This is a genomic window from Endozoicomonas sp. ALD040 (genome assembly GCF_049275945.1).
In the GTDB taxonomy this organism is placed as follows: Bacteria; Pseudomonadota; Gammaproteobacteria; order Pseudomonadales; family Endozoicomonadaceae; genus Endozoicomonas_A.
Map to the genome: position 1 here is coordinate 6,428,222 of NZ_CP184829.1, position 115,343 is coordinate 6,543,564.

Here is a 115,343-nt window from a genome sequence, read left to right on the forward strand (position 1 = left end):
GATAGTTTCCGTTTGGGCATTCGATCCATGCAGTAGTTTCATCTGCTTTAATATCTATTCGCGAAAGATATTCAAAGCTGGTGTGGGGCTTCTGTACTGATAGGAGCACTCAGTAATGCACTAATGAGTTTATCCTGAAAGATTGAACTCACAGAGAACTCAGGGCTCCTTTGGCCAGTAGCTTTACAATCACTGCATTCAGCGTAACCAATGGATTGACACCAAAAGAAATGCCAAGGTTTGGCTGATTATCCCTTGTAGCGAAGCCAACGCCGGGGACCAGCTCACGAGATTCCATTATGTGGAAATCAAAGATATTGGTCGTTTCTGGACAGTCTGGGTAGGTTGATTTCGGTATAACGTTCTGTTTTATATCGTTAACGAATCTGGCGTCATGACCACACCAGTAGATAAGCTCTCTAACAGCCTGTGACAGCAACCCATTCTCATCCATGGCCTGCCCTATGGACTCTTCTGTGAATTGGGGAAACGCCTTGTGAAACAGAGTAGCCAGAATCGCCTTTATTTTATGCTCATGATTGACTGTGGATTCCCTATTGCCAGAGTCGAACTGTTTTTGAAAACAGAGAGCATATTGCAATACCAGCCCCTGGGCATTTTTTGCCAGTTCAGAAAAAGCCACCTTGGCCCGATCCTCTGATTTTTCAAAATCAAGAAATTTCTGACACCTGGTGGAGAAAAAATAATCTTCACCCAGCTCATGCATACTTTTCGTATCACCAGAATCCCGCATGCCTACGGGACCCACATTGGGATGTTCTGACGCTTTTTTCCACTGAAGCATCCTACCCTCGCTAGAGGCATCGACATAAGAGGAAAGAACATAGTGCTTTCGGTTCGTCACTGAATCATGGTCAGCCGCCATTACCTCTGGGGCATATAATCCGCAACTGAATAACACACCGCAATCATGGGCATACTTATAGAGTCCCTCGAAAATCTGATCCGCCTTTGTTACTGGATCAAGCACATAAGGGTATAAATGATAAGGCGCATCTTTGGTTGATTTCAGGTGCAGACAATAACCTGTCTTGTCATCAATGTAGCGACACTTTTCCTCCAGTTTTGCCTTTATGGTGGGAGAAATTAATGTCGCCAGATCAGTCTGCACATTTTCCCAGCGATATCTGCCGACCACTTCAGGAATTGAGCTTTTCAAGCCATGCTGGCTAGCTATGGTTGCCATCAGGCTGATTTTATTACCCTCTTTTGCCAGTTCTTCCGGCTTTTCCGTATCACTGAGAAATTTCAAATAATCCCAGCCGCCATCCGTTCGCTGAATGACCAGCGTTCGCCCGCACACCTCGATAGATTGACCCATCAATGATGCTGTCGGGGGAGGGTCTGACCACTGCTGCGAATTGTCCAGTTTTTGCCAATCATTATCAAACTGATTTTCCTGTGGCTGATAATCTTTATCCAGTGATAACAACAACTGCCAAATGTTAGGACTTCCCATAGTATTGAGGGGATGAACAGATCTGCAAAACAGGGTTTCCCGCTGTTTTTCGCAATCAGGATGGTTTAACCAGTTATTTAGCACGTAAATTCGATGGCCTGGAGGGGCAAGCCGTAGAAATAGTTCAATGATATTAAAATGTAAGTAAGTGACGCCGGTGTACGCTACAAATCGATTATATGCAGATGAACTTGGTGGTCTTGCCGAAGCCTCATTGCCTGGGTCCGGCCACAGGTCCGGACGGTAACTTTTCAGCCTGGTTGTAAACTTTGCATCACACTCACGGAAGTACGAATCCGATCGAATCCATGACAGGCCATCCATCAAAAGCCAATCCATGAATTTCCTGAAATCATTGGCATGGTTGAGGCCATTGCAGCATTTGACCTGGCTAATCAGGGTGTTCCATCTATCACTATAATGATCATCTTTCTGTAAAAGACCTACACTGTTTACCGAAACGGTATCATTCATTAGGGTAAAAATTTTTGCCGCCCACAGGCTTACATATTTCAGATCCAAATATTTCCCATGATCCGCACATAATCCATTTTCCGATCCATAACTCCCCTTATGGCAAATGGGTATTTGTTCCATGACAAGATGGATAAATGGCAGCTCATACTTCTCTGAATTCAGCTCTTCCTCGTGCATCTGCATTCCGGATTCATTGGGCAAGGTCCATAAAAACGGAGCTACTCGATTTACCGTATTGACAAACAATCGTTCATTGGTCAAACCAGCTTCTTTGGCCATAAGAAAAGGAGATTTATTAAGATTAACCGATGCGTCTTTGAACGCCTGTATAGAGACGGTAACACCCATTTCAGTCAATAATTCGGAGCATTGGTGAAGTCCTCCCAATACAGCAATCATTGCAATCAGCTTCTGTTCTTCCTGACAAAATGAAACAATAAGTTTGCGGGCTTCTTTTTGCGATTGTTGTGCAATAGCTTCAAGAACAAATACCATTATCATGCTTTTTTTGTATCTGTGAATCTGTCTCCTATTAGAAATTCGGTGGAATCGAAATTGATGCTCATTCAGGTCTCTAACCATCATTCTGGTATTGCATCCACGGCGGAGGTACTTAAAGAAAATCATTAACCTGGCCAATGAAACCTTTGGTATTGATTGTGCAATTACTTCCTGAAATAACATACCATCAATGGATCGGGAATTTAGAATCTCCTCGGAAAGAAGGTCAAAGCGAGAGTCCGGATCAGCAAAAGCACCCTTGACAAACAACAGGTCCGGGCAATGATCTTCGCAGTTATCGACCAGCTTTATCATCGTATCAAAAGGGAGGTATACGGTAGTTTCACGGTCAAAATCAAGACTGCTGGATAGAGGATTGATGGGGAACCCTTGCTCAATAATATAGCTAAGTACTTTCAGATTGTTTTTTTCGACCCCGGCCCAAATAGCAATATCCCGTGCTATTGTTTGAACATCAACCGCTATTTTTTTCCTTGATTCGATACCGCTTGTAATTTCCGATTTATTCCTGTTAACGATGTAAGTATCATTATCAAAATATTCTTTAACCTCTCTTTTCAGCTCATTAACTTTATCCATTAGACTGATATTGACATGTAATTTATCAAATTGTTGGAAAAGCTTCTCAAATTCTTCTTTTACACATTCTTCTTTATCATGTTCTGAAGTCAGTAATTCCAGCAACTTTTTTTGCTCTAGCTGACCATGTACAGAGCTGGGGGCTCCTTTCTGGTTGCCTTCGGCCCCAACTTCTATATCGATGTTTTTCGAACTGTGAAGTGTGGAATGACTGACACTGTAGCCGGCAAGATCAGGTGAGTTGTCAATGCGTTGAAATTGGGGCCCAGATACTCCGGTGTTGCCAGATACAACATTGGCAGGATTGAAGTATATCTCTTTGCCTTCAGTGGGTCTTACTGTCAGCGATTTATAGTTCCCTATTCCTTCACTATCACTGACCTCGGAAATTAGGCCAGATCCGGTCATGGTATTGGTATTTTTTTCTGTTACATCCATATTTGCGCAACCTTATCAAAATGTCCTTTCTACTTTTGACAATGAGAACGAAAAAAAATTCCAATTCCCGGGCCACAACCGACAATTGCGATATAACCCCTGTTCCCTCTTTCAAGAAAAACATTCAAAACTGGTATGGGGCTACTGATAGCAGCACTCATTAATCCGGTGGTAAGTTTATCCTGAAAGATTAACTCACAGAGAGGTCAGAGCGCCCCTGACCAGTAGCTTTACAATCACTGCATTCAGCGTAACCAATGGATTGACACCAAAAGAAATGCCAAGGTTTGGCTGGTTATCCCGCGTAACAAAACCAACACCGGGAACCAGCTCACGAGGTTCAAATATGAAGAAATCAAAGATATTGGTCGTTTCAGGACAGTCTGGGTAGGTCAACTTCGGTATAACATTATGTTTAATGTCGTTAACAAATCTGCCGTCATAACCGCACCAGTAGATAACCTCTCTGACAGCCTGTGACAGCAGCCCATCTTCATCCATTGCCTGAGCCGCACACTCTTCTGTGAATCGGGGAAACGCCTTCTGAAACAGAGTAACAAGAATCGCCTTTATTTTATGCTCATGATTAAGTGTGGACTCCCTATTGCCAGAGTCGAACTGATTTTGAAAACAGAGAGCATATTGCAATACCAGCCCTTGGGCATTTTTTGCCAGTTCAGAAAAGGCCACCTTGGCCCGATCCTCTGACTTTTCAAAATCAAGAAATTTCTGACATCTGCTGGAAAAAAAATAATCTTCACCCAGCTCATGCATACTTTTCGTATCACCGGAATCCCGCATACCCACTGGACCCACATTGGGATGTTCTGACGCTTTTTTCCACTGAAGCATCCTCCCCTCGCTGGAGGCATCGACATAAGAGGAAAGAACATGGTGCTTCCGGTTCGTCACTGAATCATGGTCAGCCGCCATTACCTCTGGGGTATATAATCCGCAACTGAATAAAACACCGCAATCATGGGCATACTTATAGAGTCCCTCGAAAATCTGATCCGCCTTTGTTACTGGATCAAGCAAATAAGGGTATAAATGATAAGGCGCATCTTTGGTTGATTTCAGATGAAGACAATAACCTGTCTTGTCATCAATGTAGCGACACTTTTCCTCCAGTTTTGCCTTTATGGTGGGAGATATTAATGTCGTCAGGTCAGTCTGCACATTTTCCCAGCGATATCTGCCGACCACTTCAGGAATTGAGCTTTTCAAGCCATGCTGGCTGGCTATGGTTGCCATCAGGCTGATTTTATTACCCTCTTTTGCCAGTTCTTCCGGTTTTTCTGTATCGCTGAGAAATTTCAGATAATCCCAGCCACCATCCGTTCGCTGAATGACCAGCGTTCGCCCGCACACCTCGATAGATTGACCCATCAACGATGCTGTCGGGGGAGGGTCTGACCACTGCTGCGGATTGTCCAGTTTTTGCCAATCATTATCATACTGATTTTCCTGTGGCTGATAATCTTTATCCAGTGATAACAGTAACTGCCAAATGTTAGGACTTCCCACAACATTGAGGGGGTAAGCAGTTCTGCAAAACAAGGCTTCCCGCTGTTTTGCACAATCAGGATTGTTTAACCAGTTATTTAGCACATGGATTCGATGGCCTGGAGGAGCAAGCCGCAGAAATGATTCAATGATGTCAAAATGTAAGTTAGTGACGCCAGTGGTGTACGTTACAAGTTGAGTATATGCATATGATCTTGGTGGTGTTGCCGAAGCCTCATTGCCCGGGTCCGGCCACAGGTCCGGACGGTAACTTTTCAGCCTGGTTGTAAACTTTGCCTCAGCCTCACGGTAGCGCAATTCCGATCGAACCCATGACAGGCCATCCAGCAAAAGCCAGTCCATGAATTTCCTGAAATCATCAGGATGGGTGAGGCCATTGCAGCATTTGACCTGGCTGATAAGGGTGTTCCATGTCTGACTATACTGGACATCTTCCTGTAAAAGACCTGCACTGTTTGCCAAAATAGTATCATTAATTCCCTTAAAGATTTTTGCTGCCCACAAGCTTACATCTCTCAGATCCAAAGATTTCCCATGATACGCCCATAACCCATTTTCCGATCCATAACTCCCCTTATGGCAAATGGACATTTGTTCCATGACAAGATGGATAAATGGCAGCTCATCCTTCTCTGAATACAGGTGTTCCTCGTGCATCTGCATTCCGAATTGGTCGGGCAAGGTCCATAAAAACGGAGCTATTCGATTGACTGTATTGACAAACAAGCGCTCATTGGTCAAACCAGCCTCTTTGGCCATAAGAAAAGGAGATTTATTAAGATTAACCGATACGTCTTTAAACGCCTGCCTGGAGACGGTAACACCCATTTCAGTCAATAACTCGGAGCATTGGTAAAGTCCTCCTAAAACAGCAATCATTGCAATCGGCTTCTGTTCTTCCTGAGAAAATGAAACAATAAGTTTGCGGGCTTCTTTTTGTGATCGTTGTGCAATAGCTTCAATAACAAACACCATTATTATGTTTTTTTTGTATCTGTGAATCTCTCTTCTAGTAGTAAATCGGTGGTATCGAAATTGATGTTCATTCAAGTCTCTGATTATGTTTCTGCTATTGCATCCACGACGGAGGTAATTAAAGAAAATCATTAATCTGGCCAATGAAACCTTTGGTATTGATTGTGCAATTACTTCCTGAAATAACATACCATCAATGGATCGGGAATTTAGAATCTCCTCTGAAAGAAGGTCAAAGCGAGAGTCCGGATCAGCAAAAGCACCCTTGACAAATAACAGGTCCGGGCAATGATCTTCGCAGTTATCGACCAGCTTTCTCATCGTATCAAAAGGGAGGTATACGGTAGTTTCAAGGTTAAAATCAAGACAGCTGGATAGAGGATTGATGGGGAACCCTTGCTCAATAATATAGGTAAGTACTTTCAGATTGTTTTTTTCGACCCCGGCCCATGTAGCAATATCCCGTGCTATTGTTTGAACATCAACTGCTATTTTTTTCCTTGATTCAATACCGCTTGTAATTTCAAATTTATACCTGCCAACGATGTAAGTATCATTATCAAAGTATTCTTTAACCTCTCTTTTCAGCTCATTAACTTTATCCATTAGACTGATATTGACATGTAATTTATCAAATTGTTGGAAAAGTTTCTCAAATTCGTCTTTTACACATTCTTCTTTATCATGTTCTGAAGTCAGTAATTCCAGCAACTTTGCTTGCTCTAGCTGACCATGACCAGAGCTGGGGGCTACTTTCTGGTTGCCTTCGGCCCCAACTTCTATATCGATGTTTTTCGGACTGTAAACTGTGGAATGACTGACACTGTAGTCGGTAAGATCAGGTGAGTTGTCAATGCGTTGAAATCGGGGCCCAGATACTCCGGTGTTGCCAGATACAACATTGGCAGGATTGAAGCGTCTCTCTTTGCCTTCAGTGGATCTTACTGTCAGCGATTTATAATTCCCTATTCCTTCACTATCACTGGCTTCGGAAATTAGGCCAGCTCCAGTCATGGTATTGGTATTTTTGCCTGTTACATCCATATATGCGCACCCTTATCAAAATGTCCTTTGTACCTTTTGACAATGAGAACGAAAAAAAATTCCAATTCCCGGGCCACAACCGACAATTGCGGTATAACCCCGGTTTCCTCTGTGAAATAGCCTTATCCGCTTCACTCTCTGTTCAAGAAAAGCCTTCAAAGCTGGTATGGGGCTACGATATCAGCACTCATTAATCCAGTGGTGAGTTTATCCTGAAAAGATTAAACTCACAGGGAGGTCAGAGCGCCCCTGGCCAGTAGCTTTACAATCACTGCATTCAGCGTAACCAATGGATTGACACCAAAAGAAACGCCAAGGTTTGGCTGGTTATCCCGTGTAACAAAACCAACACCGGGGACCAGCTCACGAGGTTCCAATGTGCAATAATCAAAGATATTGGTCGTTTCTGGACAGTCTGGGTAGGTCGATTTCGGTATAACGTTATGTTTGATATCGTTAACGAATCTGGCGTCATGACTACACCAGTAGACAATCTCTCTAACAGCCTGGGACAGCAACCCATCTTCGTCCATGGCCTGAACCGTGCACTCTTCTGTGAATCGGGGAAACGCCTTGTGAAACAGGGTAGCCAGCATTACCTTTATTTTATGCTCATGATTGAGTGTGGACTCTCTATTGCCAGAGTCGAACTGTTTTTGAAAACAGAGAGCATACTGCAATACCAGCCCCTGGGCATTTTTTGCCAGTTCAGAAAAGGCCACCTTGGCCCGATCCTCTGATTTTTCAAAATCAAGAAATTTCTGACACCTGCTGGAGAAAAAATAATCTTCACCCAGCTCATGCATACTTTTCGTATCACCGGAGTCCCGCATGCCTACGGGACCCACATTGGGATGTTCTGAGGCTTTTTTCCACTGGAGCATCCTCCCCTCGCTAGAGGCATTCACATAAGACGAAAGCACATGGTGCTTTCGGTTCGTCACAGAATCATGATCTGCCGCTGTTACCGCAGGAGCATATAATCCGCAACTGAATAAAACGCCGCAATCGTGTGCATACTTATAGAGTCCCTCGAAAATCTGATCCGCCTTTGTTACTGGATCAAGAACATAAGGGTATAAATGATAAGGCGCATCTTTTGACGATTTCAGATGAAGACAATAACCTGTCTTGTCATCAATGTAGCGACACTTTTCCTCCAGTTTGGTCTTTATGGTGGGAGGTATTAATGTCGTCAGACCAGTCTGCACATTTTCCCAGCGATATCTGCCGACCACATCGGGAATTGAACTTTTCAAGCCATGCTGGCTGGCTATGGTTGCCATCAGGCTGATTTTATTACCCTCTTTTGCCAGTTCTTCAGGCTTTTCCGTATCACTGAGAAATTTCAGATAATCCCAGTCACCGTCCGTTCGCTGAATGACGAGCGTACGCCCATACACCTCGATAGACTTGCCTATTAACGATGTTATCGGAGGGGGCGCTGTCCATTGCTGTGGATTGTCCAGTTTTTGCCAATCATGTTCAAACTGATTTCCCTGTGGCTGATAATCTTTATCCAGTGATAACAGCAACTGCCAAATGTTAGGACTTCCCATAGTATTGAGGGGATGAACAGATCTGCAAAACAGGGTTTCCCGCTGCTTTGCGCAATCAGGATTGTTTAACCAGTTATTTAGAACATAAATTCGATGGCCTGGAGGGGCAAGCCGTAGAAATGATTCAATGAAGTTAAAATGTAAGTTAGTGACACGATTGCTATATGTTTCAAGTTGATCACATAATGCCGGTGATGTTGTCGAATCCTCATTACCCGGGTCCGGCCACAAGTCCGGTCGGTAACTTTTCAGTCTGGTTGTAAAGGGTGCCTCTTTCTCACGGTATTTCGATTCCCCCCGTACCCATGACAAACCATCCATCAAAAGCCAGTCCATGAATTTCTTGAAATCATCGGAACGGGCCAGACCATTGCAGCATTTAACCTGGCTGATTAAGATGTTCCATGTCTCACTATAGCGGGCATCTTCCTGTAAAAGACCTGCACTGTTTGTCAAAGTAGCATCACTCATTCCCTTAAAAATTTTTGCTGCCCACAGGCTTACATCTCCCGGAACCAATGCTGCTCCATGCTTCGGCGCTAAACCATTTTTCGATTCATAACTCCCCTCCTGACAAATCGACAATTGATCCATGACAAGATGAATAAACGACAGCGATTTTTTATCTAAAAGCCAGTGTTCCTGGTGCAGATATAGCCCGAATTTATTGGGCAAGGACCATAAAAACGGAGCTATTCGATTCACTGTATTGGCAAACAGTCGTTCATTCGTCAGACCCGCCTCTTTAGCCATAAGAAAAGGAGAATTTTCAAGATTAACCGAGGCTTTTTTAAACGCCTGCCTGGAGACGGTAATACCCATTTCAGTCAATAGTTCGGAGCATTGGTGCAGTCCTCCCAAAAGTGCAATCATTGCAATCATCTGCTGCTCATCCTGATAAAATGATCCAATAAGATTACAGACTTCTTCCTTTGCTTCTTTTTGTGATTGTTGAGCCATGGCTTCAAGAACAAATACCATTATTATGCTTTTACTGTATCTTTCCATCCTGTGACAATTGGTAATGCGGTGATTTTCGAAACTATGCCTATTAAGGTCTTTAATCATGTCTCTGGCATTACATTTACGACGAAGGTAGTTAAAAAAAATCATTAACCTTCTAAATGAAACCGTTGGTATTGATTGTGCGATTGCCTGCTGAAATAATTCATCTTTAATGTATCTGGAAGTTAAAATCTCCTCGGAAAGAACGTCAAAGCGAGGATCAGCATCAGCAAAAATACCCTTGACAAATAACAGATCTGGAAAGTCTGGCTTGCAGTTATCTACCAGCTTTCTCATCGTGTCAAAAGCGAGGTATACAGTAGACTCAGGATCAAGATCAATACAGCCAGCTTTTCTTTCGATAGGAACCCCTTGTTCAATAATATAGGTGAGCACTTTCAGATTGTCTTTTTCGACCCCCGACCAAATAGCGATATCCCGTACTATTTTTTTAATTTTATCCGCTATTTTTTTTCTTGATTGAGCATCATTTATAGTTTCAAATTCTTTCCCTATGTAGCTGCAAGTACCCGTATCAATATATTTCTTAATCTCTTTTTTCAGCTCATTGACTTCATCCATTAAACTGATACCGACATGTAATTTATCAAATTGTTGGACAAGTTTCTCTAATTCTTCTTTTACACATTGTTCGTTAACATTTTCTGAAGTAAGTAATTCCAGCAACTTTTTTTGCTCTACCTGACCATGGCCAGAACCGGGTGCTATTTTGTGGTTGTCTTCTGCCCCACCTTCTATACCGATGGTTTTCGGGCTGCAAGGCTTGGGATGACTGACATTACAGTCGGTAAGATTAAACGAGCTGTCAATGCGTTGAAATCCGGTTCCAGATACTCCGGTGTTGCCAGATACAACATTGCCAGGATTGAAGAGTCTCTCGTTGCCTTCAGTGGATCTTACTGAGAGCGATTTATAATTCCCTATTCCTTCACTATCACTGGCTTTGGAAATTAGGCCAGATCCGGTCATGGTATTGGTATTTTTGCCTGTTACATCCATATATGCGCACCCTTATCAAAATGTCCTTTTTACCTTTTGACAATGAGAACGAAAAAAAATTCCAATTCCCGGGCAGCAACCGACAAATTGCGGTATAACCCCTGCTCACTCTGTAAAATAGCCTTATCCGCTGCACTGTCTGTTCAAGAAAAGCATTCAAAGCTAGTATGGGTCCACTAATCTGAGGATTTAGAACATGAGCGAACAAGACAAATACACCCCTCCGGCGGTCTGGACCTGGGACGATGAATCCGGGGGTCAATTTGCCAATATCAATCGTCCGGTATCTGGTAAAACACACGATAAAGAACTGCCCAGGGGAGAGCATCGTTTCCAGCTTTACTCACTAGCCACTCCCAACGGAGTAAAAGTCACCATCATGTTCGAAGAGTTGTTAGAGAAAGGCATTGATAAAGCCGAATATGATGCTTATCCAATCAAGATCATGGAAGGGGAGCAATTCGGTAGCGGGTTTGTCGATATCAACCCCAATTCGAAGATTCCGGCATTGATCGATAACAGTGGCGAGAAGCCGGTTCGTATTTTTGAATCCGGTGCCATTCTGGTTCACCTGGCAGAAAAGTTTGGCGAATTTTTGCCGCAAAAAGAGGGTCGTGCAGAAATCATGTCCTGGTTATTCTGGCAGATGGGCAGTGCACCCTTTTTAGGTGGAGGCTTTGGCCATTTTTATACCTATGCACCCGAGAAATTTGAATACCCGATTAATCGTTACACCATGGAAGTAAAACGCCAGCTGGATGTACTGGATAAGCAACTGGCGAAAAACAATTATATCGCAGGCAATGAATACTCCATCGCCGATATCGCTATCTGGCCCTGGTACGGTGCTTTGGTCTTGGGTCAACTGTACAACGCGGCAGAGTTTTTGAGCGTGGACTCTTATAAAAACGTTAAACGCTGGGCAGAACAGATGGCTTCACGACCCGCAGTTAAACGCGGCAAGATGGTCAACAGAACCTGGGGAGAACCCGAGGAACAGTTGCCTGAACGACATGATAAGACTGACTTCAAATAATTGAGAGCTGTTTGTAATTAATAAATTCAGCAAGTTGAGGCCGGTCTTATAATTTTCACTCTCTTAGTCCCAAATGCACTCTCAGACAGGAGCTTGGATACGGGCCAAAAGATAGAGAAGATATGGGGGGGGTAAAAAGTGCAGTCAAAGATTCTGCTTCAGGTGGATATGACCTGTGGCATGACAAAGTCAGTCCTGCGCACGACAGACCTACAATGCGTCGCTCTGAAGTGGGAGCTGAAGCAGAATCTATGTAGCATGATAATTTACCTGTAAGGTAGTGGCTAAACTTTTGTATCACTAGCCCATTTTCAAGACACCTTCTTTGTCCAATGTGGCAAATGATTTTATGATCGCTTCATTTTCTAAAAGAATGGCTTCTATAACAGCCAGTTTTGCATTTCCTGTTGTCAGATAAACCAATTTTGGTGGATGGCCATACTGAATTGCATAGCGAAGAAAATCTTTGTCTTTGGTGACAATGGTTAACTGCTGTTTTTTTGCATAACACCAGATTTCAATATCAGGTGAGTTATCCAGCTTTGAATCCAAAATATGCAAGCTTCCGGGGTATGTATCATTGATTCTGGCAACAAGTTTTGGTGAAAGGGTTTCATCCAACAATAGCATCAGGCGGCACCAGATAGTTGATTGGCTGCGTAGAGCAATGCAGCCTTAATATGTTCAGCCAGAAGATTAGGGTGTTCATCAAGTATTTCTGCTTGCGTCATACCACTTGCCAGCATTTCCAGTATGTCTGTAACCGTTATTCGGGTCCCTTTTATACAAGGTTTTCCAAAACGTTTTGCCTGATCAACTTCAATATGCTTTAAATAATCTTCTTTAATCATAATTCACTCCCGAATAAGCCCGTAAACATTCTACAACGGGCCAGTAGCGTGTATTTCCTCTATATATTTAAAACACAATTCTGCACATCTACACAGCCTCAACATTCTAGGAGCCTGACCGAGAATAGTCTGCCCTACTGCGGCGGCAGCAAATTGGTCTGAAAATCCGCTTTTGTTCGTCAAATAGCTCGCTATTCACCGGGTAGAAGGAGCTACCAATTGTAGCTCCAACCCCCTCAGATCCCGGCGTGCGGATTTCCCGCACCGGGCTCTTCGATATTTGACTCACAGCACAGCCATGGATTTCATTGCCATAAAAGGCAGCATTATCCTCGGTTTCTGTAGCGGCAGAAGCTGCTTGAGGTTATGGTACTTTTCCCATGGAATCTTGCCTTTCCGGCATCGGCTACACAGCATCTTGTACCAGTAGCGGTCAACAAACCGGTAAAGCTTCTCCATACTTCGGAAGTTTCCTCCCAGACCGTAATACGCATAATGCCCTCTCAACCGTCGATTGATCGCTGTCACTTGTTCGTGCAGCGGTTCATGGCGTATTCGTCTCAGCAGTTCCTTCAGTTTGGCTATGCTGCGTCTTAGGCGGGATTTTTCCGTTCTCCTTCCCACCATGAAGTTTCCTTTCAGATTCCTTGTGCAGTAGTGCGTAAAGCCAAGGAAGTAAACCGTTTCCGGTCGTCTTCCCCCACGACTGGCAAAACGTCCGAACCTGACTAACCGGGTTTTATCCCGCTCCAGTTTCAACGCAAACTTCTCCAGTCGCTGTGGCAGCACATTCATGAACCGCTCCGCATCACTGCGATACTGAAAACACACCACAAAGTCATCAATGTACCTGATCAGCCATGCCTCGCCTTTTAGCCGAGGCTTGACCATGCACTCGAACCAGAGGTCAAGTACATAATGCAGGTACAGGTTGCTCAGAACTACGCTGATCGGCCCACCCTGAGGCGTACCTTCTTCACACTCTTGCAACTCCCCGGCCTCCATCACCCCGGCTTTCAACCAGCGCCGTATAAGGTTCAGGATTCTGGGATCACCGACCCGGTGTTCCACAAAACGAAGCAGCCATCCATGGTCAAGACTCCCAAAGAAGTTCTTCAAGTCCGCTTCCAGCACCCAGCTGACCTTTCGGCCTGAAACCACCTCGTTAAAAGTGGACAGGGCATGGTGCGCTCCCAGTCGTGGCCTGCCACCCATGGAACAGGGCAAAAAGTCCTGCTCATAAATAGCATTCAGCACATCAGCAACACTTCGCTGCAAAGCCCGGTCATTGATGCAGGGAACACCCAGAGGGCGCTTTTCCTTTTTTCCCGGCTTGGGTATCCATGCCCTTTTGACCGGCGGTGCCTTGTAGCCTTGCCGATGGATAGACGTCAGTGTCTGTTCCAACCACCGCTTAAAGTCTTTCTTTGTCTCTTCGACAGTCAGCCCATCGACTCCGGGCGATGTGTTGTGTGGAATCTTGTTCAGATTCATACACAGGCTCGCCGGGGTAATATGATGTACCAGACTTGTAAAGCGAAGTTTCGGATAACTCCGGGCTTTCGCTGCTACCCTCTCCAGTCCCGTTGCCATGGCTGGTTTACCTTCTCACTGCGTAAAAGACCGTAACTCCCTCAGATGTGGAGCCCATGTTTCCCTGGAAAGGCTCAAATACCGCCAGCCGCTTCCCCATGTGACGGGCTCTCCCCGCCTCGGAGTACTATCAGCTGGTCTGACTTCCTGAACGTCATCAAGTCGTTCTTGCTTTACAGGCTCGTCGGACCCTACAGGCTCCGCCTGAACGTTCAGGATCTCCCTTGTTCACGTAAAATCATTCGATAACATGCCGTGGGTACGAACCCCGGAAGCAGTCGGGATGCCTTGTCATTAGCGGAGCTCCCGACTTCCGCTTTCCCCATTGAGAAAGAAGGTCAGCTACTTCAACCACGTTCAATTTCGGGGCTAATTATCCCTTAGCAGACGTTACGGCCTGTTATCACCCTGTCTACGCTTCGCAGTAGTCGTTACCTTCTACCACGCAAGACTCGGTACACGGCTGCCGACCACAGCTTTACCGCGATGACCATTTCAGGTCACAAGATTTTACGCGCTTGCAAGGCGCAATCCTCACAAAACCGAATTTTCATCCTCAATTTTCTGCCGTCCTCGCTACGGGCGCTATTCTCGGTCAGGCTCCTAGCAGCCTGTCGGACTTAAGACTGTCCTACTGCGGTTGCAATAAATTGGTCTAAAAATCTCTGTTTCTTCGTCAAATAGCTCGCTATTCTCCTCAGAAACAGAGATTTTTATCCTCAATTTCTTGCAATCCTCGCTACGGACGCTTAAGTCCGACAGGCTGCTAGCAGTAACTTCCAGGGAATTAATTTTCTTGGCGAATATTATGCACCCAGTTTTTTAGCTTGTTCCCATGGTATGGAGGCTACCAAAAAATCCTGGTTTCCTCGCCTTCAGGCCCTTTGGTTCCAGACCTGGAAACCAGCACTTTGTCTTGAGTTTCGGGGTCCGCTTATCGGGATGTATATACTCCAGTGCGAAGCATAGGAGCAAGCCAGTGACATATTTTCCACCTCAACCAAACAACCTCAGCTCAAAATATGTTATAAACCTTCACCATGAACACCATCAACATCCAATACTACAAATCCCCCGTTGGTGAGCTGATGCTGGGCACCTATGACCAGCAGCTCTGCCTCTGTGACTGGCGCTATCGAAAGAAAAGATTGCAAGTTGACGCGCGTGTCAGAAATGGGCTCAAAGCAGAGTATGTCGAGCAGGACAACGAAGTGATGGCACTCACCCGACAGCAGTTGGAAGCGTATTTTTGTAAAGAGCGGAATAGCTTTTCAGTGCCTCTGCTTCTGGTTGGCACTGCCTTTCAAAAGCAGGTTTGGCAAGCCCTTATGGATATCCCCTATGGAGAGACCACCACCTATGCCGGACTGGCAGAATCCATGGGAGACAGGAACGCCCTGAGAGCCGTAGCCAATGCCAATGGTGCAAACGGCATTTCAATACTGATTCCCTGCCACCGGGTTATTGCCAGCAACGGTGAACTTCAAGGTTATGCCGGCGGTAAACCGGCTAAACAAAAGCTACTAGATCTCGAAGGTGGCTTACCGGATCAACAGGGTTCACTGTTTGATTAACAGGCAAGATGCACAAAACCTCCAACTCAATATAAAGCCCTTATGATCAATAACACACCCGCAACTTAATTGGCGCTGGTTGAATCCTGTCATGCCATAGCTGCCCAACAAGATAGAAACTGATAAACTCCGCAGCCTGTTACAGGAGTTTTTATGTCAGGCACATCTCAAAAGAAGCAGGCTCAACCCGCACCCGTTTGGCGGCGACTGGCTGCCATGATCTACGACAGTTTTCTGGTTTTGGCCATTATGTTTCTGGTGGGTTTTATCAACCTGGGCATTCAGATGAAGGTATATGGCGCTGAAGAACTCAAGGCCATGACAGAGAACGGACAATCCATTGGCGGACCTTTCTTTTACGCTGCGCTTTTTCTGAGTATTTTCAGCTTCTTTGCCTTTTTCTGGACTCGTCGTGGCCAGACACTGGGCATGCAGGCCTGGAATATTCAGATTGTGGATCGGGAAGGAGGTTATATCTCTATCGGCCAATGTCTGATTCGCACACTGACCGCTATCCCTGCCCTGTTACTCTGCGGACTGGGAGTCTTCTGGTGTCTCTGGGATCGGGAACATCTCAGCTGGCAAGATCGCTTGTCCCGATCCAGAACGCTGTATATTCCTAAACAAAAGTCCTGACCGGATAAATCACAGGCAGTCAGCCTATGTTAGCTCAATGACTGCCTCAGGCACCTGGATTTAACACCATTCATACTCTCTCAATACAGCCAGCCATCTTCCGAAATAAGACAGCACTCTGTCATCAGGCAGCCCGGTGTAGCAACAATGACCCTATACCAATACAGATCAGAACCGGCAGCAGAACAGAGAAGACTGGCGGAAAACCAAACACCAGGCTGGAAGGCCCCAGCAGGTTCTGCACAATCATAAATACAACCCCGGTAATCACGCCCGAAAAGATTCTCAGCCCCATACTGACCGAGCGCAGAGGACCAAAGACAAAAGAGATTCCCACCAGCACCAGGGAGAAAATAGACAAGGGTTGCAGTGCTTTTGTCCAGAACGCCAGCGCATATTCACCCGTATCCAGTCCCTGCTCTTCCAGATAACGGGTATAAGTATTCAGGCCTGATATAGACAAGCCATCGGGCTTAACCACCACCACTTTCAAAAGCGTTGTTGTCAGGTTGGTATCCCAGGGCTCTGTATTCACTGTTTCTGAAACGACTTTATCGCCTTCCATACGACTAAGGGTGACATCCTCAAGCAGCCAGTGGTCCTGTTGATAGATCGCCCTTCTGGCAAACGAACTCTCCTTGAGTCTCATATCATCATCAAAAACATATCGACTCACACCGTAGAGCACACCATTTGGCTCAACGGCATTAAAATACATAAATTCATTGCCTTCACGATGCCAGACCCCTTCTCCGGAATACTCGCCATTGTGGGATCGGGCGATATTCTTCCGGCTTTCAGCAATCTGCTCTGTGGCGGGCGCCACATATTCACCCAATACGATGCCTATGAAAATCAGCACCAGGGCCGGCTTCATCACAGACCAGACCATCCGCCACAGCGAAACACCTGCGGCTCTCATGACCACCAGCTCGCTGTTTGAGGCCATACTGCCAAGGCCAGCAAGACATCCAATCAAGGCTGACACCGGGATGAACTCATAAATCTTCTTGGGGATGAGAAGCAAAATATAGACGACCGCATCCACCATCTGATAATTGCCACGAATATTATCCAGCTCGCCCAAAAACGCGAACATGGATTCCAGCGCCACCAGAATCAAAAGCACCACGACCATGGAAGCCAATACGTTCCATGCGATGTAACGGTCCAGCTTACGCATGAGCAACTTTCCTTTTGGCAATCATGACCCGCAAAGGCTCCTGAAAATAAACGACCAATCCAAGCAGCAGATAAACCCCATGCACCCACCAGACACCGACCTTTGGAGAAAGGCGACCATCATCAACCATTCCACGGGTTGAAATCAGTAACGCCAGATACAGCAGATAGAGCAATACACCGGGCAAGAGTTTGACGAAGCGTCCTTGTCTGGGGCTCACTTTTGAGAGCGGTACAGCCAGCAACACAATAATTGGAATCAATAATGGCAGTGAGATACGCCACTGCAACTCAGCTATATAGGTGGGATTATCAGAGCCTAACAATGTAGAAGTCGGCAGCGCCTGCTCTTTGCTGATTTCATCTGCGACTGCATTCTCTTCCATTCGGACGCCATAGGTTCCATACTGAGTCACCCTGACTTTTTTGCCACCGGGTGTCAGATCGTAGCGATAACCATCACTCAGGATAAGATAGCGCTGACCGGCTTCCTCTGTGGTAGATATACGACCACGCTCTGCCAGCACCAGAGACATCTCTGAACTGCCCCGCCCGGATGACTGGTGAGCAATAAACACCTTCTCCATCTGTTGATTGTCATCCGTCAGCGATTCGGTGTAAGTAACCCGATTTGCCCCCTCAAACTTTTGAAAACGACCCGGTACCAGGGTGTCGAACTCAGTCATGGAATCCTGCTGATGAAGAATGGTTTCTACCTTCTTTATCCCCCAGGGGGCGACCAGAATACTTAGAAGAGCCACCACTAGCATAACGCCCAGCGCCGGAATCATGGTCATGCGCAGCAGATGGCCCTGACTGACACCACAGGCCCCCATAACCGTCATTTCATTTTCTACATAGAGCCTGCCATATGCCATGATAATGCCCAGAAACAGCCCCAGGGGAATAATCATTACCAGGAATTCGGGCATTCTGTAGCCCATAATGGCAAAAAGGATATCGGCGTTCAGCGTGCCATTGGCAGCCTGCGCAAGATAGTTCACAAAACGGCCACTCATGATAATCAGGAGCACAACGCCGGTCACAGCAAATGTGACCTTGAGCATTTCTTTGGCCAGGTATCGAAAAAGGATCGAAGGCATGATCTTGAGTTACTGTTTCCGATAGTTCATAAAAGTAAAACTCACTTACCCGAGAGGTCCGGTAAGTATGACGCTTCAAGACAGACAGTAATCCTGAACATTTGTCGACCATCAAAACATGATTTTTCTGCCCGAAAAATCAGTTGTCGACACATTGATACAATAAACGGACTAAAATCTATCTCTGAAAGCCTTGCGGGAATTCACTTCTCGTGCAAGCTCTGTTCAAATACCCGATCTGACAATTATCCAACAAACCTCTTCGAGTTTATAGCCCGGATGAAAGAAGTCTCATCATTTACGTGCCTTTTGCTAAAAAAGGGTGTGTCCCCCAGGGGCATTCAGGGCTGACTCAGGTGTCCGTCGGTTCCCTCGAAATCCCGACTCCTGGTTACCAGAGCCACAAGCCCGATTAGGAGTATTTATCAGGAATTTGTCAGAAAGATTAACAGGAAATCGGGTCATCCCCGAGAGTTAGAACCGGACAAGTGTCCTATGGGAGCAACCATGCAATTTATCGTAAAAAGCGGAGCGGTAGAGAAGCAGAAAACTGCCTGCCTGGTATTGGGTGTGCAGAAGAAAGAGCTTACCGCCGCAGCCGCAGCCGTAAACGAAGCCAGCAAGGGTGCCATCAACAGCATCCTTAAACGAGGCGACCTCAAGTACAAGGCAGGTCAGACCCTGTTGCTCCAGCATGTTCCGGAATTGCCCTCTGAGCGGATTCTGCTCTGTGCGACCGGCGAAGGAAAAGCCGCCCTCAAGGAAAGTGAATTCATCAAACTGGCCAGAGCCGTTGCTGGTGAACTGAAAGCTACCTCTGTCAAAGACGCCCTGGTATCCCTGGAAGATATCAATGTGCACGGCAAGGACCATAGCTGGAAAGTACGTCAGCTGGTAGAAGCCATTGTATATGCGTTCTACCAGTTCGACGAATTCAAGAGTAAAAGCGCCGATGCACTGGTACTGAAGAAGGTCACCTTTCTGGCTGATCGCAAGCAGGCAAAATCTCTGAATCAAGCTATTGCTGAAAGTCAAGCCATTGGTGAAGGTCGTAACCTGGCTCGTACTCTGGGCAACCTGCCGGGCAATATCTGCCACCCGACTTATCTGGCAGATCAGGCTAAAGCTCTGGCAAAATCCCATGCCAGGATGACTGCCAAGATTTTGGGTGAAAAACAGATGTCCGATCTGGGTATGAACTCCCTACTTTCCGTAGGCCAGGGTTCAGACCAGGAATCCAAATTGATCCTGATGGACTACAAAGGTGGCAAGCGCGGTGAGAAGCCCGTTGTACTTCTGGGCAAAGGCATTACCTTCGATACCGGTGGTATTTCCCTGAAGCCCGGTGCAGCCATGGACGAGATGAAATTCGACATGTGTGGTGCAGCCAGCATTTTTGGCGCCATGCAGACCATTCTGGCATTGAACCTGCCCATCAACGTTGTAGGCATGGTTGCCGCCGCCGAGAATATGCCCAGTGGCAACGCTACCCGTCCGGGAGACATCGTCACTTCAATGTCGGGCCAGACCATTGAAATCCTTAATACTGACGCCGAAGGCCGACTGGTACTCTGTGATGCTCTGACTTACGCCGAGCGTTACAAGCCAAAAGCAGTGATCGATGTTGCCACTCTCACAGGTGCCTGTGTCATTGCACTGGGTCACCACACCACCGGTCTTCTGAGCAACAATGATGAGCTGACCGAAGCACTGCTGAAAGCTTCCAAAGACGCTTCCGATCTGGCCTGGCAGCTGCCAATGGGTGAAGAGTATCAGGCCCAGTTGGATTCCAACTTTGCTGATATGGCCAACATCGGTGGCCGTGCGGCTGGCACCATCACTGCGGCCTGCTTCCTGGCGCGCTTTACAGAAAGCTACCCGTGGGCTCATCTGGACATCGCCGGAACGGGATGGAACTCCGGTAAAGCCAAAGGCGCTACCGGTCGCCCTGTACCCATGCTGATTCAATATCTGCTGAACCAGCTGTAATATTCTCAGGGTTGTGGATCTTTGGAGGCTCACAACCCCTGTTTCCGAAAATCATCAACGCAACATTCGTGAAGCTGCTGTCAGGTGTCTTGCCGTAAATCTCTGCTAATCTGTGTCATTCACTCATATTGATTGGAGTTATGCCAGTGAATACAAGAGCAAAGCCTCAGCCGACAGAGATTAATCATATTCGCAACACCTTGACTGACGTAGTTGATGGTTTGGGTCAGACCCGTGGTGAAATGCACCAAAGGTTTGACCAGCAAGAAAAAGAACACAGTCAATTCAGACATGAAGTTAATCAGCGGTTTGCCGGCCTCGAACATGAGGTTCATGAGGTTAAAGTCCGTTTTGACGGCCTCGAACAGAAAGTTGACCGGCAAGGCTCTGAAATCAGTGAAATCAAAGAAATGCTCCAGACCTTCCTTTCCCGCCAATAACCAGGCTACCTGACAAGTGGTGGAGTAGGCTCCGTCCTTAAGGGCTCCACCCGACGCGCCTTCGGCGCGCAGCTAACCCAAGCGTTGACAGTTAACGACCTTTAAACCAGCATCATTTCCCATTACACTCAACGTCATGTCTCGAGTTACCTTCTATTTACTGCAACAGCAGTCTGCCCAAGCCGTTAAAAAGTTCGCCTGTCGACTGACCGACAAGGCATGGCGGAGTGGTATGCCTGTACATATTCATACGGATAATGACATCCAGTGCGAAACTCTGGACCGACTGCTCTGGGAGTGGCGTGAGGACAGTTTTCTGCCACACCAGATCATCAACAGCGAAGCAGTAATAGCGCCAATCACACTGGGATATAAACCACCGGAATCGTTGCACGACAACACCCTGCTGATCAATCTGTCCAGCCAAATTCCGAACTTTTACAAAAATTTTGTCCGAACTTGTGAAATTGTTGACCAGAGTCCGGGCCCGGTTGAGGTTCTCCGTGAAAAATTCAGGACTTATGTTGCGGATGGCATCCAGCCGGAAACCCATCAAATCCGGGATTGAAGCCATTAGCTGGCAAAAAGCCATCCGCTGGCAAAAAAAATGAGCAGGTAGAAAATATGAGTCAGAAAAAAACGAAAGGTCTGCTGAATGAACAGGAAAGATTAAAAAGCCTACTGAAGGAAGAGATAGACCGCAATGATCATCTCAACCAACACATTCCTGTTCTTACCGACCTTGCTGAGCATGAAGGGGCCAGACAGACCGTCACAGTTCTGAATGTCACCGGTGATTATCAACAGAATAACTCGCAGGAACCGCCTATTCTAAGCCCCCTGCTTAACCCCGGTGTCACGGAGTCTGAACTGAAAACCCGGCTACGCAAACAGGCCCGACTGCTGATTCAGGAGATCATCGATGAAGAGCTGGTCAGGGTCGAGGCTCAGCTGAACCGTGAGCTTAACAACTATCTGGATCACCTTCTCGATCAGATGCCCGACGGTCTATCGGATTAACGTCCGATATCATTCAGACAGGTGGCTTCTCCTATTAACACTGCACTGTCGGTTCCGTGTATACTGCGTCGTTTAGATCAGAACCTGTCAGAACTCTGTAGTTATGGAAAAAACGTTTAACCCTCACGCGATTGAGCGCAGCTGGTATCAGACTTGGGAAGAAAAAGGCTACTTTGCCCCCTCCGGCGAAGGTTCTCCCTACTCCATCATGATTCCACCGCCCAATGTCACCGGCAGTCTGCACATGGGTCACGCTTTTCAGGACTCCATTATGGACGCCCTGATTCGTTACCAGCGCATGAAAGGCAACAATACTCTTTGGCAGGTGGGTACTGACCATGCCGGTATTGCCACACAGATGGTGGTAGAGCGTAAAGTCCAGGCGGAAGAAGGCAAGACACGTCACGATTATGGCCGTGAAGCTTTTACCGACAAGATCTGGGAATGGAAAGAAGATTCCGGCGGTCACATCACCCGTCAGCTGCGTCGTCTTGGAGCCTCTGTTGACTGGAACAATGAACGTTTCACCATGGATAAAGGCTTCTACAAAGCCGTTCAGGAAGTCTTCGTTCGCCTTTATGAAGACGATCTGATCTATCGTGGCAAGCGCCTGGTCAACTGGGACCCCAAACTTCATACCGCCATCTCTGACCTGGAAGTGCTGAACAAGGAAATCAAAGGGCACATGTGGCACCTGCGTTATCCTCTGGCTGACGGCGAAAAAACCGCTGAAGGCAAAAACTACATTGTCGTAGCCACAACCCGTCCCGAAACCATGCTGGGTGACACAGGTGTTGCCGTTAATGCCGCAGACGAGCGCTACAAGGCCCTGATCGGAAAAGACATTATCCTGCCACTGGTCAACCGTCGTATTCCTATCGTTGCCGATGAACATGCTGACATGGAAAAAGGCACAGGTTGTGTAAAAATCACTCCGGCTCACGACTTCAACGATAACGAGGTCGGCAAGCGCTGCGGTCTGCCCATGATTAATGTCATGACTCTGGAAGGTCATATCAGTGAACAGGGTGAAGTTTTCAACATTGATGGTTCCAGCAATCACGACATGGAAGCCCCCATCCCCGAGAAATACCGTGGCATGGAGCGTTTTGCTGCTCGTAAGGCCATTATCGCCGACTTTGAAGCGGCCGGGCTGCTGGAAGAAGTTAAAGATCACGAACTGATGGTGCCTTACGGTGACCGTTCTGACGTTGTTATTGAACCTCTGCTGACGGACCAGTGGTTTGTCCGTGCCGGGCCTATGGCAAAACCCGCCATTGAAGCCGTCAAAGATGGCCGCATTCAGTTTGTCCCCAAACAATACGAAAACATGTATTTCTCCTGGATGCAGGACATTCAGGACTGGTGTATTTCCCGCCAGCTCTGGTGGGGCCACCGCATTCCTGCCTGGTACGATGAAGAGGGCAATGTTTATGTAGGCCGCAGTGAAGAAGACGTACGACAGGAAAACAACATCCCGACCGAAGTCAGCCTTAAACAGGAAGACGACGTACTGGATACCTGGTTCTCTTCTGCCCTCTGGACTTTTGCCACCCTGGGCTGGCCTGAAAACACCGGCCGCCTGAAAACCTTCCACCCGACAGATGTTCTGGTGTCCGGTTTTGACATCATTTTCTTCTGGGTTGCCAGGATGATCATGATGACCATGCATTTCATCAAAGATGAAGACGGCAACCCCCAGGTACCGTTCAAGTATATCTACATGACCGGTCTGATTCGAGATGAGAATGGCGACAAGATGTCCAAGTCCAAAGGTAACGTACTGGACCCGCTGGATATGATCGACGGCATCGGCCTGGAAGATCTGGTTGCAAAACGCACCGGCAATATGATGCAGCCACAGCTGGCGGCAAAAATTGAAAAACGAACCCGTAAAACCTTCTCTGAAGGTATCGCGGCGCACGGTACGGATGCCCTGCGTTACACCCTATATTCACTGGCTTCCACCGGCCGTGACATCAACTGGGATATGAAGCGCCTGGAAGGTTACCGAAACTTCTGTAACAAGATCTGGAATGCAGCCAACTATGTTCAGATGAACACCAGGGGTGAAGACTGTGGTCAGAGCAATACCGACGTTGAGCTGACTCTGGCGGACAAGTGGATTATTTCCCGGCTGCAACGTCTTGAAGCCCAGCTTGAAAAGAATCTGGCAGACTTCCGTCTGGATCACGCTTCCCAGAATCTGTACGACTTCATCTGGAATGAATACTGTGCCTGGTACCTGGAACTGTCCAAGCCTGTTCTATGGAGTGAAAATGCTTCCGAAGCCCTGAAGCGGGGTACCCGTCGAACACTGGTCCGGGTTCTGGAAACCATTATGCGTCTGGCTCACCCATTCATGCCGTTTATTACTGAAGAGATCTGGCAGAACATCAAGCAAGAAGCTGGCGTTGAAGGTGAAACCCTGATGCTGCAGAGTTACCCGACTCTGGACGAAAGCAAGCTGGACGAAACTGCCGAGCAAGACATCGAATGGCTGAAAGGCTTCATTACCGGTATCCGTAATATTCGTGCTGAACTGAATATTGGCCCCAGCCGTGAACTCAATGTTCTGCTGCGCAACCTCTCTTCTGACGACCAACGTCGCCTTGATGAAAACAGCGCTTTTCTGAAGTCTCTGGCGAAATTGTCAGACATTCGTCTTCTGGGCTCTGACGAGGAAGCACCTATGTCGACGACTCAACTGGTCGGCAAGATGGAAGTTCTGGTGCCTATTGCGGGCCTGATCGACAAAGACAAGGAACTAGCTCGTCTGAGCAGAGAAGTTGAACGACTGAATAAAGAAGTTCAGCGCTTTGAAGGCAAACTGGCCAACGAGAAGTTCATCAACAACGCCAAACCTGAAGTAGTTGCAAAGGAACGCGAAAAGTTGACAGAAGCGCTGGCTGCTAGAGAACGGCTCGATGAACAGCTCAAAGCGATTCGGGCTCTGTGAATCCGGTAGCTGTTGAGTTTATATTTTATTGAGTTCTGAAAACATAAAAAGCCTGGGTGCGAATAGCAGCCAGGCCTTTTTACGGGTCTCTCAGGGGCTGTTGATATGCCTTTATTACTTTTCCTGTCAGGTAGCGTAATCGCTAAAAGCACCTTACGGATAGGAAACCAGCACAAGGGGCTTGCTTTGCAAGCCGAGCTTACATCCCCGTCCTCAAAGTACGGGGCTTTATGCTTATTCGATAAAACTGATTAAGAACTAACCAGAGCGTCAGTCTGACTAACAATATTCCTGTGGGGGCATCTAATCAGTGTTTTTCCGAAATTGATCCCTGAACTGCTGCAAGCGTATCCACTCTTCTTCAATAGCCAGTAACTCTGAAAACAGCTCATCATCAACGATCGACTCACATTGATTGTCTTCTACAACCTCCTCCGGATGCTCTGCAATCCAGAAATGCTCGAATCGACCTTCAATCTGGAGGTTCAATAGATTAGACCGGACGATTCTGGCATCAGAATCCATCCTGATAACATCTTGCCTGTCTGAGACAAAGCGTCTAATCCTTGCAAAAAGGTTTTGCCAGAAAAAAAGAAACTCAGTATTTTCAGGATTGTTCCGGCCGGAGGCGGGCTCCTGACCCTGATCAGAATCGTCAACCATTGGTGCGTCCTTACTGCCTGTTCTAATAAACTGATTATAGAAGCCTGATTATATCTCGCCGAATATCCAGATTTTGGCAGTGTTTATGTCCATTTAATCAGGCAGGAAGGAGCGCTACAAGAACCCACTAAAGGAGAAAAAAGGCCATCAAAAAAGAGGTAACAGTTGAATAAACTAGCGAATAAAGCCGGACCAGCCCCGAGAGGCTGACCCGATACAGGCTCTTGGAAACTTATTTAATATCCAGAACCTGCTCTTCTATCTTTTGTTTCCAGATTTGTGGTCCGGTTTTGTGGACAGAATTACCCGTGTGATCGACTGCTACGGTCACAGGCATATCCTTAACCTCAAACTCGTAGATAGCTTCCATACCCAGTTCAGGGAAAGCAACGACTTCTGCTTTCTTGACAGCCTGGGAAACCAGGTAAGCGGCTCCACCTACAGCAATCAGATAGACAGATTCGTTATCCTTGATCGCCTCAATCGCAGCGTCACCCCGTTCAGCCTTGCCAATCATTCCAGCCAGACCGGTCTGCTCCAGCATAGTACGGGTAAATTTGTCCATACGAGTAGAAGTGGTTGGACCTGCCGGACCCACCACTTCGTCACGAACCGGATCAACAGGTCCTACGTAGTAGATAAAACGACCTTTCAGATCAACAGGCAACTCTTCGCCACGGGACATCATGTCAACCATGCGCTTATGGGCAGCATCACGACCGGTCAGAATTTTTCCTGACAGCAATACTGTGTCGCCCGGCTTCCAGCTCTTGGTCTCTTCTTTGGAGATATCGTCAACATTAACCTTGCGCACCCCTTCACTCATATCCAGAGCGACTTCAGGGTAATCATCCAGGCTCGGAGCTTCCTGAATAACAGGGCCATTGCCGTCCAGTACAAAGTGCGCATGTCGTGTGGCAGCACAGTTTGGAATCATCGCCACGGGCAGAGAGGCGGCATGAGTAGGATAGTCCTTGATCTTGATATCAAGCACCGTGGTGAGACCACCCAGACCCTGTGCACCAATACCCAGACTGTTGACAGCATCCATGATCTCCAAACGCAGCTCTTCAACCCGGTTACTGGGTCCACGCTCTCTGAGTTCATGGATATCAATGGGGTCCATCAGAGATTCCTTGGCAAGCACCATGGCTTTTTCAGCTGTTCCACCAATACCAATACCCAACATGCCCGGAGGACACCAGCCCGCACCCATCGTCGGTACGGTTTTCCTGACCCACTCAACAATATCATCAGAGGGGTTAAGCATGGCGAGCTTGGACTTGTTCTCGGAACCACCACCTTTGGCTGCCACCTGGACATCAACAGTATCTCCGGGCACGAGAGTCATGTGAATGACAGCAGGTGTGTTGTCTTTAGTGTTTTTGCGGGCACCTGCCGGATCTTCCAGAACAGAGGCACGCAGAACATTTTCCGGATGCGTATAGGCACGGCGAACACCTTCATTCACCATATCCTCGACACTTCGGTCACTTTCGAAGCGGACATTCATACCGATCTTCAGGAAGACCGTAACAATACCGGTATCCTGACAAATAGGTCGCTTGCCCATTGCACACATTCTGGAATTAATCAGAATCTGGGCCATGGCGTCTTTGGCAGCCTTGGAGGGCTCTTTTTTCCAGGCATCATGAACAGCGTGAATAAAGTCCAGTGGATGATAACAGGAGATAAATTGCAGAGCGTCAGCTACGCTCTCAATCAGATCCTCTTCACGAATTAGTGACATTGCGCTCCCCAACTCCCATGTTCGGTCCAGAAACCTGTCGGACTCAAAGCACAGCTCCAACAGACCCCGGATTTGCAAGCTTCAATCTATTGCGATCTCTGAAGAACAGCCTTCAGGACCCTGGCCGGTTCCCCGGCTCTGTTGTTTGGTTCTGATCTGAACAGAAACCTCTGTCATATAGATCAGAACATCAATGAAGAACCCTTCGAAACACGACAGTTTTATCGGTTTCCCATGAGCTTCCCCTCCTCATTTGTCCTGCCAGTATATCAATGCTTTGCATCAGAAAACATGGATTGAAAACAGGATCTATCACTTTTTGTCACGGATTACCGAAACAAAACGACAGACAATACCTGATAACACGAGCCACAACTGAATAATGCTCTCGGTTAATACGCAAAAAAGTAAAAAACACAACAGCATTGCAAAGCAGATTTCTCTTCAGAACAGAGCAGACTGGAAAAAAACGACAAGTGCAATAGGCTGATATTTTGGAATTGAATCGGTTACCGACTCAGAGGTCTACCTTATCTTCCATCGGGAGTCATAATACCCAGTCGGCTGTTAGTTGTCAGCTGCACTGTTTCAAGCCTGACAGGGTACAAATCTGAAAAACTTGGACCACGTCGAGACCAGAGCATGATTTATTTCTGCACAGAAGCAGAGATTGTTACCACTGCTGAGAACATAAAAAGTCATTAAGTTCTTCTTACTGAAAGACACCTGTCCGGCCTTCTGAGACCTTGATCTAAACGACAGAGATAGTATTCATTATCAGTTCTGATTGATCGTTCTCAAACCAATAACCAGAAACTCTGAACTCACAAATGGAAAATGATACTTGCACCTTTTCACCTGACAGCTATCATTTGGCTACCTTAAATGTGCAGATCAGAAAAGTTTGCCAAATTATCGAAGTTTTCACGTTAGTATTTCGTTATGCGATATTTATTTATAACTTTGATACCAGTCATCATTACAGGTCAAGCTTGGTCAGTAGGATGCAATAATTGTAAATTTGAAATTAATGCAGCAAGCAACTTTTGCCCTAATTGTGGTTTTCAAATTTCATTACAACTTTTACCAACTGGTTGCCTAAGGGGAGAAGACTCTGTCGCCAGAATGGCAATTGGAAAAAATATCAGCTCTGGAATCAGTACAAATAATAAACACAACACATCTCTACATTATCATTTGAGAAGATTGCTTGAACGAGCAAGGAAAGAAGGAAGGTTTTCAGCCTTATGGCGTGATATTGATTACCTCTGTAAATTTTCAGAACATAAAGATGATTTATTCTTTTTGTATGCCCACGCAGTAGCTTTAAGAAATATGGGAAAACTAGGACAAGCGTTGAGCACTTTAAATACATGCCTGGTAAAAACAAAGTTTTCCCACCCAACAAATCTCAGAAATTTGCAAATTTACTATGAACTTTCATTTGTTCACTCTTTGATGGGCAACCATAACGATGCAATTCATTATTATTATTTATTTTTTACAAACAGAGAAGATAGGGGAATAAATCAATCGACTGTAAACTCTGCAGTAAATTCAGCAGTGATAGCTATAACTTGTAACTCTGAAAATGCAGAAGCATACAGCTTACTTTTATATTGTTGGAAGAACTTGAAACAGAAAATAAATCCCGACAATCTTGAAAAAATGCGTATTTATGGATTTCACTGAATAAATAAGGATCTGATCTGGCAACACCCGAGAGAGCTATTGGATTCTGGCCTTATATCGAAGCGATCAAATAGCTGATTCAACACCGCACCATCGCAACATCGCACTAGCAGCCTGTCGGACTTAAGCGTCCGTAGCGAGGATTGCAAGAAATTGAGGATAAAAATCTCTGTTTCTGAGGAGAATAGCGAGCTATTTGACGAAGAAACAGAGATTTTTAGACCAATTTATTGCAACCGCAGTAGGACAGTCTTAAGTCCGACAGGCTCCTAGTGAAGTCAGGGGCTGGATTCTATGTACATATCTACTGATGGGACCTTGGAATCAGCTTGATCGATTACCTGTAAATTTATTTTTGGAATCCACGGTACTGTTTTGGCGTCTGATGGTGGTGAGGAATTTATTATCTGCCTTACACCGTAAATTTGTGGGCCCTCAAGCTCACCTATGATTCTTTGTATTGCCCGCCTTTGTATTATCTCCCAAACTTCCCGGAGGCTTTTATCTGGTAATGCCTTGGCTGACGAGCTGGCTTGCGACGGTTTGCGAGATATATTAATTGCATATTTTGAGTTTCTCGATGAAAGAGAGTCTATCTCGACTGTGCCTTCTGTTGTGTTGGTGCTGACAAGCATTGTTACTGGAACATCAACCGTATCTTTTCTCTTCCTGTTGTTCTTTGCTCTTGATGTACGTGGGACTTCGATGCCCAGATTAATATGCCCTGTGATACGAAATTGGTAATGATCCTGCTCATCCGTAGCGGAGCTTTCAGAGGCAGCGGCTGGATTGGAGGGTCCTTCTTCTGCAGGTGGCGGTCGAGGGGTGGTCTCAGCCAATGTGTTGGCAGAAGGCGCTTTTCTTTTCCGCTTTGATCGCGAGGTCTCCTTGTTGGCGCTTCTGTCGGAAGCTGGTTGTTCTTCTGGTGCTGGTTTATTTTCAGTGCTGGATGAAGCAGTGCTTCCGCAAGTAGTGACTATTGGATCATGAAGTATTGGATCAATCACATATAACTGATTCCGGTTTTCAATTTCAATTTCAATAGGCCCTATCGGGAGAGCGATTGCGAAACCAGATTGTTGGCCAGCCCCAGCGGCCATTTGAATTAAATTCTCGTGCGTAAGCATCTGAAGAGCATCAAGAGCCATTACCCCTTCCTCTAAAGAAGGAGAGAACAAGCGATCCGGAGTTGAGGAGTAAGAAGGCGGCCAGAGCTCTGCAACAAAATGTGGACTTTGACTGTAAAAAGACTCAGGAAAGATAATTGCAGCACTTGGTTGTGGTGGCTGTTGATTAAGTGAGGGACCAAGAGTATGTGAAATAATAAGGTGGCAATTATCCCCTTGCCGATGTGCGACGACAATTTCGTCATATATTTCATTAATAACAATGCTATATTCGGTGGTGCTATCAACAAAATCACCATCTGCACAAGCATTGATTACTGTAAACCCAAGCGTAAGTGTAAAGAATCTTCTTGCAAAAAGACTAGAGAAAAGCATCGTTTGTTACCTGATTTACTACCAGACAGAAACATTCTGGCTGATCCATGATGACCAATTGGCCACTTATAATAGCACATAACCTCTGGTTCAAGTGCTGCGCATCAGCGCATTCCTTTGGAAACATTTGTTAGTTTGCGGGATTATGACTATATTGCAATGCTTTACCTGTTGTACTTTGCAGCCACAAAATACTAAAAATATTTTTATAGGAGTAAGATCATGTTTAATACACTGTATCTTTTACTATTTTTTATATTTTCTTTCTGTTCCTTGACTTGGGCGACCGTAGAAGTCATTGGGCCAAACACTTTCACCTATACAGATAGTACAGGTAGTACAAAAACTCGACAAATTCTTGGCCACACCAGGCCTGAGAATGTTGATCAATATTTACAACTGGCTACTTCCATGTCTGAAACCACCCTGAGAGTTGATAAAAATCTCAAAGAGAGAATTATAAGTAAAGTTTACGTTATTCAGTTTTCAGCTGATCCCGATGGCCTTGTTGACCAGATTGAAAACATTGGTTTTATTGTCATTTTGAATGATGGAACAGCTCTCCTTAGTTTTGATTTTTTGTCCGCACCAGGCCAGGTTGCGAGTAGCTTCGATCAAGCCGAAGCAGGAAATAGGTTAATGTCACTTATCTCCAAACATGCTACAGGAGTCGGTATGTTGGCTCAGGGCTCAACAGAGTCTGATTTGTGGTCACTGCCCTCATCCTCGTATCAAAATTTCAAGGAATCCGGCTTTCGCAGAGGCAAGAAAATAACCAATAGATATCAAGCAACCTTTCTGATCCCCTATCTGACTTTATCTGGTCAGGGGACTTTAGAAATAAAAAATCTTGGCACATACGAATACACCATTCTTGAATCTACTTCGGTACATTCGTAGCATTCTAATTCTGTCCGATTAAATGAAGGTCCTTAATTGAAGAATAAATTTGAATCTTGGACGAGGCTAATTTTACTATCCATCACAATCTTATGTCTCTCATCAGCTTGCTTCTCGAATTATGAAGGACATGATGAGAGTGAAGTAACTATGGAAGATCAAAATTTTTGGTATCACACTTTTCAAGAGTCATTGTATTACTACATCTATATACCAGTGGATTATTACATAAGTCCAAGAGGTATCTTTCGTTTGTCATCAGTATTAGCAATGGGATACAGAAACTACTATAAATTTTATTTACATCGAAGAGCTGATGATAGAATAACTCGTTGGCTTTTAAGATTTTCGCTTGCAATTATACCTGCGAATTTTATTTATGATATTTTAGAAGATAGAACAGCCTCAGGTGATAGTGATATTCCTAAAATAAAAACACGTAAAATTAATGGTTCCCCTGCTTTTAAAATAGAGCTTTCGAGCTTATCAAAAAACAGTGCTCTACAGAATATATCAAAACCATTACTAAGTCGTGGTGTTAACAGCATTATATTCACCTCCTCCATAATAGACGACGAAATACATATTTTAGGAGAGTTAACACAAATTAGCAAAAACGATAAAATATTCTTTGATATTTTTTTCCCCAAATTAAATTCTGACAGCTATTATTGGCTTGAACTTTGTTGCAACAAATATATTGATTGTAATATTTTTTCTTCAACTCCACTAAGTGTACTGTCAGAAGAAGTGGTCGGTGAGTTAGTCATTTTTTTAGATGGCAACTATGATTTTCTGGCTTCAAGCAGCAATTTTAACAGAGCCAAAGGGATTGACTTTTCAATTAGTGAAGAGTTTGTTGTAGCAAAAATACAACGGATAGAGTCCGACATCTTTTCTTATTCTATATGTAATACTCAAACTGATACTTTACAAATAAAAAGCAACCAACTGAACTTCTCTAATGAAACTTTAGTTTTCGAATTTAAAGAAAAATTATCTTTTCAGCCTGAAGGATGGCTTGCATATACCATAAAATTAGCTTTTAAACAGCTTGAACATATTTTTCTTATCATGACAATTGATGCGTTGTTTGAAGATTTTTTTCTAGGAGAGTGCGCTATTTGCCATAAAAACATGATCGTAGGAAAAGTTTCGATGGCTGGCTGTCATAGGCATTATTTTTGTACCTTATGCCTGCGTCAATGGGCACAACATGGCTCTGGAAGGTGCCCATATTGCAATAGGTAGTGCCAGGTAACAGCTTTCAGAACTCCAGTAATTGATATTGAATATTACACTCATGCAGTTTATATCCTCTGAATCAGATAATAATAAATAAACAGTTATCCCAACAGAGAAGCGGTAGGCACTTCAATCACCCTGCTGGTATTTTTATTTTTACTGGTCGCGAACAGTTAGTATTCCTAACACAGTTGTTACTATTCATTGAACTCTTTGGCAACAGAACAGTCTGACTAATTATTAACGATCAAATCGATCCTCTTAAAGAGAACAAAATAAAAATATTAGGGATAGCTCAAGCAGCGCTATAGAAAACCCTGAGTGCAATGATATGGAAAAAGTTTACTTTAAATACAGATAATTTTAAGTCAGATGAGCATGTTGATCGAAGTTTATAAAGCCTGCTTCAGCCACTTCCCGAAGGCGAGACATGTGGATGGACGAAGTCTCGGAAGAAACTGGAATCATTTGTTAGCATCTATGCTTGTTTTTTAGGGAGATAAGTACAATGAAAAAATATACTTTAATAATCGCAATATGTTGCTCACTAGTAACTCAATATGCAAAGTCAGCCCCTCTCCCAAAAAATGAGGATGAATTGAGCACTTTGCACGCATTAGTTAATATGACCCTCACAGATTCAGTAACTATTGAAGATAAAGAGTCTAATATAACGGTCGTTCTTACAAAGTCGGATGCACCTCTCCTAAAAACAGAGGATGAATTGAGCACTTTACACGCAGTAACAAATATGAGCCTCACAGATTCAGATTCAGATTCAGATTCAGTGAATACTGAAGATAAAGAGCCTTACAAAATAGTCGGTTTTATAAAGAGGTATAATATTGATAAGCAAATTTATTATGGATTATTATTAGGTGCAATACATGTTACACAGTATCGAATTTTGTATTTTTGCATTTTACGCCCTCTGTCATTAGTACATGACCCATACGATGGAAAATTAACATTTGTAGAGGCTGTTACAGGAGCTATCATTGAAGAGGCTATATTTAATGGTTTGTTACTCCCTTTAATCAATTACTCTATAGAATTGGCAACTAACAGTAGCACCAAGTTTGATGAAAAAATATTTACTTTAAGTGACAACCATCATGATAAAAAAATATTTATTATGAGTAACATCATCAAATCCACAGCATTTGGACTTTTACACCTTGCCAACAAGAACCCATTAATGGCACAAGTCCTGATATCAATGATCAACTCATTCGTAAGAGGACAATTTACTAAACATTATGGTTTACTAAGTGCGACTGTAGCTCATGTTACTTTAAACTCTATGGGTTATTTAGTCTACATCTATAGTGGACGAGAGCACTTTTAGCGACTAACAGTTATTAGCAGTCAAACGAGTGACATTAGTTATGACACTCAGACGCGTCCCCCCCTAAGCCAGGGATAATCAACTCATTTGAGTACATCTAAACTTTTCAGTTTGTCATAAAGCCATTAATGACCAATAGGCTATTAGCTATTTTTTGGTTTGCACACTTTTTGGTTGAGCAAACTGCATCGTTACAGATGCACTTTATTTTTCTCTATAAAACAGTATTTTTCCCACACTACCGTCAGGCGATCTATATTTGAAGATCTTGTTATAATTTGATGGGACACGGGGACACAACAAGTTCGTTATTGCTTAAATACAACAGCACCCACGAAAAACATGGGTGTTTCCGTAATAAAAAGCATTAAGGTAAGATACCACCATGCCTGTTATCACACTGTCTAACCGGGCCTACCCGGTCGATAAAAACCAGAACCTGCTGGACTCCTTACTGGCAAAGGGTGAAAAAATACCTTTCTCCTGTCGTTCAGGTATCTGTCATGCCTGCATGATGAAAGCTGACACAGGTCATCTCAGCGAGCGGAGCCAGGCTGGGCTGAGCAGTGAAAAAGTTCATGAGGGGTATTTTCTTGCCTGCCAGTGTCTGCCTGAAAATGATATGACTGTCTCCCTGCCCAGCAGGAGCCACACCCAGGCCATCATTACCGGAAAACAGTTCTTATGCCCTACCGTTGTGGCTCTGACTCTCGCCCCCAGGCATCCGATGAACTATTTTCCCGGCCAGCATGTCTGTATTGATACAGAGCTGCGGCTTAAGAAAGAGTGCTATCTGGCCTCAGTGCCATCAATGGATCAAACGATGGTCATCCAGGTCCAGCGCAAGGTGGCAGATCCTTTCAGCACATGGGCGCACGACTTTGCCGAAACAGGACAGAAAATCAGCATCAGCAGCCCCTGCGGAATCAATCTATGTGGAAGCCTGCTGGATATCCCTGACCAGATACTGATCGCTCAGGAAGTGGCACTGGCCCCCATACTGGCTTATGTCCGTGAAGCTTTGCACAATACCGGGTCCTCATCACAACTTAGAATTCATCTGATCCACGAGGCGTATAGCAGCAACGATCACTTCGGTATAGCGCTATTGGAAGCACTTTCACAAATGGATCAGTTCAGTTATGCCCTGACAACCGGAAGACAGGATTATGGGCAATGGCTGGACTCGGCTTTACCAGAAGCTTCATCGATTAGAGTTATTTGTGCCGGTGAGGCATCATTCTGTAAACCTATTGAGGAATCTTGCTCACAGCGCCCAGGTATCAACTACACGGCCTTGAACAGTGAATTTTTCTGATCCACTTTTCTCTTCGCAACCCTCGCGTCTTCCTGTTAATCTAAAATCATATATCTGATCGTCCAAGCATGATTTAAAAGGTGGAAATGGAAGTATGACTATGCAAGATCGTGTCAGTGACAAACTGACCACTGCCCTGGAGCTTGAACACTTTGAAATATTCAATGAAAGCCATATGCACAATGTGCCGCCGGGCTCTGAATCTCATTTTAAAGTGGTTTTGGTTAGCCAGTCGTTTGAGGAGCAGATGCCGGTTAAACGCCATCAGCTGATTTACAAAATTCTGTCTGATGAGATGCAAGGGGGCATTCATGCTCTGGCCCTTCATACTTATACCCCCGGTGAGTGGTACGAGCGTAAGGGCCTGGCTCCTGTCAGTCCGGATTGCAAAGGCGGCAGCAAGCACTGAACTCTCTCAAACGGCCACAGCCAGAGCAGGCCGCTAAAAGTAAGTTTTGCCACCTTCATGGATGAGAGGCATTTCACAATTGGTAATGGAGAGCCCCAGGACGTGTGCGGCGGTGTTCAGTTCGAGTTGGATGGCCAGACCATCAAAACCTTTTTCCCAAATCCCAAAGCCCGTTTGCCGGTATTGAGTCGGCAGGGCCAGCAGATTCTGGTTCCCTGGGGACGCCGTGAGGGTCAGCCTGGTCAAACACCACAAGGAGGTTGGGCAAGACTGGAATCCATTAAAAAGGGTATTTGGAATCGGTTTAGCCCCAAACCCGTCAAAATAAGTGTCGATGCCTTTATGGAAAAAGATGAAGCAGGCGAAAGTCATTGGTTTCTCCTGGAAAACCAACAGTTTATACAAGGGCTGATCGCTACTGATGGCCCTTTTACCCGGCTTTATGTCGTAACAGAAGAGAACGAACAAAGTTGCCACAAGAGTCACCGTTGGCCCAGAGTAATGGATGCACCGGAACCCCTCAGAACCGCATCAGGGGGACTTTTTTAGCAGCAGCTCGCACCACCCTCCTTTCTTGTCTCGATTATTGGCATCAGTTCAGCTCATCACTGCGTTATACACTGTAGTGCAATGATTATCTCGGTAAATCATACTTTTCAGCAGACAAACATTGATAGACACTCTACCTCAGTTAAAGCAAATACCTTAATCAAACGACGACACAAACCATGACAGCTTATAAAAAAACTCGCCGACTTTTTGCCCTGCCCTTTATGCTGGTCAGCGCCTTGTTTCTAACAGCCTGTTCAACGCAGCAAAAAATTGATACTGAAGAACAACCCTTCAGCGGCTATCTGGAAAACTATGAAAGACTGACTGCTTTTGATGACGATACTGCCATGCGCTGGGTCAGTGGTGATCTGAAAAAGTATAAAAAGGTCTATGTTGAACCCGTTAATCTGTTCCCGAATTACAATGCAACCAATGATGCCCAGCGGGAAGTAGCTACTAAAGTCGCTGACTACCTGAACAATGGTTTCAGAGAAGGTCTGAAGCAGCGTGGGATGCTGGCAGAAAAGCCGGGACCGGGCGTCCTGGTCATTCAGCCTGCCATTACCGGCATTGTGTCAGAAATGCAGGACCTCAGACCCAGACAATTCGTTCTCCCCGTCGCCGTTGCCAGAACACTGATCAAAACAGCCACCGACCGACTGGATTACATAGTAGCCCTCTATTTGGAAGTACAACTGAGAGACGGCGAAACGGGCAAGCTCGAGGGTGAAGTGCTGCGTAAAGGAATCAATAAGCAATCGGATAATGATGAAGTCACCAAGGAAGATGTTAAAGCGGTTCTGGATGACTGGTTGGAATTCTACAACCGTGGTCTGGACAAGCTAACCAACAAAGAGCAGTAAAATCCACCAACATGGCTGCCTGTCAGAAACATCAGGCAGCCAGCCCTTTATTCCCCTTAACGATTCAGGACACCGAGGTGTGCAGCCCACACTCCCGGTTACCAATCACTTTGGTAGGGTCGTAATAATCTTCTTCAATAGGAAGGTCGTTCATGACCAGATACTCTTCAACATCCAGCTCTGACCAGTTCAACAGAGGGGCCACCCGGTAATAACCATCTTTGGTTTCACTGACGACCTCTAGCCCCTGACGAAAAGCGGTCTGGTCTTTCCTGATGGCCGTTAACCAATAGTCCGGAGAGAAGCTCTGCATGGCCCGTCCAAAAGGCTCCAGTTTGACCTGACGGGTAAATTCGTCATGAGCAGGCGTATCCACCTCCGGCACACCGCCCATAATGGCATCGCGGTAAGCACGACTGTACTCTGGATGATAAATCTGAATGTTCAACTCCAGCTTCTGGATTAAACCCCGGGCGAAGCGGTACGTAGCATGCGTCCCGTAGCCTGAATCAATCCAGATAACCGGCAAATCAGGTTGAATTCGGGTAGCCATATGCAGAATGGCAGCCTCATGGGGACCAAAGTTGGTGGTAACCAGCGGCTTAACGGCCTTTTGCAGAGCCCAGCGGATTATCTCTTGTGGCGAGCGCTCGGCAAGCTCACGGTTTATGGTCTCCAGATCCATTGACTTCCCCCGAAATGTTTCTTCTTTAACACTTATGTCTTGATTCAGTCGAACTATAGGTGATGAAGTTCCCGGGAAGCAATGCATCGTCTAGAACATATCTTTCTTTGCAAATAGTGAGTTGGACTAATGCCCCAGGTCAGAATTAAGAGAATTGCAAAAGAATGATAAAAATCAGATCTTCCGTACCACATGAAGACCATGCCTGACAGGTAAGAGAACATTATCCAGATCCTCTCTGGAAGACAGATAACGGTTAAGCTCTGCAATCACCTCGTCCCGCTCATCCTGAGGATTCAAAACACCACCTTTCCAGAGGGCATCGTCAATGACAATAAGCCCCCCCTGCTTGAGCATGGGGAGTATAAGCTCCAGGTATTCAAAGTACTTTTTCTTGTCGGCATCAATGAAAACAAAGTCGAGCTCGCCCTCAATGCTAGGGATGGTTTCCAACGCTTTGCCAAACAGTACTTTCAACTTATGAGAATGAAGTGATCGATCAAAGAACTCCTCTGCAATAGCAATGGCTCGCGGGTTGGTCTCACAACAATAAATTTCCCCATCCTCTGGCAGTGCTTCTGCCATGGATAAAGCCGCGTAGCCGGTGAACATGCCAATTTCCAACACTCTTTTGCTATTGCTCAGGGCCACCAGCAGTTTCAAGGTTTGTCCCACCATTCTTCCTGACATGTTTCCCGGGTAGCGGGTCCGGTCCTCCGTCGCCTGGGCCAGCTCTTTCAGAAGTGACGATTCACCGCCGGTAATGTCATGGCAATATTGTTCAATATCGGGATTTACAATGACCGTCATGGCCCTTCCTTCACTGCATTAACGGGCTGATTCTATCAGCAGCCTGCTGAGTAAAAAATGCCTTTTAACCATGCCCGGTTGATAAACTCATGGTAGGATTTGAAGTAGCTTCCCGAACCCTCTGAACAAGTCAGACAGGAACAAGGGGCTCAATCAAAAAAATAAAAAAAATCCATCACTCACCCAACCCCTCCAAGGCAGTAGACTGTGACAGAAAAACCCATTATAGAAATAGAATATTGTAGCCAGTGTCAGTGGCTGCTTCGCTCTGCCTGGCTAGCTCAGGAACTGCTCAGTACGTTCAGTACTGACCTCGGGGAGGTGAGACTGAAGCCCGGAACAGGTGGTATCTTTATCATCACCCTGAACGGTGAACAGATCTGGGAGAGAAAACAGGACGGCGGCTTTCCTCAGCCCAAGCAGATCAAACAGAAAGTTCGTGACCTGATAGATCCGGAACGGAATCTCGGCCACAACGACCGTTGATTTATGTTACTCCGATCAAAGTGAGGCTCTGACGATCAACCAGAGCCTTTTTCAAATATTTACGACATTTAAATCCAGTCTGACGCCGGCTTTTTGCGGAATCGGATCATTGGCAGGAACAGCCCCAGCAGAATCCCTATGATTATCGTACCACCCCCATAGAGGTACCAACGCATAGTGCTGCTGCGAATCAGCTGGTTATTTTCAGCCTCAACCACCTCAATCCGGTTTTTCAGCTGCAAATTTTCTTCCATCAATTGTTTGTTCCGTCGATCCAGTGCCTGAGGGTCGGCGGTGGCTTCTCTCAGGGCAATAAACTGAGAGGTTTTGTCATCCAGCAATCCTGCAGTTTCCTGAAGAGAACCTTTTACACTTTTCAGCTCATTCTCAGTGGCAGATAGCTCAGACTTCAGAGCCGTATTTTCTTTGCTCAGCCGCGAAACGTTTGCCAGCACTTTTGGCAAACGCTCTCTGGCAGGCTGCTCGGCCACCAGGTACTGACGGGGGATATAACCTTCTGATCCATCGGCCATTCTGACCTTGCTGAAACCTTCTCCGGCGTCAGCTTCGAGAACAGTCATTTTCAGCCCTGTTTTCAGGCCCCGGTGCAAAATCCGGTATTGATTACCAGGCCCTGACCGCATTGGCACATAAACGACATCCGTAACATAACGTGTTTCAGCCTGTACTGGTTCAGCCTGAACCATTGAACCCAGCATTACTAAACCGGTGAGTGATAAAAACAGTTTGGGTAAGGTTTGTTTCACGTTTTCTCTCTTAACCAGGCTGCCCTGTTATCAGAATTATTCGAACAGGGCAGCATCCTGCAAAACTTAATTATAAAAATGACAGACTTCCGGAAGGAAAATCAGGGCAGTACTCGCTTGAATGGCTTCACACTTACAGAATGATAAACACCGGCGGCCACGTAGGGATCATCATCAGCCCAGGATTGTGCGGCTTCGAGGCTGTCAAATTCAGCAATAACAATACTGCCACTGAATCCGGCTTCGCCCGGATCGTTACTGTCGATAGCAGGACAGGGGCCTGCCAGGATCAGACGCCCCTGAGACTTCAATACCTCAAGCCTTTCCAGGTGAGCAGGTCTGGCTGTCTTGCGCAGAGACAGACTATTGTCAACATCTTCACTGATGACTGCGTAAAGCATTTATTTTTCCTCAGCCTGTATATGTCTCGAGATGACCAGAAACTGCAAGACAACAAAGACAAAAGTAAGAATCAGGCTACCGAACACCTTAAAGTCAACCCAGAACTCGTGGAAGGTGAAAGCCACATAAAGGTTAGCGGCACCCAGCAGTGCAAAGAATACAACCCAGCTCAGATTCATACGAATCCAGATCTCATCCGGCAGGCTGATGGCATGCTCCATCATTCTCTGAACCAGGCTTTTCTGGCCAACAAACTGACTGCCCAGAAAGGCGGCAGCAAAGATCCAGTTTACAATCGGCGCTTTCCATTTCAGGAAGTTTTCGTCCTGAAAGGCCAGGGTCATGCCACCGAATAAAACCACGGCCATAAGCGTAATCACCTGGCTCTTTTCAAGGGTTTTGTTCTTGATAAAGCTGCCACCATAAACAATGACAGAGGCAATGATCAGGAAGAAAGTGCCACTGATAGCACCTCCGACCTCAAGGGAATATCCGGCTACATCCACCATTCTGGGGTCCATCTTGTAGACCGTAAAAAAGATAATAAGTGGAATAAAATCAATCAGTTGCTTCATATTAAACCAGTCGGGTTACCTTGTGATTTACTTCGATATTTCGCTCAGGGTTTCTCACTAACCAAGTTCAGAGCTCGTTAAATCATCCTGTAGTTTACTATGGAACGGCTGCATTGCCATGTCTGGTCGACTCCACCCTGCCAACTTTTTAAAAGCCTTTACAGTTCCATTGGTGGTAGAGTGTACAGACAGTTACTACTTATTTGTATCGCAATGACCCTGAATGTCGACCTCCATTGTCACACCACCGCATCCGATGGTTCCATGGGACCACTGGAAGTTTATGAACGAGCACGTGATAAAGGTGTCGATATACTGGCTATTACGGACCATGATTCGGTGGCTGCACACCAGTTTCTCTCCAATAAAACACTCTCTGGCCCCAGGCTGATCACCGGGACGGAATTATCAACCACCTGGTCTGCCATGGAAATCCATATTGTCGGCCTTAACTTTTCCCTGTCGAACCCGGATCTTGAACGAATCATCCATCACCAGTGCTCCGCCAGAAAGCAACGATCTCTGATGATCGCCAGCCGTCTGATGAAACAACTGAAACTGAAGATCAGCGCTGACACTTTGATGAATGAAGTCATTGATCTGGCATTGAACCGGCAGAAACAATCGCCTGACGGCTTTGTTTTATCCAGAGAAAATATCCAGACAGGCCGACCTCATTTCGCCCAATGGCTGATTGAAAAAGGCTACGTCAAAGAGATGCAAGCAGCTTTTGACAGGCATCTGTCGCACCAGAAAATAGGCAACTTGAAGGCCTTCTGGCCTCCCATGGGTCAGGCCGTAGCCTGGATCAGAGCCCTGAATGGTACGGCTGTGTTAGCTCACCCCGGAAAATACAAAATGACCCGCACCAAGCTCAGAGCTCTGGTCAAAGACTTCAAACTGGCTGGCGGCCATGCCCTGGAAGTCAGTGGCTGCCAACAACCTCCCGGACAGCGGGAAGCACTGGCAAGCCTTTGCCAGGACTTTGAACTCAGAGCCTCAAGAGCCAGTGACTTTCATACCCCCGCCAAACCTTGGGTAGAACTGGGCAGAGCGCCAGAACTTCCCAAGGGTGCTCTGCCCGTCTGGGAGAACTGGTAGATAATTTACTAATGCCTGAGTGCCAGAAAACACTGATTCTCACGCTCCCTTGCTCAATTAACCATCCCTCCATAGTTCGGTAACTTTTGCTAAGTGACCGGAACTTCTGGTCACCACATGGCGACTATCGTTGCTAAAGCTGGCCGATAAGATCTTTTCAGAATGGGAAACGGTGGCTTTTCGTTGCCATGATCCGTCAGCCTTCCGACCAATGATTTGAGCTCTGCGATCAAAACTGGCAGTCAGCAAATGATCGCCATCGGCATTGAAGGTGGCTGATCTGATCGAATTTTTATGATGAATGGTCGTTTCTTTCCACCATGATCCATCGGTCCTCTTACCAGTGATTTGCACCTTATCATCTCTACCAACGGTCGCCACACGGCTACTATCTGGGCTAAAGACGGCTGAGATAACACTTTTTTCGTGGGAAATGATCGCTTTTATTTTCCATGTTCCATCGTCTTCCCGGCCATAGATTCTTGCCTTATGATCATCACCAGCTGTCACCAGATAGCGGCCATCCGGGCTTAAGCTGGCAGAGTTGACAGAGTTATCATGGACAATGACGATTTCTGTTTTCCATGATTTATCCGCCTGCAGACCATGGATTTTCACCGTATTATCGTTACCGACACTGACCACATGGCGTCCATCAGTACTAAAGGTGGCTGAACTGATCGAATCATTATGGTTAATGAACATTTTTGGCTCCCATGATCCATCGTCCGCTCGCCCATAGATTTTTGCCGTATGATCCTCACCAACGGTCAGTACATGGCAACTGTCGGGACTGAAGGTGGCTGAGTTGACAACATCGTCATGAGCAATGATGGCTTCTTCTACCCATGATTTGTCATCCTTCTGGCCATAGATTCTCGCAGTATGATCCATACTGGCGGTGACTAGATGGCAGCCATTGGGGCTGAAGCTGGCCGAGTTGACACCATCACCATGGGTAATGACGAATTCTTCTACCCATAATTCATCATCCTTCTGGCCATAGATTTTCGCCGTATGATCCATGCTGGCAGTTAATACATAGCTGCCATCAGGGCTGAAGCTGGCTGAGTTGACAACATCATCATGAACAATGATGGCTTCTTGCGCCCATGATTGGTCGGCCTTCACACCGTGGATTTTCGCCGTTCCATCGTCACTGGCGGTGATCATATGGCGGCCATCAGGGCCAAGGCTGGCTGAGTTGATCCAGGATTTGTGAGCAACACTGGATACTGTCACTGGAAGCATTGTTTTTCCTAAAACATTGACAGCCTCTGATACACTTGTTTCCTGGCTGTTATACCTGCAAAGCTGGATATAATGAATTAAGGTTTCATAACTTACTTCTGCTTTAAGTGTTTCCTTTATACTCCGATCGTAAATCGCCCTATTTGCAACAGCTAAAGAATTGCAATCACCAAACTCATTCAACAGTTTTTCAAATTCGTTCAGCTTTTCGCCCAGGCCATTAAATTCTTCCGGGCACGAAGGGCAGTTTTCAACCCGGCCGTCTGCCAGACTGGTTTTCAGCCACTCATTAAAGCACCTCAGGTGAAAAAGATGATCACAGGGGGTTTGCAATAACCTCGACCATTTAATGGGATCAGTACAAATTGAGCACTCCCTATCATTAACTTTCACACGTTCCACATTAAATGCATTATCGCGAAAGGCACTGACATCCATGTAAATATCTTGTTTTTTTTCGGGTACTATTGTGGTAGATCTTCCTGCACTGACACAAGAAGACCCTCCTTTCATTCGAGTTCGCTTAGGTTCTGGTAAGAGTGAACCTGCAATACTGTTACTGTTTCTTGTTACATCCATGTTTTATTTCTCCAAAGTCACCAACTACTATCGATTGTCAAAAGAATCAACATTTCACCATGTGACTTAGAACCTGCATAGTAATAAAAGTTCAAATTTTCTTAACTGCAATTAACATTTTCTTAACTCATTCACACATTCCACAGGCTACTGCAAAAGTAAAACATCGGAAAAGTCAGTCTGCCGTCAGAACTTGGCCCTGGTAGCCGAGTGCTCCATTTTCGGGGAAAATCCATATATTTGAGTGACTAAGGGCTGAATAATCTTTATTGGCCTGCCGGGCAACGCTTCATTAGTGGCCGGAGCTCGTCGAACCCGTATCGATACTGAACAAGGTCAGCCATCCCCTGGACAGTGGCGGGTACACGACCGAAGACTATCTTTTGCAACCGCTGGAGGGCAGGTGGTTGTGCGGATGAACGGTTCGGTGTTTTTCGGTAAGCTAGCGCCTGGTTATAATGCAATAGGTTAACCATGAGCACACCGTCAACGCCCCTTAAAAAAACGGCCAACTATTATTATGGGCTGGGTATTTTTGTTGCTTTTTTCCTGGCCGTGATACAGATTGTTTCGGCACTCAGTGAAGACACGTGCAGGCCATCTGTTCAGAATACCCCAACGCGCAACTCAATTTCATGGCGCTGGTCAAGAATTACCGGAACCTGTATGTCCGTGTGAGTTCTATCCCTGGGTTATGTGGCACTCTCGGAAACACACTACGGCAAAATTGAACTACCAAGGTTTAGGAATGTCTAATTTCTGTATTTAAAAAGGAGTCTTCCTATGATTCATGGAATGATAGATTCAGCAAGCGTTCAGAATAAGCCTAAGATTAGTATTTCTCCTACTTTAAAAGAAGCTTCAGCTTTTATGGGCTTCAAGGTTAAAGTGATATGTAATTGCTCAGACCTCCCATATTTACCAATGTATTTTTCTTCTCTAAAAGAAATTACTCCCATTGACCCAATAGAAGAGATGAAAGAAGAATTCGAAAAACTTTCTAACAAAAGGCTTTCTGATAGGGCATGCAATTTGGTCATTATTGAGTTATTAGATTCTCAAACATCTAATCTTATAGCTTTTATATCTATGCAAGATAACAAAAAATCTTTGTTTGTGAAAATGCTGGCTACTCAGGATGAATATAAAGGTCGTGGAGCTGGTCAATTTCTTATGCGCTGCGCCATTGATGTTGCAATTAAAAGAAATATTACAACTGTTAAACTTAACCCTGAGGGCAGTGCGAGACAGTTTTATATCAAAAAAATTGGAATGATTGAAACTAATAATTCTGAATTAGAGTATTCTCATCCAAGATATAACGATATCAAAACACACTTCAGCCCAGTACTCTCAAAATTCAAGCTTATACAAACCGAGGAAAAAGGCTATTTTCATGTTTCTTCTTTTTAATCCCACAAAAGCCACATATGTCGGTACTTATGAAAAAGTAAGAAAGAGTAACATATGTGTTATGAACTATTTCTAATATTTTCTGCCATAATAATTAGTTCAGGAAGAGGTTACCTAGCATGGATGCTCAATATTTTACTAATACTTTATCAACCAGGCAATATCCCTCAGAAAACGAAGAAATCTCAAAGCTGACTTCTGAGCAGTTAAAACTAAAAGAGGTAGAGACACCCACTTGTTTCAACCCAAGAGTTATTAATGTTTTAGAAGATTGCAATATTTAATATCAATTCCGCCATAGCTAGCTACTGATTGAACCCTCAACTGATGAAGACCATTTATTCACTGAATTTAAAATCACATCTGATAGAGAAATTAAAAAAATAATCCCTCTTCACTGTTTACTGCCCTTCAAATATTCAGGAAGCAATAGAATGACCCCCACTCTATTGAAAAGCCACCGGCTTGATGAAAACATTATTGACGGTGTCATTGTCGACTCTTTACCCATTGCCCGCTTGTCAGTATCAGCAAATGAATACGAACACACTTGTATGCATGTAGCCATGTTTCAAACTGCATTGACATCACTTTCAAAGCCCGGGCAACCAAGATTTTTAACGACAACATGTGTTAATGATTGTCATACTGAAGTCTTCTGGGATCAAAAAACGCAAACGGCCATAATGACTCATTTTTTGCAAAACGATATGTGCAAGCCCTCTTTTGACTTCATGCTTGCGAAAATAACCCAGTTCGCACCCGTTAAAGATAGACAGACATTTATTGTTGGTGGCATTGTTGAACGGATGAGAGACACTGGCAATTTTTTGATTTTGCTGAAAAATATCTTGCTGAAAAAAGCATTCCTGTTAAACAAACTTTTCCGGGCAATAAAAAAAGACATACCAATTTAATATTTGATAGCAAGGAAGGCGTTATTTACGAGTTGCAACTATTAAACAAAGGGCGTCACCAGTTTCGCATCACTGACCGCAGAAAAGATTCTGCATACTCTTTTAAAAACACCGATTTTGATAAAAAGCTCATTAATACTGAAAGTACTTATTACTACTCTTCTGAAAACAAAAATCATTTTATACCCATAAATCTATACTTTTCTTCCTCATAACCCTTGCGCAGCTTACTGAGGATCGTGAAACCTTATCACTAAACCAAAGCCCTTAGTATCGTCCCGAATTGAACGCAAACGTTGCACCGGCTTGCTTCGGTGGTATGATGCGCACTCCAATTTTACTGCAAGAGAATGGCAACCTGTCGACATCCCTTTGAACACAGTATCCAAAAGACGGTTCAATAGGTGCAGGTTCCATGTATACAACAGCCATGAGTCAGTTTTTCCAGATCCACCCCGAGACGCCACAGCTTCGTCTGATTCGCCAGGCCGCAGAAATTCTGAGGGCTGGAGGGGTGATTGCCTACCCTACTGACTCAGCCTATGCCCTGGGCTGCCTGATCGGTGACAAGAAAGCGGTTGAGCGCATTCGCCAGATTCGTCGATTGGACGAAAAGCATAACTTCACACTGGTGTGCAGAGATCTCTCTGAACTGGCCACCTACGCTCAGGTCGACAATGTTCAATACCGTCTACTGAAACACCATACACCCGGCCCTTACACTTTCATTCTCAAAGGCACCCGTGAAGTGCCTCGCCGCCTGATGCATCCCAAGAGAAAAACCCTGGGTTTACGAGTACCAGAGTGCAGTATTGTAAGCGCCCTGCTCAATGAACTGGACGCGCCCTTAATGAGCAGTACTCTGCAGTTGCCAGGTGACAATGAACCCATGCTGGACCCATACGACATTCGTGAAACACTTGAAAACCAGCTGGACCTGGTCATTGATGGAGGTTATCGAGGTATGGAACCAACCACCGTGATCAGTTTGCTGGCAGAAACGCCTGAAGTCCTACGCAAAGGTAAAGGCAATCCGGAACCGTTTCTCAACTGAATCCGATCCAATGCACTAATCTGTTGCTAGGAGCCTGACCGAGAATAGCGCCCGTAGCGAGGACGGCAGAAAATTGAGGATGAAAATTCGGTTTTGTGAGGAGAATAGCGAGCTATTTGACGAACAAAAGCGGATTTTCAGACCAATTTGCTGCCGCCGCAGTAGGGCAGTCTATTCTCGGTCAGGCTCCTAGAGAAATCCGACTTCATGACAGATTTTTTTTACTGTGAAACATTTTTCATCTTCGGGGGCGACAAAAATTTGTTTCAGTCACCATGGCTGATTTATTCACTGCTGGCAAAAACACGCTTTTACCGTCGTGCAAACTGTCGTACCCTGTTCACTCAGGATTCTAACGGGAGAGCCTCTTGAGCGCTGTAGACTCACAGTCGCGTGTTCTATCTGGCATGCGACCTACTGGCCGATTACATCTTGGCCATTATCATGGGGTATTAAAAAACTGGCTTCGGCTGCAACATGAGTATGAATGTTTTTTCTTCGTAGCTGACTGGCACGCGCTGACCACTCACTATGAAGAGCCGGAAAAACTCGAAGATTCAGTCTGGGACATGGTCATTGACTGGCTGGCGACTGGCATCAATCCCGGTTCGGCCACCCTGTTCATACAATCCAGAGTTCCGGAGCATGCAGAACTGAATCTGCTGCTCTCCATGATTACCCCGCTCTCTTGGCTGGAAAGAGTGCCCAGCTACAAGGATCAGCAGGAAAAACTGAAGGAAAGGGATCTCTCTACCTTCGGCTTTCTTGGCTATCCACTCCTGCAAAGCGCCGATATCCTTGCCTACCGTGCAGGTCTGGTTCCTGTCGGTGCTGACCAGGAAGCCCACGTGGAGATTACCCGGGAAATCGCCAGACGCTTTAACCACCTTTATGGTCGGGAGCCCGGCTTTGAGGATAATGCCGAGGCCGCTATCGGCAAAATGGGCAGAAAAACTGCCAACCTCTACCGCAAGCTCCGTCGCGCCTACCTTGAACACGGGGATGACGAAGCTCTTGCCACGGCCAAGGCGCTGCTCAAAGAACAGAGCAATATCACCCTGGGCGACCAGGAAAGACTGTTTGGCTATCTGGAAGGGACAGGTAAGGTTATCTTGCCGGAACCTCAGGCTTTGCTGACTGAACAGCCCCGCATGCCGGGTCTGGATGGTCAGAAAATGTCCAAGTCCTGCGGCAATACCATCGGCCTCAGGGAAGACCAGGACAGTATTGCGTCAAAACTGAAAAAGATGCCTACAGACCCGGCTCGCATTCGCAGGAATGATCCGGGCGAGCCGGAAAAATGTCCGGTCTGGCAACTGCATCAGGTCTATTCAGATCAACAACGCAGAGACTGGGTTCAGGAAGGCTGTCGCTCAGCAGGTATCGGCTGCCTTGACTGCAAAAAGCCCCTGATCGAAGCGGTACAGGCTGAACTGGAGCCCATTCGTTCAGAAGCCAGGGAACTGGAAAACAATCCCGATGTCGTAAAAAGTATCATCGCCGAAGGGACCGAAAAGACCCGGGACGAAGCCCAGGACACCCTCAGGGAGGTTCGGGAAGCCATTGGACTGGACTATCGTTGAACACTGTGTTTCAGTGAAGTATCAGCTATTACAAACTACAGGTCAGGTTCTTCGAGCCTGATCATCATAAAAAGCAGTTTTACCGTTTGTCGGTCAAACTGCTTTTTTTCAGTTAGAGGATTCGAAACAGGGTGAAGCATCAATGACCTCCACGGAAACCGTGGCTGAGCCCGGAGAACAACCCCCTGAAGAGCTGACAACGCCAGCTCAATCGGACTCTGAGCCTGAACTCATTGAACACCAGATACGGGTTATGGGTCAGCCCATGGCCAAGTTGCCTGACGACCTTTACATCCCACCGGATGCCCTGCAAGTTTTTCTGGAAGCCTTTGAAGGGCCTCTTGACCTGCTGCTCTACCTGATCAAGCGCAACAACATGGACATCCTGAACATTCAGGTGGCAGTCATTACAGAGCAATACATGCAGTATGTAGAATTGATGGAATCAGGACAATTTGAGCTGGCAGCTGAATACCTTGTCATGGCCGCGACACTGGCCGAAATCAAATCACGAATGCTGCTGCCCCGGGTCTCTGAGGACGAAGACGAGGAAGAAGATCCTCGTGCCGAGCTGATTCGTCGACTGCAGGAATATGAGCGCTTCAAGAAAGCCGCAGAAGATATTGATCAAATGCCAAGAATGACCCGGGATCTGCATGAAGCCAGTGCGGCCCCACCCGACCTGGAAAAGGAACGCCCCCACCCGACAGTGGATCTCAAAGAGATCATGCTGGCCATGGGAGAAATACTCCGCCGCTCAGAAATGTACGTCAGTCACCAGGTTGAACAGGAAGCCCTGTCCACCCGTGAACGGATGAGTGAAGTTCTCTCCATGCTGACCTCTGAGCGTTTCACTCCCTTTGTTGCCCTGTTCCGGCTTGAGGAAGGCAAACTCGGCGTTGTCGTTACTTTTATGGCGGTGATGGAACTCATCAAGGAATCCCTGATCGAACTCATTCAGAATGAACCTTTTGGCCCTATTCACGTAAAGGCTCGGATTGACTGATGGAAGCAGAACAACTGCAACGTATCCTGGAAGGAGCCCTGCTGGCCAGCCAGAAACCCCTGACTGAAGAAAAGCTGGCCGCACTGTTCCCCGAAGACCTTTACTCTGAGGAAGAGCGCCCGGATGACAACCAGATTCGTGAGGCTCTGGTAGCTATCTCTGAAGCCTGTGAAGGACGGGGCTTTGAACTCAAAAAAGTGGCATCGGGATACCGCTTCCAGGTCAGACAGGAATTGTCACCCTGGGTTGGCAGACTCTGGGAAGAAAAACCACAGCGCTATACACGAGCACTGCTGGAAACCCTGGCCCTGATCGCCTACCGGCAGCCCATCACCCGAGGGGAAATCGAAGACATTCGCGGGGTGGCCGTCAGCAGCAACATTATACGAACCCTTCAGGACCGCGAATGGGTTCGGGTGGTAGGTCACCGGGATGTCCCGGGGCGTCCGGCCATGTTTGCCACTACCCGCCAATTTCTGGATTATTTTAATCTGGAAAATCTCAATGAACTGCCCCCCCTGTCCGAGATTCGTAATCTGGAAGAAGCAGCCCGGGAACTGGCAGAAGCTAACGATCAGAGCAGATCAGCGACAGAGGACTCTGAAGTTCAGGAGGACACTGAGGTGGAAGAGCAATCCTCTGATGAGCTATTTGCCGAACTGGATGAACTGGAAGCTGATCTGCCAGATAACTTTGACGATCTGATCCGTAAAAAGAACATCGATGAACCAGAACCTGAACAACCGTTGGTTGAGCAGGAGGCTGAACAGGACACCCATATATCGGATTCGTCGGTAGGACTTTTCGCTGAAGAGGATCAAGTCGCACACCAGGCGACAAATCCATCCTTTGAAGAAGAGCCTGCTTCCGAAGCAGAAACACCCGTGGAAATATCAAACGAAATAACTAACCCCTGAGCAATGCCTGATGACCCGATGGAACAGCCACGGAAATCCACGCTGTCTTAACCTATCCTGAATCGCTATACTTTGGCCCCTTTGATTGAGAAACAGAGCGGCATAGCCGTAAATACCATGACAACTGAAACCACTCCTCCCCAGGGTGAGAAATTGCAAAAAATCCTGGCGGGCGCTGGCCTGGGCTCGCGCCGTGAGATGGAACGCTGGATCAGCGAAGGTCGAATCTCCGTCAACGGAGAACAGGCCAGCCTCGGCGACCGAGCCTCAGCTGAAGACAAGATTGCTGTCGACGGCCGCCCGGTCAAACTGGAAACCTATGCTTCCGGAATCCGTCGTGTCATCGCCTACAACAAGCCGGAAGGCGAGATTTGCAGCCGCCACGACCCGGAAGGCCGCCCGACCGTTTTTGACAAACTGCCCAGACTTCAGGGCGAACGCTGGATTGCCATTGGCCGTCTGGATATCAATACTTCCGGACTGATGCTGTTCACCACCGATGGTGAGTTGGCCAGTCGCTTGATGCACCCTTCTTACCAGGTTGAACGTGAATACGCTGTTCGAGTGATGGGTAATACAACAGAGCAGAAAGTTAAAAACCTCTTCGATGGCGTCGAGCTGGAAGATGGCCCTGCCCGTTTCACCGATATTGTTGACTCAGGCGGTTCGGGTATCAACCGCTGGTTTCATGTCTGCCTTCTGGAAGGCCGTAACCGTGAAGTGCGCAGACTCTGGGAATCACAGGATTTGACAGTAAGCCGCTTGAAACGAGTTCGTTTTGCCAATGTCATCATTCCTGACCACCTGCGCATGGGTCAATGGGAAGAAGTAGAAAAAACTCACATCGACGAACTGGCGGCTGCCGTTCAGCTATCACCCGCACCCAACACACCAACTCGCAGAGTCGATCCGAGACACACCAAAACCGGCCTGAAAACCAGAGGCACCCGTGGTAAACCTGCTATCAACAAGAAGCGGCCCTCGCCTCACAAAAAGCCTGGTGCTTTCAAAAAGAACAGGCATCGCTGATGTTATCTGAGCTCCAGCCATCGAGTTGGAGTTCTTGGTGATACCCTGAATATGCTTTAATGAGTTTCCATGCTGGCCCTGACCGGGTTCTCACTGGACAGATTAACTGTACTTATATACAGTTATATCTAAACCACACCTGACAGGAGAGGCCCATGTCTATTACCCCCATGTGGCGAGTTGACCGGGACGGAAGCATGTTTACAGATAAAAAAGCCGCTGAAGAATACGATCGCATGTTGGAACTGGCCGGGAATATCACCAGCCTGCTGGAAGATCACTTTGAAATTGATGAGCAACTGGCAGAAGAGATCGGCCTGATGTTCGCCAAAAACAAGGAAGCCTTCGCCAAAGCCTTTAAAGGCAAACCGGACCTGGTGCTCGAGATAGGCCAGACTGCTGAGCAAGACAATGACCCAAATGAGGATCAGACTTCGGCCTGAGCTGGCCTGCCAATATCCGATAACCAAGAGCGGAAAGCCCTGATCCGCTCTGCCACAAACCCTTTTTTATCCCCTCCCATTTAGAACGAATCAGGAATAAAGAGCATGGGTAAAAACAATCATCCATTTCCCTCTGACTCACTTCAGATTCAGCTTTAAAATAGCTCTTTGTGAAAAAAAGTCTTTCTTTCATTCCTGATAGAGAAACCCTTTTTTTTACCAAAAACAGCGGTTCTAAAGGTCATTTTTCCCATAATCAGACCAAGACACTAGTGAAGCAACCCGCCAAGTAGCACTTGTACTGGTTGCTAATACAGCGAATTCCGCTAATATATCGGCCTTTTTGTCTGGCAAGGTATGTAGTCACGACATGACGAGCTTCGTTCCTGGACAGCGCTGGATCAGTGACACCGAAACTGAACAAGGGCTGGGTACCGTTCTGACTTTCGATAGTCGCATGGTAACCCTATTGTTCCCCACCACCGGTGAAACCCGGCTCTACTCCATTAATAACTGCCCGCTATCAAGGGTACAATTTAATCCTGGTGACAAGATAGAAAGTCACGAGGGCTGGACCATGACGGTGACAGAAGTCATCGAAGAGAATGGTCTGCTAATGTATAGAGGCGTTCTTCCCGACGGTAAGCCCAAAGAGCTTCCCGAATCGGAACTGGGCAACTTTATTCATTTCAACAAGCCGCAGGACAGAATGCTGGCTGGTCAAATCGACCAAAACAGCAACTTTTCCCTGCGTTACAAAACTCTGTTGAACAATTGTCGACTACTCAGCTCTCCTGTGAGAGGGCTGCTCGGTGCCCGTACCAGCCTGATACCTCATCAGCTGCATATAGCCCGCGAAGTGTCTGGACGTCATGCTCCCAGGGTAATGCTGGCTGATGAAGTCGGCATGGGTAAAACCATTGAAGCCGGTCTCATCCTGCATCAGCAACTGATCACTGAACGAGCCAGTCGGGTATTGATTCTGGTACCGGAAACACTTCAGCATCAGTGGCTAGTGGAAATGCTGCGTCGTTTCAATCTGCACTTCGGACTGTTTGATGAAGAGCGTTGCCGTGCGATTGAAGATGAAAACCCGTTCAACACAGGGCAACTGATTCTCTGCAGCCTGGACTTCCTGAGCCAGTCCGAACATCGTTTTCAGCAAGCTCTTGAGGTCGACTGGGATCTATTGATCGTCGACGAAGCTCACCATCTGGTCTGGTCAGAAGAAAACCCCAGCCGTGAATATCAGGTTGTGGAAACATTGTCGTCACAAATTCCCGGCCTGCTGCTGTTGACAGCAACACCTGAACAGATGGGACCCGAAAGTCACTTTGCCCGGCTCCGTCTGCTGGACCCTGATCGTTTCCACGATCTGGTGACCTATCAGGAAGAGGAAAAAAACTATGAGCCTGTGGCCGAAGCGGTTCAGGAGCTGCTGGAAAATAACCACCTGCCGGAAGTCGCCTGTCAGCACCTGACCGGTTTCCTGGGTCACGATTGTCAGCCTCTGATCGACCTGATCAATAATGGCTCTTCTGAACAAAAAGAAACGGCCCGCGAACAGCTACTAAAAACCCTCCTGGACCGCCATGGTACTGGCCGGGTTCTGTTCAGAAATACCCGTGCAGCGGTGGGAGGATTCCCCGGCCGTGTTGTTCAGGGGTACGCCCAGAAGCTGCCCGAGCTTTATCAGATTGCCCAGGAAGAAGAAACCGAAGCCCGTGGTTCGCTCTACCCCGAACTGGCTTACCAATCCCATATCTGTGTTGATGATATGGACCCCTGGTGGAAGGTAGACCCACGCATCGACTGGCTGATTAACCTGCTGAAGCTGCTTAAAAAACAGAAAGTGCTGGTGATCTGTGCCAATGCCAATACCGCTCTGGATCTCGAGGACGCTCTCAGAATTCTGTCTGGTATACCCACGGCAGTGTTCCACGAGAACATGACTATCGTAGAGCGGGATCGAGCGGCTGCATGGTTTGCTGATGAGGAATACGGTGCCCAGGTTCTGGTCTGCTCCGAAATTGGCAGTGAAGGTCGCAATTTCCAGTTTGCCCACCACCTGGTGCTCTTTGATCTGCCTGCTCACCCGGATCTGCTGGAACAGCGTATTGGACGGCTCGATCGCATTGGCCAGACTGAGACCATCAAAATCCATGTTCCCTTTATAGAGGGCACCGGACAGGAATTAATGTTTCACTGGTATGATCAGGGCCTCAATGCCTTCGCCGATACTTGCCCGTCTGGCAGCATGGTCTTTGAAAAGTTGGGTGAAGCATTCACTGAAGCGCTGGCGCCTGAAAAGAAAACGACACTGGCAGACATTCAACCATTGATCGAAGAAACCGCAGATCTCAATGCAAAAATGAATAAACACCTTCACAATGGTCGGGATCGCCTGCTGGAAATCAACTCCCGTGGCACCCTCTCCAATGAAGATCTGATTAACGACATCGAAGCACAGGAAGAACCCAGGCAGCTCAAGCGCTATATGGAAAAGCTGTTTGAAGGATTTGGCGTCGAGTCAGAAGATCATTCCAAACATTGCCTCGTTGTGCGCCCGGGCAGCCATATGGTGACCTCCTTCCCGGGCCTTCCGGCTGATGGCATGACCGTCACCTTTGATCGGGATATGGCTCTTTCCCGGGAAGACATGCACTTCCTCACCTGGGAGCACCCCATGGTTCGTGAAAGCATGGACATGCTGCTCACCAGTGAAATGGGCAATACCTCGGTAGCTCTGTTAAAAAACAAGGCACTGAAACCAGGCACCATGCTGCTGGAAGCGATCTATGTCCTTGGAGCCACAGGGGAGAAAAAACTGCAGCTGGATCGGTACCTGCCTGCAACACCGATTCGCTGCCTGATCGATCCCGGCATGAACAACCTCTCGGAAAAAGTGGCCTTCGACACCCTGAACGCCCAACTTCAGCCCGTCAAAAAAGGTATGGCGAAGAAACTGGTGAAAGCGCAACGGGAGCCAATTCTGACCATGCTGGCCAGAGCAGAGCAAGCGGCGAAGGAACAGGTTAACCCGATTGTGACCGAAGCCTGCAAAAACCTGCTGAGCCATGTTACGGAAGAGATCAAGCGGCTGGCTGCCCTGAAAGCAGTGAACCCGAACGTACGTGATGAAGAGATTGAACACCTCAAACTGCGTGCCGCCCTGGGTCATCAATGTCTTCAGAAAGCGATGCTCAGGCTGGATGGTTTGCGATTGATGATCGCCGGTTAACAACGCATAGGGCACTGGCGCGATTTTTTTCGTGTTCAGTGCCATTGGTTGTTGTGTCTTTTTTGTCCTGTTTATAAGGTAACAACAGGTTACTGCTTCTATCGATCTTCACGAGTATGCCAGAGCCTCAAAATATAAATGGTTGAGTTCTGGATTTCATAGCGTATTTCATATTGCCCTATAAGTATCTTTCTGACTTTTCTAGGCCCAAAGGTTTCAAGCCGTTCACCAAGCCTTGGGGTTTCCAGCAGACTGTCTGGACAGGATGTCAAAGACTGAACCGTTTTAGCCGCAGCCTGATTATTTACCAGAGCTAAAAAATCGTACAGACACGACAAATCAGAAAGGGCTTTGCTCGTCCACTTAATTTCCACTAGGGTGGAACCGGCAAGGGGTTATCAGTCCCAAGACTTTCTGCCCACTCTTGCACAGCCTGATGATCAATAACAGCATTTGCGTCTACGTCTGACAGCGCTTCCCGGGTTAGCCTGTCACGCTCTTCTTGCTGGTCAATCCAGGCGGAAAGAGCTTGCTTGATGATCCACCCACGTGATCGCTCAAGTCTCTGTGCGAGCAGTTCCACTTTTTCAGCCAAAGGTATTGGCACGTGGGCAGTTAGTACCTTCGTGTCTTTTTGAGCCATGACAACCTCACTTTTAATTAAATATTATTAATTATGAAAAATAGTGATTAATTATGATTAAGCCAAAAATGGTTTCAGACCCAGAAGCCATCAGATCATAGCAATTACTTTTTATAAAAACCCACCTCACCCTCAGGCCGGGTCTTGAATCGGCGATGCAACCACATATACTGATCCGGGTTTTTCTTTACCTGCTCTTCTACAAATTGATTGACCCGGATCGCATCCTGAAGATCATCGCCCCGGGGGAAGTCTTTCCAGGCCTCAAACACCTCAAGAACATAGCCCTCGGAACCCGGTTTTCGGGTGACCACCATGGGCACCACTCTGGCCTTACCCATTTTGGTCATTCTGGAAGTGCCAGTCACCGATGCGGTCTGAACACCAAAGAAAGGAGCAAAAACACTTTGCTTGGGACCATAATCCTGATCGGGAGAGTACCAGACGGTTTTTCCCTGTCTCAGGGATCTCAGCATACCTCTTACATCCCTTCGGCCTAACAGACGACTCCCCCGGTCATAACGCAGACGTTGCCTTCTCTGCATGTATTCAAAAACAGGATTCTTGTGTTCACGATAGGTCGCGTCGACACTGTGCCTTAGCGTAATCAGAGCGCCCGATATTTCTATGGTTGTAAAATGCAGAATCAACAAAAGGTTACCCTGGCCAGTCTCTGAATTGAGATTTTCAAGACCTTTATAGGTCACCAGTCGTTCAAGTCGCTTTCTTGGCCACCACCAGGCCATGATGACTTCCATCAGACCGATGCCAACCGACTCAAAGTTTTTCTGCAACAGGGCGTCCCTTTCCGCCTCACTTATGTGGGGAAAACACTTTTCCAGATTGACCCGGGTAATACGCACCCTGCTACCACCAAAACGCAATAAAAGACGACCTACCAGACGCCCGAGGAGCACCATGACAGAATAAGGAAGCAATGCCACCAGAGCGGTGAACCCCAGTCCCAGCCATACTGGCCAGAACTTTGGTTTCAGGTAGGACCACTGAAAGCGATCGGCTTCCGTAGTGTTACTTAATTCATCCGACTTCATCTATTCACCAGAAACCCTGTTTCAATAAACTTGCATAATCAGCGAAGCATCAGCCTGCCCTTGTCCGGCACTATTATCTCAGCTGCCGGGACCGAGGTCATGTTTCTCAGGGGCTAGCTTGTAAAATGACTTGAGAAATATTGCTTTTGATCGTAGCCTGACAAGCAATGCGGAGCGATAGGCCAGAAAATGAAAGGCATTGTAACTTTTTCCTATTATCCGTCAGATACAGCAAGAACATTGCTGACCTAACTTCCGTAAATAACATGGCCGCCATGAATTCAACTCTGACCTCAAAGCCATCAAAAGCCGCATTCCAGCTCAAAGGCGGCATTTATACGCTGACTACGCTTGAATTGCACAACAGCTGTCTGATCAGCTTTAGCAGGCAGTTGCAGGCGATGTCGGAAAAAGCTCCCCACTTCTTTCAGGAGACACCGGTGGTACTGGCCCTGGAGAAGTTACAAGCAACCATTGATGCCTCTGATCTGAGGGCTATTGCCGGGCGACTAAGGGAGTCCGGTATGATTCTGGTAGCCGTCCGTGGCAGCGAGCAGTTCAGATATACGGCGGAGCGTGCAGGCATAGCCTGGCTACCCTTTCAGAAGACAAAGTCAGAGAAAAATGTGGTCATGATGCAACAGAACGGTCAACCGATGCCGGTCGAACGTCATGAGCCAGCTCGCTTTGAGCAAAAAGAAGAAACCTCAGCCACCTCAGACTCAGAAACAAAAATTATCGATCAACCTGTTCGCTCTGGTCAGCAAGTCTATGCCCCGGGCGACCTGGTTGTACTATCACAGGTCAGTCCGGGTGCAGAATTACTGGCTGGCGGGCACATACACGTCTACGGACTTTTAAGAGGCAAGGCGCTTGCCGGGGTTAATGGCAATCCTGAGGCAAGAATTTTCTGCCATCGATTCGAAGCCGAACTGATTTCCATCAGCGGTCAGTACAAGCTCACCGATCAGACGGAAGAGTCATCCTGGAGCCGCCACTGGGGTAAGTCTGTCTTAATAAGGCTTACTGAGGATCACTTGCACATCAGCAGGCTTTAATAAATACTTGAACATTAACCACCACTTACTATTCACAGGATTTGAACTTGGCACGCATAATTGTTGTAACGTCAGGAAAAGGCGGTGTTGGTAAAACCACAACCAGCGCTTCATTTGCCACGGGTCTGGCCATGAAAGGACACAGAACCGTCGTGATTGATTTCGATGTCGGGCTGCGAAATCTCGATCTTATCATGGGATGTGAGCGCAGAGTCGTTTATGATCTTGTGAACGTTATTAATGGCGAAGCAGCTCTTCATCAGGCGCTGATTAAAGACAAGCACACTGAAAATCTGAGCGTATTACCGGCATCACAGACCCGGGACAAAGAAGCACTGACTCTCGAAGGCCTTGAAGCAATTTTTGACGAGCTGGCAAAAGATTTTGAATACATTATCTGCGACTCACCTGCCGGCATTGAGCATGGTGCGCTCATGGCCTTGTACTTCGCAGACGAAGCTATCATAACGACGAACCCCGAGGTTTCTTCCGTCAGGGATTCAGACCGGATTCTGGGTATTTTGCAAAGCAAATCCCGGCGAGCTGAAAAAAAGCTTGATCCTGTTAAAGAGCATCTGTTGCTGACCCGTTATAACCCGACGAGGGTAGAAATGGGCGATATGCTTAATGTTGAAGACGTTCAGGAAATCCTTGCCATCCCTTTGCTGGCCGTTGTTCCTGAATCCAAAGACGTACTGAAGGCATCAAATCACGGTGTTCCGGTTATTCATCAGCAGACCACCGATGCCGGCCAGGCATACAATGATATGGTCGCTCGTTTTCTGGGCGCTGAATTACCCCACCGGTTTATTGAACCTCCGAAAAAAGGCTTTCTCCAGAAAGTTTTTGGGAGTCGTGCATGAGTCTGCTGCAATTTTTTAAATCCAGCAAATCCGAAGGCAGTGCATCAGTGGCCAAAGAACGTCTTCAGATACTGGTTGCTCACGAAAGACTGAACCGTTCTGGCCACGATTTTCTTCCGGCCATGAGACAGGACATACTGAAAGTCGTAGAAAAGTATTTTCAGGTAGCTGAAAACACCATCTCCGTCCGACTGGACAAAGATGGTGACTGCTCCACCCTGGAAGTCAACGTTCAGCTTCCTGAAAGCTCCTGACAGTCAGAGCCACCACCTATCTTTGTGCACATACAGTACTGGCATAGATTACTTCTATGCCAGTATCTTTCCAGCGTTGAATCAAACAGCTGTTTAATACCAATCAAACTTTCTAACTCCCCATTGAGCTGAAGATTTGAGCCTTAATCCTGCGTTGGCGATCGTCGCCACAGCTAAGGCTATGACTCCTCACACCTCCTGGTCTTAAGGCTCAAATCTCCATGCTCATCACAGGAGTTAGAAAGCAAGATTGGTATAACTCACCAGAATTTGACGCCTCCAACAGTTTGCAACGTTTTAATAACACAGCGTTGCAAACTGCAATTGAAACTCTCACTTAAGTACAAATTCAGACTAACCGAATGATTGAGTTGCTGTTATTCTTAAATGGTATCCATGCAAAAGCCAGCACGGTCAGGAAAGACTATGAAACATCACTACTCTGCGCCATTTAAAAGTCGGAAAACCACTATTCGCCCACAGGTTCGCGCATACAATGCAACTGCCTACCCAAAAAACCTGAAGCCTCTGATGAAAAACAGCAGCCAGCTGCCAGCCAGCAAGCCTGAAGGCAACGAATGCTTTGAGCTCGGCTATAACTGATACATTCTGCCGAGCGCCTTCCAAAGCCCAAAGCAGAATAATCATAGGCCTTTATGACTGTTTTAAAGCGACTCAAAATCATTACGCAGGCAAGGAAAGAATCACCTTGCCTGTTGTTTTATTGGATGCCATTAAATCATACGCTTTCTGATATTGCTCTATGGGAAGAACCGTATCAATAATCGGTTTTAATTGGCCCAGAGCAAATAAAGGCCAAACCTTTTCCACTAATTCGGTTAACAACCTTTCTTTTTCGGTAATTGGCAGAAAGCGCAGGGTTGATCCCATCACCTGAATTCTTTTCATTAACAACAGCCCCATATCCAATTGTGCTTTTCGGCCTGCCATTAAACCTATAGTGACAATTCTTCCGCCGTTATTCATTAAAGGCAGGTATCTTTCCAGCCAGTCTCCGGCACAGCAATCCAACACCATATCAAAGGGGCCAAAGGCATTAAGAACTTGCCAATCCTGCCTATGTCTGTTCAGGCCATTTTTTGCTCCCAGCTCTCTGCAGAATTGCAGCTTCTCATCACTGCCGACCACTACCGTTACATCAATGCCAAAATGGTCGCATAATTGAAGAACTGCAGTACCCACACCGCTGGCACCCGCCATCAGCAGAACCTTGTCTCCGGCTTTGACCTTGCCACGATGAAACAGGTTTAGCCAGGCGGTTGTGTAAACCTCAACAATGCCACCTGCCTGCACGAGGCTCAGCGACCCGGGAACCGGCAGCAACAGCCGCTGATCACACACTACGCTGGTCGCCAGTCCTCCACCCGGCAACAACGCACACACCTGCTGACCCGGCAACCACTGGCTGACATTGGCTCCAACCGTCTCAATAATCCCGGAGCATTCCAGTCCCATAACGGGCGTTACACCTTCTGGTGGATTGTAAGTTCCAGCCTGTTGCGACAGGTCGGCACGGTTAAGACCTGCGGCCACTACGCGAACTTTTACCTGATCTTTACCCGGAGGCTTATCGGGAAAAGATCGCCATTGCAACGCCTTGTCTATAGCCATAAGTCCGTGAAAGTTTTTGCTCTCTTGCATCTTTACTCAATCCTCGTTGATCAAGCCGATACAGGTATCATGAAAATACCTCCATTATCGAGCTTCATTGAATGAGGGTTTACCAACCTGAAGCGACTCTGACAGTCCACTGACTGGCTGCATTCAGTTATAGACTGTATTATGTCTCAGGGGATATTCACAATCACAAAAGAAAACTGATTGAGAAAGCCCCCAAAGCACTGGTAACTTAAAAATAGAGGTCAACCAATGCTTTGGGATGGGTCTATGGACCAACTGTCTGGGAGCCAGCAGTGCCAAATGCGCCAAACGCAGTATCACCCGGTAACAAAGCTTTGACAGGCTCTGGACTATTTCCGGTGCAAAATAGGCTGTAACGAACGTTCTGAATATTTTGGTACAAGTGTTTCAGGCACAGTGGGATGGAGTGTCCTATAGTCGATGAACGTCGTCTTAGGCACTCTGTAATAAGGACGTAATCCTTCATGAGCCGAGGCGGCACACCCGATATCGAAAAACGACACGGAGCTTCACAATCCATGATACCGACCCTGCTAAACGCCAGGAAAATACCATCGGTTTTTTTTGCCCTGTTCACCGCGCTCTGTTTAACCACCAGCTCGGTTTTTGCCACTGACCAGAATCTTGAGCGCCCGGTTGAAGAACTTAAGCCCAGCCTGCAGCAGGCCATTGCCAGTGTTAATGTGGTGCAACTGCTGTCACGTAACCATTACCGTAAAATTGAGCTGGACAAAGAGAGTGGTGAAAAAGTATTTCAGCGCTATCTCGATCGTCTGGACCCCAACCGCAGCTTCTTCCTGCAAAGCGATATTGATCAGTTTGCCCCCTACAAAGAAAAGCTCGACAGCTCACTCAAGAGCGGCGACCTGAAACCTGCTTTTGAAATATTCAATCGCTACACAGTCAGGGCAGAAGAACGTGCCCGCTACATGTTGGCTCAGGTCAAGCAGGGAGTCGACAAATTGAACCTGAAAAAGAACGAAGACCTGATTGTTGACCGCAAGGAGCAGCCCTGGCTGGCCAATAAAAAGGCCCAGCGTGACCTCTGGAAAAAGCAGTTCAAGGACAGCGTACTGACCTTAAAGCTGAACAACAAAACCGATGAAGAAATTGCAGATCAATTGAAACGACGTAACACCAACCTCTTACGCCGATTGCATCAGAGTAAAAGTGAAGACGTTTTCCAGACCTACATTAATTCTTTCACCGGGATTTTCGATCCCCATACCCAGTATTTTTCGCCTCAGACTGCCGAGAACTTTGACATTAATATGAGCCTTTCTCTGGAAGGTATTGGTGCAGTGCTGTCTGCCGAGGATGAATACACAAAAGTGGTCAGCATAGTTCCCGGTGGTCCTGCCGATAAAGCAGGCAAGCTGAAGCCCGGCGATAAAATCATCAGCGTAGGCCAGGGCCAGAAAGGCGCCTTGGAAGATGTCGTAGGAATGCGTCTGGATGATGTGGTTAAACTGATCCGTGGTAAAAAGAAAACCCTGGTCAGACTGGAAGTTATTCCGGGGTCCAGCAAAAGCAGCAACACCCGTATTTACGAAATTATTCGTGACAAGGTCAAGCTGGAAGAACAAGACGCGAAAAGTCACATTCTGGAATTTAAACAGAATAATAAAAACAAGCGTATAGGGGTTATCGAAATTCCTACCTTTTACATAGACTTCAAAGCCGCTCAGTCCGGTGATCCCAACTACAAGAGCACGACGCGCGACGTGCGCAAGCTGCTTGAAAAGCTCAAGAAAGAAAACCTGGACGGCCTGATCATAGACCTTCGTGGCAATGGTGGTGGCTCTTTGCAGGAAGCCAATGAGCTGACTGGCCTGTTTATTGATCAGGGCCCAACAGTTCTGGTTCGGGACAGCAGAGGTCGTACCGAGCGTCAGCAGGACCCGGACCCAACCCAGGTCTTCAGTGGCCCCATGGCCGTTGTGGTTGACCGCCTGAGTGCTTCCGCTTCAGAAATCTTTGCCGGTGCCATGCAAGACTATGGACGGGCACTGGTGATTGGTGGTCAGACTTACGGAAAGGGTACCGTTCAAAGCATTCAGCCGCTTAACCATGGACAGCTGAAACTGACCCTGGCCAAGTTCTACCGTATTTCCGGTCAGAGCACCCAGAACCAGGGTGTGCTGCCCGACATTGCCTTTCCATCACTCTATGACGGACGTGATATCGGCGAAAGCAAACTGCCTGACGCCCTGCCCTGGGACACCATCAAGCCAATCCCTTACAGAAAGTATTCAGATATGAAACCTTATCTGCAACCTCTCGATGATAAGCACCGCAAGCGGACAGATGAGGACCCGGATTTCGTCTATCTGAACGAAATGAAGGAGTACCTGTCCCGCTACGAAAATCAGGAAAGAGTGTCGCTGAACGAAGCAAAGCGCAAGCACGAAATCCAGACCATGCGTAGCCAGAGGCTGGCCATTGAGAACCGGCTAAGAAAGGCCAAAGGGGAACCCCTGTTAAACAATCTGGATGAACTGGAAGCAGCCGAGCAGGAAGAATCTTCTTCAGAAACCAAAAAGAAAAAGAAAGAAACAGACGCCTTTATCAAAGAAGCTGGAATGGTTCTGGTGGATCTGGTTCAAATTCAGACAAAACAAAAAACAGCCAACCGTTAATAACCTCTCAGGGCCTGATTTTCAGGCCCTGCCAGCCTGAAGAGTTCAACCTCCTGAACCTCAAGACAACTACTAATATCTACCTTCCGATAAAAAACACTGGTACAATGTCGCTTAATAAAATAAAAGCGCCTAAACAGGGAGTTTCCTCAGAGATGAAAATATATGGCGATATCCAGTCCGGTAACTGTTACAAAATCAAACTGCTCACTGCCCTGCTTGACCTGAATCACAAATGGATTGCCATTGATGTTCTGAATAATGAAACACAGACTCCCGATTTTCTCGCCAGAAACCCTAATGGCAAAATTCCATTGCTGGAGCTTGAAGATGGCCTCTGTCTCTGGGAGTCAAATGCTATCCTGAACTTCCTGGCCAGAGATTCTGAGCTACTGCCAACAGACTCTTTTTTACAGGCAAAAATCCAGCAATGGCAGTTTTTTGAGCAATACAGCCACGAACCCTATATTGCTGTTGCCCGCTTTATTAATAAATATCTGGGAATGCCTGAAGATCGAAGAGATGAATTCGAAAGCAAACAGGAAGGCGGCCACAAAGCTCTTAAAGTCATGGAACAGCAGCTTTCACAAACCCCTTTTCTGGTGGGGGAACAGCTGACGACGGCTGACTTGTCTTTGTTCGGATACACTCATGTTGCCCATGAAGGCGGCTTTGACTTGTCTGAGTACCCAGAAATCCAAAATTGGATTGAGCGAATCCGCAGCCTTCCGGGATTTGTTGCAATGTCTAGTGCAGCTAAGCTCTGATATCCATACACCCCTCGTTCCCACGCAACAAAGGGTGTCGCAAAACCCTGGTTCACCTCCCGTCATTTCCGGCCTCACTCCCGTCATTCCCGCGAAGGCGGGAATCCACACAGACTCATCACCAGAACCATACTGCCCGGTGCCCCCCCTGGCCTTTTCATCCGCGTGAAGGCAGAGACCCGCTGTTGGCGCTGGATTCCCGCCTTCGCGGGAATGACGACCACAGAGTATCGGAACGAGTGGGCTGTATGGATATCAAGGCTTGGCTGCACTAGTGACTGCTGAATGCCTGGCCTCTTCTGCAGTGCTCTCTGTTAATAATGCCCATTCACTTCAGGAGTCTTCAAAAACTCCAATCAGGGAACGACCATGTACGCTGTCATTTTCAGAGCTACAGTCAAACAATTGGATCAAGAGTACCTTGAATTGGCCCAGTGCATGCGTGAGCTGGCCCTGGATGAATACGGTTGTATTGAGTTTATAGCCTCTACTGAAGGTGATCAGGAGCTGGCCATCTCATACTGGCCAGACAAAAACAGCATCCATGCCTGGAAGAACAACCCCGAACACCTGATAGCCCAAAAAAAAGGCAAAGCACTCTGGTACCTTGACTACCAGGTGGAAATTGTTGAAGTCCTTCACAAATACCGTGGCTAAAAATCAAATGCCCTAACACCTCTGAAGTGCAATGCTCAAGGAAATCAGCCTACTCACTTACAACTCAATCCTCTTCCTGAATCCAGAGCTTTGCCGCCTCCAGCTGCTCGTATTTGAAGTGCCTGATTTTTGCGGCAATAAAGTGGCTGGCCATTTTTTCCCTTGCCCCCATCTCTTTTGCATCCGTCACAATGGCAATTTTTCTCAGATGTTTGTGATGGTTTTTCACAAACCGGATGTGGCTGACCAGTGCACCAAAGGATTCCCAGCCGGGAAAGTGATCAGTATGGATAATCAACCCGGCCAGCCCTCCTCTCTCTTCAATCAAAGGATCAATTTGTCGAGCGGCAGAAATAAAATCCTCTTTTGAAAGAGGTCCATGAGGTTCCAGAAGAGCAATGCCGTCTTTCCTGCCCATTTCAATAGAAAGCATATTCGATCCCAGCCTCCGTATGAATGAAATAGAATTGTACTGCAATCACTATAGGTCGGATTACTGTCTTCTCCAATCCATGTCCTGATGGCATGAAATCAACGTTCTTGTTGAATCTTTACGGCAGCTTATTTCAATAACTGACACCTTCAGTCCCGGTATGACTGTTCCCTGTATTCCATCCGGGCTTTCACTTCAGCACAGTATTCAGCTGTGGGTCTTGCCAGAAGGCGGGGGATGCCTATAGGCTCGTCTGATTCAAGACAGTAACCATAGGTACCTGATCGTATACGCTCCAGTGACTGTCTGATCTTGGACAGCAATTTTTGTTCTCGATCTAAAATCCGCAACGAAGTACTGCACTCTTCTTCCCAGGATGCTCTATCACTGTCATCGTTCAATTCCGGTGGGCTGGCCATTTGACTTTTGGCTTCCTGAATCCGAGCTTCTGTCGATTCGTGAAGCAGTAACAGTTGGTGCTTGAAGAAATCCAGTTGCTCAGTATTCATGTAGTCAGACTCTGCAGCCTGTTTGATCTGATCTTCAGTCAACGTGCATTGTCCCAGTGATGTTGTCTTCATTGACTTTCTCCCCAACCAGGAAAAGGATCACTCAAACTTGCCCAGTACTCTTTACCTTTGAGAACCTCGTCTTCTGTTAACAGGCAATAGTCGAGGGCTTTAGTGATGGCGTGTTGATCCAAACCCTGACCAATGAAAACAAGCTCCTGACGCATATCGCCGAAAGGTTCTACCCAGTTACTCTTGATGGAGGCGAGGGAATCTTCATCGGTGGGCCAGTTCTCTTTCGGGACAGCTTTCCAAAACATCCCTGCGAAACCATAACGTGCAATACCGCCAGCCTGACTCCATTGGCCTGCAAATTCCGGACGGGAGGCCAACCAAAAGTAGCCTTTGGATCGAATCAGTTTTCCATAGTCTCTTGCCGAGTGGAGAAACTGGTAAAACTTTTCTGGATGAAAGGGTCGGCGGGCGGTGTAACTAAAACTTCCAATGCCGTATTCTTCGGTTTCCGGCAAATGTTCCCCGCGCATTTCCTTAAGCCAGCCTGGCGCTGATTGTGCGCGCTCAAAGTCAAACAGCCCAGTGTTTAATACTTCGTCAACATTTACCTGACCATGAGCAATGGGAATGATTCGGGCATTGGTATTGAGTGTTTTCAGAATCGCAGTCAAACGTTCCAGTTCGGGTTGTTCTATCAAATCGGTTTTGCTGATTAGTAGTATATCGGCGAACTCAACCTGATCTACCAATAAATCAGCGACACTGCGTTCATCCTCTTCACCTAAAGACTCCCCGGTTTCCTGAAGGTATTTCGCCTCGTCATAATCCTTGAGGAAGTTCACCGCATCTACCACAGTGATCATTGTATCCAGCGTGGCGACATCAGACAGTGATTCACCCTTTTCATCAGCAAAGGTAAAGGTTTCAGCGACGGGTAAAGGCTCGGAAATGCCGGTGGATTCAATCACCAGGTAATCAAAACGTTCCTCCTGTGCCAGTTTGTTGATCTCCAGCAACAGATCTTCGCGCAAGGTACAACAAATACAGCCATTACTCATCTCCACCAGCTTCTCCTCCTGGTGACTCAGTGAGACTTCGTTTTTTACCTGTGCTGCATCGATATTGATTTCGCTCATATCGTTAACGATAACGGCCACTTTTTTACCTTGACGGTTGTTAAGAATGTGGCTCAGTACAGTGGTTTTTCCTGCGCCAAGAAAGCCTGACAGCACAGTGACGGGTAGTTGAGTCATGACGGATAGTTCCGGTCCAAGTGAATATGCGGTTGAGTACGCCCTGAATTGTTATGTTATATTATAACCATTTAAATTTAGTCAACTACTACTGAATGCTTGTTTTAACCTGAGCCCCGGTCATGATGATCGGGAAATGACAACCTATCTCCAAAAGATTCGGCTTTGGCGGCGCCAACATCTGCCTGGTGTTTACCCTTGTCGTGGGTAAACATCAGTGCCTCTCACAACCGACCCCGATGCCGGTTTTTTTATATCAATTGCATTTTCTGAGTCCCATCAGGGCGAGCCCATGGAAGAGATGCAAGATGCCGTTGAAATCAGCATGGAACTTTTTCATAACTGCCAATGTCTAATTTTAAGACTGATCAGAACTTTTGTACCAAGTTAGAGAGGTTGACCATTTAATTTTTCAAGGAGGAATTGATGATGAGAGAAGCACGGATTCAGCCAGGAAACAATAACAGACTGCTCGACCAATGGCGCGCTAAAATCGGTCAAGAGACAGGGGATACCACTCAACCAACATTTAGTGGCCGGTTTATTGCCAGATACGATAACTTTTTAGATAAAAACTTAATGCTTAAGGTATACAAGGACGCAAAAGAAGCCAGAAGCTTTGATGCCTTTGCCGATAACAGATTAGAGTATCTGGCCCATAAAAAAGAAATGAAATACTACCCAAATTTCCTGGACAGCAGTCCCCACAAGGATCGCTATAATGTGCCAGTGCTCGGGGCATTTTGTTCAGGTGAAATGCTGGCACCCGTTATCGCATTTGACAGGTCTTGTAAATTAGCTGACGAAGATCAGGTGAGAGCCTATCTTGAGGAAAAAAATGTCACTGAATCAGTGGCTGATTTCACCTGTTCCAGCCTGGAAAAAATGGCTCAACTAGGCAACTGGTCCGATCAGAGAGTGCCATTTCACTCCAGCATACTAAAATATACGCTTAATTCAGACTTCCCGGAAATATCGCATCTGGGTTGGCATTATGACTGGACCAGTTTATCAATGACAACAGTGGTTTCGCCATGCGAGCAGGAAAACGGTACATACTCCGGCGGAGAGATGTCTTTTGCTGAACGAGCACAAGAAACGTTTTTTTCCAGACTTTATTCTAAGTTTTTTTATACGCCAAGCTACATTCCTGAAACGGTCAAAACGTATTCCTATCCAGAAAGTGGCTGCTTTTTTTTCGAGAACCTCTGGTCGGAACACAAAGTGAACAAGATGAGTCTGGTTGCAGGGGAATCTTGTGAACGCGTCCTGTTTACCCTGTTCGCAAATCCGAATTTAGAACAACTGATGTCCTTTTTGAGCCGAAATTCAGACAAAAATCTGGTGACAAAAGATGGGCTTTGAAGTCAGTGACTTTGAGTGCTGCGAGGGGTTCGAAATTCTCCGAGACATATTTCTCTGCTTTATCGCTTGTCTCGCTGGCCGGGTCTCTTTATATTCGAGAAACTGAATAGCACTCAAATCAAGAATAAGAATCCATGAACATTGCCATCTATATATACGACAATGCAGAAGTACTGGATTTTTCCGGTCCTTATGAAGTGTTTTCAACAGCCAGCCGGGTCTGTGCAGACGGCGAGCCTTTTAATGTCTTTCTGATAGGAGAGACTGGTGAAACCGTTACTGCCCGAGCCGGATACAGCGTGAACCCTGACTATGGGTTCTACAATCACCCCCCTGTTGACTTACTGATGGTGGTTGGCGGTGTCCATCATGCTGAATTGAAAAAGCCTCAGGTACTGGACTGGCTACGTACTTTTTCAGCCAGTGCACACATGACAACATCCGTTTGTACTGGCGCTTTTATCCTGGCCGAAGCGGGTATTCTGACCGATCAGAAAGTCACTACGCACTGGGAAGATATTCCTGACCTCAGGCAACATTATCCAAAACTGGATGTGGTCTCAGACCAGCGCTGGGTAAAAGACGGCTCTATCATGACATCAGCCGGTATTACCGCCGGAATCGATATGAGTCTTTCTCTGGTGAGTTTACTGCACAGTCAGGAACTTGCTGAGAAAACTGCAAGACAGATGGACTTTGTATGGATGCAGGAGCCAGAGCAACGCAGGAGCAGTTGCCGCGAGCACCTGAGCAATGAGTCAGAAAATATGATTTCCTATGGTTGAGTACTTACGGGCTTCGATGCAAAACCATCTGGTCGTTTGATCGCAAAGTTTCATGCCTCGGTCAGTTCAGCTTGCTCAGGGACTTTGATCATTGATCCGGAACTTATTGAAGCAGTGATTGACTGAGACTAAAACCTTACTCAAATGAAGTCACTGTTTCATTTGCTTACACAGCCAATGGCTCTTAAACTTCACAATCATCCGATCCTTTTGACTTAAGTCCGACTGCATCTGGGTGGCCTCGTCCTAGGAGCCTGACCGAGAATAGCGCCCGTAGCGAGGACGGCAGAAAATTGAGGATGAAAATTCGGTTTTGTGAGGAGAATAGCGAGCTATTTGACGAACAAAAGCGGATTTTCAGACCAATTTGCTGCCACCGCAGTAGGGCAGTCTATTCTCGGTCAGGCTCCTAGTCAGGCGACCTCTCTGACACTTTCTGAGCGGCTACCTTGACCTTAAGAAGTTTGTTCTGCGTTTCTACAGGAACGAATCGGAGGCTTTGTATGTCTGTTAATCAATGTCCGATTATGCATCATGCCGCTGGCAGTGGTACTTCCAACCAGGATTGGTGGCCCAATCGATTAAATCTGGAAATTCTGCGTCAACACGGTGGTGCTTCAAACCCGATGGGTGCGCATTTCGATTATGCGGCTGAGTTCAACAGCCTGGATTTCGGGGCGGTCAAGACCGACCTCACATCACTGATGACCGACTCCCAGTCCTGGTGGCCCGCCGACTTTGGTCATTATGGTCCTCTCTTTGTCCGGATGGCCTGGCACAGTGCCGGAACCTATCGCAATCTTGATGGCCGTGGTGGTGCAGGAACGGGTAGCCAGCGTTTTGCCCCCCTTAACAGTTGGCCAGATAATGCCAATCTCGACAAGGCCCGTCGTTTGCTCTGGCCTGTTAAACAGAAATACGGCCGAAAACTGTCCTGGGCTGACCTGCTGATTCTGACAGGTAATGTGGCTCTGGAAACAATGGGCTTTAAAACCTTTGGCTTTGCCGGCGGGCGAGTAGATATCTGGGAATCAGAAAAAGATATTTACTGGGGCAACGAGAAAACCTGGCTGGGAGACGAGCGCCACATCGGTGAACGTAATCTGGAAAAGCCACTGGCCGCCGTCGAGATGGGCCTGATCTATGTTAACCCCGAAGGTCCTAATGGCAATCCTGACCCAAAAGCTGCTGCTATGGAAATCCGGAGTACTTTTGCACGCATGGCGATGGACGATGAGGAGACCGTTGCCCTGATTGCAGGTGGCCATACTTTTGGCAAGTGTCACGGGGCGGGTGACCCATCTCTGGTCGGTCCTGAACCCGAAGCAGCAGACATAACCGAGCAGGGACTGGGATGGAGCAGCAGCCATGGATCTGGAAAAGCCGGCGATACCATTACGGGTGGTCCGGAAGTGACCTGGACCAGCCAGCCAACCCAGTGGAGCAACCTGTATTTTGAAAATCTGTTCCAACACGAATGGGAACTAACCAAAAGTCCGGCCGGAGCCTATCAATGGGTGGCCAAAGACAGTGAAGACACTATTCCTGATGCCCATGATCCAACAAAACGTCATCAGCCCACCATGCTGACTACCGATCTGTCACTTCGTTTTGACGCAGCTTATGAAAAGATATCCAGAAACTTTTATGAACATCCGGATCAGTTTGCCGATGCCTTTGCCCGAGCCTGGTTTAAGCTGACTCATCGGGACATGGGACCCATTTCACGCTACCTGGGTCCGGAAGTGCCCAGCGAAGTAATGATCTGGCAAGACCCCATTCCTTCTGTTGATCATGAACTGATCAATAGGGAGGATCAGGCTGCGCTCAAGCAACAGATTCTGGGTTCTACTCTCTCAATCAGTGAACTGGTATCAACCGCCTGGGCTTCTGCCTCAACCTTCAGAGGCTCGGATATGCGTGGTGGCGCCAATGGCGCCAGAATCCGGCTGGAGCCCCAGAAAAGTTGGGAGGTCAACAGGCCAGAACAACTTACTCGCGTTCTGCAGCAGCTTGAAGATATCCAGCAAGCGTTCAATGGTTCTCAATCAGGTAACAAAAAGATTTCCCTGGCCGACCTGATTGTCCTGGGTGGTTGTGCCGCTGTTGAACAGTCTGCTAAAAATGCAGGCTACACTATTGACCTGAAATTCAACCCTGGTCGTATGGATGCTTTACAGCAGCAAACGGATGTTCAGAGCTTCCGGCTACTGGAGCCTCTAGCGGACGGCTTCAGAAACTATCAAAAAAATACTATGGATGTTCCTGCGGAAGCACTTTTAATCGACAAGGCTCAGCTGTTGACCCTGACTATCCCTGAAATGACGGTACTTGTTGGTGGCATGCGTGTTCTGAATACCAACAGTGACCAGAGTCAGCATGGGGTTTTCACCTCTAAATCAGATGCCCTGAGCAATGATTTCTTTATCAATCTGCTGAATATGGACACTGAGTGGAAAGCTACATCGGTGGATGAAAATATTTTTGAAGGACACGATCGTAAAACCGGGGCCAGTCAGTGGAGCGCAACCCGGGTAGATCTGATTTTTGGTTCAAACTCCGAACTCCGTGCAGTAGCCGAAGTCTATGGTTCGGACGACGCCGGTGAGAAGTTTGTTCACGACTTCGCTGCCGCCTGGCTGAAAGTGATGGATCTTGACCGGTTCGACCTCAGGGATTCCTGATTGCTTCAACCAATACAAAAACCGCCAGAATCAGCTGGCGGTTTTTTTTAAGTACTGAAAAATACTTCAGTCTCAGGCATTAGCTTGCCGGATGACATCGACAGCCTGACCATTCTCTTCAGCAGAGATACAGGCTGCAGCAGTAAACAAAACGTCGGTTGAACTGTTCAATGCCGTTTCAGCAGAATCCTGGATAACACCGATGATAAAACCAACGGCAACAACCTGCATAGCCACATCAGCAGAGATGCCGAACAGGCTGCAAGCCAGAGGAATCAGCAGCAAAGAGCCACCTGCCACACCTGAGGCGCCGCAGGCAGACACAGCAGCAATCAGACTCAGAATCAGAGCCGTTGGCATGTCCACCTGGATACCCAGAGTATTGACAGCAGCAAGAGTCATTACAGTGATGGTGATGGCAGCGCCCGCCATGTTGATGGTCGCTCCCAGAGGAATGGATACAGAGTATGTATCCTCATGCAGGTTCAACTTTTTGCAAAGCTCCATGTTCACTGGAATGTTAGCGGCGGAGCTACGGGTGAAAAATGCGGTTACACCACTTTCACGCAGGCATTGGAAAATCAGTGGGTATGGGTTGCGCCTGAGTTTGGCGAACACGATCAGCGGGTTCACGACCAGCGCAATAATCAGCATACAACCGATCAGAACCATCAACAGCTGCCCGTACTCAGCCAGAGCAGAGAAACCAGTCTGGGCTATGGTGTTGGCGACCAGACCGAAGATACCAAAAGGTGCCAGCTGGATAACAAACCGGACGACGTTGGATACCGCATCGGAAAGGTCATGAATAAAACGCTTGGTGCTATCAGAAGCACGATGCAGAGCAAGCCCCAGTGCGATAGCCCATGTCAGAATACCGATAAAATTACCGGTCATCAGAGCTTCAACGGGATTCTGGACAATGTTGAACAACAGGGTGTTCAGAACTTCACCAATGCCCTGGGGCGGGTTGGCACTGGCTTCATTAGTGACCAGAGTGAGAGTAACCGGAAAAGCAAAGCTCATGGCAACGGCCGTCAGAGAGGCCGCCAGGGTGCCGATCAGGTAGAGGCTGATGATGGGCCTCATGTTGGTGTGCTGACCTTTCTTCTGGTTGGCAATAGAAGCCACCACTAGTACAAAGACCAGAACAGGTGCTATTGCTTTGAGGGAACCAACGAACAGAGAACCCAGCAAAGAGAAAGAGATAGCGGTATCAGGAGCGACGACCCCAAGGCCTGCCCCCATTACAATACCTGCGATTATCCTCAGAACCAGGCTCGTGCTGGCCATGCGTTCGAATAGAGATTGAGTTTCACCCATACCATACCCCACTTTATTTATAATGAAATTGACGCCCTTTCAGACAATCAGTTGACGATCGGGGAAAGGCTGAGCTCCCGGCTTTTGGCTGTTTGCTCATCAATCTTTCCGTACCATTCCCCTCGTCTGAAAGGCCCCTGGATATAACGGAAATCACCTATCGGGCGATCATTTTATAAGCAGTTCACACAAATCAAGTGCCCAAAACTAATGGATCAGGCCCTCTGCATTATTGATATAAGTTATATATTTAGACCGTTATTCTACAGAGTAAGTTCACTATTACTTTTCCGCCAGCTGGCTCAGTGGTCATTTCAGTGGAGGCATTGAGTCACTTTGCCCCTGACCCTGTTGATCTTTATGCGTGGGATAAAAATCAGCTTTACCCATCGTTTATTGGCCTTTAAAGCTTTTTTCCTGTTCATTTATTGAACTCAGCAGTGAGGATAGAGAGTCCGGGATGACACGTCATTGTGGATTGAACGGTAATGGGAAGGGTTTCCCTCGAGACATTAATCAGTAAATCACATGAACAATAGGTATATTCGCTCTCTGACACTGTCTTCTGCCGAAAAAGCAATCACAGCCAAAGGAAGTTAGCTCGTTGTTTGAATCACGAAAGTATCCGTTTCAAGTCTCTTTTTGAGCGGTATAATCTGAAACAGGCATTAAAAGTGCCGAACGACAGTGATGCAAACATTACCACAATGGCAAACACGCCGGAACTTCATGCGCCTTTCGTCGCTGGACTGCCAGTCGCCCCCCAGACCAGGTTGAAAGTTTAATCCATCAAGTTTGCACGTTTACCAGCACACCTCTTCAACGAACCGGAAATTTATGTACCGTAAAATGTCTTTTAACGATTCATCATCGGAAGTGATTAATAAATACCGCGGAACGGTCAGTGGACGCTGGTTTGACCTGATTAATCTGCAATTACAGAAACATGGGGTGGATCCATTACCTCCCGAGCATTTCAATATTCCTCTTGAAAGCTGGTCATACTGCGACAGGCCAGTCCCGGTTGATGGCGCTCGCAGGCTGCTCTACTGGGCCGTGGAGCAAACTGATAACCCGCTGTTACCGGTCGATCTGGGGCTTTCACTCCAACCGCTTGATATCAAGTCGCTGGGTATCGTCTTATGGAGTGCTGCATCACTCAGGCAACGAATTGAAAAACTGGAGATGTATCAATCATTGGTCACGACAACTACCCGAATCATCTTCAATGAAAAAGCCGGGACAGCCACATTATTATTAATTGACAGTGACGCTCTCGATAAACAGGTCAACCTGACCACACATGGCATGATGGCCCTGATTTCAGCTGTTACCAGGGTAATACGCTGGGACAATGAAGCCAAAATCACGATACACCTGCCATTTGAACAACCGACATACCACAAAAGACTTGAGGGGAAATTGGAAAGTACTCTGAAATTCTCCATGTCTCAGTTTCGCATAGAATTCAGTGTTGATGCACTGGATCAGCCTCTGCGCACCTCTGACCCAGAGCTGCTTCAGGCAAATGAATCACTGGTTCAGAAAAAGCTGTTAATGATCGAAAAAAGCAACCTTGTTTTAAAAGTCAGTCGCTCACTCCTGGAGTTGAGCCCGCTTATACCGCCAACGACTGGTGAAATGGCAAGCCTGATGAATATGAGCAGTCGTACATTCCAGAGAAAACTGACAGAGCTGGGGCTGAGTTACCGGGAACTGGTTAACAAAATACGCCATGAAAAAGCGATTGCCCTGATTGAGTCCGGCGATACGCCCCTTTCCACTGTCGCCTATGAGTTAGGGTTTGGCGATTTGAGCAGTTTTTCCAGAGCGTTTAAAAGCTGGACAGGTTTGTCGCCAAGGAAGTACCACAATGTCCAATCCTTCAACGTTTAAAAATAAAACGGTACGAAATATGGCTCAAATCAAACCCTTTATTGACAGTCGGTAACAAACAAGTACATGGCGCACTCTGCCAAGTTTTTGATGGAACATTGATGTAAAGTGAAGACCTCAACGTTACCAGACAAGACCCTGAGTTACAGATATTTTCGGGGCGGGTCACTCTGTGCAAATAAAAAAGGAGTCACTATGACTGCTCAATTTGATATCAAAAACTGGCAATCAACCTACGATCGTAAATGGTCACCCCTGGAAAGTGCGGCAAATGAAATCCAGTCCGGGGACAGGGTTTGGATTGGTGGTGCCAATGGTGTTGCTATCCCGGTTCTTAAACAGCTTTGTCATCGTAAAGATGAATTGAAAGACGTTGAATTGTTCGGCGCACTATTAATGTTTCCTTTTGATTTTCTCAAGGCAGAATTTAAAGGCCACATCAATTACAACTGTTTATTTACCGGGCCACTGGAGAGAAAATTTCTGGGACCTCATGGCAATATAAAGATTAATTCTGTGCATTTTTCCCAGACGCAGAGCTTTATGAAAAACATCATGAAGCCGAATGTTCTGTTGATGGAAGTTTCCCGACCTGATGAAAATGGCTTTATGAGTCTGGGTCATATCGGTGCCCTGTTAGGCGACAGCGTGGTCGAAAATGCCGAAAAGGTGATCGTGGTTGTTAACGACCAGGTACCCTATCTTAAAGGTGAAAGTAACTTTGTTCATGTAGACCAGATTGACAAACTGGTTGAATGCAATCACGAACTGCCCTTCGCGCCACAGGCCCAGCCAAGCGAACTGGAACAGAGTATTGCGAGCCACATTCTGCCTTACATTAATGATGGAGACACCATTCAGATCGGTTTTGGCGGACTCTCAGATGCGGTTGCCTATGGTTTGGAAAACAAAAAGAATCTGGGCGTGCATTCGGAAATGATGACAGACTCCCTGCTGCACCTGATTAAAATTGGCGCTATTGATAACAGCAATAAAACCATTGACAAAAACAAACTGGTTTACGGACTGGCTGTAGGAAGTCGGGACCTTCTGGATTTTCTGGATAACAACGACGACACCCATGTCATGCCCCTGTCAACGCTGAACAGGCCGGAAGAAATAGCTAAACAGGATAATTTCATTTCCATCAACGGAGCTTTGATGTGCGACCTGACCGGCCAGATTGCGGCTGAAGGTGTTGGTCTGAACCAGATTTCATGCACAGGTGGTCAGCTTGATTTTGTTCGCGGCGCTGGCATGTCCAAAGGTGGTAAGTCCTTTATCGCCCTGTCGTCTGTCTTCAAAGGCAAAAACGGCCTGGAATCCCGCATTCAACTGACCCTGCCCGCCGGAACACCGGTGACCACACCACGCAGTGACGCTATGTTCATTGTCACAGAGTACGGTGTTGCCGACGTGCACAACAAACCCCTCAAAGACCGTACTGCAGCCCTGATTGCCATCTCTCATCCGGATTTCCGCGAGCCCCTCACTGCCCAGGCACGTGAAGCAGGTCTGATCGACTAAAACGGACATTTTCTCTTCTGCGAACCTTGATTAATTCTGCAAAGGTCGATCGATGCTTAGGCTTTTAAATTGGAGAATGCTATCGTCTCTGAAGAGACGACCATTGTAGAATAGCTCCAGAGGCTTGCTTTGCAAGCCTGGCTCAGATCCCCGCCTTCACGTCCTCGGTGATGATTACGGGGTTTTTAGCGGGGATTCAATAAACGGAGGAGGGCAGGCGATGCAGTCTCACAATCTTCTGGCAGGGCTAGTCATCGGCTTGTTTCTGACGGGGTGTTCTTATCATGGTCGACCAGAAGAAAAGTCGATGTGTACCGAAAGCTGGTATGAGTATGCAGAGTCGAGAGTACCCACAGGCGATGGCATGGGACACGGCCCTGATCCCGGCTCCACGGAATGGCGCTCAGTTGTGGAATTCAGACTCAACTTACGAGATCAGAACCTGTTGCCTGATCGATCAAGCGATCAATGGTGTCGGGCTATCGATCAATTTTTAAAAGCCCATGACGGATAGTTTTACCTTCACCGGAATCGCCTGAGCTGATCATTTCGTCATAGGCTGAAAACATCACCATATCCAGTTGATCCGACAGATCCTTGCCTAAAGTGTATTTGGCCTCGAAAATGCTGTGAAAGACTTTGGGCTTATTTTCTGCACGCTCGGTAAGCCATTCCCTGTCGTTAATCCGGCACAAATAGATGTCACCTTCAGCCGAAATCAGCTCCAGATGTGTCTGCTTTTGGCGAACAACGGCAGTCAGTGTTTTCAGATTCATAACCTTGCCTCACGAATGTTTTCTGAGTAACCAGGATCCCATGAAGGGGTTGTCCAGCCTTTGGCTACTGCCAGCCGGTTCCGCCTCAGGAATGTGAATTGCGATGACGCGCATCAGTTTAGAAACAGAATTGGATTCAACATCCAGCATGACTACAGAGCCACCCTGTTCAAGGTGATCATGGAAAGGCTGGAGCCTGAAGTTGTCACTGGAAGCGCCGATCAACCCCCCCAGCCAAGTCGAGTAACCCAGTACCACCATGCATGCGAAAAAAGTGACCACCGGGGCAACCGGATGCGCCGCCATTAATTCATGGACCGCAAGGCCGGTCAGCACTGTCAGCAGGATACCAATGAGAAAACCTCTCTCACCTGAACGAACCGTGTCGTATTCTTCGATAAAGGACAGATCATTCAAATGCTTTTTCTGCGTCGCCAGATGATCTTTGTGAGCGATGTGGATTCGATTGTGAGAGACCCCTTCAGCTTCGGCAAGGTCGTTCAGCTTTTGGGCGAAGGCGAGGTCAGGCAGACGATAGAGTACTCTTAACATACAAAACACCTTCTTGCGGTGATTAAGTAAGGTCTCAAAACTCAATATTAGAGCTATTACGGATGATTGGCGAATTTGGATCACTTAGAAAGCATCAGGGCTTTTTGGCGCACCTTTCCTTGACAAACTCCCTGAAGGTTCGGTCGGCCAGAGAGGTCACTTTTTTTCGCCAGACCATGACAATTTCCAGTTTTACCGACTCAGTTAAAGGTACAAAGATTTGGTATTTACTTTGCGTGATGGGCTCAGACATTGGGGTTATAGCACGATCGTCTTCATTCTTACACTGGTTTCAAATTCAACGCTCAATTCAAACCTGAGCCAGAGGGGCGTCGGGTGATGAAGGCGAAGCACCTGAACGAACTGGAAGCATACGTTAGATGCGCTAACAAGATTGTTATGAACTTTATGATGAATGAGCACTCTAGAAAGAAAACATGAAAGGAATATACTGTGAATTCAGCCCCTATCCAGCCCTTTGGGTCAACAAACTTTCAAACCTGTGCTGCAACCAGTCAAGTTACGACGTCTGAAGATTATCATTCATCTCAGGTGTTTATACCCAGAGGTAATGAATACTTTGATTTGCAAAGATTAATCACCACCAGAAAAGTGGCAAAAGTAAAAAACGGACACATACTTAGTTCTTCTATCACTAAAAATAACGCAATCCCATTGTGGCTGAGAATACCATCAGATAAACCTGATAATGCTTTTTGGACCTCCACTCTAAAAAAAGACGCCACAAGCAGTAAAAGTACAACTGCCTGGATAGAGTGGTGTAGAGAAAATAGTTTGAGATTCTGGTTAGGAAACGATGCTGCTCAGTTTAAAGTTTCAGAAACGGCAAAAATATTAAAGATTGATTCCTTTGAAAAATATGAAAATTTAGTGAAAAACTTCCCCCATGCAGAAAATGATGATTATATCGACTGGGAACGAGTAGCTACCGAGTTTGATGCTGTGCATTGCACAGAAGATTTTTGTATTCCGGGATGGAATTGTGAATCAACAGCTTGGTTAAATACAGATAAATTAGCATTCCAGAAATCTATACGCTCAGAAGAAATTGACTTGTAGAATGAACGATTGAGCACCTGACAGAAGCAATAACATGATCGATCTTGCCACACCTGCTTATCGAAGATTGTTGCCTGGGCACTGCCGGGCGTCGCCCTGGCCGGGCAACCCGTGCCAAAGTCAGGGGCTAGCGCACTGTATCTTGTTGCTTATTCTCCGGGAGGCAGTCTGGAAGGGTTCCTACTGATCGCCTGCTGGCAGAAGGCAGCCTGGCAGATAGCCTCGCCTTGCAAAAATACAGATTACCTCGTCCGCTATCCCGTCCTGAATCAATTGATTGCAGGACGGGACAAACAGTCAGATTAATGGCCGTAGCGATCCAGCAGTACTTCAAACATGGCACGAACCCCGAAAGCTTCTCCACCTACAGGACGACCTGGCTGATTACGAATATTCCAGGCCATGATATCAAAGTGAACCCAGGGAATGTCCTTGCCGACAAAATCCTGCAGGTAGAGTGCCGCAGTAATAGAACCCCCATAAGGCTCCCTGGCACAGTTGGTCATGTCAGCGATTTCGCTTTTAAGCATGTATTTGTAGCCCTTGTGCAACGGCAGGCGCCAGACCGGGTCCTCCGTTTTATCACCTGCCTGCATCAGTTCACACGCCAAAGCCGTATCGTCGGTATAAAAGCCACCCACTTCAGTACCCAGGGCTATACGGCAGGCGCCAGTCAGCGTGGCGAAATCGACAATCATTTCAGGATTTTCGGCACTGGCCTCGGTCAGAGCCTCACACAAAACCAGACGACCTTCTGCATCGGTGTTGTGAATTTCTACTGTCAGACCCTGGCGGGTTTTCACAACATCGCCGGGACGCAGGGCATTGCCGGCAACCGCATTTTCTACGGCTGGAATCAGCATTCTCAGACGAACAGGCAGATTGAAGTCCATAATCAAACGCGCCAGTCCAATGACGTGAGCGGCACCGCCCATATCTTTTTTCATCAAGCGCATACCCGCTGAGCCTTTCATGTCCAGACCACCACTGTCGAAGCAGACGCCCTTACCCACCAGAGTAATCAATGGATGCTTCTCGTCACCCCAGGTCATATCGATAAGTCGTGGCGCATGGCTACTGGCACGGCCTACCGCATGAATGGTGGGGTAATTTTGGGCCAACAGCTCATCACCTACAATCTGACTGACTTTGCCACCGAACTCTTCAGCCAGCTTTGCCACTGCCTCGCCCAAATGCTCAGGCATCATATCACCTGCCGGGGTGTTTACCAGATCACGAACGCTAGCCACCGCTTTAACATACTTTTCAGCTTCTTCAACCTGAGCCTGGCTCGGCAGAATCAACCTTGGACACTCTTTCTGATCAGTTTTTTTGTAGCGGTTAAACTGATAGGCACCCAGTCCCCAGCTGAATGCAGCCAGTTTGAGCAGGTTTTCATCCCCCTGAAGTTTGTAGTCTCCGGCTGGCAGCTGATTGACCAGATCACCGCAGATAAAGTGACTGGAGAGATCTTCAACCCCCACAATGACCTGCCCCATGACACCTTCTTCACCGGGGATCAGACTGATGCCTTTTCCTTTGTAGTCTGTGCAGGTCAGCCAGTTCTGAAGAGGCTCTGACTGCTCATCAAACCAACGATCATAATCTGAAGTTTCAATCAGAGTCAGAGGAATACCGTGGTCACCAGCCAGCAAATAGGAAAGCATAGGTCTCTACCATTTGGGAATAAAAGGAATTAAAAGACAACAATATCGAAAGAAGGTACTCAGTATCGAGGCAGCCTGCACACCCTGTGCGGTAGCAGATGCATGGGGCAAACCGCAATATTGCCGTTTGCCCCATGCTATCAGAGCCACATTAACCATGCCAGTGGGCATAGCGTTTTTGGAGCTGCGGCAGGCTTAAGAATCCATAATCAACCTGCCAGACTCCAGTCGAAAAACTCGATCCATCTGCCTGGCAAGATTCATGTCATGGGTTACCACAATAAAACTGGTCTTGAACTCTCTGCTGAGAGTCGCCATTAAACCGTGCACTTTTTCAGCAGTGTTAGGATCAAGGTTACCCGTTGGTTCATCCATAAACACCAGATCAGGTTCGCCGACCAGGGCTCTGGCAATGGCTACACGCTGACGCTCGCCACCGGATAATTCTGCGGGCTTATGTTTGGCCCTTGCCAGCAACCCCACTGCCTCCAAAAGCCGTTCTGCTCTCTCCTTAATCTGCCTGATGGGCATTTTCTTTCTTAGCAGCAAAGGCATAGAGACATTTTCCAGGGCGGTGAACTCGGGTAACAGATGATGAAACTGGTACACAAAACCGAGGTGGCGATTTCTCAGCTCATTCTGCCGGGCCTCTTTCATCGTCGACAGATCATAGCCGCAGACTCTGATTTCACCGGAAGAAGGACAATCCAGTCCGGCCAGCAGTTGCAGTAATGTCGTCTTCCCTGAACCGGAACTGCCCACCACCGCTAACCTTTCAGAGGGAGCGACTACCAGATTCAGGTCTTTCAATACTTCCAGCTTTTCAGGGCCTTCATCAAAACTTTTGGCAAGTGCCCTGCACTCCAATATTACTTTTACGGACTCAGTCATAACGAAGTGCCTCTGCTGGCCGGGTTTTAGACGCTCTCCAGGCAGGATACAGAGTAGCCAGGAAACTCATGGACAGACCTGCAATACTGATGACAGCAACATCGCCCCACTGCAATTCAGAAGGCAGATAACTGATAAAATAAACGTCCGGACTGAGGAACTGGATACCCAGTGAGGACTCAAGAGCTGAAATAATTTCAGAAACGTTCAAGGCAGCAATAATACCGAGTACAACCCCCAGTAATGTGCCCACAACACCAATGAGAGAGCCCTGTACCATAAAGATACCCATGATAGTTTTCGGACTGGCGCCCAGTGTTCTCAGAATAGCGATATCTGATTGCTTGTCAGTCACCACCATCACCAGAGTAGAGACGATATTGAATGCCGCTACCGCAACAATCAACGTCAACAGCAGGCCCACCATGGTTTTTTCCATCTGGATCGCCTGAAACAGTTGCCCCTGGGTTCGAGTCCAGTCCTGCACGTAGTAACGACCGGGCAGCTGAATAGCTACATCCCAGGCCAGTTTGGGTGCAGCAAACAGATTTTCCATTTTCAGCCGAATGCCTTCAACACCTTCAGGGACTCTCATGAATCGTGCAGCATCCTGAATGTTGATATAAGCCAGACTGCCGTCCACTTCAGCACCTACCGAAAAGATACCGACCACAGTGAAACGCTTGAGTCTGGGGAAAACACCGGCAAGGTTCACATTCGCCTCGGGTAGAACCATGGTCACCTTGTCACCGGTTGTGACCCCCAGAGACTGGGCCATGATTTCACCCAGCACTATGCCAAACCTTCCGGGTTTCAGGTTGTAGAGAGATCCCTGCTCCATATGCTGATTAACAATTGAAACCTGCTCTTCGTAGGCCGGATCAATCCCGTAAACCATGGCCCCACGAACCTGGCTGCCACTGGTCAGCATCCCCTGACCATCCACAAAAGGAGCTGCAGCAACAATCCCATCCTGTCCGGAGACCTGTTCCAGAATATTCTGCCAGTCTTGCATACCGCCCGATGCTGACGTAATGGTGGCATGGGGAACCATACCCAGAATGCGCTGTTTCAGTTCCCGGTCAAAACCGTTCATGACTGACATGACAATAATCAGTACACAGACCCCCAGGGTCAGCCCAACCATCGACATGAGTGAAATAAAGGAAATGAAGTGATTCCTTCGTTTGGCCCGGGTATATCTGAGGCCGACAAAAAACGGTAATGGTCTGAACATTTAAAATTTATGAGGCGTCAATAGTTGCGAAGTTCGCTATTATAACCCCAACGGCCCGGTACAATAAGGCTGTTTGCATTTCCTTGCAAAAGCGACAGTCTCCCACAACGATAACCGGGGCTGCAGAGCTGTTGCAGCCAACCCATGAGAATAAGAAAGTAGCGAGAAAGTATGCCTGTCATGAAACATCTGTTATCAATACCGTCATTAGCCCTATCCATGACCTTATTGGGTCTTGTCAGTTTCAACCAGAATGCTTTTGCAGCAGAAACCGGTGACACCATTGCGGTGCCCGTTGGCAGTCAGTCGGCTGAACTTCGCAGTACAGTTCTGTTGCCGGAAAGAGGTCAAAGCATGGAGTCCGTCAAGGATCGTCTGGGAGCACCTGAAATATCTGAAACGGTTGGAAAACCCGCAATTACCAAGTGGAAGTACCAGGACATGACCATATATTTTGAAGATAAAACCGTTCTGCGAGCAGTTGTTCACCCCAACTTCCAAAAAGCCGAGCCAACCGCTGTTGCCACTGATTCGGCTGTCAGACAGCCCTGAGCAGAGCAAACCACCAAAAAAGGCGACCGTGTTTAAACAGTCGTCTTTTTATAACACCAAAAGGTCTTCATAATCAGGCTATTGCCAATTTCGTCTGGCTTTTATCTTGTGGGTTTATCAATCTTTCCAGATGGATAGCAATAATCATGCACTATCGTTTTACACAATTTTTTGACTATCTTCAGCAGTTATCGAAGACTTATCACCAGTCTTATCATGGCACTGTAGAACAAAGCTTCTTTTTTATTCTCCTTTTCATTGAAAAATAGGTTTGTCTAAAACCTTGGTAATGATTAACAATATCTTCCGCACTCCACCTAAACAGCCCCCTTTTCATAACACTAAAATGTCAGAACAATCTGGCCGTTGCCAATTTCTCCTGACTTTTTTCTACCGGATTCATCAACCTGTTCAGTTTAGGTGTCGTCAGAAACATGATCAGGGCAACCACTGCTGAAATCACACCCATAACTTCGAAGAAATGGCTGTAAATTGGCAGAGTAACCAGTGCGGTCGCCGACTGAACGGAATCAACAGCGGTCAAGCTCGCCACATAACCAGCCACTGCAGAGGCTGCTGAAGTCATCAGAAACCAGGCCCCCATAATGAAACCATGCATACGCTCAGGCACCAGCTGAGCCACCATCGCCAGGCCAAGACCACTGATCAGAAGCTCCCCCAGCGCCTGAGCCGGATAAGTACCAACAATCCAGAAGCAACCAACCCCTTAGCGCTGGCAAACAGGGAAGCCAGAGGAATCAGAAAAAAGCTCCCTGATGTCAGGGCCATACCCATAGCATACTTGGCTGGCATACTGATGGCTTTTACCGATGGCTTTTTACATAATCTTCTCGCTTCGACGAACACATCTTTGGCGTTGAAAATCAAAATCAATGGTTTGAAGAACAGAGAACACCACCTTCAGAGAGCCCTCAGTTATAAGTCAACCATAAACTGTTACGCTGTCATTCCCGAAAATTGTCGTGCCTGCAACTGCCACCTGAACCGGGCACATCCTGACCTACAACGACCATTACATCAATGGTATCTCCGTAATAATCGAAGGGACACTTTACCAGGTTGGCAGGATCAGATCTCTTCTCAGCATAGGGTCCACATCCGTCACAGGTTGGCATATACCATCTAACGACTGCGGTTGCCTTGGGAGGGGTATCCCGGGATACGACGATATCCTGATATCGCGGTTTTTCACTTTTGTAACATTCTGTACGCACGTCACTCTTATAATGTAGGCCAAGTTTGCTGATGTTTAAGTAATGGGGAGGCATTGAGTCAGTCTTCGGATTATATACCCCGTACATGCAATGACTGTCTGACCCAGCCCTGAAAGAGTAGGACGCGCTATGATCGGAATCATAATTTCTTATAAAATAAATAAATTGATCCAGTGCGTGAACACTTCCGAACGCAAGTGCAAGAATCATTGACCCCGCTAGTCTGGAAATCAGCTTCATACTTCTCTCCTACTGATGAGTTGACGAGTGACCTCTTCCAATGTCATTCACGAAAATTGTCGTGCCTGCAACTGCCACCTGAACCGGCCATATTCTGACCCACAACGAGCATTACATCAGTGCTATGTCCGTAATGGTCAAAGGGACACTTTAATAGGTTGGCAGGATCAGATTTCGTCTTGGCATAGGGTTCACATGTGCTGTCATCACATGCTGGCATATGCCACCTAACGACAGCGGTTGCCTTGGGCGGGGTGTCCCGGGATATGACGATATCCTGATATCGCGGTTTATCGCCAGTGGAACATTCTGTAAGTATGACATTCTTATAATGGAGGCCAAGTTTGCTGATGTTTAAGTAATCGGGTGGCATTGAGTCAGTCTTCGGATTATATACCCCGTACATGCAAGAACTGTCTGACCCAGCCCTGAAAGAGTAGGACACGCTATGATCGGAATCATAATTTCTTATAAAGTAAATATACCTGTCCAGTGCGTGAACACTTCCGAACGCGAGCGCAAGAATCGTTGACCCTGCCAGTCTGGAAATCAGCTTCATACTTCTCACCTACTGATGAGTTAACCAGGCAGTCAGGGTATGAAGCCTCATACCCTGTTGTCGTCTGCATCGTACCGGAAATTATAGCTCTGATTTACTACCACCTGATTAACCTGAAATGATCTTCCTGAATATCAAAAACACCTTTAAGTTTTCTAGAGTTGGAAAAAGCGGGGAGGTCCATAAAAATCAGCTCATACTCACTGATATCCTTTACCAACCATCTCAGGCAAACTGTGGGATCACGGCGTTTTTGCCAAATATCAGTGCGATTTACTTTTTCATAATCTTCCAGCTTCGATGAATACCTTTTCGGCGTTGAAAATCACGATCAATGGTTTGACGGGTGATCTCTTCGACAACAAATTCTGACTCAACACGCTCATCCAGTTTGAATTTTCTAAAATTGTTTGAGAAATAGAGAACACCGCCCTTGCTCAGCCTCTTTACTGCCAGTTCAATTAACCTGAAATGGTCTCTCTGAACATCAAAAACATCTTTTAGCTTTCTGGAGTTGGAGAAGGTGGGAGGGTCCATAAAAATCAGATCATACTCGCTGATATCTTTTTCCAGCCATTTCAGGCAATCTTCCCGCTCCATTCGGTGACGCCGCTCGCTCAGACCGTTCAGGGCCAGATTCTTTTTACCCCAGTCGAGATAGGTATTGGAAAGATCGACACTGGTAGAAGACACGGCTCCCCCCATGGCGGCATGAACGGTTGCTGTGGCGGTATAACAGAACAGGTTGAGGAAACGTTTGCCCGCCGCTTCTTTCTGCAGTCTCATTCTCATCAGTCGGTGATCCAGAAACAGACCCGTATCCAGATAATCATGCAGATTAACCAATAAACGACATCCGCCCTCTTCAACTTCCATCATCTGTTTCTGTTCGTCTTGTCTTACATATTGACTGGAACCTGATTGCCGCTCACGCCGTTTGAGGACAATATTTTCATCCGGTATATTCAGCACCTCAGGCGTCACTGCCAGAGCTTCGATTAACCGCTCCTGAGCTTTTTCTTCGTTGATGGATTTAGGCGCTGCATACTCCTGAACATGCACCCAATCACGATACACATCTACCGCTACAGCGTATTCCGGCATGTCGGCATCATAGAGGCGATAGCAGTCAATGTTGTTTTTTCTGGCCCATTTGCTCATCTGTCTGAAATTCTTCTTCAAACGATTGGCAAACATGTTAGCCCCTTCAGAAATATAGGTAACCGTTCTGGCCTCTGGTTGATTCCGTTCCTGTTTTTCTGCAACGGCCTCTCTCGCTTCACGGCTGCGAATATCATAAAGAAAGAGCTTACAGGGCAGTGCACCGTTAAAGAGTGAATAACTCTTTCTTGGCCCCATTCCGAGATTTTTCACCAGACTGGGCGTACCAGTGAATATGCCTGCTTGCCAACCCGGGCAATGCTCCTTCAGCTTTTCACCCAGATGTTTGTAGAGGTAGACCAGACTGGCTTCATCGCCCATACGTTCACCGTAGGGAGGATTACAAACCACCAATCCGGCATCTACGTCAGAATCCATCGCCAAATCCTTGAGCTCCTGCTGTCGTATCCTGACCCTTTTCGACAGCCCTACCCTTTCCAGGTTGGATTTGGCACGATGAGCAACAGAACCCAGACCTTCAAAGCCAGTAATATCCGAACTCAGGGTAGCCAGCCCCTGTTGCCGACGCTCCCTGGCTTCCTCCAGCACGTTCATCCACACCTTTGGCACATGCCCCATCCAACGGTCAAAACCGAAACGGGTCCGGAGCAGACCGGGGGCAATATCAGCCGCCATCATGGCACCTTCTATTAACAGAGTACCGGCGCCGCACATGGGGTCCATTAACGGTTTGCCCTGTGCCGCCATTTCAGGCCAGCCAGCCCTTATCAGAATGGCCGCTGCCAGATTTTCCTTCAGAGGCGCTTCACCTGATTCCTGACGATAGCCCCGTTGATGCAAACTCTGACCTGACAGGTCAATCGACACAAACGCTGTTTTTCCCCTGGCATGAACATTGACTCTTATATCGGGGTTAGTGGCATTGACAGAGGGCCGCCAGCCATGGTCATCTCTTAACTGGTCAACGATGGCGTCTTTAACGACCTGGGCACCGAATCGGGTGTGATTAATATCTGGCGTGGAGCCGTTGAAGTCGACCCGAAAACTGCTCTGGTTGTCGAGATGATCATCCCACTCAAACGTTCTGACACCCTGATACAGGCTGTCTTTATTCTCGGATCGGATCTCACCCAGCCGCAGTAAAATCCGGCTTGCCAGTCTGGACCAGAGACAACTGCGATAAGCAACCTCAAGACTGCCCTTGAAACTCACACCAGCGACAGTTTCCCGGACAGATTCAGCACCCAGATCCGTCAACTCTCTGGCCAGCAGAATTTCCAGCCCCTTGGGGCAGCTGGCGAAGAGTTCCAGAGAACGCTCTGTAAGAGGCGTATTCATAACTTATATTCCAAAAAAATTTAAAAACTCAATACTTATTAGGATTGATTTCTCGACAGCCTGTTCAAACTTCGTTAGAAATTAAACCGTAGACTTTCCCTGTACGTTTGCTCTCTGGTTTTTTCCCAGTTCCCTCGTTGCATGTAACTTGCATATAACCTGGTGGGCTTCCGGAGTTATCACAACAGGCCGGATCAGGGAATTTTCCAAGTGCTGTAACAGGGTGCCAGGGAGGCATTGATAAACGAATCAGCAAGAGGCAGTACCACATGATGAAAAGACAAAAAAGGGATATGACAGACAGAGCCTTTACCAAAGGATATCGGACAGGTGCGTCTGGACGTTCGAAGGATATCTGCCCACATACGGACCCCCAACTTCGCCAAGCCTGGCTAACGGGCTGGCGCGAGGGTCGCGTAGACAACTGGGATGGCTTGATTGGCATTTCCGGCCTGCAACGGGCCAGTAATGCCTCCTTTCTATAAGTTACCCTATTGTTAAAGCCCATATAAGCCCCGGATCTCCGGGGCTTCTTTCATCTCGTGCAACAACCACATGAACGCAGAAGCATATCCCTGAGTCAGAGCCTGCTTAAAAGTGTTTCAACCATGATCACAAGAATAAACGGCCTCTGCCGCTTCACGAATCAGGGAAGGACCTCTGTAAATGAAACCTGAATAGAGCTGAACCAGGCTGGCCCCTGCTTTGATCTTGTCCGCTGCGGTTCTGGCATCCATGACACCGCCCACACCAATAACAGGCAGTTTTCCGGACAGTTCGCAAGACAAGAGTTTAATCACTTCTGTCGAGCGATCGCTTAACGGCGCACCACTGAGCCCACCCTGTTCATCGGCGTTGGCCAAACCCTCAACAGCATCCCTCGACAAGGTGGTATTGGTCGCTATAACCCCGTCCATCTCATAGGAAACCAGTTCACGGGCGATGTCAGCAATTTCATCTTCATTCATGTCCGGTGCAATTTTGATCGCTACCGGAACCCTGCGACCGTATTTGTCGGTCAATAAAGCCTGCTCTTTTTTCAAGGCATCCAGCAGACTTTTCAGAGCATCACCAAACTGCAATTTACGCAGCCCCGGAGTGTTAGGGGATGAGAGATTAACCGTGATGTAGCTGGCATGGGGATACACTTTTCGCAGGCAAGTCAGATAATCACTTTCAGCGTTTTCTACTGGAGTATCAAAGTTTTTACCGATGTTAATGCCAATGATGCCCTGGTAATGACACCTGCGGACATTTTCAACCAGGTGATCAACCCCTTTGTTGTTGAACCCCATGCGATTGATCAGCGCCTGACGCTCTGGAATCCGGAAGCACCGGGGCTTTGGATTGCCGGGTTGAGGGCGGGGTGTCACGGTGCCCAGCTCAATATGACCAAAACCCAGACTGCCCAGACCATCAATGCAATCTGCATTTTTATCAAGACCTGCTGCCAGGCCGACAGGGTTTTCAAAGGTCAGCCCCATAACTTCCCTGGGACGGGAAGGCACAGATGGCACAAAAGCACCGGTCAGGCCAAGCCGCTGGCCCGCACCTATCATCTCTAGTGCCACATCGTGTGCATTTTCAGCAGAGAGACAAAATAACAACTTTCGGCCCAGTTGGTACATGAAAAGCCCCGGATAATGTAGATAAACCTGCGAAATTATACGCAGCTTCATTTTGAAAACCAGTGTCGCAGGGTTTTTTATAATTCCGAATTGACTGGCACTAACAAGACGGACAGTTATTCTGACCAAAATGGAAATTTTCTGCCATTCCGAGGGTCTTACTTAATAAGGGACCCATTTAACTGATATTGGCAGGAGGCCAGATATGTTAGAAGTATTGATGGGAAGTGTTCCAAAAAGCACAGGTTGCCCAGACAAGCCTCACTCTTGCCTGAGCCCTGCGCAGAACCCTCTGGCGGATGCAGGAACCTATATTCCCCGTCAGGAGGCCGGAAGCAATGCTATACCTTTCTCCAGACCTCTCTCTGAACACCAGGTCACTCAATCTAACCCCACCGCATTCATCGGAAAAACGTCCATTTCTGCGCCTGATATTGATGACGAGAATGAAGTCTTTGAGGATGCCGACGACAACCCGGACTGGATGAAAGATTACGATACCAGAATGGCGGAAACTGCAAATCCCCCTCCCATCCCCCAAAAGGATCACTGGCAATTCTCGGCTCACGACCGGGAAACCCTGATTCGTGAGTATCCCGACTTGCTGGACAGGTTCAGACAAGAAGGTATGGCTGCTGAAATCATCTCTATGTTGCATCCCTATGGCATTCTCGAACGGATTCTGGATGAGTGCCCGCAAAGCGGTTTTGCCCTGTTACAACAGAGATTGCTGGCACTGGCTGAGGACATAGAAAAAAACTGGTGGGGCATCACTTCCAGCAGACCGGAAGCCAGAAAGCAGCTGGAGGCTTTATTCGACCTGTTAGCAGCTCATGATTACCATGCTCTGCTTGAAAAGTTACTTGAATTTGAAACACAGCATGGCAAGACACCTTTTTACCTTGGGCTTCAAGAGTGCTTCGTGCAAAAGGTAAAGACCGACCCCTTCAAACCAGAGAATGCCGGCGCCAACCCAGCTGCCGGAACCTTGAAAAAAATGAACGCTCAAAAAGCCCTGAAGGGACTCTATTTTCCACCACCCGGTGACTGGAACAACCGCTCACAGTTAACCGGAACAATGATTTGGAAAATACCACAAGTTGTTCACGAACTGCTGCTGGATCGTTGCAGCGCTGATATTAATGAAGCACGAAACAAGATGCGCTCCGGACAGTGGCAAAGTCGTCAGCAACTGCAGTTTTTATCAAACCGTCTCAAGTGCCTTGCCGAGATGCCCTGCACGCCCGAAAAACTGACGGACTTCATTGAAAACCCCGATCATAAAGAGGTTCAGGACTTTCTGGAAATGGAATGCCGAAAGCTCTACTTCGAACAGCGCTACCAACACTTAATGTCGATAGAGTTATCGGAACTCTCCATCGACGAGCTGAATGAAACAGAGCAGCAGGTTGGCCATATGCTGGCGATGGAAAAGCATGAGGAAATACCTGCTGACATGCTGACACAGTTAGAGCATTTCCATCACGCCATTCAACTGGTTCGTTTTATGAAACTGGAGCTGGAAATTCCAGTTTCAGAACGGATCTTTATGCTCAAGCCCCCTGCCACCCGGCATCTCATGCACAAGCTGAATAACTGCAGGCATAAGGACGATGCAGAAATAAAGCTGTATCACGCCATCCAGCAATACAGTGATCACCTGCAGGCTTATCATAAAAACCCAAGCTACTCATCCATAGTCGCTTATCAGCAGAAACATCATGACCTCAGGCTGGCTCAGGAAGAGCAGTTGATGGCAGAGACCAGAGCCTTGATAGAACACCCTCAAATGCCTCCCGTTATGAGTTCCGGTGATTATCAGGAAAACCTGCAACTACTGAAAGTGATGGATCAGGCACTGCAGGAAACTGCCCCGGTCAGGCCCGTCAATTCGGGCGAAGAAGCGATGATGGCGGTGGGGTATCAGATCATCTGGCCTCATAGAAAATCCTTTGATGACAAACTGGCCGAACTTCAGCACCTTAAAGATCTGAAAGCCGTTGGCTACTCGTTCAGTGAAGAGCTTCTGAAAACCTGCGAGGCCATTCCCGGTTCTACCACTGGTATTATTAACCGAGTGTCCAATATTGTGCAGCCCACCGCGACCACGCTTCAGGACTGGTATAGCGGTAAAGGCAGTGCCTGGAGTGTACTGACCGGAGTACAAGGCAGTTACACAGAGTTGGAAAAGCAGGCCTGTGAGACACTTTCGGGCGTAGTGGCAATCGCCCAGAGTCATCCACGAATGTTCCGTCGTCTGGTCGGAGACTCTGTCCAGACTATTGAGCAGTTAAAAATACTGGTGGGCGCCGGCAATTCAGGACTGGTTTCACAACTTCAGGCAAGAATGTCGGCTGAATCAGCAGCCTCCTGCTTTGCAGGAGATAAAGCCGTTAATGAAACATTCGACCCTACAGACAGCTATGCCAACCACCCTGAACAGGCGGCATTGTTAAAACGGTTCCAATTTCTGCTGCAGGTATCAGACCTGGCCCTGAAAGGCTCTATCGCCCTGAACTTCTTTGCCGACCTTGCCAATCATACGGCAGGTTCCAGACTGGGTAATCTTCTCGGACTGACAGCAGGCGCCCTGATTGCCGGACCCGCAGGTGGCGTAATGGGCTGGACCGTTGGCGGACTGGCTGGAGCGGTTGCTACCGCAACAACTCATGCAACGGGAGCCGTTGCGATCCGTGAAGGCGTCAATCAACTGGATGGTCGTCAGGTTCGAGTCCTGAATCGTTTGATCAACTATGGACCAGCCTTTGCCAACACATCCAGCCCCACGGATCAGCTGGCACAGATTGCCAGAGGCGTTTCTAAAGAGGGCGGTCTGGCCAAAAGCTTCTGTAACATCTACTTCAACCCCTTTCGAGTCCGTTACAACCGACTGACAGAAGCGATCCATGCCTACAACAAAAAGGAAGCCGGAGCCTTTGGTCGGCTCGCCGCTGAAGGTGCCAAATGCCTGGTCGTTCTGGGTGGCTCAGTCACAACCGGAGCTCTGGTAGCTGGTGGCGCTTTCTACGGGAGCCTTCTGAGTGCGGCATTATGGCCCATAGTCGCCTCCAGCTTCGAACTGATTGTCACGACATTGACTGTCGGCAGCGTCATCAGTCGACTATCTAACTCTCTGGATCATGTCGAAGCCCTGGTTTATACGTACAAAGACGGCCTTCACTATTACCAGATGCTGTTGCCGGAAGGCTCCGATGAAAGAGCCCGTATTGAAGCGCATTGCATGGAATCATCAAAACGGATGATGGCTAAAATGACCGCCCAGAGCTCGTTCAAGCAATACCTGCGGGAAACCATCACCGCCGAAGTAGCCAATACTTACTGGCAGCCATGGTGTCAAACCGAAGAGGACAAACATCTGGTTGATAGCGTTAACGCCGGGGTGGAAATGGAAGTCAGCGAATTAGCTGACTCCAGGAAAGAACTGGCAGAAAGCATTCTGAAAAACCAGAAAGCCCTGATGATCCTCCAAAGCTATAAAGACAGGATCGATACCCTGACCAAAGATCACAAAGCCTTTAACACCTTCAGAAGAAAACTCAGGGAATTGGGGCTTCATCCTCCGGAGATCAGCCGTGGCATTGGTTATTACATTCAGGATCAATTACTGGAGATTCCTCTGGCCATCAACCGCCATTGTGGTACCCCCACCCCCGGCACCACCCTGCCAGCCATTGAGAAGACTCTGGAAGACACTTTGAGGCAAACGATAAGGGGTCACTATTTGCTGAAAATGGCTGCTCTTGGCAGACAGGTCAAAAGGGTTTTAGACGAGGATGGTAGTGTTTCGCACCGATCTCTCAGTCGTGATGACCTGCTGACCATCAAAAACCATGTCATGAGTGAGTTGCATAATCGTCTGGAGAAGGACATTTCATCGGCGGCGCTGGAGCGACTGCAGCTGGCGGTTCACACGGCCGCAAAAAGCGTTGAGGACGACTTTGGCAAGGGTCGAAAAGTCAACCTTAAACAGATGAGTACAGCACTGGCCAACCGGCTGGAAGATCAGGGTCGGACCATGCAAGACGTTGAAAGGCTCAGGGTTGCCCGTTTCCGACAGCAACTGAAAGAGAACCCTGATTTTCAGAATATGACCGAAGAAGAGCAGGCTCTGATTATTGATCAGGCTGTTATTGCCCTGCCCGGAGAATCAACCCGGGCCTTCACCTGAGAAATACCCGGGCGTGCTCACTGACATCGTCAGTGATTCTGCGGTGCCTGGTTTCAAGCTCTGCCCGATGCAAGTCTGGATCAAAGGGATCGGTATGTTTGGCCGTTTTATGGGTAAAGTCCTGCAGACTCAGAACATTTTCTCTGGCACCGCTCAGTCCACTGTCAAGCATGAAATGATCACCGACTGCAGTTTCACCAGCTGCCGTCACCGCCAACTGGTGTCCATGGGCTTCACTGATCGCAAAATTTTGCTCGCGCCGTTGATGCCGCGCAAACAAGACTGAAGTAAACTGGTGATTGATTTTGTCCGATGTAGCCCCTATTGACCCGGACTGATCAATTCCATGATAGTGGGCAACCGCCTGCAACCAGGCTTTGTGAACCACCTTTTTGACACTCTCCAGGGCTTTTTTTGTAGCCCGTTGATAAGCCTCTTCTGAATTGCCGGGACCCGATCCTGAAGTCGAGCTCTTCAGTAACTGATCCCTGATGTCTCGCTTCAGTTTGTGACAATACTGATTTAAGGGATCTGGCAACTCCATACCAATGTAAACCAGATTCTTGCTCTCTAAACAGCGGGTCTGCATACCCTGATCCAGTGTCCGGCGCTCCAATTCTTCCAGGTCCTTTCGGAAGACGACGTTCCTTATGGGGTCATCAGACTCTTTTAACATCTGCAACTCCTGGTAAAGCTGTTCCTTGAAGTGCTGATGAAAATCTTTGTTGAAGACCACCGTCTTCCTGAAATCCTGAAAGGTATTCAGCTCCTGGTTGGGTAATTCCTCACCCTGTTTACCTTCCCAGCTGCAGGCAGTGTATGACCTGCCATAGTTGCCCATGCCATCCTTCAGGAACTTGTTTCCGAGCCGGCTATTTTTCCCGCTGGCACAAATGATCATATCCACAGGTCGGTGCACAACCGCTTCCTCAAGGGTGTCATGCTTTGCCCCGGCCTGTTGCGCCGCGTCATAAGCAGGGTTATAACGTGCTCTGACCTTGTAGCCCTGCTCTCCCGACTCAACGCCCTCCAGCTCAAAAGCAGTCATCCTTTCCAGACTGGCAGGCCCGTCACCCTCATGGGTTTGATTATTCCTTTGCCTCAACTCGTTCAATCGATCCTGCAAGACTTCTTCCAGATGCTGAATCGCTATCTCGCCAAGACCATCGGAACGAACAATGCCCTTGCTTTCCTCACCTTCACCAAAGAGCTCATAGTAGTGCTCACCCAGATAAAACTTCAGCATATCCATCCATTTGAGATCCAGCCTGACCACCTGACCCTTGTCGTATTCAGTACTTCTGTTATCAAAGACGGAAACATCGGCACCGGCTTCGAATTGTGACAAGGCCAGAGCCAACCCGGTGGGACCCGCCCCTTCAATCGCTACCCGGGGGTGAGTTCTGGCATCATCATGCTGCTTAATCAACCAGTCGAGCTGCGCCAGATCAATCTCCTGCCCCCTCAAAGTGCCGATTTCCTGAATCTTTAACAGCTTGGTGAGAGTGTCCTGCTGACCTGGCCATTGTTCAGGCTGCGAGAGTATGCTCAGTTCCCATCGTCTGCCCGCTGTCAACTGGATATCCAACAGTGCTCGTCGTGATTCTGCTATCAGCTGCCCCTCTTCTTTGGTCAGGTTTTCACCGGCTTTCAGGCGTTCTCTGATGTTATCTACATCTAACCTGGTGACTTCAGCACTCAGTTGATTCAATGCTTTTCTCACCTTGGCTTTATCCGCAGATAACTGTCGCTTCAGATAAGAAAATTCGCTGCGACGATTGACTTCAATTTTCAGTTTCGGATAACGCTTCAGGTCTTGAATAAGACGGTAGTCTTTTTCCAGTACTAAATTTCGTGGGTCGCTGTGAATGGAAGACTCTGCGCTTGCAGCACTCAAAAATATTTGTTTTACCACTGTGCGGAGGGGCAACTCATGGTCTGGAATTATAAAACTATTTGATTCCTCACCCCAGATAGACAATAAATCGTCATACTCATCCTGCGACAGCCGTTCGGGCAACGAATGAAGCGTTTCCCGAATCACCTCTTCGACCAGACACCGAAAATCCCCTGATTGAGCGCTACCAGCAAAATGCCGCTCCAACCTGCCAAGATCCTGCTGCAGCTTGCTGTCATTCGATATTCGACCTGGTTTGAGGAGTGAAGCCTTATAGATGCCTTTAACGGCCTCACGAGCATCGTGTAGAGATACCGCTGGAATCTTGTCGATCAGTGCTGGCAGGGATTTTATTCCCTCTTCCGCCTCACTGAGCATCGTGTTTATGTTCTCAGACCTCAAAACAGCGTGGAGAATTCTACCCCGTATGCTTTCTCTTTCCGAACGGCTGAAACCCGGAATAACCCCACCAGACACATCATCTACCAGACGTTTTCTGTCCTGTTTACTAAGCTCCCCACCCTCAATAGCCTTCATCACCTGGTCATGCAACAAAACCTTTGCTTCACGCTCACGGGCCCTTTGCGCTTTTGCGCTGCGAGTAGGAGAAAAAAAGGCAATCAGCCTTTTGAAGAGGTTTCCACGGGGTTTGACACTGATGACCTTTCTCCCCCTGAAACTAGCGGAAGTGTCCTGCCCTGGTGCCCCCGACTCGCTAATCACTTCAAGCCGGGCTGTTTTTCGTTGTCTGCAAAACGTCTCAAGCTTCCCAACATTGTCCATTAAATCAGCGTACTGAGAACTCGCTTGTGTTCGTCCACCTGCACCTCCAACGCTCATAGTTACAGGCCTCCCTGCCTGAGTGATTAAACAAATACAACGATGAACAAATAATTCCGTTATTGATCAATGCAACCGTCAAAATCAGGTCTTCAGTTGCGACCCAGGAACGCTTTGCCTCGCTGAATCACAAAGTCAGCGGTTCTCCGCTGCCTTTGCTCAAGCTCTTCCCGGTGCAGCAACCTATCAGAAGGATTGACATCATTGGCCGTTTTTTGGGTAAATTCCTGCAATTGCAAAACATGTTCTCTGGCTCCGGTCAGCCCACTGTAACTCATAAAATGAGGGCTGACTGCGGCATCACCGGCTACTGTTACTGTTAATTCATGTCCGTCTGCCTGCCTGGTTACAACACTTTTCTCAACCCTGTGTTGCTGCACCGAAAAGGCCGAAGCAAACTTGTGATTGATTTTGTCCGATGTAGCGCCCAGTGATCTGGAGTCGTCGATTCCGTAATAATGGGCAACCGCCTGGAACCAGGCTTTTTGAACTGCCTTGACAGCCTCTCTGGCTTTTTTCTCAGCCTGTTTATCAGCCTCTTCCGGATTAATAATACCCGATCCCGGAGTCACACTGACCGACAGATTCCGCTTAATTTTCCCCTCCAGTTTTTTACAATACTGACCAAAGTGCTTTGGCAACTCCATGCCAATGTAAACCAGATTCTTGTTCTCAAAACAGCGAGTCTGCATAACCCGATTCATAGTCTTGAACTCAAGCTCCAGCAGATCCTTAGGGTCGACGACACCCTTTATTGAGTCAGCAGGTTCTGATAAAAGAAGCAGCTCTTTGGAAAGGCTCTCCCTGAAGTGCTCATGAAATTCCTTGTCAAAAACCACCATCTCCCTGAAATCCTGAAACCTGTCCAGCTTCTGGCTGGGTAACTCTGCACCTTTTTTACCTTCCCAGCTACAGACACCGTAAGGCTCGGCACGGACAAGCACTTTGTCCTCCATGAACTTGCCTCGCAGCTGGGTGTTTTTACCTCCAGCACAGATCAGTATATCTACAGGCCGATACTTGACCGCTTCCTCCGGAGTGTGATCTTTTGCCCTGCCCCGTTGCGCCACATCATATTCGGGATTATAACGAGCCCTGACTTTGAAACCCTCCTCCCCCGACTCTACCTCTTCAAGCTCATAGGCAGCCATTCTTTCCAGACTGAGAGGCTGGTCAGTCTCACTGGTCTTATCATAATTCCTGCCCATCAGCTCAGTCAGTCGGTCGTGTAATGCTTCCTCTAACCGATGAATGGTTATCTCGCCAAAGCCATCGGGACGAATGATGCCCTTGCTTTCTTCACCTGCACCAAAAAGCTCGTAATAATGCTCACCCAGATAAAACTTCAGCATATCCAACCATTTGGGGTCCAGCCTGACCACCTGAACTCTGTCGTATTCAGTACTTCTCTTCTCAAAGATGGCAACATTGGCACCGGCTTCGAACTGTGACAAGGCCAACGTCAGCCCTGTGGGGCCGGCTCCTTCAATAGCTACCCGAGGATGAGTTCTGGCCTCATCATGCTGCCTGATCAGCCAGTCGAGCTGCGCCAGATCAACCTCTTCTCCCCTCAGAGTACCGATTTCCTGAATCTTCAATAGTTTTTCGTGTTCCTCCTCCTGAGCTATCCAGATGTCAGGCTGCAGGAGCATTGCCATGTCCCACCGCCTGCCCGCCGTCAACTGAATATCCAGCAGTACACGTCTTGATTCCGCTATCAGCTCTCTTTCTTCTCTGGTCAACGCCTCACCAGCTTTCAAGCGTTCTCTGATGGCTTCTACATCTAACCGGGTTACTTCATCACTCAAACGCTCCAGCTCCGCTGTCACCTGAGCTTTATCTTGAGCTAACTGCATGATCAACTGCTGAATCCTGTCAAGACCGAATCGCGATTCGAGTTCAGGATCACGGCGCATTGCGTCAATAAAGCGAGCAGTTTTCTCCTGCACCAACTCTCGTGGGTGGCCGTGAATAGAAGGTTCTTTGCGGGTGACATTAGTGAACGTTTTATCGATAACTCTAGCCAGGGCCCTGTCACGGTTTGTATCAGGAAAGTGACTCCAGTTAGCCAATAACTGCGAATATTCATCGTCTGACAGGCGTTCAGGCAAAGAGTGTATAACCTCCTCAATGACCTCATTGACCAAATGCCGAAAGCCATCTAACTGGCGGGTAACTTTAAAATGCTCTTCCAGCTTGGCAATATCCTGATGCAGTCTGCTGTTAACCGGTATTCGCTCAGGGGCAAGGAGCAAAGTCGTGTAATAACCTTTAATAGCCTCGCGGGCATCATAGAGAGAGACGGACGAAATGGTGTCAATCAGTTTTGGAAAGGCTTTTACTCCGTCTTCTGCCTCATTGAGCATCATTCCTATGGATTCAGGTCCCTGAAACACGTTGAGGCTTTCGAGGTGGCTGAGAGTTTTTTCTCTCATCCCTTGCCTCTCCTCTTGGCTGAACCCGGGGATAACACCAGTGGCAACAGCATTGATAAGACGGTTTCTATCCTGTGTATCCAGATGTTTGTCACGAAGCGCCATCAAGACCTGGTCGTGCAACACAGCCTCGGCATCTCTTTTTTGTATGGCTCTGATCTCTCTTACTGACTTTCTGAGAGTAAAAAAGTCAAGCAGCCTTTTGAACAGGTTCTTACGGGGTTTAACCTTGACAACCTTTCTCCCTCTGAAAGTCGTCAAAGAGCCCTGCTCTGTTGTCTCAGGACATTCAGTCACTTCAATCCGGCCCACTCCTCCTTTTTTATGAATCGCCTCAAGCTCTGAGACATTTTTCATTAAATCAGCGAACTGAGAACCCGATCCTGGTCCACCCGTGCCTTCTATATTCACTGCTCCTGGCCTCCATGTCTGAGTGATAGATCATACACGACGATAAAATAATATTTCTGGTATAGGTCTCACTTAATCATTCACTTAATAGTTTGTACCGGTAGGCTGCTGGCCTGAGCCAGCCCCATCAGCTCCCGATTGGCCACAGTAAACATCACCATTTCGTGCACACTGGCATTACGAATTTCGGATAACATAGCCTGCCAGCGAGCCACCAGCCCCTGGTGCTGCACCATCCATTCATCCAGCTTCAGAGTAAGGTCTTCCTCTTCACTGCCGGTATTGAGTAATGCAACCGTCAAAGCGATCTGCTGCCAGGTCAACTCGTCACGAATACTATTACGGGCTAATGACTGCCAGTGATTGGTCACCTCTATATTGCCCAACTGTACGCTGTACCAGTTCAGCTCCAGCCGCTCACCCACTGCAAAGTAAGTCCGGGCGACCTTTTCTATAGGTTGCCCGGTCTGATCGGCGGCCTGAATAATTGACAGGGCACTCAACAGGTGTCTCAGGCTACAAACGACTTTGGCCAGATTTTTTGGCACCTGATGACTGTTCATCTCAGCCATTTTGCTATCCAGCTCTTCTCTCTCGGACTCACTGAGGTATTCAGTAAACGACTCGATAAAGCTACTGATCAGTGGACCAAAATGTTCAATACACTCTGCTGCTACCAGATCCTGACGTTTGAGCTGGATAAACCAGCGGCTGGCACGACGGGTCAGTTTGATCAGCGACACCATCATTTGCTGCTGCAGACTGCTGGGAATCTGGTTATCCATATTTTCGATGGCCTGCCAGTAATCAGAGATACCGAAAACCTCCCGACTGACCATAAAGGCCCGGGCAATCTCCGCCGCACTGGCACCGGTGGTCTGATGAACCCTGAGCACGTGAGTGATCCCCATCATGTCAATCATATGATTGGCTGTCTGGGTTGCTACAATTTCCCTTCTCAGACGGTGTTGATCAATCTGTTCTGAAAACTTTTCTACCAGAGTATCAGGGAAAGAGGTATGCAACTCACGGGTCATGTAGGGCTCATCAATCACATCCGAACTGATCAGTGCTTCCTTGAGGTCCGCTTTACTGTATGAGATCAGCAACGACAATTCCGGACGGGTTAACCCCTGACCCGCTGACAACCGTTCTGCAAGGGCTTCATTATCAGGCAGGAACTCAATAGACCGGTCAAGTTTGCCTTCCCCTTCCAGGTACTCCATGAAGCGTCGGTATTCATCCATGCGATTACGGACTTCTAATTCTGCCAGGGAAAGCGCCTGAGTCTGGCGATAGTTATTGGAAAGAACCAGTCTGGAAACATCGTCGGTCATGTGTTCCAGTAATGCATTGCGCTGTTTCACGGTCATGTCACCACTGGCGACAATATCGTTGAGAAGAATCTTGATATTTACTTCGTGGTCAGAGCAGTCAACCCCGCCAGAATTATCAATAAAGTCTGTATTCAGTGCGCCACCCTGCAGGGAATACTCAACCCTTCCCAACTGGCTGAGACCCAGATTACCACCTTCACCTACCACTTTGGCCCTGAGCTCACAGCCATTGATACGCAGTGGGTCATTAGCCTTGTCACCGACATCGGCATGACTTTCATTAATGGCTTTCACATAGGTGCCAATACCACCATTCCAGATCAAATCGACGGGAGCCCTTAACAGCGAACGTATCAATTCATTAGGCGTCATTCGGCCTGCTTTGATATCAAAGCGCTCCTTCATTTCGTTTGATATCGTTACGGACTTGGCGTTGCGGGAGAAGATCCCACCGCCCTTGGAAATCAGAGACTTGTCATAATCCTGCCAGCTGGAACGGGGAAGATTAAATAACCTCAGCCGTTCAAGATAACTGCGATTTACATCAGGGTTTGGATCCACAAATATGTGTTGATGGTTGAAGGCAGCGACCATTTCCAACGTTTCAGAAGAGAGCATACCGTTACCAAAAACATCCCCGGACATATCCCCGACGCCAATGACCGAGATGGGATCTTCCTGAACATTCACTCCCCGCTCACGGAAATGACGCTGTACCGAAACCCAGGCCCCTTTTGCAGTAATACCCATTTTCTTATGGTCATAACCGACACTGCCTCCGGAGGCAAAAGCATCGCCCAGCCAGAAGTCGTATTCGTGAGCAATTTCATTGGCAACGTCTGAGAAAGTGGCGGTTCCCTTATCAGCTGCCACCACCAGGTAAGTATCATCATCGTCATAAAATACGACAGACTTCGGATGGATAACATCGGATTCAGAAAGATTATCAGTGATATCCAACAAAGCACGAATAAACGTCTGATAACAGGCCACCCCTTCTTCCATGATGGCTTCCCGATGACCATCTACCGGCAGCTGTTTGGCAACAAAACCTCCTTTGGCACCCACCGGAACAATCAGGGCATTTTTGACCTGCTGAGCCTTGACCAGACCTAGAACCTCAGTCCGGTAATCTTCCACCCGGTCAGACCATCGCAGCCCTCCCCGCGCGACTTTGCCACCCCGGAGGTGGATACCTTCTACCCTGGGCGAGTAAACAAAAATTTCGTAAAGTGGCGTCGGCTTTGGAATATCAGGAATTTCCCGTGGTGACAATTTATAGGAAATATACGACTTTGTATTACCATCAGAATCAAGCTGGTAGAAATTGGTTCTCAGGGTGGCCATGATCACACTCTGAAAACGGCGAACAATCTGGTCTTCAGTGAGCACCGTCACCTGATCCAGAGTCTCAAGAATCCCTTGCTGAATCTGCTGCTGTCGTCCAAGCCGTTGGGAGTTGGACAGAGACAACTCTGGGTTAAAGCGTGTTTCGAACAACGCCACCAGCATGCGAGTAATTTCTATATTGTTGCATAAGGTTTCAGCAATATAAGTTTGACTGAACCCCATCCGAATCTGTTTGATGTACCGGGAATAGGATCGCAGCATGGCTACCTGACGCCAGCTCATACCACAAGCCAGCACCAGCAGATTAAACCGGTCATTCTCAGCTTCCCCGAACCAGACCTTTTCAAATGCCTCCTTGAAGGTCGTGTCAACTTTCTGGATATCCATCGACTTTTGTGGGTCATAGCACAACAGGAAGTCATGAATCCAGATGAGCTGACCATCGCTCTTGCGAATCAGGTAGGGATACTCAGCCAGCACCCTCAGCCCCAGGTTCTCAATAATCGGGATCTGGTCAGCCAGTGGCAGTGGTTCGATATAGTGATACAGCTTGAAATGAATACGGCCAGGCTCATCGTCCAGAGAGCGGTAGAATCCCATAGACAGTGATGATTTTTCATTGATGCGCTCAAAGTGTTCAACATCAACAACCGCTGACTCTGGCGAAAATGCCTCTTTGTAACCGGCAGAAAATCCTGAGGCATATCTGGCAACCAGTTGATTGCCCTTGGCTTCGCCATTGGATTCCAGAAGCGCTGAACGAAACTCATCAATCCAGGAGCGGGTGGCCAGGGTCAGCTCATCATTGATCGCCTCCAGATCATACTCAATTCGCCCACGCAGCTTGAATATAAAATGCACCCTGGCCAGAACAGACTCGGAAAAATACGTGGTGAACTCCGAGTCAACCGCACAGAGCCGCTGGCAGAGAATCTCTTCCATCTTGAGCCGCAGGCTGGTGCTATAGACATCTCGGGGGACAAACACCAGTGCGGAACAAAAAGTGCCATAAGGATCCTGACGGATATAGATCCGGATCTTCTTGCGCTCCTGAATCCTGAGGATAGACATTGCCGTGGTGAACAGTTGCTCTCTGGGTGTCTGAAACAGTTCATCACGGGGGAAAACTTCCAGAACCTGTTCCAGATCCTTGCCATGATGGCTCTTTGGATCCAGTCCGGAGCGCTCAATAACCTCACGGGCCTTGTGATTGATATAAGGTATCGAGAAAGGACTCTGACGATAAACCGGAGAGGTATACAGCCCGACAATCCTGGCTTCACCCACTACCGAACCGTCCTCTGCAAATTGCCTCACAGTAATGAAGTCAGGATAGGCGGGACGATGAACGCTGGATCGAACGGCTGCCTTGGAGAAGGAAAGCCAGTCTTTCTGTTCAAAGAAATCTTTTTCTACAAAAGGTTCCAGTTCGAGCTGACCGATTTCCCCCTTGTGGGTGGTTCTCAAAAGTCCCAACAATGAATCGGAAGGACGAATAATCTGTCGCTGACCTTCACTTTCTGACACTTTGAGCTCTTCGTAACCAAGAAACGTGAAGTTGTTGTTTAACAGCCAGTTCAGAAACTCCTTAACCTGCTCTGCCTGCCCCCCGACCATAGAGCTTGCCAACTGTTCGACACGACTCGAAATAGACCGGTAGTCTTCAACCACCCTGGCCACATCAGCCATCACTGCGGCCACCTGCTCGGCGATGACCTCAAGCTCTTCTTCATTATCCTGGCGATCAATCTCTACGAAGATAATCGCTTCCCTGTGAACCGTAGCCTCGGTGTTCATATCAAACACCAGATTAAACTGGCTGTCCCTGCGGTTATGAATGACGGTATTGCGCAGGTTATGTATGGTCAGGCCACGCTCATTCAATTTCATTCTGAGGGAGTCCACCAGGAAAGGCATATCCCGGTGAATCAGTCTGAGTATGGTATGGGTTGAGTGCCAGCCGTGATGGGGATAATCCGGATTCAATACCTCTATTTCCGGACGCTCAGGATCATGGTGCTGGATAAACTTCCAGAACGAAAGGGTTGAACCCAGAAGGTCCCGACGCCGGCATTTGTTCAACTCCCGTCGGATATCCATGAAATAGTACTGATATACAAACTCACGAAGAGCTTCTTTCTGCTGTTCGGGTATCTGGGGGCTTAACTCCTCAATAATTTTGTCCAAATACTCCTTTCGTTCCAAAGTCTCGTGATGACCCATGCTGGCATCTCCGGTTAAGAAAAATGTATTGCCAAGGCCCGTTGACATCCTTGTCAGCCTGATAATGACTATGTCAACAGCTTCTGAATAATAGCGGTTCCGTTCGAGAAATCTTTTGGCAGGGATGGGCACAATGAACAGGTTTATAGCCTGAAAGGAAACTTTTCAGGGAAAGACGCTGTCTAAAGTGAATTCACCCGACCTGTTACTAACTTATCGGCCTTTGCACTCTTATAAAAGAGTCTTGAGTCTCTCTGTCCAGAATTCGAAAAGAAGTTGTCAGATAACGGACAGCTTCCCATGGACGACTAGACCTGAGCGGCTACTGAACCTATATTACAAATTCTCTACCTGACTGTAGGTAAAGACCGTGGGCTTTGCCCAACCGGACTCTCAACATGGACAATGATGGATGGACCCAGCGATGAAGCCGAATGCAACAGGTAGAACAGGGTGAACCGAACCGGCTAACACTATCAAAGCCTTATAGAGGCATCTTATAAAAGCAAGATGAATAAGATATCTGTTGTCGCTGTTCGGATACGGTAACGAACTCATATAATCACAGGCAGCTGTCAGGCATGTCCACCGCTCAGCCGCCAGAAGCTATCCGGGATTCAAGATTCTATGTCTAACAATTCAGTATTGAATGAACTCAGGCAGTACCTGTGTAACAGTATTATCGGACAGGAGCATCTGGTAGACCGTTTATTGATCACCCTGCTGGCCGATGGACACTTGTTGGTCGAAGGCGCCCCGGGCCTGGCAAAAACCCGGGCCGTCAAGGCCCTGGCCGACGGTCTGGAGGCTGGATTCCACCGTATCCAGTTCACACCGGACCTGCTGCCGGCAGACGTTACCGGTACCGATATTTATACCCCTGAAGACGGCAGCTTCCACTTCCAGCCTGGTCCTATCTTTCAGAATCTGGTGTTGGCCGATGAGATCAATCGCTCTCCGGCCAAAGTCCAATCCGCTTTGCTGGAAGCCATGGCTGAGCGCCAGGTCAGCGTGGGTCGAAAAACCTATCCACTCCCTAAAGTATTCATGGTTATGGCCACTCAGAACCCGATTGAACAGGAAGGTACTTACCCTCTACCGGAAGCCCAGCTGGACCGCTTCCTGATGCACGTCCGGGTCAGTTACCCCGATGTAGAGTCCGAGCGGCAGATTCTCAGGCTCGCCCGCGGTGAAGCCATGAAGCAGTCTCCGGTAAAACCGGTTACGCCCGTGAGCCAGGCTGACGTTCTGGCCGCGAGACAGGAAACCCTGGCCGTTCACATGGAGCCTGTGGTTGAGGAATACATCGTTCAGCTGATCAATGCCACCCGTCACCCGGCCCTCTACAATGATCGTCTGGGTGAATACCTCGATTACGGTGCCAGTCCCCGTGGTACGATTGCCCTGGATCGCTGTGCCCGCGCCAGAGCCTGGCTGAACGACAGGGATTTTGTCAGCCCGGATGACGTACAGGCGGTTGCCCACGATGTCCTTCGGCACCGTCTTCTGCTGAGTTTTGAGGCAGAGGCCGAAGGAAAAGACGCTGATTACATCATTGATCAGTTACTGAATCTGGTTCCTGTTGCCTGAGCCAGGAGCAAAGAATGAGTGGAGCATACTCGCAACTAAAAGAACTGGTCGGCCTGCGTTTTCAGGCCAGGGAACTGGCCATTTTCCGTCAAAGCCACGCCCGCAGTTTGCTGGCAGGTACAGGCTATTCGCCTTTCAAAGGCAGAGGAATCGACTTTGAGGAAGTGCGGGCTTATCAACCTGGTGACGACATCCGGTCCATTGACTGGCGCGTCACAGCACGCAGGATGAAACCTCATACCAAACTTTTCAGGGAAGAACGAGAACGCCCGGTTCTGGTTCTGGTTGACCAGAGTCATTCGATGTTTTTTGGCAGTCAGTTGAACTTCAAGTCTGTCACTGCTGTCGAAGCCGGTGCTCTGCTGGCCTGGGCCACTCTCCAGCACAGTGACCGTATCGGAGGTTTGATTTTTGATGAACAGGGACTCAGTGAGATTCGTCCCAAGCGTTCCAAAAAAACCCTGATGCACCTGCTCAACAAGCTTGAACATCATAATAGAAGCCTGAAGGCTGAAACCATCCCTCACCAACCACAGGACAACTATCTGGGCAGAGCATTGCGACACGCTCGCAGGGTGGCTCATCCGGGTACTCATATTTTCGTAATCAGTGATTTTCAGCAGCTTGACGAAGAAGGCTTTCGCCATCTTTCCCGGCTTTCAGGGCATTGTGAGTTAATGGCCATACAAGTGACAGATCCGCTGGAATCTGAGTTACCCAGACCCGGACGCTACGACATTACCAATGGCATGCATCAGCAAACCATCAACACCCGCTCCAGACACCTTCGCCAGGAATACCGATCCCGGCATCATCGTTTTCAGAACTCTCTGAAAAACCAGCTTGCCAGTCTCAAGGTGCCGCTACTGGAGCTTGGGGCTGATCAGGATACAGGCTCACAACTTCAAGCCTGGTTTGGCTCCCGTATAACCCCCCGGAGGTCGGTATGACACCCAATCCTCTGGATCAACTCCGACCCAATCGTCTACCCGACCCGGTCAGTTTCTGGCCGCTGGCTCCCGGCTGGTGGCTATCCGCCGTTTTGATAATAGTGGTTGTCACCCTGACGACCTTATTTGTGGTTCGCTACATTCGTCGAAATCGTTACCGCAGGCAGGCACGCAAACAGGCCCATATTATTTTCAGCGCCTATCAGAATCACCAGAATTCACTGCAGTTTGCTAACGACTGCAACCGTTTACTAAAACAGACAGCACTGCATGCCTACCCGGCCGAAAAGGTTGCTTCTCTTCACGGGACCCCCTGGCTGGAGTTTCTCTCCCGAAAGAGTGGCATCCTTGCATTCAGCGGGGAACCCGGACAGTCTCTGGGCGACGCCCGTTTTCAAAAAATGCCTGTGGCAAACGAAATGTCCACAGAAAAAGAAACGTCCACCGCGAAAGACAAATCAGAGGTTGATGTGAACCAGCTCCATAAACTGACAGTCCGCTGGATCAGGAAACACCATGCTTGAGTTGCAATGGCCCTGGATGTTACTGGCCGCCCCCCTGCCCTGGCTGGTTTATCGTTTTGTAAGCCCCGCCCCCCGTGCCGCTGGTGCAGCTTTAAGGGTCCCTTTTTATCGAGATCTGGCCGATATTGCCGGTGAGCATTCTGAGCACCGGGAAACACTTAAGCGTTGGCAGAGCCTGACCCCCTGGCTGATCTGGATGCTGCTGGTGCTCGCCGCTTCAAGACCGGTCTGGCTGGGAGAAACGGTTCAAATAGAGAGATCAGGAAGAGATTTGATGATCGCCGTCGACCTCTCCGGCAGTATGGAAATCGCCGACATGGAACTGAATGGCCAGGCAGTGAATCGTCTGGTGGTGACCAAACACGTCCTCAACGACTTTATTGACCAACGCAAAGGGGACCGACTTGGGCTGATTCTATTTGGAACCCAGGCCTACCTGCAGGCACCTCTTACCTTTGACCTGAAAACCATTGGCACTCTCATGGATGAATCTACGATTGGCATGGCAGGCAACAAAACCGCCATTGGTGATGCCCTGGGTCTGGCAGTAAAGCATCTTCGTAAACGTCCCCAGGACAGCAGGATTCTCATACTAATGACCGATGGTGCCAACACTGCTGGAGAGATTACGCCTGTTCAGGCTGCAAAGCTGGCCGCTTCAGAAAACATTCGCATTTATACCATTGGCCTGGGAGCGGATGAAATGATTCAGCCAGGCCTCTTTGGTTCATCCATCGGCGCACGTCGAATCAACCCTTCTGAAGACCTGGACGAAAAAACCCTGAAAGAAATTGCAGAGCTCACGGGTGGACAGTATTTCCGGGCAAAAAATACCGAAGGGCTTGAAAAAATATACGACGAACTCGACAACCTGGAGCCTGTAAAGCAGAACAAAGAACGCTTCAGGCCCAGCATAGCGCTGTTTTTCTGGCCTCTGGCACTGGCCCTGATTCTCAGCCTGATTATGGCAACACTGAGAGTCTTTCCTGAAGCATCTATTAGCCAGACAGGGAGGAATCGCCAGTGAATGCGTTTATCAGTCAATTCCATTTTCTACGCCCACTGTGGTTGCTGGCCTTCATCCCGTGTCTGATTCTGCTGATCGCTCTCTGGCGTCAACAGCTGCAGTCCGGAGACTGGAAACGGGTTATCGCCCCTGAATTGTTGCAACACCTTTTGCAGGGTCGCAATAAGAAACAGAACCGACTCCCAGTCTACCTGCTTCTGGCAGGCTGGACACTGGCTGTTCTGGCACTGGCAGGCCCAACCTGGCAAAAAATCCCCACTCCTGTCAACAAGAGCCTTCAGCCCATGGTAGTCGTGGTGGATATGTCCCACAAAATGTTTGCTAAAGACGTTACACCCAATCGACTTTCCAGAGTTCGTTACAAACTGCTGGACCTGTTTAAAATGCGTAAGGACGGGCTTTCAGCTCTGGTGGCCTACGCAGGCTCAGCCCACACTGCGGCGCCCTTAACAGACGACAATCGTACTTTAGCCAATCTGGTTCCGGCGCTGAGCCCCCAGATCATGCCGGAACAGGGAGATAATGCCCTGAAGGGCCTTGAGGAGGCCGTTGAATTACTCAAGCAGGGGGCAGGAGAAGCGGGCGATATCCTCCTGATTACCGACCAGGTTCCAGATACGCAGGTCAGCGAGATACGCTCACTGCTGAAGGATAGCGGCAGCACTCTCTCAATTCTGGGCATTGGCAGCGAGGAAGGCGCTCCCATCAGCCTGCCCGAAGGCGGCTTCCTTAAAGACAAACAAGGCACCATTATTATTCCGAAGAAGGAACGTCAGCAACTGCGTCAGCTTGCACAATCGACGGGTGGCGTTTATGCCGACATGACTCTGGATGATAGTGATTTGCAAGCCGTTCTGCCAAAAGCGGGACTGAATGACAACTCAGTCAGAGTTGAGAGTCAGTTTGACCAATGGCAGGATGTCGGCTTCTGGTTGGTACTGCTGATTTTGCCTCTGGCAATGGCCGGTTTCAGAAAAGGCTGGTTAACTATCTTTCTGGTGGCAGCGATACTCCCCTCGCCCCCGGCACAAGCTTTGGAATGGCATAGTCTCTGGCAAAACAGCAACCAACAGGCTATGGAAGAACTCAACAACAAAAAGCCCGAACAGGCCGCTGAAAAATTCACCCAACCGGACTGGAAAGCTGAAGCTCTCTATCAGGCAGGTATGTACGAAGAAGCAGCCACTGAGTTTGCCCGTTCCGATACCGCTGACGGCTTTTACAATCAGGGCAATGCTCTTTCCCGAGCCGGTAAACTCGATGAAGCGGTAGCAGCCTACAACAGAGCCCTTGAGCTAAACCCTGCCATGGAAGATGCCGCCGCCAATAAAAAGCTGATTGAAGAACTGATAAAGCAGCAACAGCAACAGGGCCAGAACAACAACCAACAGCAGAATCAACAGAATCAACAGAATCAGCAGAATCAGCAGAATCAGCAGAATCAGCAGAATCAGCAGAATCAGCAGAATCAGCAGAATCAGCAGAATCAACAGAATCAACAGAATCAGCAGAATCAGCAGAATCAGCAGAATCAGCAGAATCAGCAGAATCAGCAGAATCAGCAGAATCAGCAGAATCAGCAGAATCAGCAGAATCAGCAAAAAGATCAGAGCCAGCAGGGTCAGAGTCAACAGAACCCGCAACAAAACTCTGATAATCAACAACAAAGTTCCGACAAGGGTCAGGAAAATCAGCAACAGCAGAACTCTGGTCAACAGAATAAGGAACAAGAACAATCTTCTCAATCCCAGCCAGGCCAACAGCAACAGGAAGATCAGAAAGAACGCTCATACTCTGGTCAGCAGGATCAGGAGTCTGAACAACAGAATCCAGCTGAGAGCAAGCAACAACAAGCCAGTGCCGGAGAGCCTCAGGAACAGGGTGATCAGGCGCAGCAAGCACTGCGATATCCTGAAGAACAGCAAACCACCAGCCCGGACCAGCAAGCCATTGAAAATTGGTTAAAAACCATACCGGACGACCCCGGTGGCCTACTCAGGCGCAAATTCCTTCAACAACAGAGAGAGCAAAAAAGACAACAGGAGCAGTCATGGTGAAGTCAATTTTTTTCAAACTCAGTAAAGTACTGATCCTGCTGACAGGGTTGTTTCTCACTGCACAGGGGATGGCTGCACTGACTGCCTCTGTTGACCGGACTCATCTGGCAGAATACGAGACTCTGGAACTCACCCTCAGAACAGACAGTGATACCAGTGCTGCCCCCGATTTGTCACCCTTGGAAAATGACTTTGACATACTGGGGACCCGCCAAAGTCGTCAGGTTCGAATTATTAACGGTAAAAATGAATCCTGGCGTGACTGGATTATCACGCTGTCACCTAAAAAGTCCGGTCGTTTGCTGATACCCAGCCTGCAATTAGAAGGTATGACTTCAAAAGCTATTCGATTGGAAGTATCCAACACGCCCACTGAACAAAAAGCCGGATCAGGTGGGATCGGCCCGGTTTTCATCCGAACTGAAATCAGTAATGAAACACCTTATGTTCAGGAAGAAGTGATCCTGACCCTGAAGATTTACTATCGGGTCCAGCTTTACGACGACCGTCGACTTTCACCCGTAAATATCGACGGTGCTATTGTGCAACAACTGGGGGAAACCCGGAACTATGATACGGTTATGGACGGTACCCGATACGGTGTCTTTGAACTGAACTTCTCGATTCATCCGCAAAAACCAGGTCCGATGGACATTCCGGGCCTGACTTTTTCAGCCACCATGCCAGACCGCCGGGATACTTTTGGCAGTATTTTTTCAATGAGTGGCAAGCCCGTTGCAGCCCGATCTGCTGAAATCACCCTCAATGTCCAGCAACAACCAGACAGCTTTAAAGGTCCGGTCTGGCTGCCTGCCCGAAAACTGACCCTGACCGATGGCTGGAGTGCACCACTGGACAAGGTCAAAGTGGGCGACGCCATCACTCGAACCATTGTTGTGGAAGCTGAAGGACTCACCGGTGTTCAGTTGCCTGCCATTACTATGCCCAGACTCGAGGGCATCAACACTTACCCGGACAAGTCTGCGACCGATGACAAGGCGACAGACACGGGTGTTATTGGCAGCCGAATAGAAGCCATCGCCCTGATTCCAACCCGTCCCGGAAAAATTGAACTCCCTCCGTTGCATTATCAATGGTTTGATACCAAAACCCGGACCGAGAAAGTCGCTACCATTCCTGCCAAAACCATTACCGTGCTGCCGTCGGAAAACGGCGAAGTATTAACAACGACTCCAGACATTCCAACCCGGACTACCGAAAAGAATGAAGAAACAGTTTGTCCACCAGTGGTTGCCAATCTCACCACACAAGGACCAGGCTGGCTTTGGCCTTCTTTATCTGCCTTGTTTGGATTACTCTGGCTGATCACTTTATTGGCATTATGGCGATGCCGGTCTTCCCGAAAACCAGCGATTGAGTCTTCTGCCACCAGGGAACCTCAGGGATTCAATGAGAAAGAAGCCTGGCAAAAATTTGAAAATGCCTGCAATGCCGATGACCTGATTCAGATCCGCCGATGTTTTATTGAATGGGTTCAAGCTCTGTCTGGCAACTCAGGATTGTCGACCATGGACAGGTGTTTGAAAAAACTCAACAGTGATCCATTAGTGGCTTCGTTCAACCAGCTTGAAGCCAGTCTCTATTCAGGTCATGAACAAAAGCTCGATACAAGGGAGCTGATAATGTTGTGCACGCAACTGCGTAAAGAGCAAAAGAGCAGCGAACCAAACAATGGCCTTAACAGTCTTTATCCGGGCCAGTAATTCTGAGCTCTGAAAACTCTTGTCGGCCGGGTGATTCTGGCCGCGTGAGTGAAAGCGATGAATCATTCATGCAAAGTTTATTAATTTGGACCTTGTTACCACAACAGGCGGTTACAACATGGCTGCCATCGCCACTGAAGCTGGCGAAAATGATCCAATAATCATGAAGAATGGTGGCTTTTTCGACCCATGATCCGTCAGCCTTCTGGCCAAAGATTCTCACCGTCTTACTCTCTTCACAGGCGGTTACCAAATGGTAACCATCGGGGCTGAAGGTGGCTGAGATGACCGGACCTTTATGGGAAAAGTTGGCTTTTTCGACCCATACTCCGTCAGCCTTCTGACCATAGATTTTCACCGAGCCATCCACACATGCCGTCACCACATGGCGACCATCGGGGCTGAAAATGGCTAAGATGACAGCGTCATCATGATTAATAGTACGCTCTAGTTCCCATGATCCGTCGTCTTTCTGACCACAGATTAGCGCAATGTCATCATCACTGGCCGTCACCAGGTAGCGGCCATTGGGGCTGAAGGCCGCTGTGTTGACATGGTCACCATGGGAAATGCTGTCTTCGTCTTCTTTTCCCCATGATCCATCGTCCTTCCGACAATAGATCTGCACCGTGTTATCGTCACTGGCTGTCAACACACGGCGGCTATCAGCACTAAAGATGGCTGAGTTGACAGTGTCATCATGATCAATGGTGACTTCTGACTCCCATGATCCGTAAACGATTTTCACCCTGTCATCAAGACCGATGGTCAACAGATAACGGTTATCGGGGCTAAAGATGGCTGACGCCACCCAGCCTTCATGGCAAATGGTGACTTTTTCTTCCCATGATCCATCGTCCTTCTGGCCATAGATTTTCGCCGTTTTATCACTACTGGAGGTCATCACATAACGGCTATCAGAGCTGAAGGTGGCGGTGTTGACATAGTGATGATGGTAAATGATGGCTTCTTCTTCCCATGAGCCATTGCTCTTCAGACCATAGATTTTCGCTTTGCCACCTTTACTGGCAGTCACCACATAGCGACTATCTGGGCTGAAGGTGGCTGAGATGACTGTACTTTTATGGGAAATGACGGCTTTTTTGTCCCATGATCCATCAGCCTTCTGACTATAAATTTTCGCCGTATTATCTCTACTGGCGGTCACAAGATGACGACTATCGGGACTGAACGTAGCTGAATGAACCTCATCATCATGAGAAATGGTGAGTTTTTCTTCCCATATTCCATTAGCCTTCTGACCGTAGACTTTTGCCGTTCCATCAAGACTGGCCGTCAGCAGATAGCGGACATTGGCACTGAATTTGGCTGAGACAACATAATGACGATGAACAATGGTGGCTTTTGGCTCCAAATTAAACGTTTCACACTGAGACATCAGTCGTGCTCTGGTGAAATAGAATAGTGCAGGAAAATGATCACTCTCCCGGAGTTCTATAAGTGATTTGACTAATGCTTCATCCTTCGTGAACGGTCGTAGCCTGTTATGGAGTTGTTCTTCATCCTCTGTAGGAAGGGCTATCTTTAGTTGATATCGGTGCTCTGGAGTAAACTGGTGATACCAGGCCTCTGCCAGAGCATGATTACTTTTAACAACCTTGTGTAAGTGAGTTGATACCTGTTGTAAACGGGTAATATCCCGAAACTCCAACAAGCGAATAATTTTGAGGGTTAACTCCTCGGATAAATCCTGCAATAAGACTGTTTTCTTTATCTCGGTACCAGGTATAGCGATGGATCTACCCAAACTGGCACCCGATGGTTCTTCCTCCAATCGTGCGTGCTTGGTTGGGGGTATGGATGAACCAACCATGTCCGATTTATTAGTTGTAGAATGCACTTGTGGTTCCTCCTAAATGACTATTTCAGGACATTTAAAATTGATATGTAACTTAGAAGTGTTTTTAAAATAAAAGTTCATAACATGTTGTTAAGCGCAAATAACAAAGTTTCTGCCTTTCAGCACATTTACAAGGGCATCCCCTTTATTTGTCACAGCAAACAATCATTCATCTGCAATTTATTAATTCGCACTTTATTACCACTACTGGTAGTCAGTACATGGTGTCCATCGGTGCTGAAGGTGGCTGATTTGATTGGATCTTCATGTAAAATGATCGCTTTTTCGACCCATAATTCATCGGTCTGCTGACCATAGATTTTTGCCGTTCCATCGTTACTGGTGGTCAGCACAAGGCAGCCATCGTCGCTGAAGGTAGCTGAGGAGACCGAATACTTATGGAAAATAATGGCTTTTTCGACCCAGGATCCATCAGCTTTGATACCATAGATTTTCGCCGTGCCGCCTTTATTCTTATCAAAGAGTGTGCAAATACCCTTTACACTGGCCGTGACCACATGACGGCCATCGGGGCTGAAAGAGGCTTCTGTAACCCAGTCATCATGGGGAATGGTCACTTTTTCTTCCCATGATCCATCGGCCTTCTGGCCATAGATTTTCGCCGTGTTGTCAAAACTGGCGGTCACCACATGGCGGGCATCGGGACTGAAATCGGCTGACCTGACCTGGCAATCATGGGAAATGATGGCTTTTTGTTCCCATGATCCATCGCTCTTCTGGCCGAAGATTTTCGCCGTGTTATCGCTACTGGCCGTCACCACAAGGCCGTCACCGGTGCTCACTGCGTTGACTGCACCACTGTGGAAAATGGTGACTTTTTCTACCCATAACCCATCGGCCACCTGGGCATGGATTTTCACCTCATCATCTTCAGTGACAGTCAGCACAAGGCGGCCATCGTCAATAAACCTGGCAAAGTTGACATCGTTATCATGAGAAATGGTGGCTTGTAGTTCCCATGATTTATCATCCTGCTGAGCGAAGATTTTCGCATCATAGTCGTCACTGGCTGTCACCACACGACGGCTATCGCGACTGAATCTGACTGTGTTGATTTTAGCTTCATGAGAAATGATGAGTTTTTCTTCCCATGAACCACCGAAACCCTGACTGCAGATTTTTACTTTGTTATCGT

Annotated in this window: 92 protein-coding genes (1 of these 92 cut by a window edge); 51 read left to right on the forward strand and 41 right to left on the reverse strand. The window is 47.6% G+C overall.

The window, feature by feature from the left end:
• Positions 1-148: 148 nt before the first annotated feature.
• The 3 genes from ACOJUN_RS23645 to ACOJUN_RS23655 form a co-directional block, all read right to left on the reverse strand.
• The gene (locus ACOJUN_RS23645; protein WP_422134293.1) at positions 149-3,496 is read right to left on the reverse strand and encodes a hypothetical protein; all 3,348 of its coding nucleotides are present in this window, start codon (positions 3,494-3,496) and stop codon (positions 149-151) included.
• Positions 3,497-3,691: 195 nt separating this feature from the next.
• A complete protein-coding gene (locus ACOJUN_RS23650; RefSeq protein ID WP_422134294.1) occupies positions 3,692-7,042 on the reverse strand; it encodes a hypothetical protein in 3,351 nt (1,116 codons plus the stop codon).
• 227 nt (positions 7,043-7,269) lie between these two features.
• Positions 7,270-10,626 carry a hypothetical protein gene (locus tag ACOJUN_RS23655; protein WP_422134295.1) on the reverse strand — a complete coding sequence of 1,119 codons (3,357 nt, stop codon included), beginning with the start codon at positions 10,624-10,626 and terminating at the stop codon, positions 7,270-7,272.
• Between the two features lie 196 nt (positions 10,627-10,822).
• Between ACOJUN_RS23655 and yghU the strand changes: the two genes are divergently transcribed.
• Entirely contained in the window at positions 10,823-11,662 is an 840-nt protein-coding gene (gene yghU, locus ACOJUN_RS23660; RefSeq protein ID WP_422134296.1) for a glutathione-dependent disulfide-bond oxidoreductase, read from the forward strand.
• Between the two features lie 300 nt (positions 11,663-11,962).
• On the opposite strand, the gene ACOJUN_RS23665 is transcribed toward yghU, so the two are convergent.
• From ACOJUN_RS23665 to ltrA, 3 genes are all read right to left on the reverse strand, one after another.
• On the reverse strand, positions 11,963-12,292 hold the full coding sequence (locus ACOJUN_RS23665; RefSeq protein ID WP_422134297.1) for a DUF5615 family PIN-like protein: 330 nt from the start codon (positions 12,290-12,292) through the stop codon (positions 11,963-11,965).
• Positions 12,292-12,513, reverse strand: coding sequence for a DUF433 domain-containing protein (locus ACOJUN_RS23670; RefSeq protein ID WP_422134298.1), 222 nt, complete (start codon positions 12,511-12,513; stop codon positions 12,292-12,294). Before ACOJUN_RS23670 ends, ACOJUN_RS23665 begins: the two co-directional genes overlap by 1 nt.
• Positions 12,514-12,798: 285 nt before the next feature.
• The gene (gene ltrA / locus ACOJUN_RS23675; RefSeq protein WP_422134299.1) at positions 12,799-14,106 is read right to left on the reverse strand and encodes a group II intron reverse transcriptase/maturase; all 1,308 of its coding nucleotides are present in this window, start codon (positions 14,104-14,106) and stop codon (positions 12,799-12,801) included.
• Positions 14,107-15,146: 1,040 nt separating this feature from the next.
• Between ltrA and ACOJUN_RS23680 the strand changes: the two genes are divergently transcribed.
• Complete coding sequence (locus ACOJUN_RS23680) at positions 15,147-15,680, forward strand: methylated-DNA--[protein]-cysteine S-methyltransferase (protein ID WP_422134300.1); 534 nt, start codon at positions 15,147-15,149, stop codon at positions 15,678-15,680.
• A 153-nt stretch (positions 15,681-15,833) separates the two neighbouring features.
• The gene (locus ACOJUN_RS23685) at positions 15,834-16,316 is read left to right on the forward strand and encodes an RDD family protein (protein WP_422134301.1); all 483 of its coding nucleotides are present in this window, start codon (positions 15,834-15,836) and stop codon (positions 16,314-16,316) included.
• 124 nt (positions 16,317-16,440) lie between these two features.
• Here ACOJUN_RS23685 and lptG read toward each other — a convergent pair whose 3' ends face one another.
• Together lptG and lptF are read right to left on the reverse strand one after the other, a co-directional pair.
• Positions 16,441-17,499: an LPS export ABC transporter permease LptG gene (gene lptG, locus ACOJUN_RS23690; RefSeq protein WP_422134302.1), complete on the reverse strand. Its 1,059-nt coding sequence runs from the start codon at positions 17,497-17,499 to the stop codon at positions 16,441-16,443.
• Positions 17,492-18,601, reverse strand: coding sequence for an LPS export ABC transporter permease LptF (gene lptF / locus ACOJUN_RS23695; RefSeq protein WP_422134303.1), 1,110 nt, complete (start codon positions 18,599-18,601; stop codon positions 17,492-17,494). The genes lptG and lptF overlap by 8 nt, the downstream gene beginning before the upstream one ends.
• A gap of 507 nt (positions 18,602-19,108) precedes the next feature.
• Here lptF and ACOJUN_RS23700 point away from each other — a divergent pair.
• From ACOJUN_RS23700 to ACOJUN_RS23720, 5 genes are all read left to right on the forward strand, one after another.
• The gene (locus ACOJUN_RS23700; RefSeq protein WP_422134304.1) at positions 19,109-20,590 is read left to right on the forward strand and encodes a leucyl aminopeptidase; all 1,482 of its coding nucleotides are present in this window, start codon (positions 19,109-19,111) and stop codon (positions 20,588-20,590) included.
• 146 nt (positions 20,591-20,736) lie between these two features.
• Positions 20,737-21,030, forward strand: coding sequence for a hypothetical protein (locus ACOJUN_RS23705; RefSeq protein ID WP_422134305.1), 294 nt, complete (start codon positions 20,737-20,739; stop codon positions 21,028-21,030).
• A gap of 136 nt (positions 21,031-21,166) precedes the next feature.
• Positions 21,167-21,598, forward strand: a complete 432-nt coding sequence (locus ACOJUN_RS23710; RefSeq protein WP_422134306.1) for a DNA polymerase III subunit chi — start codon at positions 21,167-21,169, stop codon at positions 21,596-21,598.
• Positions 21,599-21,654: 56 nt separating this feature from the next.
• On the forward strand, positions 21,655-22,050 hold the full coding sequence (locus tag ACOJUN_RS23715) for a hypothetical protein (protein ID WP_422134307.1): 396 nt from the start codon (positions 21,655-21,657) through the stop codon (positions 22,048-22,050).
• A gap of 103 nt (positions 22,051-22,153) precedes the next feature.
• Positions 22,154-25,009: a valine--tRNA ligase gene (locus ACOJUN_RS23720; protein ID WP_422134308.1), complete on the forward strand. Its 2,856-nt coding sequence runs from the start codon at positions 22,154-22,156 to the stop codon at positions 25,007-25,009.
• Between the two features lie 303 nt (positions 25,010-25,312).
• Here the strand turns inward: ACOJUN_RS23720 and ACOJUN_RS23725 are convergent, their stop codons facing one another.
• Entirely contained in the window at positions 25,313-25,672 is a 360-nt protein-coding gene (locus ACOJUN_RS23725; RefSeq protein WP_422134309.1) for a hypothetical protein, read from the reverse strand.
• A gap of 232 nt (positions 25,673-25,904) precedes the next feature.
• On the reverse strand, positions 25,905-27,422 hold the full coding sequence (locus ACOJUN_RS23730; protein WP_422134310.1) for a fumarate hydratase: 1,518 nt from the start codon (positions 27,420-27,422) through the stop codon (positions 25,905-25,907).
• A 942-nt stretch (positions 27,423-28,364) separates the two neighbouring features.
• On the opposite strand from ACOJUN_RS23730, the gene ACOJUN_RS23735 reads away from it, so the two are divergent.
• On the forward strand, positions 28,365-29,114 hold the full coding sequence (locus ACOJUN_RS23735; RefSeq protein ID WP_422134311.1) for a hypothetical protein: 750 nt from the start codon (positions 28,365-28,367) through the stop codon (positions 29,112-29,114).
• A 278-nt stretch (positions 29,115-29,392) separates the two neighbouring features.
• On the opposite strand, the gene ACOJUN_RS23740 is transcribed toward ACOJUN_RS23735, so the two are convergent.
• Positions 29,393-30,616: a hypothetical protein gene (locus ACOJUN_RS23740; RefSeq protein WP_422134312.1), complete on the reverse strand. Its 1,224-nt coding sequence runs from the start codon at positions 30,614-30,616 to the stop codon at positions 29,393-29,395.
• Between the two features lie 222 nt (positions 30,617-30,838).
• Here ACOJUN_RS23740 and ACOJUN_RS23745 point away from each other — a divergent pair, with 222 nt between their 5' ends.
• The 7 genes from ACOJUN_RS23745 to ACOJUN_RS23775 all read left to right on the forward strand — a co-directional run bounded on the left by ACOJUN_RS23745 (position 30,839) and on the right by ACOJUN_RS23775 (position 37,251).
• Positions 30,839-31,516 (forward strand): hypothetical protein, encoded by a 678-nt coding sequence (locus ACOJUN_RS23745; RefSeq protein WP_422134313.1) that lies wholly within the window; start codon positions 30,839-30,841, stop codon positions 31,514-31,516.
• A 150-nt stretch (positions 31,517-31,666) separates the two neighbouring features.
• Positions 31,667-32,767 (forward strand): RING finger protein, encoded by a 1,101-nt coding sequence (locus ACOJUN_RS23750; RefSeq protein WP_422134314.1) that lies wholly within the window; start codon positions 31,667-31,669, stop codon positions 32,765-32,767.
• A gap of 502 nt (positions 32,768-33,269) precedes the next feature.
• Positions 33,270-34,109: a type II CAAX prenyl endopeptidase Rce1 family protein gene (locus ACOJUN_RS23755; RefSeq protein ID WP_422134315.1), complete on the forward strand. Its 840-nt coding sequence runs from the start codon at positions 33,270-33,272 to the stop codon at positions 34,107-34,109.
• A 385-nt stretch (positions 34,110-34,494) separates the two neighbouring features.
• Positions 34,495-35,427 (forward strand): 2Fe-2S iron-sulfur cluster-binding protein, encoded by a 933-nt coding sequence (locus ACOJUN_RS23760; RefSeq protein WP_422134316.1) that lies wholly within the window; start codon positions 34,495-34,497, stop codon positions 35,425-35,427.
• Positions 35,428-35,521: 94 nt separating this feature from the next.
• Positions 35,522-35,836, forward strand: a complete 315-nt coding sequence (locus ACOJUN_RS23765) for a BolA family protein (protein ID WP_422134317.1) — start codon at positions 35,522-35,524, stop codon at positions 35,834-35,836.
• A 57-nt stretch (positions 35,837-35,893) separates the two neighbouring features.
• Complete coding sequence (locus tag ACOJUN_RS23770) at positions 35,894-36,385, forward strand: hypothetical protein (protein ID WP_422134318.1); 492 nt, start codon at positions 35,894-35,896, stop codon at positions 36,383-36,385.
• 179 nt (positions 36,386-36,564) lie between these two features.
• Positions 36,565-37,251, forward strand: coding sequence for a DUF3313 domain-containing protein (locus ACOJUN_RS23775; protein ID WP_422134319.1), 687 nt, complete (start codon positions 36,565-36,567; stop codon positions 37,249-37,251).
• A gap of 64 nt (positions 37,252-37,315) precedes the next feature.
• Here ACOJUN_RS23775 and ACOJUN_RS23780 read toward each other — a convergent pair whose 3' ends face one another.
• Positions 37,316-37,936, reverse strand: a complete 621-nt coding sequence (locus ACOJUN_RS23780) for a phosphoadenosine phosphosulfate reductase family protein (protein ID WP_422134320.1) — start codon at positions 37,934-37,936, stop codon at positions 37,316-37,318.
• 174 nt (positions 37,937-38,110) lie between these two features.
• Positions 38,111-38,746: an O-methyltransferase gene (locus tag ACOJUN_RS23785; RefSeq protein WP_422134321.1), complete on the reverse strand. Its 636-nt coding sequence runs from the start codon at positions 38,744-38,746 to the stop codon at positions 38,111-38,113.
• A gap of 207 nt (positions 38,747-38,953) precedes the next feature.
• On the opposite strand from ACOJUN_RS23785, the gene ACOJUN_RS23790 reads away from it, so the two are divergent.
• Positions 38,954-39,232, forward strand: coding sequence for a SelT/SelW/SelH family protein (locus tag ACOJUN_RS23790; RefSeq protein ID WP_422134322.1), 279 nt, complete (start codon positions 38,954-38,956; stop codon positions 39,230-39,232).
• A gap of 68 nt (positions 39,233-39,300) precedes the next feature.
• Here the strand turns inward: ACOJUN_RS23790 and ACOJUN_RS23795 are convergent, their stop codons facing one another.
• From ACOJUN_RS23795 to ispZ, 3 genes are all read right to left on the reverse strand, one after another.
• The gene (locus tag ACOJUN_RS23795; protein ID WP_422134323.1) at positions 39,301-39,999 is read right to left on the reverse strand and encodes a TIGR04211 family SH3 domain-containing protein; all 699 of its coding nucleotides are present in this window, start codon (positions 39,997-39,999) and stop codon (positions 39,301-39,303) included.
• 101 nt (positions 40,000-40,100) lie between these two features.
• The gene (locus ACOJUN_RS23800) at positions 40,101-40,400 is read right to left on the reverse strand and encodes a YciI family protein (protein ID WP_422134324.1); all 300 of its coding nucleotides are present in this window, start codon (positions 40,398-40,400) and stop codon (positions 40,101-40,103) included.
• Positions 40,401-40,976, reverse strand: a complete 576-nt coding sequence (gene ispZ / locus ACOJUN_RS23805) for a septation protein IspZ (protein ID WP_422134325.1) — start codon at positions 40,974-40,976, stop codon at positions 40,401-40,403. It lies immediately after the preceding gene.
• Between the two features lie 180 nt (positions 40,977-41,156).
• On the opposite strand from ispZ, the gene ACOJUN_RS23810 reads away from it, so the two are divergent.
• On the forward strand, positions 41,157-42,077 hold the full coding sequence (locus ACOJUN_RS23810; protein ID WP_422134326.1) for a PHP domain-containing protein: 921 nt from the start codon (positions 41,157-41,159) through the stop codon (positions 42,075-42,077).
• Between the two features lie 57 nt (positions 42,078-42,134).
• Here the strand turns inward: ACOJUN_RS23810 and ACOJUN_RS23815 are convergent, their stop codons facing one another.
• Positions 42,135-43,907 (reverse strand): RING finger domain-containing protein, encoded by a 1,773-nt coding sequence (locus tag ACOJUN_RS23815; RefSeq protein ID WP_422134327.1) that lies wholly within the window; start codon positions 43,905-43,907, stop codon positions 42,135-42,137.
• Positions 43,908-44,690: 783 nt separating this feature from the next.
• On the opposite strand from ACOJUN_RS23815, the gene ACOJUN_RS23820 reads away from it, so the two are divergent.
• From ACOJUN_RS23820 to rapA, 9 genes are all read left to right on the forward strand, one after another.
• Complete coding sequence (locus ACOJUN_RS23820; protein ID WP_422134328.1) at positions 44,691-45,320, forward strand: GNAT family N-acetyltransferase; 630 nt, start codon at positions 44,691-44,693, stop codon at positions 45,318-45,320.
• A gap of 434 nt (positions 45,321-45,754) precedes the next feature.
• Entirely contained in the window at positions 45,755-46,237 is a 483-nt protein-coding gene (locus ACOJUN_RS23825; protein WP_422134329.1) for a hypothetical protein, read from the forward strand.
• Positions 46,238-46,667: 430 nt separating this feature from the next.
• Positions 46,668-47,291 (forward strand): L-threonylcarbamoyladenylate synthase, encoded by a 624-nt coding sequence (locus ACOJUN_RS23830; protein ID WP_422137123.1) that lies wholly within the window; start codon positions 46,668-46,670, stop codon positions 47,289-47,291.
• A 368-nt stretch (positions 47,292-47,659) separates the two neighbouring features.
• Positions 47,660-48,874, forward strand: coding sequence for a tryptophan--tRNA ligase (locus tag ACOJUN_RS23835; RefSeq protein ID WP_422134330.1), 1,215 nt, complete (start codon positions 47,660-47,662; stop codon positions 48,872-48,874).
• 142 nt (positions 48,875-49,016) lie between these two features.
• Positions 49,017-49,880, forward strand: coding sequence for a segregation and condensation protein A (locus ACOJUN_RS23840; RefSeq protein ID WP_422134331.1), 864 nt, complete (start codon positions 49,017-49,019; stop codon positions 49,878-49,880).
• Complete coding sequence (gene scpB / locus ACOJUN_RS23845; RefSeq protein ID WP_422134332.1) at positions 49,880-50,797, forward strand: SMC-Scp complex subunit ScpB; 918 nt, start codon at positions 49,880-49,882, stop codon at positions 50,795-50,797. Before ACOJUN_RS23840 ends, scpB begins: the two co-directional genes overlap by 1 nt.
• Before the next feature lie 117 nt (positions 50,798-50,914).
• The gene (rluB, locus tag ACOJUN_RS23850; protein WP_422134333.1) at positions 50,915-51,826 is read left to right on the forward strand and encodes a 23S rRNA pseudouridine(2605) synthase RluB; all 912 of its coding nucleotides are present in this window, start codon (positions 50,915-50,917) and stop codon (positions 51,824-51,826) included.
• A 155-nt stretch (positions 51,827-51,981) separates the two neighbouring features.
• Positions 51,982-52,269, forward strand: coding sequence for a YebG family protein (locus ACOJUN_RS23855; protein WP_422134334.1), 288 nt, complete (start codon positions 51,982-51,984; stop codon positions 52,267-52,269).
• A gap of 370 nt (positions 52,270-52,639) precedes the next feature.
• Positions 52,640-55,510, forward strand: coding sequence for an RNA polymerase-associated protein RapA (gene rapA, locus ACOJUN_RS23860; protein WP_422134335.1), 2,871 nt, complete (start codon positions 52,640-52,642; stop codon positions 55,508-55,510).
• A 98-nt stretch (positions 55,511-55,608) separates the two neighbouring features.
• Here the strand turns inward: rapA and ACOJUN_RS23865 are convergent, their stop codons facing one another.
• From ACOJUN_RS23865 to lpxL, 3 genes are all read right to left on the reverse strand, one after another.
• The gene (locus ACOJUN_RS23865; RefSeq protein ID WP_422134336.1) at positions 55,609-55,884 is read right to left on the reverse strand and encodes a type II toxin-antitoxin system RelE/ParE family toxin; all 276 of its coding nucleotides are present in this window, start codon (positions 55,882-55,884) and stop codon (positions 55,609-55,611) included.
• Positions 55,884-56,153 carry a CopG family ribbon-helix-helix protein gene (locus tag ACOJUN_RS23870; RefSeq protein ID WP_422134337.1) on the reverse strand — a complete coding sequence of 90 codons (270 nt, stop codon included), beginning with the start codon at positions 56,151-56,153 and terminating at the stop codon, positions 55,884-55,886. Before ACOJUN_RS23870 ends, ACOJUN_RS23865 begins: the two co-directional genes overlap by 1 nt.
• Positions 56,154-56,257: 104 nt before the next feature.
• Positions 56,258-57,205, reverse strand: coding sequence for an LpxL/LpxP family Kdo(2)-lipid IV(A) lauroyl/palmitoleoyl acyltransferase (gene lpxL / locus ACOJUN_RS23875; RefSeq protein ID WP_422134338.1), 948 nt, complete (start codon positions 57,203-57,205; stop codon positions 56,258-56,260).
• Positions 57,206-57,480: 275 nt separating this feature from the next.
• Here lpxL and minC point away from each other — a divergent pair, with 275 nt between their 5' ends.
• The 4 genes from minC to ACOJUN_RS23895 all read left to right on the forward strand — a co-directional run bounded on the left by minC (position 57,481) and on the right by ACOJUN_RS23895 (position 59,983).
• Positions 57,481-58,263, forward strand: a complete 783-nt coding sequence (minC, locus tag ACOJUN_RS23880; RefSeq protein WP_422134339.1) for a septum site-determining protein MinC — start codon at positions 57,481-57,483, stop codon at positions 58,261-58,263.
• A 47-nt stretch (positions 58,264-58,310) separates the two neighbouring features.
• On the forward strand, positions 58,311-59,126 hold the full coding sequence (gene minD / locus ACOJUN_RS23885) for a septum site-determining protein MinD (protein ID WP_317142193.1): 816 nt from the start codon (positions 58,311-58,313) through the stop codon (positions 59,124-59,126).
• Entirely contained in the window at positions 59,123-59,380 is a 258-nt protein-coding gene (minE, locus tag ACOJUN_RS23890) for a cell division topological specificity factor MinE (protein ID WP_422134340.1), read from the forward strand. Before minD ends, minE begins: the two co-directional genes overlap by 4 nt.
• Positions 59,381-59,806: 426 nt before the next feature.
• Positions 59,807-59,983, forward strand: a complete 177-nt coding sequence (locus tag ACOJUN_RS23895) for a hypothetical protein (RefSeq protein ID WP_422134341.1) — start codon at positions 59,807-59,809, stop codon at positions 59,981-59,983.
• Positions 59,984-60,064: 81 nt separating this feature from the next.
• On the opposite strand, the gene ACOJUN_RS23900 is transcribed toward ACOJUN_RS23895, so the two are convergent.
• Entirely contained in the window at positions 60,065-61,042 is a 978-nt protein-coding gene (locus ACOJUN_RS23900; protein WP_422134342.1) for an NAD(P)H-quinone oxidoreductase, read from the reverse strand.
• Between the two features lie 464 nt (positions 61,043-61,506).
• On the opposite strand from ACOJUN_RS23900, the gene ACOJUN_RS23905 reads away from it, so the two are divergent.
• The 4 genes from ACOJUN_RS23905 to ACOJUN_RS23920 all read left to right on the forward strand — a co-directional run bounded on the left by ACOJUN_RS23905 (position 61,507) and on the right by ACOJUN_RS23920 (position 65,105).
• Positions 61,507-63,681: a carboxy terminal-processing peptidase gene (locus ACOJUN_RS23905; RefSeq protein WP_422134343.1), complete on the forward strand. Its 2,175-nt coding sequence runs from the start codon at positions 61,507-61,509 to the stop codon at positions 63,679-63,681.
• Between the two features lie 155 nt (positions 63,682-63,836).
• A complete protein-coding gene (locus tag ACOJUN_RS23910; RefSeq protein ID WP_422134344.1) occupies positions 63,837-64,448 on the forward strand; it encodes a glutathione S-transferase family protein in 612 nt (203 codons plus the stop codon).
• A gap of 34 nt (positions 64,449-64,482) precedes the next feature.
• Positions 64,483-64,617: a hypothetical protein gene (locus ACOJUN_RS23915; protein ID WP_422134345.1), complete on the forward strand. Its 135-nt coding sequence runs from the start codon at positions 64,483-64,485 to the stop codon at positions 64,615-64,617.
• Positions 64,618-64,817: 200 nt separating this feature from the next.
• Positions 64,818-65,105, forward strand: coding sequence for an antibiotic biosynthesis monooxygenase family protein (locus tag ACOJUN_RS23920; protein ID WP_422134346.1), 288 nt, complete (start codon positions 64,818-64,820; stop codon positions 65,103-65,105).
• A 64-nt stretch (positions 65,106-65,169) separates the two neighbouring features.
• On the opposite strand, the gene ACOJUN_RS23925 is transcribed toward ACOJUN_RS23920, so the two are convergent.
• From ACOJUN_RS23925 to zigA, 3 genes are all read right to left on the reverse strand, one after another.
• Positions 65,170-65,538, reverse strand: coding sequence for an STAS/SEC14 domain-containing protein (locus tag ACOJUN_RS23925; protein WP_422134347.1), 369 nt, complete (start codon positions 65,536-65,538; stop codon positions 65,170-65,172).
• Positions 65,539-65,687: 149 nt separating this feature from the next.
• The gene (locus ACOJUN_RS23930; RefSeq protein ID WP_422134348.1) at positions 65,688-66,119 is read right to left on the reverse strand and encodes a TraR/DksA family transcriptional regulator; all 432 of its coding nucleotides are present in this window, start codon (positions 66,117-66,119) and stop codon (positions 65,688-65,690) included.
• Positions 66,116-67,315, reverse strand: a complete 1,200-nt coding sequence (zigA, locus tag ACOJUN_RS23935) for a zinc metallochaperone GTPase ZigA (RefSeq protein WP_422134349.1) — start codon at positions 67,313-67,315, stop codon at positions 66,116-66,118. Before zigA ends, ACOJUN_RS23930 begins: the two co-directional genes overlap by 4 nt.
• Positions 67,316-67,741: 426 nt before the next feature.
• On the opposite strand from zigA, the gene ACOJUN_RS23940 reads away from it, so the two are divergent.
• From ACOJUN_RS23940 to katG, 3 genes are all read left to right on the forward strand, one after another.
• Positions 67,742-68,680: a hypothetical protein gene (locus ACOJUN_RS23940; RefSeq protein WP_422134350.1), complete on the forward strand. Its 939-nt coding sequence runs from the start codon at positions 67,742-67,744 to the stop codon at positions 68,678-68,680.
• A gap of 134 nt (positions 68,681-68,814) precedes the next feature.
• The gene (locus ACOJUN_RS23945; RefSeq protein WP_422134351.1) at positions 68,815-69,465 is read left to right on the forward strand and encodes a DJ-1/PfpI family protein; all 651 of its coding nucleotides are present in this window, start codon (positions 68,815-68,817) and stop codon (positions 69,463-69,465) included.
• 503 nt (positions 69,466-69,968) lie between these two features.
• Positions 69,969-72,149 carry a catalase/peroxidase HPI gene (gene katG, locus ACOJUN_RS23950; RefSeq protein ID WP_422134352.1) on the forward strand — a complete coding sequence of 727 codons (2,181 nt, stop codon included), beginning with the start codon at positions 69,969-69,971 and terminating at the stop codon, positions 72,147-72,149.
• A gap of 72 nt (positions 72,150-72,221) precedes the next feature.
• Here the strand turns inward: katG and sstT are convergent, their stop codons facing one another.
• On the reverse strand, positions 72,222-73,472 hold the full coding sequence (sstT, locus tag ACOJUN_RS23955; protein ID WP_422134353.1) for a serine/threonine transporter SstT: 1,251 nt from the start codon (positions 73,470-73,472) through the stop codon (positions 72,222-72,224).
• Positions 73,473-74,321: 849 nt separating this feature from the next.
• On the opposite strand from sstT, the gene ACOJUN_RS23960 reads away from it, so the two are divergent.
• The 3 genes from ACOJUN_RS23960 to ACOJUN_RS23970 all read left to right on the forward strand — a co-directional run bounded on the left by ACOJUN_RS23960 (position 74,322) and on the right by ACOJUN_RS23970 (position 77,392).
• Positions 74,322-75,368, forward strand: a complete 1,047-nt coding sequence (locus ACOJUN_RS23960; protein WP_422134354.1) for a helix-turn-helix domain-containing protein — start codon at positions 74,322-74,324, stop codon at positions 75,366-75,368.
• Positions 75,369-75,563: 195 nt separating this feature from the next.
• On the forward strand, positions 75,564-76,895 hold the full coding sequence (locus ACOJUN_RS23965) for an acetyl-CoA hydrolase/transferase family protein (RefSeq protein ID WP_422134355.1): 1,332 nt from the start codon (positions 75,564-75,566) through the stop codon (positions 76,893-76,895).
• A 284-nt stretch (positions 76,896-77,179) separates the two neighbouring features.
• On the forward strand, positions 77,180-77,392 hold the full coding sequence (locus tag ACOJUN_RS23970; protein WP_422134356.1) for a hypothetical protein: 213 nt from the start codon (positions 77,180-77,182) through the stop codon (positions 77,390-77,392).
• Here the strand turns inward: ACOJUN_RS23970 and ACOJUN_RS23975 are convergent.
• From ACOJUN_RS23975 to ACOJUN_RS23985, 3 genes are all read right to left on the reverse strand, one after another.
• Positions 77,375-77,671: a DUF6482 family protein gene (locus tag ACOJUN_RS23975; protein WP_422134357.1), complete on the reverse strand. Its 297-nt coding sequence runs from the start codon at positions 77,669-77,671 to the stop codon at positions 77,375-77,377. The genes ACOJUN_RS23970 and ACOJUN_RS23975 overlap by 18 nt on opposite strands.
• Positions 77,672-77,680: 9 nt before the next feature.
• Complete coding sequence (locus ACOJUN_RS23980; protein WP_422134358.1) at positions 77,681-78,223, reverse strand: hypothetical protein; 543 nt, start codon at positions 78,221-78,223, stop codon at positions 77,681-77,683.
• Positions 78,224-78,317: 94 nt separating this feature from the next.
• Complete coding sequence (locus tag ACOJUN_RS23985) at positions 78,318-78,476, reverse strand: hypothetical protein (RefSeq protein ID WP_422134359.1); 159 nt, start codon at positions 78,474-78,476, stop codon at positions 78,318-78,320.
• Between the two features lie 200 nt (positions 78,477-78,676).
• Between ACOJUN_RS23985 and ACOJUN_RS23990 the strand changes: the two genes are divergently transcribed.
• Positions 78,677-79,303: a hypothetical protein gene (locus ACOJUN_RS23990; protein WP_422134360.1), complete on the forward strand. Its 627-nt coding sequence runs from the start codon at positions 78,677-78,679 to the stop codon at positions 79,301-79,303.
• Between the two features lie 302 nt (positions 79,304-79,605).
• Here ACOJUN_RS23990 and ACOJUN_RS23995 read toward each other — a convergent pair whose 3' ends face one another.
• The 3 genes from ACOJUN_RS23995 to ACOJUN_RS24005 form a co-directional block, all read right to left on the reverse strand.
• Positions 79,606-80,970, reverse strand: a complete 1,365-nt coding sequence (locus tag ACOJUN_RS23995; protein ID WP_422134361.1) for a leucyl aminopeptidase family protein — start codon at positions 80,968-80,970, stop codon at positions 79,606-79,608.
• Between the two features lie 195 nt (positions 80,971-81,165).
• Positions 81,166-81,861, reverse strand: a complete 696-nt coding sequence (locus ACOJUN_RS24000; RefSeq protein ID WP_422134362.1) for an ABC transporter ATP-binding protein — start codon at positions 81,859-81,861, stop codon at positions 81,166-81,168.
• Positions 81,854-83,098 (reverse strand): lipoprotein-releasing ABC transporter permease subunit, encoded by a 1,245-nt coding sequence (locus tag ACOJUN_RS24005; RefSeq protein WP_422134363.1) that lies wholly within the window; start codon positions 83,096-83,098, stop codon positions 81,854-81,856. Before ACOJUN_RS24005 ends, ACOJUN_RS24000 begins: the two co-directional genes overlap by 8 nt.
• 180 nt (positions 83,099-83,278) lie before the next feature.
• Here ACOJUN_RS24005 and ACOJUN_RS24010 point away from each other — a divergent pair, with 180 nt between their 5' ends.
• A complete protein-coding gene (locus ACOJUN_RS24010) occupies positions 83,279-83,650 on the forward strand; it encodes a hypothetical protein (protein ID WP_422134364.1) in 372 nt (123 codons plus the stop codon).
• A gap of 349 nt (positions 83,651-83,999) precedes the next feature.
• Here the strand turns inward: ACOJUN_RS24010 and ACOJUN_RS24015 are convergent, their stop codons facing one another.
• From ACOJUN_RS24015 to rlmKL, 4 genes are all read right to left on the reverse strand, one after another.
• On the reverse strand, positions 84,000-84,359 hold the full coding sequence (locus ACOJUN_RS24015; RefSeq protein ID WP_422137124.1) for a hypothetical protein: 360 nt from the start codon (positions 84,357-84,359) through the stop codon (positions 84,000-84,002).
• Positions 84,317-84,538, reverse strand: coding sequence for a hypothetical protein (locus ACOJUN_RS24020; protein ID WP_422134365.1), 222 nt, complete (start codon positions 84,536-84,538; stop codon positions 84,317-84,319). The genes ACOJUN_RS24015 and ACOJUN_RS24020 overlap by 43 nt, the downstream gene beginning before the upstream one ends.
• Before the next feature lie 77 nt (positions 84,539-84,615).
• Positions 84,616-85,125, reverse strand: a complete 510-nt coding sequence (locus ACOJUN_RS24025) for a hypothetical protein (protein ID WP_422134366.1) — start codon at positions 85,123-85,125, stop codon at positions 84,616-84,618.
• A gap of 832 nt (positions 85,126-85,957) precedes the next feature.
• Positions 85,958-88,144 carry a bifunctional 23S rRNA (guanine(2069)-N(7))-methyltransferase RlmK/23S rRNA (guanine(2445)-N(2))-methyltransferase RlmL gene (rlmKL, locus tag ACOJUN_RS24030; protein ID WP_422134367.1) on the reverse strand — a complete coding sequence of 729 codons (2,187 nt, stop codon included), beginning with the start codon at positions 88,142-88,144 and terminating at the stop codon, positions 85,958-85,960.
• Between the two features lie 272 nt (positions 88,145-88,416).
• Here rlmKL and rmf point away from each other — a divergent pair, with 272 nt between their 5' ends.
• Positions 88,417-88,629 carry a ribosome modulation factor gene (gene rmf / locus ACOJUN_RS24035; protein ID WP_257281103.1) on the forward strand — a complete coding sequence of 71 codons (213 nt, stop codon included), beginning with the start codon at positions 88,417-88,419 and terminating at the stop codon, positions 88,627-88,629.
• Positions 88,630-88,746: 117 nt separating this feature from the next.
• On the opposite strand, the gene ACOJUN_RS24040 is transcribed toward rmf, so the two are convergent.
• The gene (locus ACOJUN_RS24040) at positions 88,747-89,823 is read right to left on the reverse strand and encodes a quinone-dependent dihydroorotate dehydrogenase (protein WP_422134368.1); all 1,077 of its coding nucleotides are present in this window, start codon (positions 89,821-89,823) and stop codon (positions 88,747-88,749) included.
• Positions 89,824-89,977: 154 nt separating this feature from the next.
• On the opposite strand from ACOJUN_RS24040, the gene ACOJUN_RS24045 reads away from it, so the two are divergent.
• On the forward strand, positions 89,978-93,961 hold the full coding sequence (locus ACOJUN_RS24045) for a hypothetical protein (RefSeq protein WP_422134369.1): 3,984 nt from the start codon (positions 89,978-89,980) through the stop codon (positions 93,959-93,961).
• Here the strand turns inward: ACOJUN_RS24045 and ACOJUN_RS24050 are convergent.
• From ACOJUN_RS24050 to ACOJUN_RS24060, 3 genes are all read right to left on the reverse strand, one after another.
• A complete protein-coding gene (locus tag ACOJUN_RS24050) occupies positions 93,954-96,698 on the reverse strand; it encodes a hypothetical protein (protein ID WP_422134370.1) in 2,745 nt (914 codons plus the stop codon). The two genes, ACOJUN_RS24045 and ACOJUN_RS24050, sit on opposite strands and share 8 nt — an antisense overlap.
• Positions 96,699-96,790: 92 nt before the next feature.
• Positions 96,791-99,490 carry a hypothetical protein gene (locus ACOJUN_RS24055; RefSeq protein ID WP_422134371.1) on the reverse strand — a complete coding sequence of 900 codons (2,700 nt, stop codon included), beginning with the start codon at positions 99,488-99,490 and terminating at the stop codon, positions 96,791-96,793.
• Between the two features lie 134 nt (positions 99,491-99,624).
• Positions 99,625-104,502 carry an NAD-glutamate dehydrogenase gene (locus ACOJUN_RS24060; RefSeq protein WP_422134372.1) on the reverse strand — a complete coding sequence of 1,626 codons (4,878 nt, stop codon included), beginning with the start codon at positions 104,500-104,502 and terminating at the stop codon, positions 99,625-99,627.
• A gap of 579 nt (positions 104,503-105,081) precedes the next feature.
• On the opposite strand from ACOJUN_RS24060, the gene ACOJUN_RS24065 reads away from it, so the two are divergent.
• From ACOJUN_RS24065 to ACOJUN_RS24090, 6 genes are read left to right on the forward strand one after another with little or no spacing between them, the layout of a single operon-like run.
• Positions 105,082-106,044 (forward strand): AAA family ATPase, encoded by a 963-nt coding sequence (locus ACOJUN_RS24065; protein WP_422134373.1) that lies wholly within the window; start codon positions 105,082-105,084, stop codon positions 106,042-106,044.
• Between the two features lie 14 nt (positions 106,045-106,058).
• A complete protein-coding gene (locus tag ACOJUN_RS24070) occupies positions 106,059-106,994 on the forward strand; it encodes a DUF58 domain-containing protein (protein ID WP_422134374.1) in 936 nt (311 codons plus the stop codon).
• Positions 106,991-107,518 carry a DUF4381 domain-containing protein gene (locus tag ACOJUN_RS24075; RefSeq protein ID WP_422134375.1) on the forward strand — a complete coding sequence of 176 codons (528 nt, stop codon included), beginning with the start codon at positions 106,991-106,993 and terminating at the stop codon, positions 107,516-107,518. The genes ACOJUN_RS24070 and ACOJUN_RS24075 overlap by 4 nt, the downstream gene beginning before the upstream one ends.
• The gene (locus tag ACOJUN_RS24080; protein ID WP_422134376.1) at positions 107,511-108,545 is read left to right on the forward strand and encodes a vWA domain-containing protein; all 1,035 of its coding nucleotides are present in this window, start codon (positions 107,511-107,513) and stop codon (positions 108,543-108,545) included. Before ACOJUN_RS24075 ends, ACOJUN_RS24080 begins: the two co-directional genes overlap by 8 nt.
• Complete coding sequence (locus tag ACOJUN_RS24085; RefSeq protein WP_422134377.1) at positions 108,542-110,602, forward strand: VWA domain-containing protein; 2,061 nt, start codon at positions 108,542-108,544, stop codon at positions 110,600-110,602. The genes ACOJUN_RS24080 and ACOJUN_RS24085 overlap by 4 nt, the downstream gene beginning before the upstream one ends.
• Entirely contained in the window at positions 110,596-112,326 is a 1,731-nt protein-coding gene (locus ACOJUN_RS24090) for a BatD family protein (RefSeq protein WP_422134378.1), read from the forward strand. The genes ACOJUN_RS24085 and ACOJUN_RS24090 overlap by 7 nt, the downstream gene beginning before the upstream one ends.
• Here ACOJUN_RS24090 and ACOJUN_RS24095 read toward each other — a convergent pair.
• On the reverse strand, positions 112,301-114,187 hold the full coding sequence (locus tag ACOJUN_RS24095) for an F-box/WD repeat-containing protein (protein ID WP_422134379.1): 1,887 nt from the start codon (positions 114,185-114,187) through the stop codon (positions 112,301-112,303). The genes ACOJUN_RS24090 and ACOJUN_RS24095 overlap by 26 nt on opposite strands.
• 152 nt (positions 114,188-114,339) lie before the next feature.
• Positions 114,340-115,343: the 3' portion of an F-box-like domain-containing protein gene (locus ACOJUN_RS24100; RefSeq protein WP_422134380.1), read on the reverse strand. Its footprint extends 835 nt past the window's final position; 1,004 of the gene's 1,839 nt are visible here — the last part of the coding sequence; its start codon lies beyond the right edge, outside the window; its stop codon occupies positions 114,340-114,342.

Excerpts from the sequence above, each read along its gene's own strand:
- ACOJUN_RS23645 (WP_422134293.1), bottom strand. The coding sequence starts at position 3,496 with ATGGATGTAACAGAAAAAAATACCAATACCATGACCGGATCTGGCCTA.
- ACOJUN_RS23650 (WP_422134294.1), bottom strand. The coding sequence starts at position 7,042 with ATGGATGTAACAGGCAAAAATACCAATACCATGACTGGAGCTGGCCTA.
- ACOJUN_RS23655 (WP_422134295.1), bottom strand. The coding sequence starts at position 10,626 with ATGGATGTAACAGGCAAAAATACCAATACCATGACCGGATCTGGCCTA.
- yghU (WP_422134296.1), top strand. The coding sequence starts at position 10,823 with ATGAGCGAACAAGACAAATACACCCCTCCGGCGGTCTGGACCTGGGAC.
- ACOJUN_RS23665 (WP_422134297.1), bottom strand. The coding sequence starts at position 12,292 with ATGCTATTGTTGGATGAAACCCTTTCACCAAAACTTGTTGCCAGAATC.
- ACOJUN_RS23670 (WP_422134298.1), bottom strand. The coding sequence starts at position 12,513 with ATGATTAAAGAAGATTATTTAAAGCATATTGAAGTTGATCAGGCAAAA.
- ltrA (WP_422134299.1), bottom strand. The coding sequence starts at position 14,106 with ATGGCAACGGGACTGGAGAGGGTAGCAGCGAAAGCCCGGAGTTATCCG.
- ACOJUN_RS23680 (WP_422134300.1), top strand. The coding sequence starts at position 15,147 with ATGAACACCATCAACATCCAATACTACAAATCCCCCGTTGGTGAGCTG.
- ACOJUN_RS23685 (WP_422134301.1), top strand. The coding sequence starts at position 15,834 with ATGTCAGGCACATCTCAAAAGAAGCAGGCTCAACCCGCACCCGTTTGG.
- lptG (WP_422134302.1), bottom strand. The coding sequence starts at position 17,499 with ATGCGTAAGCTGGACCGTTACATCGCATGGAACGTATTGGCTTCCATG.
- lptF (WP_422134303.1), bottom strand. The coding sequence starts at position 18,601 with ATGCCTTCGATCCTTTTTCGATACCTGGCCAAAGAAATGCTCAAGGTC.
- ACOJUN_RS23700 (WP_422134304.1), top strand. The coding sequence starts at position 19,109 with ATGCAATTTATCGTAAAAAGCGGAGCGGTAGAGAAGCAGAAAACTGCC.
- ACOJUN_RS23710 (WP_422134306.1), top strand. The coding sequence starts at position 21,167 with ATGTCTCGAGTTACCTTCTATTTACTGCAACAGCAGTCTGCCCAAGCC.
- ACOJUN_RS23715 (WP_422134307.1), top strand. The coding sequence starts at position 21,655 with ATGAGTCAGAAAAAAACGAAAGGTCTGCTGAATGAACAGGAAAGATTA.
- ACOJUN_RS23720 (WP_422134308.1), top strand. The coding sequence starts at position 22,154 with ATGGAAAAAACGTTTAACCCTCACGCGATTGAGCGCAGCTGGTATCAG.
- ACOJUN_RS23725 (WP_422134309.1), bottom strand. The coding sequence starts at position 25,672 with ATGGTTGACGATTCTGATCAGGGTCAGGAGCCCGCCTCCGGCCGGAAC.
- ACOJUN_RS23730 (WP_422134310.1), bottom strand. The coding sequence starts at position 27,422 with ATGTCACTAATTCGTGAAGAGGATCTGATTGAGAGCGTAGCTGACGCT.
- ACOJUN_RS23735 (WP_422134311.1), top strand. The coding sequence starts at position 28,365 with ATGCGATATTTATTTATAACTTTGATACCAGTCATCATTACAGGTCAA.
- ACOJUN_RS23740 (WP_422134312.1), bottom strand. The coding sequence starts at position 30,616 with ATGCTTTTCTCTAGTCTTTTTGCAAGAAGATTCTTTACACTTACGCTT.
- ACOJUN_RS23745 (WP_422134313.1), top strand. The coding sequence starts at position 30,839 with ATGTTTAATACACTGTATCTTTTACTATTTTTTATATTTTCTTTCTGT.
- ACOJUN_RS23750 (WP_422134314.1), top strand. The coding sequence starts at position 31,667 with ATGGAAGATCAAAATTTTTGGTATCACACTTTTCAAGAGTCATTGTAT.
- ACOJUN_RS23755 (WP_422134315.1), top strand. The coding sequence starts at position 33,270 with ATGAAAAAATATACTTTAATAATCGCAATATGTTGCTCACTAGTAACT.
- ACOJUN_RS23760 (WP_422134316.1), top strand. The coding sequence starts at position 34,495 with ATGCCTGTTATCACACTGTCTAACCGGGCCTACCCGGTCGATAAAAAC.
- ACOJUN_RS23765 (WP_422134317.1), top strand. The coding sequence starts at position 35,522 with ATGACTATGCAAGATCGTGTCAGTGACAAACTGACCACTGCCCTGGAG.
- ACOJUN_RS23770 (WP_422134318.1), top strand. The coding sequence starts at position 35,894 with ATGGATGAGAGGCATTTCACAATTGGTAATGGAGAGCCCCAGGACGTG.
- ACOJUN_RS23775 (WP_422134319.1), top strand. The coding sequence starts at position 36,565 with ATGACAGCTTATAAAAAAACTCGCCGACTTTTTGCCCTGCCCTTTATG.
- ACOJUN_RS23780 (WP_422134320.1), bottom strand. The coding sequence starts at position 37,936 with ATGGATCTGGAGACCATAAACCGTGAGCTTGCCGAGCGCTCGCCACAA.
- ACOJUN_RS23785 (WP_422134321.1), bottom strand. The coding sequence starts at position 38,746 with ATGACGGTCATTGTAAATCCCGATATTGAACAATATTGCCATGACATT.
- ACOJUN_RS23800 (WP_422134324.1), bottom strand. The coding sequence starts at position 40,400 with ATGCTTTACGCAGTCATCAGTGAAGATGTTGACAATAGTCTGTCTCTG.
- ispZ (WP_422134325.1), bottom strand. The coding sequence starts at position 40,976 with ATGAAGCAACTGATTGATTTTATTCCACTTATTATCTTTTTTACGGTC.
- ACOJUN_RS23815 (WP_422134327.1), bottom strand. The coding sequence starts at position 43,907 with ATGGATGTAACAAGAAACAGTAACAGTATTGCAGGTTCACTCTTACCA.
- ACOJUN_RS23820 (WP_422134328.1), top strand. The coding sequence starts at position 44,691 with ATGATTCATGGAATGATAGATTCAGCAAGCGTTCAGAATAAGCCTAAG.
- ACOJUN_RS23825 (WP_422134329.1), top strand. The coding sequence starts at position 45,755 with ATGACCCCCACTCTATTGAAAAGCCACCGGCTTGATGAAAACATTATT.
- ACOJUN_RS23830 (WP_422137123.1), top strand. The coding sequence starts at position 46,668 with ATGAGTCAGTTTTTCCAGATCCACCCCGAGACGCCACAGCTTCGTCTG.
- ACOJUN_RS23840 (WP_422134331.1), top strand. The coding sequence starts at position 49,017 with ATGACCTCCACGGAAACCGTGGCTGAGCCCGGAGAACAACCCCCTGAA.
- scpB (WP_422134332.1), top strand. The coding sequence starts at position 49,880 with ATGGAAGCAGAACAACTGCAACGTATCCTGGAAGGAGCCCTGCTGGCC.
- rluB (WP_422134333.1), top strand. The coding sequence starts at position 50,915 with ATGACAACTGAAACCACTCCTCCCCAGGGTGAGAAATTGCAAAAAATC.
- ACOJUN_RS23855 (WP_422134334.1), top strand. The coding sequence starts at position 51,982 with ATGTCTATTACCCCCATGTGGCGAGTTGACCGGGACGGAAGCATGTTT.
- rapA (WP_422134335.1), top strand. The coding sequence starts at position 52,640 with ATGACGAGCTTCGTTCCTGGACAGCGCTGGATCAGTGACACCGAAACT.
- ACOJUN_RS23870 (WP_422134337.1), bottom strand. The coding sequence starts at position 56,153 with ATGGCTCAAAAAGACACGAAGGTACTAACTGCCCACGTGCCAATACCT.
- lpxL (WP_422134338.1), bottom strand. The coding sequence starts at position 57,205 with ATGAAGTCGGATGAATTAAGTAACACTACGGAAGCCGATCGCTTTCAG.
- minC (WP_422134339.1), top strand. The coding sequence starts at position 57,481 with ATGAATTCAACTCTGACCTCAAAGCCATCAAAAGCCGCATTCCAGCTC.
- minE (WP_422134340.1), top strand. The coding sequence starts at position 59,123 with ATGAGTCTGCTGCAATTTTTTAAATCCAGCAAATCCGAAGGCAGTGCA.
- ACOJUN_RS23895 (WP_422134341.1), top strand. The coding sequence starts at position 59,807 with ATGAAACATCACTACTCTGCGCCATTTAAAAGTCGGAAAACCACTATT.
- ACOJUN_RS23900 (WP_422134342.1), bottom strand. The coding sequence starts at position 61,042 with ATGCAAGAGAGCAAAAACTTTCACGGACTTATGGCTATAGACAAGGCG.
- ACOJUN_RS23905 (WP_422134343.1), top strand. The coding sequence starts at position 61,507 with ATGAGCCGAGGCGGCACACCCGATATCGAAAAACGACACGGAGCTTCA.
- ACOJUN_RS23910 (WP_422134344.1), top strand. The coding sequence starts at position 63,837 with ATGAAAATATATGGCGATATCCAGTCCGGTAACTGTTACAAAATCAAA.
- ACOJUN_RS23920 (WP_422134346.1), top strand. The coding sequence starts at position 64,818 with ATGTACGCTGTCATTTTCAGAGCTACAGTCAAACAATTGGATCAAGAG.
- ACOJUN_RS23925 (WP_422134347.1), bottom strand. The coding sequence starts at position 65,538 with ATGCTTTCTATTGAAATGGGCAGGAAAGACGGCATTGCTCTTCTGGAA.
- ACOJUN_RS23930 (WP_422134348.1), bottom strand. The coding sequence starts at position 66,119 with ATGAAGACAACATCACTGGGACAATGCACGTTGACTGAAGATCAGATC.
- zigA (WP_422134349.1), bottom strand. The coding sequence starts at position 67,315 with ATGACTCAACTACCCGTCACTGTGCTGTCAGGCTTTCTTGGCGCAGGA.
- ACOJUN_RS23940 (WP_422134350.1), top strand. The coding sequence starts at position 67,742 with ATGATGAGAGAAGCACGGATTCAGCCAGGAAACAATAACAGACTGCTC.
- ACOJUN_RS23945 (WP_422134351.1), top strand. The coding sequence starts at position 68,815 with ATGAACATTGCCATCTATATATACGACAATGCAGAAGTACTGGATTTT.
- katG (WP_422134352.1), top strand. The coding sequence starts at position 69,969 with ATGTCTGTTAATCAATGTCCGATTATGCATCATGCCGCTGGCAGTGGT.
- sstT (WP_422134353.1), bottom strand. The coding sequence starts at position 73,472 with ATGGGTGAAACTCAATCTCTATTCGAACGCATGGCCAGCACGAGCCTG.
- ACOJUN_RS23960 (WP_422134354.1), top strand. The coding sequence starts at position 74,322 with ATGTCTTTTAACGATTCATCATCGGAAGTGATTAATAAATACCGCGGA.
- ACOJUN_RS23965 (WP_422134355.1), top strand. The coding sequence starts at position 75,564 with ATGACTGCTCAATTTGATATCAAAAACTGGCAATCAACCTACGATCGT.
- ACOJUN_RS23970 (WP_422134356.1), top strand. The coding sequence starts at position 77,180 with ATGGTCGACCAGAAGAAAAGTCGATGTGTACCGAAAGCTGGTATGAGT.
- ACOJUN_RS23975 (WP_422134357.1), bottom strand. The coding sequence starts at position 77,671 with ATGAATCTGAAAACACTGACTGCCGTTGTTCGCCAAAAGCAGACACAT.
- ACOJUN_RS23980 (WP_422134358.1), bottom strand. The coding sequence starts at position 78,223 with ATGTTAAGAGTACTCTATCGTCTGCCTGACCTCGCCTTCGCCCAAAAG.
- ACOJUN_RS23985 (WP_422134359.1), bottom strand. The coding sequence starts at position 78,476 with ATGTCTGAGCCCATCACGCAAAGTAAATACCAAATCTTTGTACCTTTA.
- ACOJUN_RS23995 (WP_422134361.1), bottom strand. The coding sequence starts at position 80,970 with ATGCTTTCCTATTTGCTGGCTGGTGACCACGGTATTCCTCTGACTCTG.
- ACOJUN_RS24000 (WP_422134362.1), bottom strand. The coding sequence starts at position 81,861 with ATGACTGAGTCCGTAAAAGTAATATTGGAGTGCAGGGCACTTGCCAAA.
- ACOJUN_RS24005 (WP_422134363.1), bottom strand. The coding sequence starts at position 83,098 with ATGTTCAGACCATTACCGTTTTTTGTCGGCCTCAGATATACCCGGGCC.
- ACOJUN_RS24010 (WP_422134364.1), top strand. The coding sequence starts at position 83,279 with ATGAAACATCTGTTATCAATACCGTCATTAGCCCTATCCATGACCTTA.
- ACOJUN_RS24025 (WP_422134366.1), bottom strand. The coding sequence starts at position 85,125 with ATGAAGCTGATTTCCAGACTAGCGGGGTCAATGATTCTTGCACTTGCG.
- rlmKL (WP_422134367.1), bottom strand. The coding sequence starts at position 88,144 with ATGAATACGCCTCTTACAGAGCGTTCTCTGGAACTCTTCGCCAGCTGC.
- rmf (WP_257281103.1), top strand. The coding sequence starts at position 88,417 with ATGAAAAGACAAAAAAGGGATATGACAGACAGAGCCTTTACCAAAGGA.
- ACOJUN_RS24040 (WP_422134368.1), bottom strand. The coding sequence starts at position 89,823 with ATGAAGCTGCGTATAATTTCGCAGGTTTATCTACATTATCCGGGGCTT.
- ACOJUN_RS24045 (WP_422134369.1), top strand. The coding sequence starts at position 89,978 with ATGTTAGAAGTATTGATGGGAAGTGTTCCAAAAAGCACAGGTTGCCCA.
- ACOJUN_RS24050 (WP_422134370.1), bottom strand. The coding sequence starts at position 96,698 with ATGAGCGTTGGAGGTGCAGGTGGACGAACACAAGCGAGTTCTCAGTAC.
- ACOJUN_RS24055 (WP_422134371.1), bottom strand. The coding sequence starts at position 99,490 with ATGAAAAATGTCTCAGAGCTTGAGGCGATTCATAAAAAAGGAGGAGTG.
- ACOJUN_RS24060 (WP_422134372.1), bottom strand. The coding sequence starts at position 104,502 with ATGTCAACGGGCCTTGGCAATACATTTTTCTTAACCGGAGATGCCAGC.
- ACOJUN_RS24065 (WP_422134373.1), top strand. The coding sequence starts at position 105,082 with ATGTCTAACAATTCAGTATTGAATGAACTCAGGCAGTACCTGTGTAAC.
- ACOJUN_RS24070 (WP_422134374.1), top strand. The coding sequence starts at position 106,059 with ATGAGTGGAGCATACTCGCAACTAAAAGAACTGGTCGGCCTGCGTTTT.
- ACOJUN_RS24075 (WP_422134375.1), top strand. The coding sequence starts at position 106,991 with ATGACACCCAATCCTCTGGATCAACTCCGACCCAATCGTCTACCCGAC.
- ACOJUN_RS24080 (WP_422134376.1), top strand. The coding sequence starts at position 107,511 with ATGCTTGAGTTGCAATGGCCCTGGATGTTACTGGCCGCCCCCCTGCCC.
- ACOJUN_RS24090 (WP_422134378.1), top strand. The coding sequence starts at position 110,596 with ATGGTGAAGTCAATTTTTTTCAAACTCAGTAAAGTACTGATCCTGCTG.